The sequence below is a fragment of the Bradyrhizobium barranii subsp. barranii genome, from assembly GCF_017565645.3.
In the GTDB taxonomy this organism is placed as follows: domain Bacteria; phylum Pseudomonadota; class Alphaproteobacteria; order Rhizobiales; family Xanthobacteraceae; genus Bradyrhizobium; species Bradyrhizobium barranii.
On sequence record NZ_CP086136.1, the window covers coordinates 7,559,605 to 7,674,202 of the forward strand.

Below are 114,598 nucleotides of genomic sequence, written 5' to 3' on the forward strand. Positions count from 1 at the left end.
TTCATCTCGACGTTCATGGGCGATCATCTGCACTGGCATGCGGAAAGATTGAAGGGGTGATGACTTCTTACCCTCCCCTGGAGGGGGAGGGTCGATCGCGCGAAGCGCGAGCGGGGTGGGGTGACAGTCTATCCGACGAGGCGGTGCCCGAGTGGAGAGATCACCCCACCCCGCTTCGCATTGCGCTTCGCTCCATGCGAAGCGACCCTCCCCCTCCAGGGGAGGGTAAGAGCGCCCTACTCCGGCTTCCCGTAATTCGGCGCCAGCAATCGATTGCGGATCAGATAGCTCATCGTGCGCGACCACGATTCGTCCGTGTTGCCGCGCATGTCGGCGCTGGCGACGGTGATCATGTTGCCGGTCTTCACGTCGCGCAAATAGATGTTCAGATTGATGATCAGGTTCGAGACCTTCTGCACCATGCCGGTGATCTCGAGGTCGGCGCCAAGCTGGCCAGCAAGCTTGAGGTCGCAGCCGCCGCAGGCCTGCAAATTGGCGTGACGGGCGGCATCCCTGACCGGTGCGATGTCGAGCAGCTGGAACCTTCCCGACAGCGCCAGTTCCTTGCGCAGCTGCTCGCCGATGCGCTCGAGCCGCGCCTCTTCCGGCCTGGAGCCGTAGAACTCGCCGGGAAGGCTGGTGTCGATCAGCTCGAAATCGAACACCGCGAGCCTTGGCGGATCGGCCAACGCGACCGACCCCGTCAACAGCAAAGCTGAGAAACAGATCAGCGCTCGCATGATCGTGATTCCCGGCCTCGCGCGCGCGGGGGCGAAATGCGGGGTTGCAAGCCGGGCCAAATCGGTCATGCTTTAGCAGAGACAATTCTCCACCGGCGGTCAAGCTAGGGAGAACATCTGGAGGAAACATGATCCGATGGTTGGTCGGCCTGATCGGCCTTGGTCTTGCCGCAACGAGCGCGCTCGCGGCCGACCCGGTCCAGATCGGCGTCGGCTATCTCGGCGTCGCCGGCACCAGATCGACGCTGTCGCTGGTCGAGCAGCCCGCGGAGAATGACGGCGTCGCTGGCGCGCGCCTCGCTATCGAGGACAACAACACCACGGGAAAATTCCTCAACCAGCGTTTCACGCTGGAGGAGCGCCGCATCAAGGAAGGCGAAGATCCGGTTGAGGCTGCGGCTGCGCTCGCCGAGAAAAACGGCTTCATCATCGCCGACCTGCCGGCCGACGCGCTGTTGAAGGTCTCGGACGCCCTGCGAGAGCGCGGCACGCTGCTGTTCAACGCCGGCGCGATCGACGAGCGCCTGCGCGAGGCCGATTGCCGCGCCAATGTCATCCACACCGCCCCGACGCGCGCGATGCTGGCCGATGCGCTCGGCCAATATCTGGTGTGGAAGCAGTGGAAGCGCTGGGTGCTCGTGGTCGGCTCGCATGACGAGGACAAGCTTTTTGCAGACGCGCTCCGGCGTACCGCCACGCGGTTCGGCGCCAAGATCGTGCAAGAGAAGACCTTCGAGGACAAGGGCGGCGCGCGCCGCACCGATAGCGGTGTCACGCTGATCCAACGCCAGATGCCGGTGTTCACGCAACAGTTGCCGGCCTATGACGTGCTGGTCGCCGCCGACGAGAGCGAAGTGTTCGGCGCCTATCTGCCCTATCGCACCTGGGATCCGCGCCCCGTCGCTGGCTCGGCCGGCCTCGTGCCGCGCAGCTGGGACGCGGCGCAGGACCAGTGGGGCGCGATCCAGATGCAGAACCGCTTCATCAAGCTGAATTCGCGGCGCATGACCGCGCTCGACATGCAGGCCTGGACCGCTGTCCGCATGATCGGCGAGGCGACCTCGCGCACCAATTCCGGCGACGTCAAGAAGGTCACCGACTTCATCAAGGGGCCGGATTTTTCGGTCGCTGCCTTCAAGGGCACAAGACTGACCCTGCGCGACTGGAACCTGCAGCTGCGCCAGCCGATCCTGCTGGTCGACGGCCGGATGGTGGTGTCGGTGTCGCCGCAGGAGGGATTTCTGCACCAGGTCTCCGAGCTCGACACGCTCGGCTACGACCGCCCGGAGAGCAAATGCAAGCTGAAATGAGGACGCGAATGTTGCGCATGTGGCGTGTGGGGTTGCTGTCCGGACTGGCGCTTGCGGCCGCGCCCGCGCATGCCTTCATCGCCTACGTCTCGAACGAGAAGAGCAACACGGTCTCGGTGATCGACACCGACAGCTGGACCGTGACCAAGACCATCAAGGTCGGCCAGCGCCCGCGCGGCATCGACTTCACGCGCGACGGCAAGTTCGTGATGGTCGCGGTCGGCGACGACGACACCATCCAGGTGATCGATGCGAAGACGCAAGCGATCGTGGACAGCCTGCCCTCCGGGCCCGACCCGGAATTGTTCGCGCAGGATGCCGCCGGAAAAATCCTCTATGTCGCCAACGAGAACGACAACACGGTGACCGTGATCGATCTGGAGAAGCGCGCGCGGCTCGGCGACATCCAGGTCGGCGTCGAGCCCGAGGGCATGACGATCAGCCCCGACGGCAAGACACTGATCAACACGTCCGAGACGACCAACATGGCGCATTTCATCGACACCTCGTCGCGCCAGATCGTCGCCAACGTGCTGGTCGACGCGCGGCCGCGCTTTGCCGAATTCAAGCATGACAGTTCAGAGCTGTGGGTGTCCTCGGAGATCGGCGGCACGGTCTCGATCATCGATCCCAAAAAGCACGAGGTGACCGGCAAGGTCACGTTCGAGATTCCGGGATTGCGGAAAGAGGCGATCCAGCCGGTCGGCATCGGCATGACCAGGGACGACAAGACCGCCTTCGTCGCGCTCGGCCCCGCCAACCGCGTCGCCGTGGTCGACGTCGCCTCGCGCAAGGTGACGAAATATTTGCTGGTGGGACAGCGGGTCTGGCACATGGCGTTCACGCCGGACGAGAAATACCTGCTCACCACCAACGGCGTGTCGAACGACGTCTCGGTCATCGACGTCGCCGCGCAAAAGGTGATCAAGACCATTCAGGTGGGCGAACTGCCCTGGGGCATTACGATCTCGCCATGACCAGCCCTGCTCCCATCGCCGAGCCACAGGAGATGCCGAGGCTGCAAGCGGCCGCGGTGCCGGCGCTGTCGATCGACGGCGTCAGCCATTCCTACGGGCCGCGCCGGGCGTTGATGGACGTCTCCTTCAATGTGCAGCCTGCGAGCTTCACTGCGCTGCTCGGGCTCAACGGCGCGGGCAAGAGCACACTGTTCTCGCTGATCACGCGCCTGTTCGGCATCCAGAGCGGCCGCGTCGGCATCTTCGGCCACGACATCAGCAAGAGCCCCGGCGAGGCGCTGCGGCTGCTCGGCGTCGTGTTCCAGCCGCGCACGCTCGATCTCGACCTGTCGCTGACGCAGAACCTGCTCTATCACGCCGCACTCCACGGCATCAGCCGGCGCGAGGCGGCCGCGCGCAGCGCCGAGTTGCTCGGCCGCATCGGCCTCTCGGAGCGTGCCGGCAGCAAGGTGCGCGATCTCTCGGGCGGCCAGATGCGGCGGCTGGAGATCGCCCGCGCCCTGCTGCACCGGCCGCGGCTGCTGTTGCTGGACGAGCCGACCGTCGGCCTCGACGTCAAGGCGCGAGCCGACATCATCAGCCATGTCCGCCAGCTCGTGACCGAGCACGGCATCGGCGTGCTCTGGGCCACGCATCTGTTCGACGAGATCATCGCCGGTGACGACCTCGTGGTGCTGCACCAGGGCAAGGTGCTGGCGCAGGGGCCGATGAGCCGCGTCATCACCGATGCCGGCGCGCAGGACGTCAACACCGCCTTCATGCGCCTGACCGGTGCGCAGACGATGCCGGGAGGCGCCGCATGAGCAGCATCACGACGCGGGATACACCGCGCGGTTTCTCGACTGCGGAATACATGACCTGCCTCACCGGCATCGTCTGGCGCGAGGGCCTGCGCTTCCTGCATCAGCGCGAGCGCTTCGTCTCGGCACTGGTGCGGCCGCTGGTGTGGCTGTTCATCTTCGCCGCCGGCTTCCGCCAGGTGCTCGGCATCTCCATCATCCCGCCCTACGAGACCTACATCCTCTACGAGGTCTATATCGCGCCCGGGCTGATGGCGATGATCCAGCTCTTCAACGGCATGCAGTCCTCGCTCTCGATGGTCTATGACCGCGAGATGGGCAATATGCGGACGCTGCTGGTGAGCCCGCTGCCGCGCGGGTTCCTCTTGTTCTGCAAGCTGCTGGCGGGCACCGCGGTGTCGCTGCTCCAGGTCTACGCGTTCCTGCTGATCGCCTGGTTCTGGGACATCACCCCTCCAGCGATCGGCTATCTCACCGTGCTGCCGGCGCTGATCCTGTCCGGCCTGATGCTGGGCTCGCTCGGCATGCTGATCTCCTCGGGCATCAAGCAACTCGAGAGTTTTGCCGGCGTAATGAACTTCGTGATCTTTCCGATGTTCTTCGCCTCCTCCGCGCTCTACCCGCTCTGGCGCGTGCAGGAGGGGAGCCCCTATCTCTACTATCTCTGCCAGGCCAACCCGTTCACCCATGCGGTCGAGCTGATACGTTTTGCATTCTATGGGCAAATCAACTGGATCTCGCTGGCGGTGGTGGCGGCCTGCACAATCGTCTTCATGATCGGCGCGATTCTGGCCTATGATCCCTCGCGCGGGCTGGCGCGACGGGGCCCTGCGGGAGGCGAAGGATGAAGGTTCTGGCCATGGCCGCTTTTGCGCTCGCCGTTGCGAGCACGGCTGCGTGCGCCGCCGATCCACGCTATCCCAACTGGCCTTGCACGCAGGCCAAGGTGCCGGACATCTCGCTCGCCGCCGTCTGGGCCGGTCCCGCACTCGACGACGCCGAGACCAAATGGAAGGACGACGCAAAGGTCACCGCGCTGGTCTCAAAACTGTCAGCGCGGAAGACGCCGATGGACGAGGCCGAAAAGTCGGTGAAGGAGTTTTTGGCCGGCTCCGCCGCTGACAAGACGGCGAACGCCAAGCTGTTGTTCGCCGGCTTGTTCGACACGCTCAACGCCCAGCGCTCGCAGGTCATGAACGGGCTCGAAGGCGTCAGCCGCAAACAGCGCGAGGCGGCCGACAAGATCCGCGAGGAGTCGATCCAGCTCCAGGCGCTCCAGAGCGCGACACCACGCGACGACGCAAAGGTCGATGCGCTCAGCAACCAGTTGATCTGGGAAACCCGCATTTTCGAAGATCGCCACAAGGTGGTGCGGTTCGTCTGCGAGGTTCCGACCGCGATTGACCAGCGCCTGTTCGCTCTCGGACGCGTGATCCAGCAAGAAATGGAATAGCGTCAGCCTCGCTGACGACGACTTTTCGGAAAGTTCCCGCGATATCAGCGCCATCGTTACCCTTTGCCGCGCTATCAGCCGGAACCAAATCGCTCTAGGATGGCTTGTCGACGTGAACTCCAAGACGTCGGGAGGCCTCGATGGGAACAACAAAATTCATCTTCGCATGCGCTGCAGCCATCAGCACGCTTGCGTCCCCCGCTTTTGCTGACGACATGACCGGGATGGTCACCAGAATAGACCGGCTCAACAGCACGATCTCGATCCAGCAGACACAGAAGGGCACGGTCGGCGGCAGCGCAGGCGGCGCCGGCACGCTTCAGGAGTACAAGGCCAAGGACGCCGCGATGCTGGATGCCGTCCATGCCGGCGACAGGGTGACGTACTCGGCGACCGACGACAACGGTACGGGCACGCTGACGAAGCTGCAGAAGCAGTAGGCAGGATCTTTCCTCTCCCCGCGTGCGGGGAGAGGCCGGAATGCGCGCGAAGCGCGGATTCCGGGTGAGGGGGAGCCTCCGCGAGTCCGTCCGGTCAACATTCGCGACGCTCCATCCCACCGTCATTGCGAGCGTAGCGAAGCAATCCAGAATCCCTCCGCGGAAAGACGCTGGATTGCTTCGCTGTGCTCGCAATGACGACGAGGAAGCAGCGCGTATCTTCAACACCGCGCCCGCGGAGAATCCCCCTCACCCCAACCCTCTCCCCGCAAGCGGGGCGAGGGAGCGCACCTGCGCTCGCTCAACTACTGCTCTGGCCGCGGCTGCGGCTGCGTCTCCTCGGTCGGAAGGTTTGCGCGCTCCCAGCCGTCGGTGCCGTCGGGGTACCAGGCGACGTTGGCGTAACCGTCGGCCAAGGCGCGCTTGGCGGCGTTCCAGGACATCCAGCAGTCGGCCAGGCAATAGATCACCAGCAGCGCAGCCTTGTCGCCGCGCGCGGCGTGGGCGAGGCCGCGCTGGAAATAATCGTCCATGGCGGGCGGCAGCACGCCGTAGCCGGTGTCCGGCAGCCAGGTGCTGCCCGGTATGTTTTTTCGCGGCATATCGCGCCAGACGGTGCCTTCGGGAAGGTTCTTCGGCTTCGGCGCGCGCGGCAGCACGTCGATGAAGGCGCCGCTCTTCGCACGCCAGATTGCTTCGGCCTCCGCAGTCGTCAGCACGCGCGCGCCAGTGAGCGTCGCCGGCACCGGCGCGCGGTAATTGTCGGAGCGATACCCCTCGGGCTCGAACGGCTCCTGCTGCTGCGCCAACGCCGGCGCCACCAGAATGGCGGCAACCAGCGCAGCGGCAGCGCGCCGCCTCATGGCGTCTTCTTGGCCGTCTCCGCGCCGAGCGGCTTGTCGCTCTCGTCGAGCAGCGGCACGCCAAAGTCGATCAGTATCTTGTTGATCTCGCCCTGGTTCTCCTGGATCAGCTTGTTGAGCTGCCGCTTCCAGTTCTGGTCGGCGGGGCGCACGCCCATGCCGATGCGATAGACCAGCTTTGGCCCTGTGGTTTCCTTCACCAGCGGCGTGACATGCAACGAGCCGGCCTTCTTCGCATAATACCCGGCCATCGGCCCCCACAGCACGCCTGCGTCGATCTTGCCGGCGACGAGGTCGTCGACCATCGCCTGTGCGGAGCTGTCGAAGCGCGTGTCGATCATCAGGGGATAGGGTTTTGCATCGCCCATCAGGCCGGCGATCGCCATGTTGGTGGCCGGCGGCGTGCCGGCGACGATGCCGACATGCTTGCCTTTCAACTTCGGGTCTTCGAGCGTATCGACTTCCTCGAGCCCGCTGCCTGTTTTCGCGACCAGCGCGTATGACGTGCGATAATAGGGATTGGTGCCCTGCACGAGATCGTCGCCTTGCGGAAATCCCATGATGACGTCGCAGCGATGCGCGCCCAGCGTCATCCGCACGAAGCCGGTGGCCTGCGGGAAGAAGACGTAGTCGAGCTTCTTCTGGAGCTTGTCTGCGAGCAGCTCGGCGAGCTTGTTCTCGAACCCCTCGCCCTTCTCGTTCGAGAACGGCAGATTGCGCGGGTCTGCACAGACGCGCAGCACTTTTGGATCGACCAGCTCGAACGAGAGGTCGCCGGTCTCGCTGGTCTGCGCAATGGCGACGTCGCCGAATGCGCAGGATGCCACCAGGACCCACAGTGAAAACAACCAGCGACGATGTCGCCCGGCCTCCGTCATCGCGCTTCCTCCTCGGTTTGTTTGAATGCTAGCCATGCAACGCATGACGCGCCATGCTTTGCCAAACTTTGTGTTGGCTTTGGTTTGTTGCAGTGCAGTGCGGCAAGCCATCTGAACTGAGGCGGAAAAGTGTCTCGCATCGCTTCCTTGATCGCAGCCCTGTCCCTGCTGGGGACAGCAACGCTAGCACGCGCCGGGGCAGCCGAATTGCCTGTGAGCGAAGTCGCACCGGGAATCTTCGTGCACTCCGGGACCACCGCCCTCATGACCCGCGAGAACGAAGGCGACATCGCCAATGTCGGCTTCATCGTCGGCCAAGACGCAGTGGCGGTGATCGACTCCGGCGGCAGCCTGCGTGAGGGCGAGGCGCTGCTGGCGGCGGTGCGGGCTCGCACATCCAAGCCGATCCGCTACGTCATCAACACCCATGGCCATCCCGACCATGTCTTCGGCAATGCGGCCTTTGCCGCAGAGGGAACCAGCTTCGTCGGCCACAGCAAGCTGCCCCAGGCGCTGGCGACGCGCGGGCCGTATTATCTCGACAATTTTAGACGCATCATGGGTAGCGAATTGATCGATCCCGTGAAGATCGTGCCGCCCACCCTGCTCGTCGTTGATACCCTGAAGCTCGATCTCGGGTCGCGCCGACTCACCTTGCGGGCCTGGTCGGCCGGGCACAGCGACAACGATCTGACCGTGTTCGACGAGACCAGCAAGACGCTGTTCGCGGGCGATCTCGTCTTCCTCCGCCATATTCCGGTGATGGACGGCAGCATCCGCGGCTGGCTCGGCACGCTCGGGGAACTCGATAAAATTCCGGCGCAGCGCGTCGTGCCGGGTCACGGGCCTGTGAGCGACTGGCCTGCCGCGCTCGGCGACGAGCGGCGTTATCTCAGAACCCTGCTGGCGGACGTCCGGGCGTCGAACAAGAAGGGCGAGCCGATCCGGACTGCCGCCGACAAGGCGGCCGCATCGGAACGGCCGCATTGGCAATTGTTCGACGACTACAATGCCCGCAACGCAACCGCAGCATTTTCGGAAATTGAATGGGAGTAGTGGACGCGCTACGCTGGACGGGGGGTCGGCTGCGCCGACCCAGAGAAAACTGCTTCGTCCGCACGGGACCACGACCATGACGGGATGCACACGCCGCCTGCCCCTGATCGCCGCATTGCTCGGCATCGCCTTCGCTGTGCCGGCGAGCGCCGAGGAGGCTTACGATCCCTGGCCGGGCCTGGTGCAGGACATCTTCAGCAACCGTCCGATCAACGACGGCAACGACGTCATCGGCATCGAGATGCCTTATCGCGCCGAGGACGCGGCGATCGTGCCGGTGACCCTGCGCAGCAAACTGTCGCCCGCGGATAGCCGCCGCATCCGTTCGATCACCCTCGTCATCGACCGCAACCCGGCGCCGATGGCAGCGAAGTTCGAGCTCGGCGCAGATGCCAATGTCACCGAGATCTCCACGCGCGTGCGCGTCAACAACTACACCGACGTCCACGCGGTCGCCGAGCTCAGCGACGGCCAGCTCTACGTCGCCAAGGCCTATGTGAAGGCCTCGGGCGGCTGCTCGGCGCCGGCAGGAAAGAACATCGAGGAAGCCAGGAACCGGCTCGGCCAGATGCGCTACCGGCAATTCGCGCGCGAGGAGGCACCGGCCAGCCGCGTCCGCGAGGCGCAGATCATGATCGGCCATCCCAACAATTCCGGGCTGCAAATGGATCAGGTCACGCAGCTCTACGTCCCCGCCTTCTTCGTCAACCAGCTGAAGCTGACGCAGGACGACAGCCCCGTGCTGTCGATGGAGGGCGGCATCTCGATCTCGGAAGATCCCAACCTGCGCTTCACGTATGTGTCAAATGGCGCCAAGCGATTCCGTGCGGAGGCGAAGGACACGGACGGGCACGTGTTCCGCAATGAATGGGATGTGGAGAAGCCGGGGACGTGAGGCTCTGCCTTCCCTCCCCCTTCAAAGTCAAACGCGGTGCGGATGACTGTGCCCTCGCCCCTTGTGGGAGAGGGCAGCACCGCTGGTAGACAAAAATTCGTGGGGTTTGTCTCCGCGAGCTACTCTCTTGCGATAGTATTCGCGGAGGCATACCCCTCATCCGGCGCTTCGCGCCACCTTCTCCCGCAAGGGGAGAAGGGATCGCACCGTCTATGCGGCAGCTAGAAACACCTCACCTCGGCTTCCGCCTGCGCGCGGCGCAGATCGTTCACCGCCGAATTCGCCTGCTCGGACGTACGAAACTGGACGCCGAGATTGCCGCGCACCTGGGACATGCTCAGCGCCGTCTCGGCGGTGACGTAACGGTCATAGGACACGATCGAGGCCACCACGTCGATCGAGCAGGAGCATTGCTCGATCGACTGCCGGCTCTCGCCATTGGCCTTCATGCAGCCATAGACGTATTCGGCACGCGCCGAGGTCGGATAATCATTGGCCTCCTCGGCACGCGCGGCGTAGACGGTCGCAGCCCACACCGCCAATGCGGCGACAATCGGTCGTAGCTGTCCCGCCAGATTCATGAGCGTCCTCCCGCTGGTTGCGACGAAAGCTATGCTATGCGTATTGTCATGAAAAGCACTCCCTTCGAGGAAACGGCTCACAAGGTGATGAGAGCACTTGGTTTGAGAGCGCCTGGACGAACATTGGCGCTCGCGATGACGCTGGCGCTGTCGCTGGCCGCACCCGGCCGCGCCGCGGATACGATCCGCCTTGCAGTGCAGAAGACGGGAACATTCTCCTGGGAGCTGGCCGCGATCCGCGCCGGCGGGCTCGACAAGGAAGCCGATCTGTCGCTCGACGTCGCCGAGCTCGCGAGCCCCGAGGCCGGCAAGATCGCCCTGCGCGCCGGGAGTGCCGACATCATCCTGTCCGATTGGCTGTGGGTGTCGCGCGAGCGCGTGCTCGGCGCCAAGCTCACCTTCTATCCCTATTCCAGCGCGCTCGGCGCGGTGATGGTGCCCGCATCCTCGCCGCTCAAGACGCTCGCCGACCTCAAGGGCCGCAAGCTCGGCGTCGGCGGCGGCGCGATCGACAAGAGCTGGCTGCTGCTGCAGGCGCGGATGAAGCAGGACGGCATCGACCTGAAGTCCGATGCAAGCATCGTCTATGGCGCGCCGCCTTTGATCGCCGCCAAGGCGCTCGATGGCGAGATGGATGCGAGCCTCAACTTCTGGAATTTCTGTGCGCAGCTCGAGGCCAAGGGCTTTCGCCGCCTCGCCGGCATCGAGGACATTTTGCCGAAGCTGGGGGCCAAGGGCGCGGTATCCGCGGTCGGTTATGTCTTCGACGAGAGCTGGGCCGCAAGCCACCGCGATGCGGTGGCGCGTTTCATTGCGATGACCCGCAAGGCCAAGCAGCTGCTGGTCACCTCGGACGCCGCGTGGGAGAAGATCGCGCCGCTCACCGGCGCGAGCGATCCGGCCATCCTCAAGACCTACCGCGACCGCTATCGCGACGGCATTCCGCGCCGGAGCATCGTGGACGAGGAGGCGGATGCGCGCGTGCTCTATCGCGTGCTCGCCGAGATCGGCGGACGCGACCTGGTCGGGCCGGCGGCCGAGCTCGATCCCGGCACCTTCTATCACGCGGTCCCCGGAGACTGAGGTGCTGCGTCTTCTCTCGTTTTCCCTGTTCCTCGCGACCTGGTGGATTGCAGCGCTGTTCGTCGGCGGCGCAAAGCTGCCCTCCCCGCCTGCCGTGCTCAACGTCATCATCGCGGAAGCATCGAGCGGCGCCCTGTTCCTGCATCTCGGCGCCACGCTGGCGCGCGTCGCACTCGCCTTCGTGCTGGCGATGTCGCTCGGCAGCGCCATCGGCTATTTGATGGGACGGGTGAAGCTCGCCGACCGGCTCGGCGATCCCTGGCTGATCCTGCTGCTGAACCTGCCGGCGCTGGTCGTGATCGTGCTGGCCTATATCTGGGCCGGCCTGACCGAAGCGGCCGCGATCGCGGCGATCGCCATCAACAAGCTGCCGACCGCCATCGTCACCTTGCGCGAGGGCACCCGCGCGCTCGACCGTTCGCTGGACGAGATGGCCACCGTGTTCGCGATGCCGCGCTGGCGCGCGTTCCGCCATGTCGTGCTGCCGCAGCTTGCGCCCTATATCGCAGCCTCGGCCCGGTCCGGATTGTCGCTGGTATGGAAGATCGTGCTGGTGGCCGAACTGCTGGGACGGCCGAACGGTGTCGGCTTCGAGATCGGCATCGCCTTCCAGCTGTTCGACACGCCGCGACTGCTGGCCTATTCGCTCACCTTCGCCGCCGTCGTGCTCGTCATCGAAACCTTGCTGGTGCAGCCGTTCGAAGCCCGCGCAACACGGTGGCGGCCCCGTGCGGCTTGAAGTCGATATCTCCGGAAAGACATTCAGGAGTGCCGCGGGCGAAACGCACGAGGTGCTGGCCCCGGTCAGCTTCGCGCTTCAATCCGGTGAGGTCGGCGTTTTGATCGGCCCCTCCGGCTGCGGCAAGAGCACGATGCTGCGCATCATCCTCGGGCTCGACCGCGATTTCCACGGGACCATCGCGCGTCCACCGGAAGCGCGGATCGGGATGGTGTTCCAGGAGCCGCGGCTGCTGCCGTGGCGCTCGGTCGAGCAGAATGTGCGGCTTGCGGCTCCTGATATCTCCGAGGCGAAGCTGTCGGAGCTGTTCAGGATCCTGGAGCTGGAAGCGCATCGCAGCCACTTTCCCGGCGAATTGTCGCTGGGTCTTGCCCGGCGCGTCGCGCTGGCCCGCGCCTTCGCGGTCGAGCCCGATCTGCTCGTGCTCGACGAGCCCCTCGCCTCGCTCGACGACGCGCTCGCCGGCCGCCTGCGCGACGAGATCGCGACGCTGGTCGCAAGCCGCCCCATGATGACCCTGCTCGTCACCCACAGCCTCGACGATGCGATCCGCCTCGGCGACCGCTTGTTCTTCCTGTCGCCGCAGCCGGCGCGAATTCTGGCAGAAGTGCCCATCAGCATCCCGCGTGGCGCACGCGGCGACGCAGAGATCGCCGCGATCAGGGCGGACCTCGTGGCGAGAATCCAAGGCGAACATGGCGGCGAACACGCCGGGCGTGATGCCTCATAGGCAGCCACGCAAAGCGCGTGCTAAACAGGGCCCGTAGCGGAGCCCGATGATGAAGCGAATGGTCGCCCTCATGACGCTTGGTCTCGCTCTCGTCGCGACCATGGCGAGCGCGCAGGACATGATGCGTGACGTCGACCTCACGTCACCCGCGATGGTCTCCGCGGAAATGAGCCGGCAGGAGGTCGAGGCCATCCTGGCCAAAGCCAGCGCCGGGGCGCCGGCCGATTTCACCGGCAAGCGGTTGTCGGGGCTCGATCTCTCGGGTCTCGACCTTTCCACGGCGATTCTCCGTGCGGCACGACTCAACAAGACGAAACTCGCCGGTGCCCGTCTTGATCAGGCGATCCTCGATCAGGCGTGGCTGCTGGACGCTGATCTCGCGGGCGCGAGCCTGAAGGGCGCCAATCTGTTCGCCTCGCAGATGGCGCGCGCGCGTCTGGACGGCGCGGACCTGACCGGTGCTCGCATCGCGGCCGACCTCACCGGCGCAAGCCTGATCGGCGCCTCGATTGCGAACGCGCATCTTGGCGCCGATATGCGCAACCAGTCGATGGGGCTGATGCGCGCCGTGCTGCGATCCGCCAATCTGGAAGGATTGAACGCGCGCAATGCCGACCTGTCGCGCGTCGATCTCGAATTTGCCTCCCTCAAGGGAGCCGACCTGACCGGCGCATCGCTCAAAAATGCTCAGCTCGGCGGCGCCGACCTGACCGGAGCCACCGTCACTGACGCCGATTTCGAGGGCGCTGATCTTGCCTCGGCGAAGCTGATCGCGCCAATCGGCCTTGACCGCGCCAGGAATTTCGACAAGGCAAAGAACCGCGAGCGCCTGATCAGGGAATAACAGGCGCGGCTTTGGGAGGATCGGCTGATGCGTTGGTTTCTGGCTTTGATCGCGTTGTTGACGTTGGCCGGCGAAGCCGCCGCCCAAAGCAAGGGCAAGGGCATCCGGCTCTGGAATTTGACAACGGAGACGATCTCCGGCTTCCAGCTCTCGCCCGCCGGCAAGACCGAGTGGGGGCCGAACCAGTGCCTGAACGACAAGGACAAGGAGGTCGACCACGACGAGCGGCTGCGCATCACCGGCGTCGAACCCGGCCGCTACGACGCCAGGGTCAGCTATCCCAATGCGCGGCAGTGCATCGTCCGCGACATCGAGATCAAGGCGGACGCGGTGTTCTCGATCGCCGACAAGGACCTGAAGGACTGCACGAAATAACGAAGGCGGCTTACGCCTTGTCGTTCGGGTGTGGATATTCGCAGCGCCACCGCACCGCCTGCCACTTCGGATGGTCGCCGACCCATTGGGCGATATAGGGCGGCGCAGCCATCACGCATTGCCTCGGCGACCCCGCAAAGTTGAACACCAGATGCTGCTCCTCGCAGGTCGCAGGCGAGAGCACCGCACATACAGTCACCACCAGGTCAATCGGGTTCATGCCGGGATCCTGTCGCAAGGGGACAATGGAGATTAGCACAAAAGGTTACGTTCCGAGGAGCGGGAAGTTTCAAACGGACGGGATGGTCCCTCGAGGCGGAACAAACGCACTAGAAGTTTACCCCGAACACCAATCGAGCCTGATGACGCTCGAAATTGACGAGGTCGAGATTGCCGCCTGATCCGGCCGGGCGGCCCCAGGCCTGCATGCTCCAGCTCAGGGTGAGCCGCGACTTCTCCGATAGCTGGAAATAGGCGGTCGGACCGACAAACAGCGCCTGCCCCGAGAACTCACCGAGGCCGATGCCCTCATACTGGCGGAAGTAGCGCATCTCCCCACCGAGCAGAAAATTGGGGCGCACGCGCACCATGCCGCCAAAGGCAACGCCGATCGTCGAGCTCTTCTCGGACACCCCCGCCACCTCGAAGCGCGCCCATTCCGGCTGATAGATCAAATTGAGCGCTGCGATGGCGTAGTTCGGAATCAGCTCACGGTCGAAAGCGAGCGTGAATTCGGAGCCGTACATCCGTCCCTTCGCGCCGCTGGTCTCGTCGATGCGATCGCCATGCAGCTCGGCGGCGACAGTCAACCCGAACGGCGCGCGCTCGCGGTCGAGCAGGCGGTAACGCAGGTCGAGCGAGGCGCCCTGGAAATTGAACTGACGGCGGTCGTCGATATCAGGGACGCCGGTGATGTCATGCAGCGTGGCGGTGCCGCCGACCTCGATACGGAAGTTCGGCAGCGGCACGACTTCGATCTCGACCTCCTGCTGAAGAGCGCGATAAGTGCCGCCGCCCTTGCCGAAGCTCCCTGTCGTTTGGGTCTGGAATTCCCGCTCGCCGGGATTGCCGACGTCGGTGCCGATCATGAAGCCGAAGATGTGCTCGGTATCAAAGCTCTCTTCGGCACTGACACACGCCGGTGCAAGCGCAACACCGAACGCAATTGCCGTCCAGATCGTGTGGGCTCCAAGGCGCATTGCGAACACTACCACGGCTTCGACGGCGTTCGCCATCGAAGCCGCGGCAGGTCGTCAGTCTTACTTGCGCGCAGCGCAGGCGTACATGTTGATTTCCATGCCGACCGGCACTTCCACGATCTTCGGAGCTTTCCAAGCCATTCGGGTCTCCCAAGGGTATTGAGCGCGACATCGCGCGGGGCAAAACCTAGGGCTGCGTCAGGTGCAGCGCAAGTCTGGAATCGAAGCGCAAACACAGCGAACTGTCGCATTATGCTCGCGAATTTCCCTCTCGGGCAAATCGCCTTCGCTCCCAGTCAAGCGCCGCGTCTCTCACCGCAACAGGCGCAGCAGCGCGCGGCCGGCGCGCGAGTTCAGCTCCTTCGCATCCAGCGTTCCGTCCTTGTCGGGATTCGCTGCGTTGAAGCGCTGCTCCACCACCGCGAGATATTCGTCGAGCGTGAGAGTCCCGTCGCGATCGGGATCGGCGGCGGCGAGTTCCTTCGCCGTTAACCGTCCGCGCAATTCGCGCGCATCCAGCGTGCCGTCGTGATCGGGATCGAGCTTTGCGAACAGCGCGGCGGCCGCCTTCTTCACCTCGGCGAGATCGAGGGTGCCGTCATTGTCGGTATCGAACATCTTTACGGCGTTGCCGGAAGCAGCCCACGCTGGACCGGACAGCACTGCAATCGTGAGCGCAAGCGCAACTGTGCGACGTGAAATCATCAAACCCTCCTGACCAGACCCACGATTCGCGCGGGATCGAAACGACATAAGTCTACAAGCGAGCCCCGGTTCAAGTCCGGAATTGCAACCTGCGCACCGCACAACTCGCGGAACCCGACGGCCCGAGCAGAGCGGCCGAAGCCGGCACCGCTTCATGCCACGGAATTTTTTCAGCGTCTGCGCACAAGTTGAAGTCGGTTGTCAGGTTTCCGTCAGGTGACCCGCATCTGGCATCCAACATATCGGCGACGCACTTACCACTTTCGTATTGACGTGTTTTGCGTTCGGGCGGAGTGTTGCTTCCGCAGCGTCAAAAGGCGCGCATATTGGGAGGAACGGATGAAACGCTTTGCGATGGCCGCGAGCCTCGTCATGATTGCATCGACGTGTGCAAACGCCCAGACCACCGAGCAGCTGGTCAAGGGTGCGACCGATACATCGAACGTTCTCAACTACGGGATGGGCTACAATCTCCAGCGCTTCTCGACGCTGAACCAGGTCAACAAGGACACCGTCAAGAATCTCGTCCCGGTCTGGAACTACAGTTTCAACGACGATCGCAGCGAGGAATCGCAGCCGCTGGTGTACCAGGGCGTGATCTACGTGACCTCGCACAACGCCACCATGGCGGTCGACGCCAAGACCGGCAAGCAGATCTGGAAATCCAAGGTCGAGTATCCCGCCGAGACGCCGCGCATCGTCTGCTGCGGCATCATCAACCGCGGCGCCGCGCTCTATGACGGCAAGGTCTTCCGCACCACGCTCGACGCCAACGTGATCGCGCTCGATGCCAAGGACGGCAAGGAGCTGTGGCGGCAGAAGGCCGCCGACATCAAGGAAGGCCATTCGATGACGGTGGCGCCGCTGGTCGCCGACGGTGTCGTCATCACCGGCATCTCCGGCGCGGAGTTCGGCACCCGCGGCTTCATCGACGGCTGGGATCCGGCGACGGGCAAACATCTGTGGCGTACCCATTCGATCCCCTCGCCCGACGAGCCCGGTGGCGACACCTGGAAGGGCGACACCTGGAAGCTCGGCGGCGGCTCGACCTGGATCACCGGGTCTTACGATCCCGAGCTCAACACGGTGTATTGGGGCATCGGCAATCCCGGACCGTTCAACTCGGCGGTGCGTCCCGGCGACAACCTCTACACCTGCTCCGTGCTGGCGATGGATCCCAAGACCGGCAAGATCAAGTGGCACTACCAGTTCTCGCCGAACAATCCGTTCGACTATGACTCGGTGGCCGAGATGGTCCTCGCTGACATGAATGTCGAGGGCAAGCCGACCAAGGTGCTGATGGACGCGAACCGCAACGGCTTCTTCTACGTGCTCGACCGCACCAACGGAAAGCTGCTCGCGGCCAATCCTTACGTGAAGGTGAACTGGGCGACCGGCATCGACATGAAGACCGGCAAGCCGATCGAGACCGACGTCTCGAAGGACGCGCGCGACGGTAAGAAGGTCACCGTCTATCCGTCGATCCTCGGCGGCAAGAACTGGGAGCCGATGTCGTTCAATCCGCAGACCGGCCTCGCCTATGCCAACACGCTCGCCTTCGGCGGCAGGTACAAGACCGAGCCCGTCACCTTCAAGCAGGGCGAATGGTATCTCGGCATGGACCTCACCGACCTCTGGGAGTGGGGTGACGGCCCGCGCGGTCATCTGAAGGCGATCGATCCCATGACCGGCAAGGCCAAGTGGGAAGCGCCAAGCGACATCCCGCGCTTCTCGGGCGTGCTGTCGACCGCAGGCGGCGTCGTGTTCTCGGGCGCGCTGACCGGCGAGTTCGAGGCCTTCGATGCCGACACCGGCAAGAAGCTCTGGCAGTTCCAGACCGGCTCGGGCATCGAGGGACAACCGGTGACCTGGCAGCAGGATGGCGTGCAGTACGTTGCCGTCACCTCCGGCTATGGCGGCGTCTACTCGCTGTTCTCCGGCGACGAGCGGCTTGCCAAAGTGCCGCCCGGCGGCTCGCTGTGGGTTTTTGCGGTCAAGCAATAACCACGGCCCGATGCTGAAGGACATATCTCACAAGACGGTGGCGACGATCGCCACCGTCGCGGTGCTGACGGTCGCGCTTGCGGCGACCGTTCGTGCCGCGGACGATGCAACCGGCAATCCCGTGCAGGCACAGATCGACTATGGCAAGTCGACCTATACTTCGAAATGCTCGCACTGCCACGGCCCCAACATGATGAATTCCGGCACCATCACGCCGGACCTGCGCGCCTTTCCCGACGACAAGACGCGCTTCGTCACCACGGTGAAGAACGGCAAGAACAACAAGATGCCGCCCTGGGCCGACATTTTGAGCGACGACGAGATCGGCAATCTCTGGGCCTTCGTCTCGAGCAGGAGAAAGCCATGAGACCCTGGCTCGCCGCATGGAGCGTTGCCGCGATCCTCGCGGCGGCGACTACCGCCTCGCGCGCGGCCGAGGAGCCGCTGAAGGTTTGCCTCGATGAGGACCGGCCTCCGCTCTCGGTGCATCACAAGGGCAAGCCGGATTCCGGCTTCGACGTGCTGCTGGCGCAGGCAATCGCGGACCGGATCGGCCGGCCGCTGAAAATCCAGTGGTTCGAGAGCAAGCTGGACGAGGATTCGAGCCCGCAGCTCGAGGCCAACGCTTTGCTCTCCGACGGGCGCTGCTCGCTGGTCGGGGGCTATGCGCTGACGACGGATTCCCTCGTCAAGCCCGGCATGAAGACGGCACGCTTGCCGGATTTCGCCGGGGCCACGCGCGACGACCGGCGCCGCCGCGTCGCGCTCGGCGTGCTCGCGCCGAGTCAGCCTTACGTCTATTCGCCGATGACGGTGGTACTCGGGCCGAAAGCGCAGGGCCGCAAGATCGGCGACATCGGCGATCTCGCCGGCCTTCGCCTTGCGATCGAGAGCGGCTCGCTGGGCGATGCCATCCTGATGACCTTCGACAAGGGCCGCCTGATCGACAGCATCACCCATCTCGTCCCCGGCCGCGACGATCTCCTCGGCGCGCTCCAGCGCGGCGACCATGACGCGACGCTGATCGACCTCGGCCGTTTCGACGCCCACCGCGCCGCGCATCCCGACACGACAATCACCGCGTCGGGCTATTATTATCCGATCGGCGCCAATCGCGGCTATGTCGGGCTCGCCAGCGACGGCGCACTGATCGACGCGGTCAACAAGGCGCTGACCAGCCTTGCTGCCGAGGGCAAGATCGCCGAGTTCGGCAAGCAGGCCGGCCTCACCTATCTGCCGCCGCGCGAGCCCGCGGTGCTCGGCGATGTCTGGGCGAAGATCATTCAAAGGTGATTGCTGTGGCCGCCGCGAGCGGCGGCCACCTTCGACACAATTCCGTCGCCGTCCGCTGCTGAGTTCCATCCACTGCATTGGGGGGCGGATGTGGGTCTGAAGAGCTGTTGCGCGTATGTGCTGCTGCTATGTTGGCTGACCGCTCCAGCCAGCGCCGCCGGCATCCAGCTTCTCGACTCCGATCCGGCACTCGCCGGCGTCATCTGGTATCCGTGTGCCGGCACGCCGCAGGACGTGCCGCTCGGCGCCCTCTCTGTCGGGCCGGTTGTCAGTCTGCCAGGTGTGAAGGACTGTCCCGTCACGGGGGCGAAGCTGCCGCTCATCGTCTTCTCCCATGGCCGCGGCGGCTTCTTCGGCGCCCAACACGACACCGCGGAAGCCTTGGCCGATGCCGGCTTCATCGTCGCCGCAATTAGTCATGCCGGCGACAACGGCAATGACGATGCGCATCGCGACGACTTGTCCGTGTTCGCCTCGCGCCCGGTGGAGATTGTCAGCCTGCTCGATTTTCTGCTGCACGACTGGAAAGACAGGGCGGTCATCGATTCCGCCAAAATTGGTTTCTTCGGCTTCTCCAAGGGGGGCTATACCGGGCTGGTGCTGATCGGAGCCAAGCCGGATTTCGGCAGGCTCATCAGCGTGTGCCAGGAAAATACGGGCGTGTGTCAGGAGCTTCGCGACGGAGCCGTCCGGCCCACTCCGCCGCAGGACGCACGCATCAAGGCCGCGGTGATCGTCGATCCCGCGACCGGCGTCTTCACCGCAGAGAGTCTGGCAGCGATCAAGATCCCGCTTCAGTACTGGCGATCGACGCTTGGAGGCCCAGGCGTCGGTGACGGTTCAGGCACGGCGCGCGTCGCCGAGTTGCTCCCGGGCAAACCCGAGCTGCATGTCGTGTCGACCGCCCATTTTGGATTCCTGGCGCCATGTTCGCCGAAACTCGCGGCCGCGATCCCGCGCATCTGCGCCGATAGGCCGGAGGGCTTTGACAGAGTGGCCTTCCACCGCGAGTTCAACGCGAGCGTCGAAAGATTCTTCCGCAGGCACCTTGTCGGCGAAGCCGTTCAATGAAACTGCTTCGCGATCACCTCCGCGAAGAAGTCAAATGGCATGAGCTCCTGCGCGCGCTGATCGTCGTCGGCCCGATGGTCGCCGCCTATTTCATCTCGCGCGAGGCGGCGCTGCTGAACCTGGGGCTCGTCGCGGTCTCGCTGCTCATTCCGGCGCTCAGGCAGCACTTTCCGCCAAAAGTCGTCGCGTGGCACTATCTCGCCATTCTCGTCACCTTTGCCGCGCTTTTCCTTGCAGCTCCGGTCAAGCCGCCATTCGTGGTGCTGACGGCGCTCGCCGGCTTCCTTGCGGTGGCGGGGACGCGCTACGGCGAACATTTCCGTACGCTCGGCAATTGGGTGTTCATCCCCGCCGTCTATCTCGCCTGCGAGGTGCGGGAGGGCGTGAGCGCCTCGGAAGCGATACGTCATGCCGGCGTGATCATCGCCTCCTCTCCGATCGCGCTGGCGCTCGTCTGCGCTATCCAGGTTTACGACCAGCGGCAGCGTGGCAATGCCGCGACCTCGTTCGGACCGCCCGCGACCGACTGGTTTCTGCCCGCAGCGGCAACCGCCATGGCGGTCTTTGCCGCAGCCGCCCTGGTCGAGATCTTCAACCTCGCGCAGGGGCAATGGGTGATGTGGTCGGCCGCAAGCGTCGTGGTCGGCGACCTCACAGCGTCCACCGGCAAGCTGAAGCAGCGGGCGATCGGCGCCTTCGTCGGCGTGCCGCTCGGCTTTCTCCCGGGCCTTGCCCTGTCGCAAAGCCGCGTCGGCTACGCCATCGCGATTCTGGCGGCCACCCTCACCCTGATCTCGTTCTCCCGCTACGTCGTCGGCTTCGGCCTGCGCTGCTTCTTCATTGCGCTCGCCGCATCCTTTGCCGGCGGCGCCAGCGGCATCGCCGAGGAGCGCATCGTCAACGTGCTGATCGGCGGCACGTTCGGCCTGATAGCCGTGGCCCTGACCGAGATCGTCTGGCTGCGGGTGATGCGGAAGACCCGATCGCCCGGATGACGCGCAAATGGGCACCGCGCGGCCTTGTCGAATGCGCCAATCTGTCTCGCCTGCCACCCCAGCCTGATGCAGTAGGGTCGGCAAAAATCAGGAGGGAATCATGCCCGCAAAATTCGATCGCCGCCACTTCATCGCCGCCGGTACCAGTGCACTCGCGATGCCCTCCGTCGCGCGCGGCGCCTCGGCGCAAGGCGCATCGCAAGGCAGTTGGCCCTCGCGGCAGATCCGCATGATTTGCAGCTATCCCGCCGGCGGACAGACCGATTTGCTCGCGCGCGCCTATGGCGAATTCATCTCCAAGCAGTTCGGCAAGACCGTCGTGGTCGAAAACAAGCCCGGCGCCTCCGGCGCGATCGGCACCGCAGAGGTCGCCCGCGCCGAGCCCGACGGCCACACCATCCTGTGCTCGATCTCGACCACCTACATCATGAACCGGGTCGTGATGAAGAATCCCGGCTACGACATGGACAAGGATCTGACGCTGGTCAGCGTCATTCCGGGCGCCGGCCTGTTGCTGGTCGCGAACCCCAAGACCGGGGTCAAGACGCTGGAGGATTTCGTCGCCTTCGCGCGCAAGAGCGGCAAGGTCAACTTCGGCACCTACAGCGCGGGCTCCGCTCCGCACATGACAATCAACGAGCTCAACAAGCAGTACGGCCTCAACATCGAGCCGGTCCATTACCGCGGCGAAGCGCCGATGTGGACGGGCATGCTGGAAGGCACGCTCGATGCGGCGATGGGGAGCTACACAGCCGCGCAGTCGGTCCTGCAAAGCGATCGCGGCACCGTGTTCGCCGTGCATTCGAAGAAGGTCGACGCGATCCCCGCCATCAAGACCCTCCCGGAGCAGGGCGCGACGTCGAAATTCTTCACCGTGAGCGGCTTCTCCGGCTGGGCCGTGCCGAAGGCGACGCCGCAGCCGGTGGTCGACCGCCTGGCGGCGCTCTGCGTCGCCGCCAACAGCGATCCGAAGGTGAAGGAGGTTCTCGCGACCTTCGTGCTCGAGCCGGCAATCGGCTTCAAGGACACCAATGCCCTGTATCAGCACGAGCTGCCGATCTGGATCGAGAGCGCGCGGTCGCTCGGCCTCGAGCCGGCCTGAACCTTGCGCGGCGCACCGGGCTGTCCCATCGCAACCCGGCATCCGACCAAAGCCTAGTGTCGGAACCGCATTTTCCCGCTATGATTGTGCGCCTGTGCCGCCCCCCTCACCGGCGGACAAGAAAGGCCGATCGCATGACACCGGATGGCGTCGCCGTTGCCGTCATGATCATCCTGCTCTTTCCGATTGGCTATTTCACGCTGGCCTCGCCCGCCTTCCTGCTGGTGAAGCTCGATATCCAGCCCGTCGCCCAGCTATTGCGTGGGATGTTCAACGCCCATTTTCTGGTGATGCGCGTCGCCGGCGTGATCGGGGCGCTGGCTTTCCTGCTCGACGGTCGCCTGGTCGCCGCGATGGGCGTTGGCCTGATTGCAGCCTTGGCCATCTACGGGCGCCGCTGGTTCATGCAACGGATCGACGACCAGCTCCGCGCGAGGGACGCAGGCGATGCTGAAGCCCCGCGCCGCCTGCGCCGGCTGCATTGGAGCGGCATGCTGGGCAACGCGGTGCTGCTCGTCGCTCTCGTGACCAGCATTCCCTACGTCGCCATATCGGCCTGAGAGATATCGCCGGCGCGGCCGGCGTCGGCTGCGGCGCTCGCCTAATGCTCGCCCGAGGCCGCGGCGCCCTGCTGGGCCTTGTGGATCGAGGACGGCACCACGCCAAAATATTTCCGGAACACGCGGCTGAAATGCGATGAGCTGGAGAAGCCCCAGGAGAAGGCGACGTCGGTAATGGTCTTGCCGCCGTGCGCCTCGAGCTCCTGGCGGCAGTTCTGCAAGCGCGCCTGCCAGATGTAGTCGCTCACCGTGGTGCCGCGCTCGGAGAACAGCATGTGCAGATAGCGCTTGGAGCAGCCGAGCTCGGCGGAGATCTGGTCGATGCACAGATCCGGATCGCGCAGGTGCTCGCGGATGAAGAATTGCGCGCGCACATACATCGCCTCGGGCCCAACGCGATCGAACATCGTGTCCGCTTCGCGCAACGGCAGCAGCAAGAGGTCGATCAGCGAATCGGCGACACCGACCGCGCTGTTCGCCGACAGCTTGGCCGCCTCGTCGAAGGTCGCATGGACGAAATCATGGGCGATCCTCCCCGTCCCGGTCTTCGCCGACAATTTGCAGGCCGGCATCCGCTGCGACGGGAATCCACGGTCGCGCAGCAAGGCCTTCGGCACGATCACCACGTCGTGGCGGGTGAAGGCGGGGCTGATGATGGAATGCGGACACGAGACGTCATAGGCGATGATGTCGCCCGGGTTCAGCTCGATGTGGCGGCCTTCCTGCTCGAAATAGGACACGCCGTAGGTCTGGAAGTGGATCTTGATGTACGGGTGTTCGTTGGCCTTGGCGCGCGCCAGCGTGTGCGCGATGCGATGCTGGCTGACCTCGATCTGGCAGAGCTTCAGGCGCGAGACGCTCGTGTAGTCGATGCGGCCCTCGAGCGAGGACGCCTCGAGCGGATCGACGTCGAAATGCCCACACAGGCTTGTCAGCCCGTCGATCCAGCTCTGGATCTGCCGCTTCGGCGTCAGGCCGGTCGTCGAGAGCGTGTGAATGGTGTCGGACATTAATCCAGCCGCTGGTTTCATCTGCAGATTCGACGCGAATCGCAACCAGCGCTGCCGGAGCCCTCAGCCATGATTGCGTGACGTTTACCTCGAATTTGAGCGGTCTCTTGCAACGAGCGCGATCGTTCCATTGCCACCCTTGACGGTTAATCCTCCGCCTTAGTTGCAGCGCCGTCAAGGGGAACCTGAGCGTCGAAGGCGGTCGCGAAGGCGCGCGGAAGCCGCTGAATTCGCTACTGCAAAATCAAAAACTTTGCGTCCGTGCGCTGTCAAGCAAACCGGCTTCCCTCTTGGGCAAGTTTCCCGATGACGAAGTCGTTAGGGATTGCGGCAGGAACAACAAAAACGGGCCTCTCCTGCACGTGGACCCGTAGCTCTCATCCGGAGGAGGAAACAGCACAGCATCGTTTCTGGTCCCAAACGTGACCGCCCTGCACGAGCAGACGCCGGACGAGAAGCCCGGTGATTAAGCAATGCTTCGGAAACAATAAACGAGACCAACGGAGGAATGACTATGCGCAAGGTGCTAATGGCGACCTATCTTGGCTCCGCGGCGATGCTCGCCGTCGGCAGCGCGTCAGCCAATGACGAGCTGATCAAGATGTCGCAGAATCCCAAAGACTGGGTAATGCCGGCGGGCGACTACGCCAATACCCGCTATTCCAAGCTGAACCAGATCAACGCACAAAACGTAGGCAAGCTCCAGGTCGCCTGGACCTTCTCCACCGGCGTGCTGCGCGGCCACGAAGGCGGCCCGCTGATCATCGGCAACGTGATGTACGTCCATACACCGTTCCCGAACAAGGTCTATGCTCTTGACCTTTCCAACGAGAACAAGATCATCTGGAAGTACGAGCCGAAGCAGGATCCGAACGTCATCCCGGTGATGTGCTGCGACACGGTTAACCGCGGCCTGTCTTACGGCGACGGCAAGATCATCCTGCATCAGGCTGACACCACACTGGTTGCGCTCGACGCCAAGACCGGCCAGGTCGCCTGGTCTGTGAAGAACGGCGATCCCACTAAGGGCGAGACCGGAACCTCTGCGGCGCTCGTCGTCAAGGACAAGGTCCTGGTTGGCATTTCCGGTGGCGAGTTTGGCGTCCAGGCTCACATGACGGCTTACGATCTCAAAACGGGCAAGTTGGCTTGGCGCGGTTACTCGGGAGGGCCTGATGATCAAATCTTGGTCGATGCCGAGAAGACCACCGCTCTCGGCAAGCCGGTCGGCAAGGACTCCAGCCTCAAGACCTGGCAGGGCGATCAGTGGAAGATTGGCGGCGGCGCCACCTGGGGCTGGATCTCCTTTGATCCTGAGCTGAACCTGATCTATTACGGATCAGGCAATCCCTCGACCTGGAACCCGAAGCAACGTCCAGGCGACAACAAATGGTCGATGACGATCTGGGCCCGCAATGCCGACACCGGCGTGGCCAAGTGGGTCTACCAGATGACGCCGCACGATGAGTGGGATTATGACGGCGTCAACGAAATGATCCTCTCGGATCAGTCGATCAACGGCCAACCGCGCAAGCTGCTGACCCATTTCGACCGCAACGGCCTTGCTTACACGATGGATCGTGTCACCGGCGAACTGCTGGTCGCCGAGAAATACGACCCGAAGGTGAACTGGACCTCCGGCGTCGACATGGACAAGAACTCGCCGACCTATGGCCGCCCGAAGGTTCTCGACGCGGCCTCGACTGAAAAGGGCGGCGAGGATCACAACACCAAGGGCATCTGCCCGGCCGCGCTCGGTACCAAGGACGAGCAGCCGGCAGCCTACTCGCCGGACACGCAGCTGTTCTACGTTCCGACCAACCACGTCTGCATGGACTACGAGCCGTTCAAGGTGAGCTACACCGCGGGCCAGCCCTATGTGGGTGCGACGCTCTCGATGTATCCGCCGCAGGGTGAAACCCACATGGGTAACTTCATCGCCTGGGACGGCAAGACCGGCAAGATCGTCTGGTCGAACAAGGAGCAGTTCTCGGTCTGGTCGGGTGCGCTCGCAACCGCCGGCGGCGTGGTGTTCTACGGCACGCTCGAAGGCTACCTGAAGGCAGTCGACGCCAAGACCGGTAAGGAGCTCTACAAGTTCAAGACTCCCTCCGGCATCATCGGCAACGTCACCACCTATGAGAACGGCGGCAAGCAGTATGTCGCAGTGCTCTCCGGTGTGGGCGGCTGGGCCGGTATCGGTCTGGCAGCTGGTCTGACCGATCCGACCGCCGGTCTCGGCGCAGTCGGTGGCTACGCGGCTCTCAGCAACTACACGGCACTCGGCGGTACGCTGACCGTGTTCTCGCTGCCAGCGGCGAACTAGCCTCACCTTCGTGTCGCTCCGGCGCGTGGATCAACTCCACGCGCCGGCTCGTCTCCACCGAACGCCTTCGAGGATCATCTCTTGCGTAAAATCTGCTTTGTCATCGCTGCGACCATCTTCGTGACCTCGGGGGGAATTGCCGTTGCGGACGGTCCGGGCGACCCGACCGCCGTCAAGAAGGAAGACGACGGAAAGTGGCTCGATAAGGAAGGAAACCCGACCTACAAGATTTCGGCCGACGGCACCGTGGACTGGTTCACCTATTCCGGATATCGCCGCTATCACTCCGACTGCCACGTCTGCCATGGCCCCGACGGCATGGGATCCACCTACGCACCGGCGTTGAAGGATTCGGTCAAGACCATGAGCTATGGCGACTTCCTCGGCGTCGTCGCCTCCGGTCGCAAGAACATCTCGACCGCGCAGGAGAACGTCATGCCTGCCTTCGGCGACAACCCGAACGTCGCCTGCTACATGGACGATCTCTACGTCTATCTGCGCGCCCGCTCCGACGAGGCGTGGGGCCGTCAACGTCCCTCCAAGAAGGATGAGAAGAACGAGACCTACACCAAGGCGGAAGACGCCTGCATGGGCAAGAAATGAAGGTTACCAGGACCGATACCACCTCGTGGCGTCCTGCGAGAATTTGAGGAGTTTACGATGAAGACACGTGCCGCCGTTGCTTTCGAAGCCAAGAACCCACTCGAGATCGTCGAAGTCGATCTGGAAGGACCGAAGGCCGGCGAAGTCCTGGTCGAGATCAAGGCGACGGGCATCTGCCATACCGACGCCTACACGCTCGACGGCTTCGACAGCGAAGGAATCTTCCCGTCGATCCTGGGTCATGAGGGCGCCGGTATCATCCGCGAGATCGGACCGGGCGTGACCTCGGTGAAACCGGGCGACCACGTCATCCCGCTCTACACGCCGGAGTGCCGGCAGTGCAAAAGCTGCCTGAGCCAGAAGACCAATCTCTGCACCGCGATTCGCGCGACGCAGGGCAAGGGCGTGATGCCTGATGGCACCAGCCGCTTCTCCTACAAGGGCAAGCCGGTCTACCACTACATGGGCTGCTCGACCTTCTCGAACTTCACCGTGCTGCCGGAGATCGCCGTCGCCAAGATCCGCGAGGACGCGCCGTTCGACAAGAGCTGCTACATCGGCTGCGGCGTCACCACCGGCGTCGGCGCCGTCGTCAACACCGCCAAGGTCACGCCGGGCTCCAACGTGGTCGTGTTCGGCCTCGGCGGCATCGGCCTCAACGTGATCCAGGGCGCCAAGATGGCCGGCGCCGACAAGATCATCGGCGTCGACATCAACGACTCCAAGGAGGATTGGGGCCGCCGGTTCGGCATGACCGAGTTCGTCAACCCCAAGAAGATCACCGGCGACATCGTCGCGCATCTGGTCAACCTGACCGACGGTGGTGCCGACTACACCTTCGATTGCACCGGCAACACCACCGTGATGCGCCAGGCGCTGGAAGCCTGCCATCGCGGCTGGGGCACCTCGATCATCATCGGCGTTGCCGAATCCGGCAAGGAGATCGCCACCCGCCCGTTCCAGCTCGTCACCGGGCGCAACTGGCGCGGCACGGCCTTCGGCGGCGCGCGCGGCCGCACCGACGTGCCCAAGATCGTCGACTGGTACATGAACGGAAAGATCCAGATCGATCCGATGATCACCCACGTGCTCAAGCTCGAGGAGATCAACAAGGGTTTTGACCTCATGCATGAGGGCAAATCCATCCGTTCAGTCGTCGTGTTCTAGCTCGAAAGCGTCACACCCAAGGAGGATCGACCCATGACTGTTGCACTCCATCCCTCGATCGATAACGGCGTCAAACAGGGCAGCGGCAGCTTTGCCGGCGGCACACTGGTCTGCAAATGCACGGACCACCCGGTCAAGGTCGCCGTGAAGGGCGACGTCGCCCACAACCACGCCTGCGGCTGCACCAAGTGCTGGAAGCCGCAAGGCGCGAATTTCTCGGTGGTCGCCGTGGTGCCGCGCCAGAACGTCAGCGTGACCGAGAACGGCGACAAGCTCCAGATCGTCGATCCCTCGGCGGTGATCCAGCGGCACGCCTGCAAGGCTTGCGGCACCCACATGTACGGCCGCATCGAGAACAAGGGCCATCCGTTCTACGGCCTCGACTTCATCCATCCCGAGCTGTTCCAGGAGCAGGGCTCGCAGGCGCCGCAATTCGCCGCCTTCGTCTCCTCCGTGATCGAATCCGGCGTGAAGCCGGAACAGATGGCAGGCATCCGCTCGCGGCTGAAGGAAATCGGGCTCGAGCCCTATGACTGCCTGTCGCCGGCGCTGATGGACGCGATCGCGACCCACGTGGCGAAAGCCAAGGCCGCCTGAACAAGGCTGCCTGACAAGGCCGCCTGAACACGGCCGTCAGACCTTCGCCGTGCCCGTCCGCTCGCTGGCCCCGACCATCGCCAGCGAGCCGGACGGTCCGGCCCTCGACCAAATCGCTGCGATGCCGCCGCATCGCACGAGGCAGACGCGAGCACCATGAGCTCCTCAGATGAGCTCCTCAGTCCTGGTCTCTGAATGACTGCGCAGTGCCGCCCACTTCCCCCTCGAAGTCCGCGCCGCTGCGTTCTCCCTCCTTCGACTGAGGCATCCTGCTTCGTCCGCGCAGTCTCTGCCGGACGAAGCTTTTTTCGTCGTGCACATTTCGCAGGCGCAGGGGCGTGATGCCGCGCCCTGCTTTTGACAAACCTTCGTTGCAACTTTTCCCTTCAACAACACCCGGCTGTGAACGCCGGGCCGGCGCGGTCTCTGCTACGATCGCGTCGTCACGATGCCGCGCGAATTCAATCAATCAAGAACAAGACGGGAGGTATCGAGCACATCCGGACATCACGATTCGCATTCCTGCTTGCTGCCGGGTTCTGCCCGCGCAGGAGAACAAGCCGGGATGCGGCGACACGACGAAACGGGCAGTGCGCCGACCTGTGTCGGCAATGTTCAATCGACAAGCTTATGAAGAGCGAGGGACCATCATGATCAAGGTGAAGATCAACGGCCAGGAACAGAGCTGGGACGGCGACCCGGATCTCCCGCTACTCTGGTTCCTGCGTGACGAGGCCGGGCTGACCGGCACCAAGTTCGGCTGCGGCCAGGCCCTGTGCGGCGCCTGCACCGTCATCGTCGACAAGGAGGCCGTGCGCTCCTGCATCACGTCGATCAACGACGTCGCCGGGCGCGAGGTGACCACCATCGAAGGGCTGCATCCGAACGGCGACCACCCCGTCCAGAAGGCCTGGCGCCAGGTCAACGTGCCCCAATGCGGCTTCTGCCAGGCCGGCCAGATCATGCAGGCCGCAGCGCTGCTGATGGAGAATCCCAAGCCGTCACACGACCAGATCCGCGAAGCGATGGCCGGCAACATCTGCCGCTGCGGCTGCTACCAGCGCATCGAGAACGCAGTCCATCTCGCATCGACGGGAGTGTGACATGAATTTCATCGACAACCCGACGAAGCTCCGTGGCTTCGAGAAGAACCTCAAGGTCGAGAAGGTCTCGCGCCGCAGCATCCTGAAGGGGCTCGGCATCACTGGCGGCTTCGTGCTCGCCGCACCCGTGATGTCGCGCCAGGCGTTTGCCTATGAGACCGGCGCCGGCAAGATGCCGCACGGCGTCGTGGTCGATCCGCGCGTCTTCGTTGCCGTCGCGCCCGACGGCACCGTCACCATCCTCGCCCATCGTGCCGAAATGGGCACCGGCGTGCGCACCAGCCTGCCGCTGATCGTCGCCGAGGAGATGGAAGCCGACTGGTCCAGGGTGAAGGTGCAGCAGGCCCATGGCGACGAGGTCAAGTTCGGCAACCAGGACACCGACGGCTCCCGCAGTACGCGGCATTATCTGATCCCGATGCGCCAGATCGGCGCCTCCGCCCGCACCATGCTGGAGCAGGCCGCGGCCAAGCGCTGGGGCGTGCCGGCGACCGAGGTCAAGGCCGTCAACCACGAGGTCGTCCATAGTGCCAGCGGCCGCAAGCTCGGCTTCGGCGAACTCGCCGCGGACGCAGCCAAGGAATCGGTGCCGAGCATCGAAGGCCTCAAGCTGAAGGACCCCAAGGACTTCCGTTATCTCGGCAAGGGCCAGATCAGCATCGTCGATCTCCACGACATCACCACCGGCAAGGCGCGCTACGGCGCGGACGTGCGACTACCAGGCATGAAATATGCGGTCATCGCGCGCCCGCCGGTGACCGGCGGCAAGCTGGTCTCGTTCGATCCGGACGCGGCGCTGAAGGTCCCCGGCGTCGAGAAGGTGATGCAGGTGCGCGGCTGGCCGTGGCCGTCGAAATTCCAGCCGCTCGGCGGCGTCGCGGTGATCGCGCGCAACACCGGCGCGGCGATCAAGGGCCGCGACGCGCTGAAGCTGACCTGGGACGACGGCGCCAACGGCAAATACGACTCGGTCGCCTATCGCAAGGAGCTCGAGGAAGCCTCGCGCAAACCGGGCCTCGTCGTACGCCAGGAGGGTGACGCAGACGCTGCGCTGAAGAGCGCCGACAAGGTCGTCGTCGGCGAATACTATCTGCCGCACCTCGCCCATGTCAGCATGGAGCCGCCGGTGGCGATCGCCGACGTCAAGGGTGACAAGGCGGAGATCTGGGCGCCGGTGCAGAGTCCCGGCGGCACCCGCGAGGACGTCGCCAAGACGCTCGGCATTCCCGAGGACAACGTCACGGTGAACGTCACGCTGCTCGGCGGCGGTTTCGGCCGCAAGTCGAAATGCGACTTCGCGCTCGAGGCCGCACTGCTGTCGAAGGAGCTCGGCGCGCCGGTGAAGGTGCAATGGACGCGCGAGGACGACGTCCGTCACGACTTCCTGCACACCGTCTCGGTCGAGCGGATCGAGGCGGGGCTCGACAAGAACGGCAAGGTGATCGCCTGGCGCCACCGCAGCGTGGCGCCGAGCATCGCCTCGACCTTCGCCGCGGGTGCAAACCATCAGGCACCCTTCGAGCTCGGCATGGGCCTCGTCGACATGCCGTTCGAGATCGCCAACATCTCCTGCGAGAACCCGGAAGCCGCGGCGTTCACCCGCATCGGCTGGTTCCGTTCGGTCTCGAACATCCCGCGGGCCTTTGCGGTGCAGTCGATGGTCGGCGAGATCGCGCAGGCGACCGGGCGCGACCAGAAGGAGACGCTGCTCGCGCTGATCGGCAGTCCCCGCATCGTCAAGCCGGCGGTGAAGGACATGTGGAACTACGGCGAGCCCTATGACAGCTACCCGATCGACACCGCACGCCTGCGCAAGGTGGTCGAGCTGGTCGCCGAGAAGGGCGAATGGGGCCGTCAGGTGCCGAAAGGCCACGGCCTCGGCATTGCCGTGCACCGCAGCTTCGTCAGCTACATCGCGACCATCGTCGAGGTGGCAGTCGACGAGAAGGGCAAGCTGACAGTGCCGCGGGTCGACACCGCGATCGACTGCGGCACCTATGTCAATCCCGAGCGCATCGCCTCGCAGATGGAGGGCGCGGCGATCATGGGGCTGAGCGTCGCCAAATACGGCGCGATCACCTTCAAGGACGGCAAGGTGGAGCAGAAGAACTTCGACGACTTCCAGGTCCTCAGGATGGATGAATCTCCTCTTGTAACCAACGTCTACATCGTCCCGCCCGGACCCGACACGCCGCCGAGCGGCGTCGGCGAGCCCGGTGTTCCGCCGTTCGCGCCCGCGCTGATGAACGCGATCTTCGCCGCGACCGGAAAGCGTATCCGCAGCCTTCCGCTCGGCAAGCAATTGGAGGCCTAAAGCGGAACATTGAGCGGCCTCGCGCCGTTTCCATCGATCTGACAGGAGCAGATCGATGACCAACATCTCAAAGGCGCTCGCAGTCTCGTTGCTGTCGGGCGCCTTTTTCATGACGACCACGGCTGCGTTCGCTCAAAGCAACACCACCCCGCCGACCACCGCCACGCGCCCCACCGCGCCGGAGCAGAACTCGCTTCCCAACGCCGGCGCCCCGCCGCCTTCGACCACGCAGACCACCGGGCAGACCAGCTCCGATCCGAAGGTTCAGGAGATGAACCAGAAGGAAAAGGACAAGGTTGATCGGCAGGGCAAGTAGCGGTTCAACGCCTGCGCCCAAAAACCGCCGTGGCCGGGCTTGCCCCGGCCATCCACGACCTCTGCCGCTGCACGAAGAACGTGGATGCCCGGGACAAGCCCGGGCATGACGAGTTCGTGGCGCGAGCACCGCACACGCAAAATGCGGCGGACGTTGCCGTCCGCCGCATTTGCCCCCTGACGCTCCGCTTCCTTCGATTCGCCCGCGGAGCTTATTTCTTCAGCGCGAACACCCAGATCACGCCGCCCTGCGGCACATTGGCTTCGATGCCGATATTGTTGGTCGCGAGCGCATCCTGGATGCGTTGCGCGTCCACGCCCCACCCCGACTGGATCGAGATGTATTGCGTGCCGTCGATCTCATAGGACACCGGCATGCCCATGATGCCGGAGTTGGTCTTCTGCTCCCACAAGAGTTCGCCGGTCTTGGCGTGGAAGGCGCGGAAGTTGCGGTCGTTGGTGCCGCCGACGAAGACGAGATCGCCTGCCGTCGCCGTTACCGAACCGAACAACTGCGATTTCGGGAAATTGTGCTGCCACACCTTCTTGCCGGTGGCGGGATCCCAAGCCTGGAGTTCGCCGAAATGATCGGCGCCGGGCTTCGTCGTCAGGCCGATGTCCTCCGGCTTGGTGCCGAGCCAGAGTTCGCCCGCCTTGAGCGGAACCTTCTCTCCGGTGAAGCCGCCACAGAAATTCTCGTTGGCGGGCACGTAGACGAGGCCGGTCCTCTGGCTGTAGGCCGCCGACGGCCAGTCCTTGCCACCCCACAGCGACGGACAGAACTCGACCCGCTTGCCGATGACCGGCTTGTGCGCAGGATCGACGATCGGCTTGCCGCTCTCGGCATCGATGCCCTTCCAGACATCGGTCGCGACGAAGGGCCAGCCTGCGACGTAGTTGATCTTGGTCGGGGTGCGCTCGAGCACCCAGAAGATCGCGTCGCGGCCCGGATGGATCAGGCTCTTGATGGTGCGACCGTCGCGTTGCAGGTCGACCAGGATCGGTGCTTCGACCTCGTCCCAGTCCCAGGAATCGTTCTGGTGGTACTGGTGGTAGGTCTTGATCTTCCCATTGCTGGGATCGAGCGCGAGCACCGAGGAGGTGTAGAGATTGTCGCCGGGATGCGTCTCGCCAGGCCATGGCGCGGCGTTACCGACGCCCCAGTAGATCGTCTTGGTGTCCTTGTCGTAATTGCCGGTCATCCAGGCGGAGCCACCGCCGGTCTTCCAGTCGTCGCCCTGCCAGGTATCGTGACCGGGCTCGCCCTCGCCGGGGATGGTGAAGGTGCGCCACAACTCCTTGCCGTCCTTGGCATCGTATGCGGCGACGTAACCGCGCACGCCGAGTTCACCGCCGGAGCCTCCGACGATGACCTTGCCCTCGACGACCAGCGGCATCAGCGTCATGTACTGGCCCTTCTTGTAGTCCTGCACCTTGGTGTCCCACACCACCTTGCCGGTCTTGGCGTCGAGCGCGACGACATGGTCGTCGGTGGTGGCGAGATAAAGCTTGTCCTCCCAGAGACCGACGCCGCGGTTGGTCGGATGCAGCTGAAAGAGGTCGTCGGGAAGCTGCCGCTTGTAGCGCCAATATTCGTCGCCGGTCTTCGCGTTCAGCGCGATCACCTGCCCCATCGGGGTCGTTACGAACATCACGCCATTGTTGACGATCGGCGGCGCCTCGTGGCCTTCGACCACGCCGGTGGCAAACGTCCAGACCGGCGTGAGATTCTTGACGTTCGAGGTGTTGATCTGGTCGAGCGGGCTATAGCCCTGCCCGTCATAGGTGCGCCGATAGAGCATCCAGTTGCTGGGTTCCGGATTTTCCAGCCGCTGCGCGGTGACGGGAGAATAATTCTCGATCGGGCCGGCGCCGGCGGCGGTCGAGGCAAGACACGTGAAGGCGACGAAGCCGGACAGTAACCATTGCTTCCTGGTCATGGACGTTCCCTTTTTCATCCGTTTGAATTCTTGCTTTGAATTCTTGTCGTTCGTCCCGTCGTCCGCCCCTCGGCGGATGCGGCCTCTCGTGACGCGGGCATAACCCGCACCGTCCATCATCCTGGCTGCACGCCACCTACCTTTCCGATGAAATTGCCGGCGACGCTGAGCGAACCGTCGGCGAGCGCGAGCGGCAGCGCGGCAAGCCGCCGCGGCGCCGGCCCGAACACGACCTGCGCGCCCTCGCGGGGATCGTATTCGGAGTTGTGACACATGCACTTGAACACGTCCTTCTCGCCGACATCGCTCTTGACCCAGGCGGTGACGGGACAGCCGGCATGCGAGCAGATCGCCGAATAGGCCAGGATGCCATCGACGGCCCGCGCGCGGGTCTTCTCGTCGAGCTCGGCGGGATCGAGCCGGATGATCAGGATCTCGTTCAGGCGCGAGGCGCTGCGCACCACCGATGTGTTGGGATCTTTCGGCCACGCATGGACCGGCGGTCCACCGGCCGGGAGATCGGCCGCAGTGATGAGCTTTCCCTCCTGGTCGCCTTCGGAGAAGACGAGGAGATCACCCTTCTGCGGACGTTCATCGGAGCCTGGCGGATCCTCGCCCCCGCGCGCCTGCGTGAAACAACCGAGGCAGGCGGTCGTGGCGAGCGCGCCAAGCAGCAGCGTTCGCCGCGTCTGTTCTGTACCCGCGTCGACTTCAGACTCCGCGGTGCTCTCGGACGATGAGGGGGTGGTGTTGAACGATGCGCGCGACATGCACGCTAGCAGGCGCTGGAACTCTGCCGAAAAAAAGGCGGAGAGTTGGCGCCGCAGCGCATCAATATGTCTTTGCTCGCTTTGGTTGAACGCAAATGAATGCGTTCCAGCGCATATTTGCAATTGCAACGTCGCATCGCGCGATCGGCATGATGATTTTGCAGATCAGACCGATGATGCCGGAATCGGTGCAACGCGTTATTGGCCGCACAGCACAACCTCGAAGCGATACAACTGCACGTTTTACAGGCAAATTTGCTGTCGTCAGGACCGGAGCACGTGACGCGGCGCAGCGATACGGCCGGCGATGGTCGCCGACGCCATCTCAAAACTGTCGGCGATGCGTCGCGCCTTGTCGATGAAGAGCGCGGCCGCCGGCGGCGGACAGACCTCGCGCGCGGTCTGCTCGAACAGATCGAGCCAGCGATCGAAATGATCGCCGACCAGGCTGAGCGGCACATGCGCCCGCATCGGCGAACCATGATAGCGGCCGCTCATCAGCACGACCGACGACCAGAAATCCTTGAGTTTGGCGAGATGCTCGTCCCAATTCTGCACGATCGCAAAGACCGGCCCCAGCAGCCCATCCTCGCGCACGCGTCCGTAGAAGCGGGTGACGAGCTCCCCGATCATCTCCTCGGTGATCCCGGTGCGCTCGATCGCATCCTGGGTCAGCAGGTTCCGCCGCGCGGCCGCCGCCTCGCGCTCGGCCTTCAGTCAATCCGACATATCCTTCGCTATCCGTTCATTTGTTCCCGCAGGCCGCCCGTTCGACATTGTCGGGCCAATTGCGCGCGGCGTCTTTGTCGCAGCGCAAATTGCGGGGATCGGGCGGCGGATGCAGAGCACCCGCCGCCCGCGCCATCAGGCGCTATAGGTGTAGAAGCCCTGGCCGGTCTTGCGGCCGAGATGGCCGGCATCGACCATTTCCTTGAGCAAGGGGGCCGGACGGTATTTGGGGTCGTTGAAGCCCTTATAGAAGACCTCCATCACCGAGAGCATGGTGTCGAGCCCGACGAGATCGGCGAGCGCCAGCGGCCCGATCGGATGGTTGCAGCCGAGCTTCATGCCGGCATCGATCTCCTCAGCGGTTGCGATCCCTTCCTGGAGCGCAAAGATCGCCTCGTTGATCATCGGGCACAGGATGCGGTTGACAGCGAAGCCGGGGCTGTTCTTGGCCGTGATCGCCACCTTGCCGACCCGCTTGGCGAAATCCAGCGCCTTGGCGTGGGTGTCGTCGGAGGTCTGCAAGCCGCGGATGAGTTCCAGCAGCGCCATCACCGGCACCGGGTTGAAGAAGTGCATGCCGATGAAGCGATCGGGACGATCGGTTGCGGCGGCAAGCTTCGTGATCGAGATCGAGGAGGTGTTGGTCGCGAGCAGCGTGCGCGGCGACAGCGTGGCGCAGAGGTCCTTCAGGATCTTGACCTTGAGCTCCTCGTTCTCGGTCGCGGCCTCGATGACGAGGTCGCAATCGGCGAGCTTCGCGCGGTCGGTGGTGCCGGTGATGCGCTTGAGAGCCGCCTCGCGATCGGCCGCCGACATCTTCTCCTTCTTGACCAGGCGCTCGAGGCTGCCGCCGACGGTCGACAGCCCGCGGTTCACCGCCGCATCGGAGATGTCGACCATCACGACCGAGAGCCCGGCCGCGGCACAAATCTGCGCGATGCCGTTCCCCATGGTCCCTGCCCCGATGATGCCAACCGTGTTGATCATTGCCTCGTATCCTTCATCATTGCGGGCGTGCCAGACGGCCCGGCCCCATTGTTCCTGCATCAGGGTCTAGCATCGCCGCCGGGCGGGTGCGACCTGATCCTGCCCCCTCCTTAAAGCATCCCGGGCGGGAATAAAGCCGCTCTTCCGCCGCGGAGAGGTGCGATTTGATGCCCCCGCGGGCTGATTTCTGCGCATTTTGCCCGGCCGCTGCAGGGGGTGCCGAGGGCGCGCCAGCGAGCACCGGGCCAGGACTTTGTGACACAGGCCACATCTGCTTCGCGCCCGGCCTGCTAGCCTCGGCCCTATGATGAAGCATCTCACTCTCCCCGTCCTCTTCACCGCTCTGCTCGTCGCCACGCAAAGCCTGGCGGCCGAGACCAAGGGAGCCGGCTCAACCTTCGTTTCGCCCGTGATGGCGAAATGGATCGACGCATACAAGACGAAGACCGGTAACACCGTCAGCTATCAAGCGGTCGGCTCCAGCATCGGCGTCGGCCTGATCAAAAAAGAGGCCGTCGACTTCGGCGCAAGCGACATGCCGCTTGATCCCAAGGAACTGGACAGGCTCGGCATGATGCAATTCCCGATCGTGATCGGGGGCGTCGTGCCGGTCGTCAATATCGATGGAGTCAAACCCGGCCAGATCCGCTTCACCGGCCAGATGCTCGCCGACATCTATCTCGGCAAGCTGAAATCATGGAACGATCCGGCCATTCGCGCGATCACCCCCGACATCAGGCTGCCGAACACTGCGATCACGGTGGTTCATCGCATCGACGGATCCGGCACGACGTTCAACTGGTCGAACTACCTCTCGAAGGTCAGCCCGCAGTGGAAGACGAGCGTGGGCGAAGGCACCTCGGTCGAGTGGCCGCTTGGGCTAGGCGGCAAGGGCAATGACGGCGTCGCCTCGCTCGTCAGCCTCGTTCCCGGCGCGATCGGCTATCTCGAATACACTTACGCGCTGCAACGGCTAGATAGAATCTCATTTGGCGTCGTGCAGAACAGCGCCGGAAATTTCGTCGTCCCCGACGCCGCATCGTTCCAGGCAGCGGCCTCGAGTGCGGACTGGAAGGCGGAGAAGGATTTCCACCTCGTGCTCACCAACGCGCCCGGCGAAGACGCCTACCCGATCACGGCCACGACGTTCGTGCTGATGCCGAAGGCGCCGAAATCCGAGGAACGATCGGCAGCGGCCATCGACTTCATCCGCTGGTCACTGAAGAACGGAAAGGCCCAGGCCGAGACGCTGAACTACGTTCCGCTTCCGCCTGCCCTGGTCGACCAGATCGAACGCTATTGGCAGCAGAGCATCGAGACAAACCCCACGGTCTCGGCCTCGGCTAACGTCAAGCGCTGAAGCTTGGAAACGAGCGGCCGTCATGCCCGGGCCTGTCCCGGGCATCCACGTTCCCAGTGCCAGCCACGCGACCGCGATCCTTCTGGAAATCTCGCCGTGAATCGTGATTTAGTCCCGCGGAAGGCCTGTTGCCGGCTCGCAGCGGCGAGAACGCGCGAAGGTCTAGGCCCGGGGGCTTTCGAATGGACGTGATCATCTACCACAATCCCGATTGCGGCACGTCGCGCAGCGCGCTTGCCACAATCAGGAGTGCCGGCATCGAGCCGCACGCGGTCGAATATTTGAAGACGCCACCTTCGCGTACCTTGTTGCAGCAGCTCGCGCGCATGGGGATTTCGGTGCGCGAGGCGGTCTGCGAAAAGGCGGCGCCCGATACGGAGCTCGGGCTCGACAACCCCGCACTGACGGATGACCAGCGGCTCGAAGCGATGATGGTACATCCGATCCTGATCAACAGGCCGATCGTGGTGACCCCGAACGACGTCAGGCTTTGCCGCCCTTCGGATCTGGTGCTTGATCTCCTGCCGGCGCAACAGCGTCCGGCCGGATGAACGATTTCGCGCGATCTATCGGCGCCGCGCTCACGCTGATCGGCGAGGCCGACGCCGAGCTGCTCGGCATCGTCGCTTTGTCGGTTCGTGTCAGCCTGACCGCCGGCATCGTCGCGCTGCTGATCGGCGCGCCCTTCGGGGCCCTGCTCGCGATCACCCGATTCCGCGGGCGGCAGGTCGTCATCGTGCTGACCAATGCGCTGCTCGGCCTTCCGCCGGTCGTGGTCGGGCTTGCGCTCTATCTTCTGCTGTCGCGGTCCGGCCCGCTTGGGGCAGCCGGACTGCTGTTCACGCCGACCGCCATGGTGATCGCGCAGACCCTGCTCGCGACCCCGATCGTGGTCGCGCTGGTGCACCGGCCGGCGAGCCTGCTCTGGGCGGAGTATGGCGACCTCGCGCGGATCGACGGACTATCGACGCTGCGCAGCATCGGCTTGCTGTTCGCGCTCGGCCGGACGTCGCTGCTGACGGCCTTTCTCGCGGCGTTCGGACGCGCGATCGCCGAGGTCGGCGCCATCATCATCGTCGGTGGCAACATCCGCGGCTTCACGCGCACGATGACGACGGCGATCGCACTGGAGACCAGCAAGGGCGACCTGCCGCTGGCACTCGGGCTCGGGCTGATCCTGCTCGCGCTGAGCGTGGCGGTGTCGACCGTCGCCTTCCTGCTAGTGGGACGCGTTGGGGAAAAATAGCTGCTCGCCGCCGACCTTGTAGCCGGCGATCGCATCCTGCCCCTTCGGCGAGACCAGCCAGTCGATGAAGGCCTGTCCCTCCTTCGCCTTCACATTCGCATGCGTCGCCGGATTCACCAGCATGACGCCATACTGGTTGAACAGCCGCTTGTCGCCCTCGGTCAGGACGGCAAGCTCGCCCCGGTTCTTGAACGACAGCCAGGTGCCGCGGTCCGACAGAACATAGGCGTTCGACGACGAGGCCATGTTCAGCGCCGGACCCATGCCCTGGCCGATCTCGCGATACCAGCTGTCCTTGCCGGCGCCGATATCGACGCCCGCCTCCTTCCACAATCTCAGCTCGGCCGCATGCGTACCGGACTTGTCGCCGCGCGAGATGAATGGCACCTTCGCCGCCGCGATCTTGCGCAGCGCATCCGTGACGTCCTTGCCGCCGGCGATCTTTGCGGGATCGCTCTTCGGACCGACAATGATGAAGTCATTGTACATGACATCGAAGCGCTTCACGCCCTGCCCCTCGGACATGAACTTGTCCTCGGCCGGCCTGTCATGCACGAACACCACGTCGGCATCGCCGCGCCGCCCGATGTCGAGCGCCTGGCCGGTGCCGACGGCCACGACCTTCACCTCGATGCCCTCCGCCTTCGAGAACAGCGGCAGCAGGTAACCGAACAGGCCCGACTGCTCCGTCGACGTCGTCGAGGCCACGGTGATGGTGCGATCTTGCGCGAATGCGCATGTCGACCAGACCAGAACCGCTGCGATGGCGGCAAGCTTTCTCATTGTGTTGTCCTCACTCTCCTGACGTTTAAACTTAGGCGGGAAGGATGACGCAGGGAAGTCCGACGTTCGGCGCAGGATCAGCGGCCAGATATGTCTCGCGGATCACGTCCTTTCTCCTTCGCTGTCGAAGGAAGCGTATCGGGGATCGGCGCGGCAATTCTGTGGGCGCGGTCACATTGGCCGCCTGCCGCGCCGGAGCTTCAGGACGACCGCAGCTTTTCGATGATGGCCGTCACCTCGTTCAGCTGGGCTTTGGCCGTGGCCAGCAGATCGAGCAGATCGCGCGCCGACTGGGCTGATCCGCCAGCGGCGGCCTGATCGATCACGCTCAAGCCGTCGGTGAGACGCGAGATGATTTGCACGAGCTCATCGCGGCGCGCCTCGAGGTCCGCAAGCGTTGCGTCAAAGCGCTCGTCGAGCCGGGCGCCTTGCAACGAGCGGATCGGAACGATCCTGTCGTCGGGAGGATCGGACATGCGCGTGCTTTGCGTTGCTGTCCCGCCCATCCTAGGCGCGACCGCCCGCAACCCGGCGGTGGTGCATTGTCGCATCCGACACGGCAGTCGCGTTGCCCTTTCCCGCGCGGTGGACGCACGGATGTTCTGCAATTGGTCCCACCTACATTGACATCGATGTGACGGCCGGGGCAGTTTTTTGCATTGCTGGCGAATCAGCGATTGCTTCACGCCGAGTACCTCTTGGACAACTCCCTGTGCTTTCGAGACTGATATCGTTGCTGCGCCGCATTCCCGCGGTGAAATGGGCGTTCACCCGGCTTAGGCCCTTGCCTCACGGCGGCAGCATCGATGTCGCGCCGATCGCGGCAAGCGATTCGCCCGCAATCGTCGCCGACATCGCAGAAGCTGTTCCGGCTCCCGACAGCATCAGCACCACCCCGCTGCCCAGTGACACCGAGATCGCCGTTGCGGCTCCGGTCGCCGAAGATGGCGCCACTATCTCTGTCATCCCGGAGAGCTCGTCCGCGGCGCCAACTGATATCAGCGTCGCCGATGATTCATCCTTGGAAGCGCCGACAGAGGTCGAGGCGGTCGTCGTCGAAGAGGTTTCGGTCTCATCAGTCGAGGTGGAGAGCGAGGCCGTTGAGCTCGTCAGCAGCGATCCGCCCGCGGAGCTTGAGACCAGCGTCGAACCCGTTGTCGTAGAAGAGACACCGGTCCCGGTTGTCGAGATCGAGAGTGAGCCGGTCGGTGCACCCGAGCTCGTCATCAGCGACCCACCTGTGGAACTTCCGGAGATCGCTGAACCCGTCATCGTTGAAGAGGCGCGGCTGTCGCCTGTCGAGGCCGAGAGCCGGCAGGCCAACGTTTCCGAGCCCGTCGTCAGCAACGATGCATCTCCCGAACTCGCGACCGAGGTGGAGCTTGTCGTCGCAGAGGAGGCGCTGGTCTCCTCTATCGACATCGAGATCGCTCCGGTTGATGCCCCCGTTCTCGCCGTCAACGACGATACCTCCTCTGACGTCGCTGATGTGGAGCCGGCTGTCGCGGAGGACCCGTGCGTCGCGCTTGCGGACAGCGACGTCTCGGCGGAGGAGGTCTCCGAGAGCAGCATCGACAGCGCGGCCTTCCCGATCGTCGCAATGGAGATCGAGCCGATCCCGGCCAACGATCCCGCCCCGATCGCAGCGATCGCCGCGCCGGGTTCCTCTGCCGACACAGCGAGCGCCGTCACGCATGTCGCGCCGGAGCCGATCCTCGAGTCTCCCGCTCCGGTGATCCCCAGCGCGCCGAAGACGCGCGCAAAGGTCGTGGAACCCGTCGACCGCGCCACGTTGATCCGGCAGCGCTGGACGGAGACCGGGATCAGGATGTGGAATCCGCGGCTTCACGGCGCCGGCGACGCCACGCTGAACATCCAGGGCCGCGTCGAGCTGCTGCCGCCCGCGCCCGGCGAGACCATGCCACGCTACGACAAGCTCGAATTCAGGATGCTGGACGGGCAGATCGTCTGCGAGGGCGTCGTCGTCGAAGCGCCCGCGTCGGCGGGTCAGCGCAGCTTTACCCGGCTCGCAGAGCCGCGTAACCCCGACCGGCCCCGCGAACCGGTGCGGGAGCGCCGGGCCGCTCTCGCCTGACCCTTGTCCTCTGCAACCATGCCCGCCATATGCTAGGCTGACGGCTTGGACATGGGAGGCCGCATGCCCGCAAGATCATTGCGCCTGGTCGTGATCGCCGCCCTCTGCGTCTCGCAAGGGGCCTTTGTGGCGTCCGGCAAACGCCCGCACCATGCGCCCGCCACCGATCGGGCCGCCCCCTACAAGGCCGACCGGCTCTCGACTTCGCGCGGCGAGACGATCCTCAACACGCCCGGCCAGACCACCGTGCTGACACGTCAGATCCTTGACGACATGAACGCGACGACCCTCCGGGACGCCATGCGCTCGACCGCCGGCGTGACGATTGGGATTGGCCGCTAGATTTCGCGCGACTTCGCGTTCAGGGGATCGGATAGCCCTTCCAGACCCACTCCAGCGCCGACGGCAGCGTTTGCGCGATCGTCGGCCGGTCGACGTGCTTGGCGTTGCGCACGAACAGGAACTGGTAGTGGTAGCCCTTCTCCGCCAGCACTTTCGCCGTCAGCGCGTTCGACAGGGTCCAGTCATGCATGCCGTCGGGAATGGTCGGATTCGGATAGAACAGATCCTGGTCGCCGCCGAAGAACCAGAAGCGGATCGGCTTTACCGGCGCGGCGACGATCAGCGGCACGCCGGGCGGCTCGGCCGGCGTCAGCACGCCCGCCTTGGAGATGAGGTTGGGCGTGGCCGGCCCGGTCCAAGCGCTGTGATATTCCCACGCACCACCACGCAGCGACGGATCGTGCGGCCATTGCTGGTTGACCATGGTCGGCGAGAACGCCAGCACGCGGTGATAGAGATCGGGATAGAACCACGCCATGGTGAAGGCCGCAACACCGCTCGAGCTCAGGCCCATCGTCGCGCGCCCGTCGGGGTTTTTGGTCAACTTGACGTCGGCGTTCTTCTCGACCAGCGGCAGCACCTCGCGCTCGACGAACTGCGCATAGTCGCCTGACACCGCATCGTATTCGCGGCCGCGCTGGCTGCCCTGCGCATCCTGCCCGCCGTTGCCGATCTGGATCGCGATCATCGGTGGCACGCGGCGCTGCGCGATCAGATTATCGAGCGTCGTGGCGAGGTCCTTGTAGGCGTTGGAGCCGCCGTCGCCGACCACGATGAACGGCGCCTCGGTGCCGCGCACATATTGCGCCGGCACGTAGACGTCGATCGTGCGCGACCAGATTCCAGGATGGCTGGTGGTGACGATCATGTGCGACTTGTCATCCGGCGCGGTGACGGTCGTCATGATCGAGGAATTGGTGCAGCCGGCGACGTCGTCGCGGATCAGGCCGGGATTGTAGATCGTGCTCTCCTTCGACGTCAGCGTGAAGGATTTTGTCGTGCCGCGTGGCACGCCTTCCTTCGCAATCGTCTCCGGCGCCGGATTGTGGGTGGGCCCGATGATGAAATTGCCCTCGGCACCGGACGGCGGCAGCGTTCCGTCGGGCAGCTCGGTCGCGCGCGGATAGTTGGGGTTCGAGGGATCGCGCGTCGGCGGCGCCGTCTTGAAATCCAGGCCCGTCGTGTCGATGAAGAACGGTGCCGCCTTATCGGTGGTGTTGGCCCCGAGCGGCACGGCCATGTTCTGGGTGACGCAGGCCGGCTGCGACAATGCAATTGAAGTGAAGGAGACGAGGGAAATCAACGTCCCCGCAAGGACGGACAAAGAATTGGTCATTTCAGCTCCCGGTGCCGACAAGTCTTTCTGGCTCGCCTTGACGCAAAGTATGGCGGGCCGCCTGCGCGCGGTCAAACAGCAAGCGGCCGCATTCCAGCGATAGCCGCCATGCTCAAACCGAACGGCGACCGTTATTCCGTGCATGCTCATGAATTATCGCGGACACGAGGCCGTTGCTGCTGCACCTCGCACGACGTAGCTTGCGCAAGCACGTGCGTCGGCTGACCGCGCGGCCATGCGCCGTCGCCGACGTGAAAAGCCAAGATCTCGCATGGTTAGCAGATCGTAGCTGCAGGTGGCCGCGGGCGAGACGTGCCTGAGACACGCGCCTCGGCCGCCGGATATCCTTAACACGGTCTCACCAATACACGCGGCCGGAAAATCCCGTAGCCGCGCGCAACCTGCGCTGGCTTTTTCGTGCAGCCCCACCTAACGCGCCCTTTACCCCCGCCGTGGAAGATCGCCGCCGTTTTGAAGGGATCCGGGGCGCGTATTGCAATGCCTGTCGTCAATTTGAAGTCTCAGCTCGCCGCCGCGATGCGGCTGTTTCGCGTGCCGGCCGACAACCCGGACCTGACGCGCGCGCAGTTCGACGCCTTCTCCAAGCAGATCCCGCTGCTCTATTTCATCCTGATGAGCAACACGATCGCGGTTGCCTATACCTATGTCAACGTGGCGCCGGACTGGCTGACGATGATCGTGCCGAGCGTGCTCACCGTGCTCGCGGCGCTGCGTACCTTCTGGTGGCTGCGCCAGCGGCATCTCGTGCGCAGCGATGCCGATATCCTGCGCAATCTGCGCGCCACAAACTGGATGACATTGCCGATCGGCGCCGGCTTCACCGCATGGTCCTTTGCGCTGTACCCTTACGGCGATGCCTTCGCCAAGAGCCAGGTCGCCTTCTACATGGCGGTGACCGTGATCGGCTGCATCTTCTCGCTGATGCATCTGCGTTCCGCGGCGCTGATCGTGACGCTCGTCGTCGACGTTCCCTATGTGCTGTTCTTCTGGGCGACCGGCGAACCGACGCTGAAGGCGATCGCGGTCAACAACCTGCTCGTGTCAGGCGCGATGGTGACGGTGTTGTTCATCTACTACCGCGACTTCGCCGATCTCGTCTCGAGCCGCAAATCGCTGCTGGCGCAGCAGGCGGCAACCCAAGCGCTCTCGGACGAGAACTTCCGCCTCGCCAATCGATTCCCTCACCGAGCTGCCGAACCGCCGCCGCTTCTTCGCCGAGCTGTCGAGCGCCTTCACCGACGCCGAGCGCAGGCGCGTTCGCGTCGCGGTGGGGATCATCGACCTCGACGGCTTCAAGCCGATCAACGACAATTACGGCCACTCGGTCGGCGATCGCGTCCTGATCGAAGCCGGGCGCCGCATCCGCGAAGTTTGCGAGGGCTTCGGCCCGCAGCGGGTGGAATTTGCCCGGCTCGGCGGCGACGAGTTCGGCCTCGTGGTGTGCGGCGATCCCGAAGATGACGATTTGATGCGGCTCGGCCAGCGCATCGGCGAACAGGTCAAGTTGCCCTACCAGCTCGACACCGCCCATACCGGGCTGTCCTGCTCGATCGGCTTCGCGCTGTTCCCAAGCTCGGCGACCAGCGCCGAAGCGCTCTATGAATGCGCCGACTACTCGCTCTATCACGCCAAGCGCCATCTGCGCGGCCGCACCGTGATCTTCTCGAGCGAGCTCGAGGCCGAGATCCGCAGCCGCGGCGTCATCGAGAACTTGCTCCGCACCGCCGATTTCAGCACCGAGATGGACCTGGTGTTCCAGCCGATCGTGGACGCCATGAGCGAGCACACCGCCGGCTTCGAAGTCCTGGCGCGCTGGCACAGCTCCCGCCTCGGCCTGGTCTCACCGGCCGACTTCATTCCGGCCGCAGAGCGCATCGGCCTGATCCGGCCGCTGACGCAGGCGCTGCTGGTCCGCGCGCTCGCGACGGCAAGGACCTGGCCCGACCACATCCGCCTGTCGTTCAACCTGTCCGCTCACGACGTCTGCGCAGCCGAGGGCATTTTGCCGCTGATCTCGATCATCGAGAGGAGCGGGTTGCCGCCGCACCGGATCGACTTCGAGATCACCGAGACCGCCGTCACCTTCGACTTCGTGCGCGCGCAACAATCGATCGCGACGCTGAAGGCCATGGGCTGCGGCATTTCACTGGACGATTTCGGCACCGGTTATTCCTCGCTGAGCCACGTGCATCGGCTGCCGCTCGACAAGATCAAGATCGACCGCAGCTTCGTCGCCGACATCAACGAAAATCCGGTGAGTCACAAGATCATCAAGTCTCTCGCCGGCCTGTGCGACGACATGGAGATCGCTTGCGTCGCCGAGGGCGTCGAAACCCGCGCCCAGCTCGACAGCCTGCGCCGCCTGGGATGCGACTTCATCCAGGGCTACTACTTCGCAAAGCCGATGTCGGGCGATGCGATCGGCGACTATCTCGCAAAGGAACGCCAGCGTCTCGGCGACGCCGGCGCCAAGGTCGTGGCCTGAGAGGCCAGATCTCAATCCGCACGCGCAGCGCTGATAAATTAAATTGCTGCCTGTCAATCGTCCGCTTCACATGCGTCGAAACGCCCCCGACATGCCGGGATGCCGTGTCGGTGCTTGTCAGCGACGTCAAAACGCGCGATACTCAATTTCAAGGTGACATCAATTATATATACATTTTTTTGCTCCTTGGATGACCTGCTGGCGTACGGCCTCCGGAGCCGTCACACCGCGCAATAACGCTCCTGGATGTCCTTGTCCGCCAGCAGCGCCGCGGCGCTGCTTTGATGCACGACCTCGCCCTGGTCGATGATCACCGCCCGGTCGGCCAGCCGCAGGGCCCATTCGACGTTCTGCTCGACCAGCAGCAGTGTCTTGCCCTCGTCGCGCAGGCGGCGGAACAGCACGCCCATCTCCTCGACCAGGACGGGCATGATGCCTTCCGAGGGCTCGTCGAGCAGGATCATCTTGGGCTTTGCGATCAGCGCGCGGGCGATCGCGAGCATCTGTTGCTCGCCGCCCGAAAGCGTGACGCCCTCCTGATCGAGGCGTTCCTTCAGGCGCGGAAAGGTTTCGGCGATCTCGTCGATCGCGGCGCGCTCCTCGATCTCGCTTCCGGCCGCGACCAGGCCGAGGCGGAGATTTTCGCGCACGGAGAGACCGGGAACGATGCGGCGCTCCTCCGGCACATAGGCCAAACCGAGATGGAAGCGCTGATGAGCCCGGAACGGCAGCAATTCCTTGCCCGCAAAGCGCACGCGGCCTGTCGCCTTCGGCATCAGACCCATCATCGCCCGCAGCGTCGTGGTCTTGCCGGCGCCGTTGCGGCCGACGAGAGCTACCACCTCGCCCTCCTTCACTTGCAGGGAGATGCCGTGCAGGATATGGCTTGCGCCATACCAGGCGTGGAGATCATCGATTTCTAGCAGCGCGGTCTCAGCCATAGCCTTCACTCTGTCCGAGGTAAACCCGCCGGACTTCCGGGTTGCTCCTGATCTCGTTGGGCGCGCCGTCCGCCAGCAGACGGCCGTGATGCAGCACCACGACACGCTTGGACAGGCCGAGCACCATCTTCATCTTGTGCTCGACCAGCAGCACCGTGCGCTTCTCCGCGAGCCGTTCGAGCAGCGCGACCATGTCCTTGGTCTCTTCCGGCCCCATGCCGGCGGTGGGCTCATCGAGCAGGAGCAGCTCGGGCTCGGAGACCAGCGCGATCGCGATCTCCAGCGCGCGCTGCTGGCCGTGCGAGAGAAATTTGGCCAATTCAACGCGCTTGCCGAGCAGTCCGACCGCCTCAAGCGCCGCGTCGGCGCGCGCGTTCAGCTCCGTCAGCCGGGCGCGGTTGCGCCAGATGTCGTAGCTCACGGTCAGCGCCTGCGCCGCCACGCGCACATTCTCGTGCACGGACAAGTCCGGAAAGATGTTCGTGATCTGGTAGGAGCGCGAGATGCCCTGTGCACGAAGCGGTGCTGCGGCAGGCCGTTCAGTTCACGTCCCCTGAAGTGCAGCGTGCCCGACGTCGGGGGCAGCGCGCCGGAGAGGATGTTGAAGAAGGTGCTCTTGCCGGCGCCGTTCGGTCCGATGATCGAGGTCAGCTGTCCTGCCGCAAAGGACACGGTAATGTCTTCGAGCGCGACGAAGCCGCCAAAACGCTTGCCGACCCCCTCGACGCGAAGCAGTTCGCCGCTCATGGCCGCGCCTTTCCGATGCCGAGCGTGTCGAGCAGCGTTCCCCAGATCCCCTTGGGCAGGAACAGCACGAACAGCACGAAGATCGCACCGACGAAAATCTGCCAATGCGGCGTCCAGAGCGAGATGACATCCTCCAGGATCAGGAAGCTCGCAGCCCCGACGAAGGGCCCGAAGAAGCTGCGCGCGCCGCCGAGCAGCACCATCATCACGATCATGCCCGATGTCTGGTAGTGCAGAAGGTCCAGCGGTACGATCGACAGGTGCAGCGCCAGCATGCAGCCGCCAAGCGAGGAGATCGCACCCGACAGCATGAACACGATCAGCTTGCTGCGCTCGACGTCATAGCCGCACGCCCGCGCCCGCTGCTCGTTTTCGCGGATGGCCTCGATGACGGCGCCGAACGGCGAGTTCAGGATCCGCGACTGGAACCACATCGCGAGCGCCGCGAAGGCCATCAGCACGTAATACTTATTGACGGGGTCGAGGAAATTGACGGGGAAGCCGAACAGGCTGATGCGGTCGACGGTGAAGCCGCGCAGGCCGTTCTCGCCGCCCGTGAAGGACGAGGCCTGCAGCGCGACGTAGTAGACGAGCTGGGCCAGCGCCAGCGTCACCATGGAAAAATAGATGCCGCGGGTGCGCGTCGAGACGATGCCGATTGCGGCGGCAAGGCCGGTGCTCAGGAGGACGGCGATCGGCACCGCGGCGAACCAGGGTACGCCATAGCGGCCGATCGCAATGCCGGTGAAGTAGGCGCCCGCGCCGAAGAACGCCGCCTGCCCGAACGACAGCAGCCCGGTGTAGCCGAACAGCAGATTGTAGCCCATCACCACGACGCCGTAGATCAGGACGTTGACGGCCAGCGCCTGGGACGGCAGCACCCATGGCAGCACGGCCAGCACCGCGATGGACAGCAGGACGCGCTGCTCGAGAAGCCAGCCGAGCCCGCGGGACGAGGGCTTGGCGACCGCTTCGCCGCTCGATGGTGACGTCACGCGGTCCTCCCTCTCACGCCGAACAGGCCTTGCGGGCGGATCAACAGCACAATCGCCATCAGCGCGAACATGACGATGGTCGCCATTTCAGGCGCGAACAGCGCCACCAGGCTGATGGAGATGCCGACCATGAGGCCGGCGACGACCGCACCGACGATCGAGCCGAGGCCACCGATCACGGTCACGACGAAGGCCTCCGCCAGCACCAGCGAGCCCATCTCCGGATTGACGCTGCGCATGGGACCCGCGAGCACACCACCGAGCGCGGCAAGTCCGACGCCAAGGCCAAAAATCGCGAGCCAGACCCGGCCGATATCGACGCCGAGCACCTGCATGATGGTGGGATCGCGGGCGCCCGCGCGCACAATGAGGCCGATGCGGGTCTTCTCCAGCGTCAGCCAGAGCACCAGCAGCACCACCGCCACCAGCGCGATGACGAACAGGCGGTAGCGCGGGAAGAAGCCGATGCCGAGATCGAGCACGCCGACGAGCTGCGGCGGGGTCGGAAACGGAATGCCGTCGCTGCCGAACACGATGCGCACGCCCTCGACCAGGATGTAGCTCAGGCCGAAGGTGAGCAGCAGCGGATCGTCGATCGAGCGTCCATAGAGCCTGCGGATCAGGACGAACTCGATCAGCATGCCGAACGCGCCGATCAAAATGGGAGCGAGCAGCAATCCCCACCAGAAGCTGCCGGTGAGCGACGCCAGATACAGCCCCGCATAGGCCCCGATCATGAACAGCGCGCCATGGGCGAAATTCACCACCCCGAGCATGCCGAACACGATCGTCAGTCCAAGCGCAGTGATCACCAGGACCGCCCCAAGGGCGATCCCGGAAAGAAGCTGCATGATGATCAGCGACAGGTCCATCGGTTGAGGCTTCAGGTCGCGTGGCCGAGCTCGCTGCAGCTGCGCAGCATATCATCGGAGCCGGTGTCGTTGGCGAGAATCGCAAACAGATCGTTGTCGTTCGCCATCGCGGACTTCTTCTTGGACTCCAGCACCAGCACCGACTGCACCGACTGGTGGTCGCATTTGCGGTAGTGCTGCGGGCCCTTGGTCAGGTCGTATTGCAACTTCTCGAGGGCATCGATGACCTTGTCGGTGTCGGTGCCTCCGGCGACCTGTATGGCCGCCAGCAGCGATCCGACGCCGGAATAGCCATAGGCGCCGTAATCGGTCGGAATTGCGCCGGCATTGGCGGCCTTGAACGCCGCGTTGAAAGCGGCCGCCGTCTTGCTCTGCGACTCCAGGCCCCAATAATAGTTGGCCCCGCCGACCACGCCCTCAAACACGTCGGGGCCGACCGCGAGCCGCTGGTTGTGCAGGATGACGGGTACGACGATCTTCATCTGCTGCTTGACGCCGAAATCCACCGCCTGCTTGATCGCGTTGGCCTGGTCCCGGCCGAAATTGGAGATGCAGAGCACGTCCGGCCGCATCGACATCAGGCGCGGCATGAAGGTGGAATAGTCGGCCGCGCCGAACGGATGTAGGATCTCGCCAACGTTATCAGCGCCGATCGCCGCCTGCGCGCGCTTGAAGCCGCGCAGCATCTCATGGCCATACGCATAGTCGGCCACGAGATGGGCGACCTTCATGCCCTTCTTCAGGGTCTGCCGCGCCACCGCAGCGGTCGTCATGTGCGGGTTCAGCGCTTCGTGGAAGGTGTATTTGCTGAAATCCTTGGCCTCGTTGATCGTGTCGGACTGGCTGATCGAGACGTAGATCACGCCGCGGGCACGGGTGACCTCGTTGACGGCGAGCTGCACCGCGCTGGAAAGCGCGCCCACCACGGCGTGGACCTTGTCCTTCTCGATCAGCTCCAGCGTCCGGGTCGCGGCCTCGCCGGCATTGAGCTTGTCGTCACGCACCAGGAGCTCGACCTTGCGGCCACCGATGCCGCCCTTGTCGTTGACGAGCTTGACGGCGAGCTCGGCGCATTTGACCTGATCGCGCGCCTCAGCGGCGAACGGTCCGGTCAGCGGCGTCGGGAAGCCAATGCGAATCGTCTCGTCCGCGGCGCGGCCGAGCCGCGGCATGGCGAGCAGGGCGGCGCCGGCGGAGAGGCCAGCGAGCGCGGTGCGGCGGGATATTGTCGAGGTCGAACCGGATTTGGGCATGATTTCCTCCAACTGTCTTTTTTTAGAAACGTTTCAGGGCTTTCAGGACTTTTATGGGCGTGATCGGAATCGAATTGATCGAGGCGTCGAACGGCGCGAGCGCGTCGTTGACGGCGTTCAGAACGCAGGCGGATGCCGCCGCCGTGCCGGCCTCGCCAACTCCCTTGGCCCCGAGCAGGGTGTCGGCGGTCGGCGTCTCGACGTGGCCGATGACGATGTCGGGCATCTCCATCGGCATCGGAACGAGGTAGTCGGCGAGCGAGCCGTTCATGAGCTGACCAGTCTCGCTGTAGCGGCATTCCTCGAACAGCGCCGCACCCAGCCCCTGCACGATGCCGCCGCGAAGCTGCTCGTCCACCAGCATCGGATTGATGACGCGGCCGCAATCCTCGACGATGAAGTGCTTCAGCACTTTGACGAAGCCGGTCTCGACATCGACCTCCAGCGAACAGCCCTGGATGCCGTTGGTGAAGGCGAACGGATAGCCCTGCGGAGCAAAGTGATGACTGACGGTGAGCTGCGCCTGTGTGCTGGGCGGCAAGGTGTCGGAGCGGAAATAGGCGATCCGCGCGATCTCGGAGATAGGCAACCGCTTGTTCCGGGTCACGGCGTCGACGACCTCGCCATCGATGATGTCGAGTGCCGAGGGCTGCTCCTGAAGAATGAGCGCGGCAATCTCCAGAATATTGCGCTTGAGCACGCGCGTGGCCTGCAGCGCGGTCTCGCCGCCGATGCCGGCGCCACGGCAGGCCCAGGTGGCGCCGCCATGCGGCGTCACCTCGGTATCTCCTGTGATGACCTTGACGTGTTCCTGCGCAAGGCCGAGCTGATCGGCCACGTCTGGCTGATGATCGCCTCGGTGCCCTGCCCCTGCTCGGTGACCGAGATCAGGCAGCGGACCTCGCCCGACGGCGTCAGGCTGAGGATCGCGCCGTCCTGCGACGAGATGCGCGCGCCGCCGATGCCGTAGAAGGCCGGGCTGGGATTGGTGATCTCGACGAAGGCCGCAATGCCGATGCCGCGATAGACGCCGCGCTTGCGCAAGTCGGCCTGCTCGGCGCGCAACCCCTCATAACCCATCATCTCGTGCAGGCGATTCAGGCAGGCCTGATGCGACAGCGCCTCGAAGCGATAGCCGGTCGGCGAGGTCTGCGGATAGGCATCGTCAGCGATAACGTTCTGCGCGCGGATGGCGAAGGGATTGAGGCCAACCTTGGCCGCCGCCATGTCGACCAGCCGCTCGGTGACGGCACAGGCGATGGGATGACCGACGGCGCGATACTGGCTGGTCTGCACCTTGTTCTGGAAGATCACCTCCAGTGTGGCGCGATAGTCCTTGAAACGATAGGGCGCGCCGATCAGGCGGATCACCTGGTTGCCCTCGACCACGCTGGTGCGCGGATAGGTCGAGAACGCCCCGATCGCGGTCAAGTCCAGCACGTCCATCGCCAGGATCTCGCCGTTGGCATCGAGCGCCATGCGGGCCCGGACGCGATGATCGCGGGCGTGGATGTCGGAGACGAAGGACTCGATGCGGTCGGCGACGTATTTGACGGGACGGCCGAGCAGGATCGACAGGCCGACCACCGCCATGTCCTCGTGATAGACATGCAGCTTCATCCCGAAGGAGCCGCCGATGTCGGTCGCGATGACGCGGACGCGGGCCTCGGGGATGCCGTAGTGGCGTGAATAGAGATCCTGGAACTGGTAGGGCGTCTGCGTCGCGTGATGCACGGTGAGTGCGCCGGCGGCGGGATCGTAGTCTGCAACGATGGCGCGCGGCTCCAGCGTCACCGCGGTGTGGCGGCCGAAGGAGAACTCTTCTTCCACCACGTGCGCGGCATGCGCAAAGGCGTCGTCAACGGCGCCATTGTCGAGCTGGGCCCGGAAACAGGTGTTATTGACACTGCCGGGATTGATCAGCGGGCCACCAGCCTCTCGTGCACTGTCGATATCGACGACGACAGGGAGGTCCTCGTAATCGATCTCGATCAGCTCCAGCGCATCTTCCGCAATCGCCCGGCTCTCGGCGACGACGGCCACCACAGCCTGCCCGGCCCAGACCACGCGGTCGAGCGGCAATGGCAATTGCGGAGCCGACGTCATGCCCTTGAAGTGATCGAGCGTGCCGGTCCAGGGCGTGCAGATCTTTGCGAGGTCCTCGCCCGTGGCAACGAGATGCACGCCTTCGAGCGCGCCCGCCCGCTCGGTATTGATGGCGACGATCTTCGCGTGCGCATGCGGACTGCGCAGGAAGGCGGCATGGAGCATACGCGGCAAGCGAAGGTCGCTGACATAGCGTCCGCGGCCGGCGAGCAGGCGCTTGGCGTTCGGGCGCGGCACCGAGCGGCCGATATAGGAATTCGGGCGGTCGAGCGAGGTCAGCGGCGCGCTCATGTCGCGCCTCCATCTTCATTGCGCGCTTTGGCCACCGCGTCGATGGCGTCCACGATCGCCTCATAGCCGGTGCAGCGGCAGTAATTGCCCGACAGCGCGTCGCGGATTTCGTCGCGGCTCGGCCGCGCCACCTGCGAGAGCAGTTCATGGGCATTGACCAGCATGCCCGGCGTGCAGAAGCCGCATTGCAGCGCGTTGCGGCGATGGAATTCGGCCTGGAGATCGGCGATCACGCCGCTCTCGGTAAGACCTTCGATGGTATTGATCTTGGCACCATCGGCCTGCACTGCAAAGATCAGGCAGGAGTGCACAGCGCGGCCGTCGAGTTGCACCAGGCAGGCGCCGCAGGCCCCCATCTCGCAGCCCGCATGCGTGCCGGTCAGTTCGAGCGCGTTGCGCAGGCAATCGACCAGCGTCTCGCGCGGCGCCACCTCGCAGGCGACCTTGCGGCCATTGACGACGAAGCGGACCCGCACGGTCTCGTCGGGGTCGTCCAAAAGGGTTTCGTCAAAACCGCTCATGCGACCTCACTCAGACGTCCGAGCAGGCGGCCGAGCAGCACGCGGGCGAGATGCAGCCGCATCGCCGGCGGCACCTCGTCGCTGTCCGGCGGGGCGAGATCGCCTTCGAGCGCAGCTTGTGCGGCGGCGATACGCTCAGGATCCAGGTTCGAGCCGATCAGGGTTGCCTCAGCGCCCTTCACCCGCGTCGGTGTATTGCCGACCGAGAAGAAGGAAACGCGGATGTCGTCGATGCGTTCGGCTGTGAAAGTCGCAAGCATGCCGCACCCGACCAGAGCATAGTCCCCGCGCCGGCGCGCCAGCTCGTCGAACGCAAAACGTTGATCGGCCTTGAACAGCGGAACGTAGATCGCGGTGATCAACTCACCGGGCTGCAATGCGGTCTCGAACAACTCGACGAAGAAGTCGTCGGCTTTCACACGCCGGCTGCCGGAAGGGCCGGCGATCTCGATCTCGGCATCGAGCGCCAGGGTCATCGCCGGGAATTCGGAGGCAGGATCGGCGAGCGCGACGCTGCCGCCAATGGTGCCGCGGTTGCGGATCGCGGGATGGGCAACGAAGGGGGCGGCCGCATGCAGCAGCGGCGCGAACTCGGCGATCAGCGGCTCACTCAGCATCTCACAATGGCGCGTCAGCGCGCCGATACGCAAGTAACCGCCTTCGCGCCTGACGCCGCGCAGCTCTTCGATGTGGGTGATGTCGATCAGCAACCGCGGCGCTTGTAGCCGCAGCGATAACGCCGGCACGAGGCTCTGGCCCCCGGCAATGAAGCGCGCGTCATCGCCGGCGCGGGCATGAGCATCCAGCGCCTGGTCGATCGTCGCAGCACGAAAATAGCTGAAAGCCCTCGCCTTCACCGCCGTTTCCTCGAGATCCGTCGGCTCATCAGCCGGGATACCAGATTTGTAACCATCTGGTCTCAAAATCCTGACATGCCGCCGGGAGGCGGTCAACAGAAAATGACCATTTGGTCACAAATGCACCTTTAGGCTAAGAAGGCAGCCGGAGATTGCGATTCAGCGACGAAATGGCCCGAAAAGCGCAGAAGCCAGCGAAACGACCGGTCCGGAAGCGGACGGACACAGGCAGCAAGTCCGCGCCAAAGCGCCGCAACATGCGTGCGGCCGACCGCGAGCGTGCGATCGTGGACGAGGCGATCCGCTTCTTCGCCGAGCATGGCTTCGAGGGCCAGACCCGCGAACTCGCCAAACGCATGGGCATCACGCACTCGGCGATCTATCGCCACTTCCCGAGCAAGGAGGCGCTGATCGAGCGGGTCTACCAGGAGGTCTATCTCAGCCGCTGGTCGCCCGACTGGGGGCCGATGATCCGCGACCGCTCGCTGTCGCTGGAGGCGCGGCTGACGCGCTTCTACCTCGATTATGTCGAGCGCGTGTTCGAGTACAATTGGGTGCGGATCTTCGTCTTCTCCGGCATGAAGTCGTTCGGCATCACCGGCCGTTATCTTGACATTGTCCGCCGCGAGATCATCGAGCCCGCGGCGGCCGAGCTGCGCCACGATCTGAAGCTGCCCGACGCGAAGTCCCATCCGCTCAGCGAACGCGAGACCGAGCTGTTCTGGGGCCTGCACGGCCGCATCTTCTATCTCGCCATCCGCAAGTTCATCTACGAGACGCCGATCCCGCCCGATCTCAACGCGATCGTCCGCGACGCCGTCCAGACCTTCATGGACGGCGCGAAGATGACGATGCCGAAGCTTTTGGCGCGCGACTGAAGCGTAACTACTTCGCCAGGCTCGGCAGATCGAGCGCCTTGTCGCGGGCACAATCGATCGCAGTCTCATAGCCCGCATCGGCGTGGCGCATGACGCCGCTGGCGGGATCATTCCATAGCACACGTTCAATGCGCTTCGCGGCTTCCGGCGTGCCGTCGGCGACGATCACCATGCCTGCGTGCTGGGAATAGCCGATGCCGACGCCGCCGCCGTGATGCAGCGAGACCCAGGTCGCGCCGCTGGCGCAGTTGAGCAGCGCGTTGAGCAGCGGCCAGTCGGACACAGCATCCGATCCGTCCATCATCGCCTCGGTCTCGCGGTTGGGGCTCGCCACCGAGCCGCTGTCGAGATGATCGCGGCCGATCACGATCGGCGCCTTCAATTCGCCGCGTGCCACCATCTCGTTGAAGGCTAGGCCCAGGCGATCTCGATCGCCGAGGCCGACCCAGCAGATCCGCGCCGGCAAGCCCTGGAACTTGATGCGCTCCTTGGCCATGTCGAGCCAGTTGTGCAGATGCTTGTCGTCAGGCATCAGCTCCTTGACCTTGGCGTCGGTCTTGAAGATGTCCTCGGGATCGCCCGACAGCGCAGCCCAGCGGAACGGCCCGACGCCGCGGCAGAACAAGGGACGGATATAGGCGGGAACGAAGCCCGGAAAATCGAACGCGTTCTTCAGGCCCATGTCCTGCGCCATCTGGCGAATGTTGTTGCCGTAGTCGAGCGTCGGAATGCCCTGCGCATGGAAATCCAGCATGGCCTGGACGTGCTCGACCATCGACGTCTTTGAAGCGCGCTCCACCGCCTTCGGATCCGAGGCGCGCTTGGTTTCCCAATCGGCGAGCGTCCAGCCCTTTGGCAAGTAGCCGTTGATCGGATCATGCGCGCTGGTCTGGTCGGTGACGATGTCGGGCTTGACGCCGCGGCGTACCAGCTCCGGAAAGATCTCCGCGGCGTTGCCAAGCAGGCCAACCGAGACCGCCTTCTTCGTCTTCGCGGCCTCTTCCATGATCGCCAGCGCCTCGTCGAGCGTCTCGGCCTGCCGATCGAGATAGCCGGTTCGCAGTCGCATCTCGATGCGGCTCGGCTGGCATTCGACCGCGAGCATCGAGGCGCCCGCCATGGTCGCCGCCAGCGGTTGCGCGCCGCCCATGCCGCCGAGACCGGCGGTGAGAATCCATCTTCCCGCGAGGCTGCCGCCATAGTGGCGCCGGCCGACCTCGACGAAGGTCTCGTAGGTGCCCTGCACGATGCCCTGGCTGCCGATATAGATCCAGGAGCCCGCCGTCATCTGGCCGTACATCATCAGGCCCTTGCGATCGAGCTCGTTGAAATGATCGAGCGTCGCCCAATGCGGCACAATGTTGGAGTTCGCGATCAGGACGCGCGGGGCATCGGCATGGGTGCGGAAGACACCGACCGGCTTGCCGGACTGGACCAGGAGCGTCTCGTCGGCTTCGAGCTTGCGCAAGGCCGCCGTGATGCGGTCAAAGCTCTCCCAGTCGCGCGCGGCGCGGCCAATGCCGCCATAGACGACGAGCTCGCTCGGACGCTCCGCGACATCAGGATCGAGATTGTTCATCAGCATGCGCAGGGGCGCTTCCGTCAGCCAGCTCTTGGCGCTGATGTCGCTGCCGCGGGGGGCGCGGATGGTGCGGTCATTGTCCAGTCGGCGGTTCATGCGGAGCACCTCTTTAGTCAAGTCTCGGGAACGGATCGGTTGGAAGCGCCGCGATCGCCACGGCCGGTAGCGCATCGGCTTCGATCAGCGCAGCCGCCTTGGCGAGATCGCCGGCCATGTAGCGGTCGGCGGCGAGCGTGGGCACATGCTCGCGAAGCGCAGCGATGACGGCAACGAGTGGGGCGCTGGTCGCATGCGGCGCGCGCAGCGTGATGCCTTGTGCGGCGACCAGAAGCTCGATGCCGAGGATGGCGGCGAGATTGTCGGCCATGTCCGAGAGGCGACGCGCGGCGTGCGCGGCCATCGAAACATGGTCTTCCTGGTTGGCGCTGGTCGGGGTCGAGTCGATCGAGCAGGCAGCCGCACGCTGCTTGTTCTCGGCGTACAGTGCGGCAGCCGTGACCTCGGCGATCATGAAGCCGGAATTGATGCCGGGGTCGGGCGTCAGAAACGGCGGCAGACCGAAATTGAGCGCGGGATCGACCAGCGTCGCGATGCGCCGCTCGCTGATCGCACCGATTTCCGACAACGCCAGCGCGATCGTATCGGCGGCAAAGGCGACCGGCTCGGCGTGGAAATTGCCGCCGGAGACGATCTCGCCGGTCTCGACCAGAACGAGCGGATTGTCGGTGACGGCGTTGGCTTCGACGATCAGCGTGCGCGCGGCCTGCGTGATCAGGTCGAGCACGGCGCCCGCGACCTGCGGCTGGCAACGCAGGCAATAGGGATCCTGCACGCGCTCGTCACCTTCGAGATGCGACAACCTGATATCGCTGCCGTCAAGCAACGCGGTCAGCGTCGAGGCCGCCGCGATCTGCCCGGCATGGCCGCGCAACGCCTGAATCTCGGGGCGGAACGGCGCCGTCGAGGCCATTGCCGCATCGACCGACAGCGCGCCGGTGACGAGCGCGGCGCGAGCCAGGCGAAACGCGCGCAGCACGCCGGAGATAGCGTAGGCGGTCGAGAACTGCGTGCCGTTGATCAGCGCGAGCCCCTCCTTGGGGCCCAGCGTCAGCGGCGCGAGACCGGCGACGGCGAGTGCCTCACGGCCGGAGACAGTCTTGCCATCAACGATCGCCTGCCCCTCGCCGATCATCACCGCCGTCATGTGCGCGAGCGGCGCAAGATCGCCGGAGGCGCCGACCGAGCCCTGCTGCGGCACCAGCGGATAGACGTCCTGCGCCAGCATGGCCTGCAACTGCTCGATCACCTCGCGGCGGACGCCGGAGGCACCACGCCCAAGCGAAACGATCTTCAGCGCCATCATCAGCCGGACGATCGGCTCCGGCGTGGCCGGGCCGACGCCGCAGCAATGCGAGACGATGAGATTGCGCTGGAGCAGCGCGGTCTGGTCGGGGGGAATGCGCTTCGAGGCCAGTTTTCCAAAACCGGTATTGATGCCGTAGACCGGCGCGGCGGCGTGGGCTGCCTTTGCGACGATCTCCGCGGCCGCCTCGACGCGCGGCCAGAATGACAGATCGAGTACAACAGGAGCGCCAGTGAGCACGCGCGCGAGATCGTCGAGGCTGACCGTTCCCGGCTTGACGACCATCGCCGCGCCCTGTTCCGTCACTGTCCCCTCCACACCCGGCGATGCAGCGGATTGAAGCCGATGCGGTAGACGAGCTCGGCGGGCCGCTCGATGTCCCAGATCGCGAGATCGCACCACTTCCCTGCTTCCAGCGTGCCGGTCTCATTGAGCACGCCGAGCGCACGCGCGCCTTCGCGGGTAACACCAGCGAGGCATTCAGCCACCGTCATCCGGAACAGCGTCGCGCCCATGTTCATCGTAAGCAGGAGCGATGTCAGCGGCGAGCTGCCGGGATTGCAGTCGGTCGCGAGCGCCATGTGGACGCCGTGCTTGCGGAACGCCTCGATCGGCGGCTTTTGCGTCTCGCGGATGAAATAGAAGGCGCCGGGCAGCAGCACGGCGACAGTCCCGGCCTTCGCCATCGCGGTAGCGCCGGCCTCGTCAGTATGCTCGAGGTGATCGGCGGAGAGCGCCGAGAATTTTGCGGCGAGCGCAGCGCCGCCGAGGTTCGACAGCTGGTCCGCATGGAGCTTGACCGGCAGCCCAAGCCCCCTCGCCGTCTCGAACACCCGCGCGGTCTGCTCGGCCGAGAACGCGATACCTTCCATGAAGGCATCGAGGGCATCGGCAAGACCGGCCTTTGCGACGGCCGGCAACATCTCATGACACACGAGATCGATGTAACGATCCTTGTCACCGCCGGCTTCCACTGGCAGCGCATGCGCCCCGAGAAAGGAGGTGCGGATCGCAACCGGCCGTTGACGGCCGAGGATGCGCGCCGCTGAGAGCTGCCGCATCTCGGTCTCGGTATCGAGGCCGTAACCGGACTTGATCTCGATGGTGGTGACGCCCTCGCCGATCAGCGCATCGAGCCGCGGCAGCGCGCTGGCAACGAGCTCGGCCTCGCTCGCCTCGCGTGTCGCGGCGACTGTCGAGACAATGCCGCCACCGGCGCGCGCGATTTCCTCGTAGCTTGCGCCCTTCAGGCGCAGCTCGAATTCGTGCGCGCGATTGCCGCCATAGACGAGATGGGTATGGCAATCGACGAGGCCGGGCGTGATCCAACGCCCCTCGCAATCGATCCGCTTGATCGCATCCGCATCACCAGGAAAATCCGCCGCCGCGCCCGCATAGACGATATGGCCGCCTCGCATGGCGATCACGCCATGCTCGATCTCGCCGAGATCGGGACGGTCGGCCCGCATCGTGGCGAGCCGGGCGTTGTGCCAGATCCGGTCGAAGTGCTCTGCCATGCCATGGTCCCTTCGTGGGATGCTTGACTTATATGTCTAGACATATAATCGTGGGGCGGTTCTGTCCAGCCGGCGTGTAATCATGACCCGACTGCATTTCGCCTCCGCGCTCCTGCCTTCGGGCTGGGCCAATGACGTGCAGATGGTGATCACCGCCGGCGCGATCGCCGAGGTGACGCCGGGCGTGGCGCCGGCCGCCGGCGACGAGCGTCATGGAATTGCGCTTCCGGGGTTGGCGAGCCTGCACAGCCACGCATTCCAGCGCGGCATGGCGGGGCTGGCCGAGCTGCGCGGCGATAGCACCGATACGTTCTGGACCTGGCGCGACACGATGTATCGCTTCGCGCTGACGATGACGCCGGACGATGTCGCCGCCGTTGCGACGCTGCTGTATATCGAGATGCTCGAACAGGGCTTTACCCACGTCGGCGAATTCCACTACCTCCACCACGATCGCGACGGCTCCCCTTATGCCGACCTCGCGGAAATGGCTGCCCGCATTGCACAGGCCGCCGAAGCTTCCGGCATTGCGCTGACGCTGCTGCCGAGTTTTTATGCGCATGGCTCCTTCGGCGGCGCCGCACCGCATGCGGGACAACGCCGCTTCATCTGCTCGGTCGATCAGTTCGCCGCGCTGATGGCAGCGTCACGAAAGGCGATCAGCAGATTGCCGGGCGCCAATATCGGCATCGCGCCGCACAGCCTGCGCGCGGTGACGCCGGATGAGCTCGCGGCGATCATTCCGCTCGCCGATGGTGGACCGGTGCACATTCATGCCGCCGAGCAGGTGAAAGAGGTCGAGGATTGCCTGGCCTGGTCGGGACGACGGCCGGTGCAATGGCTGCTGGAGCACGCGCCGCTCGATCAACGCTGGTGCCTCATCCACGCGACCCATACAACGGATGCGGAAGTGACCGCATTCGCCAGGACTGGCGCGGTGGCGGGTCTCTGCCCCATCACCGAGGCCAGTCTCGGCGACGGCATCTTTCCGGCGCGCGAATTCGTCGATGCCGGCGGCGCGTTCGGTGTGGGCACCGACTCCAACGTGCTGGTCGGCGCAGCCGACGAGCTGCGTCAGCTCGAATATGGCCAGCGTCTCAAGCATCGCGAGCGCAACGTGCTCTCCAGCGGCGCAGGCCGCTCGACGGGACGTACGCTGTTCGATCATACGCTCGCCGGCGGTGCACGCGCGCTGGCACAGGCCGCGGTTGGCCTCGGGCCCGGCGCACGCGCCGACATCATCACGCTCGACACCGCACATCCGTCGCTCGCGGGACGTTTGCGCGACGCCGCCATCGACGGTTGGATTTTTGCCGGAGGGACCGGCGCGATCGATTGCGTCTGGGCCGGCGGCCACAAGGTCGTCGAAGGCGGACGACACAGACTGCGACAGACCGCGCGCGAGCGCTTCAACGCAGCGGTGCGGAGGCTCGTCGCATGAGCCTGGCCACCAATGCCGCCGACCAGCCGACGCTCTACAAGCGCATCCGCGCCGATATCGAGAAGCGCATCCTGACCGGCGAGTGGCCGCCCGGGCATCGTATCCCGTTCGAGCACGAATTGGTCGCACGTTACGGCTGCTCGCGCATGACGGTGAACAAGGCGCTGTCGGAGCTCGCGCAGGCAGATCTGATTGAACGGCGGCGGCGCGCCGGCTCCTTCGTACGCCGGCCGCAGCATCTGTCGGCGGTGCTGAAGATCGCAGACATTCGCGCCGAGATCACCGCGCTTGGCCGCGGCTACGGCTACGAGCTGATCGGGCGCAAACTGCGTGCGGCGACCGCCGCCGACCGCGAGCGTCTTGGCGTCAAGAAAGCCGGAAAGCTGGTTGCGATCACCTGTCGGCACAGCGCCGACAAGGTGCCGTTTGCCGTCGAGGACCGACTGATCGATCTGTCGTCCGTGCCGGATGCAGCGACCGCGGATTTCTCGCGCGAACCGCCCGGCTCGTGGCTGCTTCATCATGTCCCATGGACGGAAGCCGAGCATACGATCAGCGCCATCGTTGCGGACGATCGCACGGCGGAGGCGCTCGACATCGCCGTCGGCGCGCCTTGCCTCGTGATCGACCGCTATACCTGGCGCAGCGCGCGCACCATCACCGCGGTGCGCCTGCTCTATCCCGGTGACTCTCACCGCCTTGTCGCCCGATTCAAGGGAGGCTGAGAGAACGATGTCGGCACAAATCGTGCAACGCTTCGGGCAACGGTCCATCAGGACTGAATGATTAACAGGGACGTCAATCCATCGATCGGCAAGAGGACGACAATCATGCGTAGTTCGACAATTTTTGCGACAATCATTGCCCTCGCGGCCTCCACTCCGGTACTCGCCGACGACGTCAAGGTCGGCGTGGGCATCTCCGGATGGACCGGCTTCGCGCCGCTCACGCTGGCGAAGGAGGCCGGCATATTCAAGAAGAACGGTCTTGACGTGACGATCAAGAAGATCCCGCAGAAGGACCGCCACCTCGCGATCGCCTCCGGCGACGTCCAGTGCGCTGCCACGACCGTCGAGACCTGGATCTCGTGGAACGCCAACGGCGTTGCGACCAAGCAGATCTTCCAGCTCGACAAGAGCTACGGCGCCGACGGCATGCCCGTGCGCAACGATCTCGCATCGATCAAGGACCTCAAGGGCAAGACCGTCGCGGCTTCCGCGCCCGGCACCTCGCCCTATTTCGCGCTGGCCTGGATGCTGAAGAAGAACGGGCTCTCGGTGAAGGACGTCACCGTCGTGAACCTCGAGCCCGCGGCCGCCGCGCAGGCCTTCGTCTCCGGCCAGAACGATGCCGCGATGACCTACGAGCCGTATCTGTCGACGGTTCGCGCCGCGCCCGACAAGGGCAAGATCATCGCGACCACGCTCGACTATCCGATGGTCATGGACACCTTTGGCTGCACGCCGAAGTTCCTCACCGAGAACCCGAAGGCTGCCAAGGCGCTCGCCGACAGCTATTTCGAGGCGCTCGACATGATCGCCAAGGATCAGGCCAAGGCCTACGAGATCATGGGCGCGGACGTGAAGCAGACCGGCGAGGCGTTCGGCAACTCGGCAAAATATCTGCGCTGGCAGGACAAGGCCGCGAACCAGAAGTTCTTTGCCGGCGATTTCCTGACCTTCAACAAGGAGGCCGCCGACCTCCTGCTCGAGATCGGCATCATCAAGGCCGCGCCGAAGGTCGAGGACCTCTTCGACGCGAGCTACATCAAGTAAACCCTTCAGGAGCTGCCGGCCCCGTCTCGCGGCGGGGCCGGAAAACTCGTTCACCGCCCGGATAGATCGTTGATGCGTCCCCTGGATCCCGTGAAATCGAAGCAGCGCGTGGCTTACGGCCTCGCGTTCTTCGTGCTGTTCGTTGCCCTCTGGTCGTGGGCGACGCTCGGCGGCCATGTGTCGAAGACCTTTCTCGCCAACCCGCTGACCATGATGCAGGAAGGCTATGACCTGCTCGCCAAGCAAGGCTTCCTGTTCGACATCGGCATGACGATCTGGCGCGTCGTCGGCGGCTTCGCCCTTGCTGCGATCATCGCGGTTCCGCTCGGCGTGCTGATGGGTGCCTACAAGCCGGTCGAAGCGTTCCTCGAACCGTTCGTCTCCTTTGCTCGCTATTTGCCTGCCTCGGCCTTTATCCCGCTGCTGATCCTGTGGGCCGGCATCGGCGAATTGCAGAAGCTGCTCGTCATCTTCATCGGCGCGGTGTTCCAAATCATCCTGATGATCGCCGTCACCGTGGGCACCACGCGGCGCGATCTGGTCGAGGCGGCCTATACGCTCGGGGCCAGCGACCGCGGCATCATCCGCCGGGTGCTGCTGCCCTCCTCCGCACCCGAGATCGCGGAGATTCTGCGGCTGGTGCTGGGCTGGGCCTGGACCTATGTCATCGTCGCCGAGCTGATTGGCTCGTCCTCGGGCATCGGCCACATGATCACCGACAGCCAGGCGCTGCTCAACACCGGCCAGATCATCTTCGGCATCATCGTGATCGGAGTGATCGGTCTCCTCTCGGACTTCATGTTCAAGGCGTTCAACGCCTGGCTGTTTCCGTGGAGGCTCGCATGACCACGCTGAAAATCGAACAGGTCTCGCGAACCTTCCCCGCGCGCCACGGCAACGCGCCGACCAGGGCGCTGGAGCCGACCGATCTCACCATCGGCAACAACGATTTCGTCACCATCCTCGGCCCCTCCGGCTGCGGCAAGTCCACGCTGCTTCGCATCGTCGCCGGTCTCGACCGGCCGACCAGCGGGCGCGTCACGCTCGACGGGCGCGAGGTGACCGGCCCCGGCGCCGATCGCGGCATGGTGTTCCAGTCCTACACGCTGTTTCCCTGGCTGAGCGTGCGCGAGAACATCGCCTTCGGCCTGCGCGAGCGCGGCGTGCCCGAGGCGGAGCGCAACAAGATCGCCGATGCCTTCATCCGCCAGGTCGGGCTGTCCGGCTTCGAGAACCACTGGCCGAAGCAGCTCTCCGGCGGCATGCAGCAGCGCACCGCGATCGCCCGCGCGCTCGCCAACGATCCAAAGATCCTGCTGCTCGACGAGCCCTTTGGCGCGCTCGACAACCAGACCCGCGCCTTGATGCAGGAAATGCTGCTCGGGATCTGGGAGCGCGACCAGAAGACCGTGCTGTTCGTCACCCACGACATCGAGGAAGCCATCTTCCTCGGCAGCCGCGTCATCGTGATGAGCGCGCGCCCCGGCCGCATTCAAGGCCGAAATCAATGTGGACCTGCCGCATCCGCGCTCCTACAAGATCAAGACCACGCCCGAATTCGTCCAGCTGAAGGAACGGCTGGTCGAGGAGATCCGCACCGAGGCGTTGAAGGTTGCCGAACATGCCTGACACCAAGCCGCGTGCCGATGGGCAACGCGTTCTCGCCGATCTCAATACGCTCCGTGCCATCGGCGCCTACAAGACCGGCGTGCATAAGCCGACCTTCTCCGAGCCGCACAAGCAGTCGCTCGACTGGCTGGTGCAGAAGCTGCCCGACGCCGGCCTCACCGCCGCGATCGACGGCATCGGCAATGTGTTCGGCAGCAGCGCGAAGCCGGGGCCGAAGCTGCTGGCGGGCTCGCACCTGGAGAGCCAGAACTACGCCGGTTGGCTCGATGGCCCGCTCGGCGTCGTCTATGCGCTCGAAGCGGCCCGCGTGCTCAATGCCGACCCATCCGTGAAGGGTGCGGTCGAAGTTGCCGCCTGGTGCGACGAGGAAGGACACTTTGGGCACTTCCTCGGCTCGCGCTCCTATGTCGGACAGGTGACCGAGGCCGACATCGATGCCGCCCGCGACCGCACCAGCGGCCACACCATGCGCGACGCACTCGCCGACATGGGGCTCTCGGGCCGCGCGCGCGTCGCCGCCGAGCCGGGACGCCACATCGGATATCTGGAGGCGCATATCGAGCAGGGCGACACGCTCGAAAGCGGCAAGCTCGCGATCGGCGTGGTGACCTCCATCGTCGGCATCTGGCAGTACCAGATCAATTTCGTCGGCGAGCAGAACCATGCCGGCACCACCCGCATGGCGGCGCGGAAGGATGCCGGCCTCGCGCTGGCCAAGTTCTGCGTCGCGATCGACGAGCGGTTCCCAGGGGCCTGCGGCCCGCGCACGGTCTGGACCACCGGCCGCATCACGCTCGATCCCGGCGCGCCGAGCATCATCCCGGGCAAGGCCGAATTGCTGTTCCAGATCCGCGACGACGATCCGGCGGTGATCTCGCGGCTGGAGCAACTGCTGCGGACCATGGCTGACGAGGCCACCGCGAAAGGCCCTTGCACCGTCACCGTGGAGAAGATTCGCACCGGCGCGCCCGCGATGATGAACGCCGGCTTCCAGGACGCCATCGAAGCCGCGAGCAAGGCCCTTGCTAGCGGACGATCCATTCGCATGCCCAGCGGCGCCGGCCACGACGCGCAGTTGCTCGCGACCGTCATGCCCGCTGCCATGCTGTTCGTGCCGTCGATCGGCGGCATCAGCCACCACTGGACCGAGAACACCGCCGACGCCGACATCGTCACGGGCGCGCAGGTCTTCGTCGACGCCTGCCGGCGGCTCCTCGGTGGTTAGACGTGCCGCCGCATCTGAACTCCTGGACGATGTCGTACTTGCCCTTCGTGATCGGCACGGCATAGCCGAAGCGCAGCGTTCAACCACACCCGCCTCTGGAATGCTGGGTCGCCCGCCTTCGCGGGCGATGACAGCGCGTGTTGCAGACACACCTTCGCATCCTCGCAGCGCATTTCGCCCGAGCTTTGCTTGATCTCTCCACCCTCGAAGCCAAGAGGGCGCAGGGAAGGCTGGGTGCTGACCTCGCACCCGCGGTCCGCTGCGCGAGGTGGTGCGCAAAGGAAACCGCACAGCAGCATACAGGTGGTGCCAATCACTCGGCCTTCCCTGCGCAGTGGTCGGACGGCTTATGCCGTGCTCTCCCGGGAGCCGAATTCCTTCTGGCCTCCCTCACGCCTGCGAAAGTCGCCAGCACCGCGCCGGTTGACGCGACTGCCGCATCCGCAAAGCACTTGACCGTAGCAACGACGGTCAGGATCACACGGTTTTGCCGTACGCACGGCCCGCCATTTCGCCGCAGTTTTTCCAGCCCTGTCGACGGAGCCGGAAACTTACAGACGAGACGAACCTGACAGCGCCGCTCATCCGGCACGAACTTTTGGGCTCACGGAGAGCAATCCGCCCTGCCCTTAACCTCTCGCGCCCGACGCTGCCGCGTCCACCGCAAGCCCGGCTCGCGACACGTGACGACACAAGGTCGCCCCTCTTGGTGAGCCGGGATGGGCGACACATACGCCATTTCCGAATTTCGGTAAAGTGGAATATTATTGCAAGCGCGGCTTGACACCGGCGCAGCTCGGAATGACCCGGTGTTTTGCCCGACGGCCGAGCCCGGCGGCGCGCTCGCGAATCCGGCGGCGCGCTTACGAATATCGTCCCGAACGCAACACGCTTCGGAACCCAGGTTGACGTCGCGCCGTTCTTGAGCACTATCTGCGACAATTCGAGCACGCCTCGGACATAAAGGCGCGGCAATCTCAGGGCTTGTCGATCCGCCCCGCCCTGCTTCCCCGGAGTTCCCATGCATTCTGCCGACCGGCCGGCAACGCGCCTCGCGACGCGGCTCGCCTTTCTCGTCGCGGGCTTCGGCATCGCATGCTGGGCGCCGCTAGTGCCGTTCGCAAAGACGCGGCTCGGCGTCGATGACGGCGTTCTTGGACTGCTCCTGCTCAGCCTCGGCATCGGCTCGGTCGTCGCGATGCTTCTGACCGGAGTCATGAGCGCGCGCTACGGCAGCAAGCCGATCATCATTGCGGGCGGGCTCGGTCTGGCGCTGGTGCTGCCCCTGCTGGCGATCGCGAGCTCGCCGGCAACGCTGGCGCTGGCCCTGTTCGCCTTCGGCGCCGCGCTCGGCTCCATCGACGTCGCCATGAACATCCACGCGGTCGAGGTGGAGCGCGACGCGGGCCGCCCGCTGATGTCTGGCTTCCACGCGCTGTTCAGCATCGGCGGCTTCGCGGGATCCGCCTTGATGACTGCGCTGCTCTCGTTGCAACTCGGCGCGCTCGCCTGCACGCTGATCTGCTCCGTGCTGATGCTGGTCGCGATGCTGGCGGCCTGGCCGCGCTTGCTTCGTTCGGTGCAGGTGCAGGACGGACCGCTCTTCGTGCTGCCGCATGGCTCCGTGCTCCTGCTGGCGCTGCTCGCCGCCATCACTTTCCTCGTCGAGGGCGCGATGCTCGATTGGGGCGCGCTGCTCGTCATCGGCGCCGGCCTCGTCTCGGAAGTGCAAGGCGGGATCGGCTACATCGTGTTCTCGATCGCGATGACCGCGGGGCGGCTCGGCGGCGACGCCGTCGTCGCACGCATCGGGGATCGCGCGACATTGTTCTGGGGGAGCATCATTGCGATCGCGGGCTTCGTAGTCCTGCTCAGGGCGCCCGTAGCGGCGGTCGCCATCGGCGGCTTCCTGCTGATCGGCCTCGGTGCATCGAACCTCGTGCCGGTGCTGTTCCGCCGGGCGGCCAGGCAGACCGTGATGCCCACGGGGCTCGCCGTCGCCGCCATCACGACCGCAGGCTACGCAGGCATCCTCATCGGTCCCGCCGGCGTCGGCTTCGTCGCACGGCTTGGCGGATTGCCGACAGCGTTCTGGCTGCTGGCCGCGCTGATGTGTCTCGTCGCGCTGTCGGCGCGCATGGTCACGGCGGAGGGCCGGCAGACGTCGCGCGTCGAGGCCTGAGCGGCCTCACAAATTGCTCAGCCCGATCGACTTGATCACGGGCGCCAAGCTTGCCGTCGTCGCGTCGATGATGCGCTGGAATTTGTCGGGACTCGAATCGATGTCGGGCTCGATGCCCTGGGCACGGTAGTTTGCCTGCATCGGCGGATCGGCCATCGCGACCAGCGTCGCATGCGCGATCCGGTCGATGATCGCATCGTCGGTGAGCCTGGGTGCGAAGATGCCGAACCAGCCCTCATAGCGGAGATCCGGCATGCCGGATTCGACCGCGGTCGGAATCTCCGGCGCGCCGCTCAACCGCTTTTCGCTGGTGACCGCCAGCAGCCTGACCTTCCCGGCCCCGCCCAGTTGCTTCAACTGGTCGGACATGACGCCGATGACGAGCGATATCTGGCCACCAGCGAGGTCGTTGGTCGCCTGCGAAATGCCCCGATACGGCACGTGGACGATGTCCAGCGCGCCGGCCTGCTGCTTGAAGGATTCGCCGACCAGATGGTTGCCAGTGCCGATGCCTGGTGTCCCGTAGGACAGTTTTCCCGGATTGTCCCTAGCGTAGGCGATCAGCTCACGCAGATCCGCGGCAGGCACCGACGGATGGACCGCGAAAACCAGCGCGGTGCTGATCAAGCGATAGATGGCGCGAAAATCGTCGACGGAATAGCCGGGATTTTTCGAGGTCAGGGGAATGATGACCTGCGTGCTGCCATTGCCGAGCAGCAGCGAATAGCCGTCGGGCTCCTCGCGCGCGACCGTCGCAGCCCCGATCGCGCCGCCCGCACCGCCGATATATTCCACGAAGGTCGGCCCAAGCAGCGATGACATCTTGTCCACCCAGGGACGCCCGATCTGGTCCCCCGCTCCGCCGGCTCCATACGGAAGCACGAGGCGAATGGGACGAGACGGATAGTCAGCGGTTTGTCCGCTGCGCGGGATGGCCGCCAGCGCCGCTGCGCCCGATAGGGCATGGACGAATCGTCGCCGCGAGAAGGAAGCCATGTTCGAATTCCGGAAGTCGGTGGTCACTGTCGAGGCGGGACCGGCTCCCGAACCATCCAGTCTCAGCAATCTGCTACCGCCGTCAATGCGCCATCCGGGTGAGGGCACCGGTGTCATCGCCTTGTCATGTCACCATAACCCTTTACTTCTTAAGGGTTATTTCGGCGGACCGACCGATCGAAGCCATGCGCGCAGGGCTACCAGCTCTGCCCACTGCTTTCGGCCAGTTTACTGTACGCCTCGTTCTGATAGACCAAAAAGTAATACATTTTGACTCCCGTTGCGGGGGCAATGGCGCGTGCCAGATCGTACCGAAGACTCGGCCATTTCTTTTGGGCCATTTCGACTATTTCCGAAGTCGCGGCTCTTGGAGAAGGAGGGCTCGCCGCTTCACGTCGGCGGCCGCGCGCTCGATATTCTGATCTTCCTCGCCGAGCGCCCCGGCGAAGTCATCGACAAGAGAGAGTTGGTCAAGCGCATCTGGGCCGACGTCAATGTCGACGAGGGCAGCCTGCGCTTCCACGTCGCGGCACTGCGCAAGGCGCTGGGCGATACCGGCAAGTCGGCCCGTTATGTCGTCAATGTGCCCGGCCGCGGCTACTGCTTTGTCGCCTCGCTCGCTCACGCGGCCCCGCCGGCCGCTCAGCCCGCCGTGAACATTGCACCTCCCCGTTCCCTTCCCTCGCCGCTCTCGAAAATGGTCGGACGGGAGGAGATCGTCGAGAAGATATCGAACGGGCTTTCGCTGCATCGCTTCATGACGGTGGTCGGCCCCGGCGGCATCGGCAAGACCGCCGTCGCCGTCACCGTCGGGCATCGTAGATCGGCGGATTTCGGCGGGCGCGTATTCTTCGTCGACTTCGGTCCGCTGAGAGATGCCAGCCACATCGCGACCACCATCGCCTCCGCACTGGGACTGACCATCAGCGCGGAGGATCCGACGCCGGCCCTGCTGACATTTCTGAAGACCGGCCCAGCCCTGCTGATCTTCGACAGCTGCGAGCATGTGCTGGATGCGTTGGCACCGCTTGTCGAGCGCATCGTTCGCGACGCACCGCAGCTTCGCGTTCTCGCTACCAGCCGCGAGTCGTTCCGGAGCGACGGCGAAAGGATTTTCCGCCTGTTCCCGCTGGATTGCCCGCCGGAGCGCGAGGACCTGGGTGTCGCCGAGGTCCTCGCTTACCCCGCGGCCCAGCTCTTCGTCGAGCGCATTGCGCAGAGCTCGGGTCCGTTCCAGCTCAGTGCGGAAGAAGCGCCGCTCGTCGCGAGCATTTGCCGGCGCCTCGACGGCATTGCGCTCGCGATCGAGCTCGCGGCCGGCCGTGTCAATGCGTACGGTATTGCCGGCACGGCGTCGCTGCTCGACAGCCGCTTCTCGTTGCAGTGGCGGGGTCGGCGCACCGCCGTGCCACGACATCAGACGCTCGCCGCGGCGCTCGACTGGAGCTACGATCTGCTACCTCCCGCCGAGAGTGCCACGCTGCGACGCCTGTCGGTCTTTGCCGGGCCCTTCGCGCCGGAGGCGGCTGCCGCGGTAGCCGCCGGCGACGGCCTCGGCGCGTCCGAAACGCTGGAGGCGATTGACAGCCTCGTCACCAAATCGCTGATCTCGCCATCCGGCTCGCGAACGTTGCGCTATCGCCTGCTCGACACCACGCGCACCTATGCGCATGGAAAGCTGAACGAGCTCGGCGAGACCAGTCAGTTCGCGCGCCGTCATGCAGAGCATTTTCGCGACTTCTTCGAGCGCGCGGAGGCCGATACATCGACGCCGCTGCCGGAATGGCTGAGCATCTATGGCGCGGAGCTGGACAATGTGCGCGCCGCATTGAACTGGGCCTTCGGGCACGACGGCGACGCTGCACTCGGGATCGCGCTGACGGCGGCTGCCGTCACGCTGTGGGTCCGCCTGTCCCTGTTCGCCGAATGCCGCGAGCGCGCCAAGACGGCGCTCACCGCGCTCGGCGACAGCGGCGACGATCGCATTCGCATGCAACTCCTGTCGGCGCTCGGCTGGTCGCTGATGTATGGCGAGGGCCGCGCCCGCGAGGCGCGTCCGATCCTCGAGACGACCCTGGAGCTGGCTGACAGGCTCGACGACAAGGACTTCCGGCTGCGCGCGCTCTGGGGCCTGTGCATCGACCAGTTCAACAACGGACAGTTCGGCAAGGCCCGTGCGCTCGCCGACCGGTTTGCGAATGCAGCGGCGAACTCGTCGGACAGGACCGATCTCATGCTGGGCGACCGGCTGATGGCGGTGGCGCTGCACTATCTCGGCGATCAGAACGACGCACGGCTGCGCATCGAGCGCGTGAACGCGTCGCTGCATGTGCTGGCGGAGAAGCCGAAGATCTTCCCGCTCGACCTCAGGATATCGACGCAATATTTCCGGGCCCGCATCCTGTGGCTTCAGGGCCTCGCCGATCAGGCCCAGGCGCTCGCCGCCCGAAACATCGAGGAAGGTCGCGCCAACGGCCACGCGCTGACTTTCTGCAGCGTGCTGGGGCAAGCCGCCTGCCCAATCGCCTTCTGGTCCGGCGATTTCGAGGCCGCGGAGCGCCACGGCACCGAGCTGCTCGAACACACCGAGCGCCACGCCATCCGGCTGTGGGGCCTGTGGGCACGGGCCTTCAACGCGGCGGTCGTCGTAAGGCGTGGCGACGTCGCGACCGGCCTGCCGCTGCTGCGCGAAGAGCTCAATCGCGCCGGCGATGCGCGTTTCCTGCCGCGCTTTCTTCCGCTGCTCGGCGAACTCGCCGCATGTTCCGGCGAGGCCCACCAGGTCGACCGTGGCCTCGACGTGATCGAGGACGTCCTGACCCGCTGCAACGACCGGCAGGAGCTGTGGTATCTGCCGGAACTGACGCGCATCAAGGGCGAATTGTTGCTCAAGAGCCCGCGGCATGCGGGGGACGCCGAGGCGCGCTTTCGCGAGGCCATGGAGATTGCCAACCAGCAGGGCGCGCGATTCTGGGAGCTGCGCGGTGCGATCAGCCTCGCGCGGTTCATGATCGGAGCCGGCCAGAATGCAGAGGCCCTGGCAATTCTCGAACGTGCATGCGGGGCGTTCAGCGAGGGCGCCGGCATCGCCGATATCCGCAGCGCACGCGATTTGATCGCGCAACTCCGGACTTGACGAGGCCGGCCGAAGGCCTTCGGCCTTCGTACCACACCGCTCGCTTCATCCTGCCCGCGGAATGAATCCGGGCACGCCGGTCTCGACCACTGTGTTGAAGCGGACATTCGTCGTGATGTGGTCCCGCATCTCCCGCATGGCGTCTTCAGGCAACGTCGAAATATCGAAGTTCTCCGCGATCCGCCGAGGATTGGTCGACGTCGTCAGGAAAGCCGTGCCGCGCTGGACGGCCCAGGCCAGGGCGACCTGAGCCGGCGTCTTGTGCAGGCGTTCCGCGATGGCGGTGATCACGGGATCAGCGAGGAGGTTCGGCTTCATGGCGTGTCCCAGCGCGGCAAACGCCTGCAGGACAATTCCATGCTCCCGACAGAAGTCGAGCAGCTCCCATTCGGGCAGGTACGGATGCGATTCGACCTGCACCATAGCAGGCCTGATCCGCGCGACCTCGACGATCTCGCGCAGCTTCTCCAAGGTAATGTCCGACAGCCCGATCGACTTGCAGTGCCCCTCGTCGACGAGCCGCTCCAGCGCCCCCCATGTCTCCGCCAACATCACGCCTGAATCATAGATCACATGGCCGCTCGCATCCCTCGGGTCCTGCTCGTCGCCGGGTTGAAAGGCGAAGGGCGTATGGATGATGTAGCAGTCGATCTCGTCGAGTTGCAGCCGCCGGCGACTGGCGTCGAAGGCGGGCCTGACCCGCTCCGGCCGATGATTGGTGTTCCATAGCTTCGTCGTAACGAACAGGTCCTGGCGCCGAAGCGTGCCCGCCTTGAACGCGTCCTGTAGCGCGTCGCCGACGGCCGCTTCGTTGCGATAGCGCTCGGCACAATCGAGATGTCGAAATCCGGCCTCCAATGCAGCCCTGGTGGCCTGCCTGGTCACGAGCGGATCCGGAATGAGCGTGCCAAATCCGACTGCGGGAATCGTCACGGCCTCATGCGTGGGAATTCTCGTGTAACGAAGTGAATCGGAGGTCGTCATGGTGATACTCCTTGTTGACTGCTAGCCGCGCGATGCGGAGGAAGCGATCGAGGTTGCGGACACAACGTCATTTCACGACTCTCCGGCGCTAGCCGGCGGGGCGCGGCTTACGAAGAAAGAACACCAGCGGGATCACGACGAGCATGGCGAACATCAGGATCTCGAACTGATCGATGACCGCAACCGTGGCCGCCTGGCGCGTGACCATGCCGTTGAGGGCGGCGAGACCTGACTTCCCGATCGGGCCCGTGACATTCGCCGCGACACGAGAAGGCGTGAGATGCTTGGCGAGCGCGATATGCACGGCCTGAGTGTTGGCATAGAAGAACAGCTGGACCACCGCGATGCCGATCGTGCTGCCGTAAAGGCGCGACAGGTTGATCAGCGCACTGCCTTCGGGGCGAAGCTTCGGATCGAGCGTTCCGAACGCGGCCCTCACCAGCGCCGGCAACAATATGCCGAGACCAGCGCCCTGGAGGAAACCTGCTTCGACGACCGGCCGCCAGTCCATCGCCGGCGAATAGCCGAGCATCAGCCAGTTGGCATAGACCACCAGCGCCATGCCCCCCATGAGGAACGGCCGGTAGTCAACCTGTCCCGGAACCAGGCTCGTCAGCACCAGCGCTCCGACCAGCGCCACGCCGCGTGGAATGCTCATGTAGCCGGTGGTGTCGACAGGGTAGTTGAGCAACTCCTCCAGCATCGGGGACGTCAATGCCAATGTCGGCAGCAGGACGAAGCCGAGCGCAAAGGAGATCACCGTCGAGAGGACGAGATTGCGATCCCTGAACAGGGCCGTGCGGAGAAAATGCTCCTTCTTCGTCAGAACGTGTACGATGAAGAGATAGAAGCCCAGGACCGAGGCGATTGCTTCGACCCAGATCTCCGTCGAGGCGAACCATTCGAGGCGCTCGCCGCGATCCAGCAGCATCTGCAGCCCGATCATGCCGGCGGAGAAGGTCGTCAGGCCGAAGATGTCGAAGGGCTGGCTCCGCTCTGCCCGCTTCTCGCCCAGCAACAGGGCCATCGTCAGGGCGATGAAGGCCGTCATGGGCAGGCTGACATAGAAGATCGACGGCCAGCCGTAATATTCGCTGAGCCAGCCACCAAGAGCGGGACCGGTGCTGATGCCGAGCAGCGAGCAGACCGTCAATGCCAGGCCCATGCGCGCTTGCCGCGCCGCCGGCGTCGCCTCCAGCAGAATCGCCAATGAGAGCGGCGCAAGTGGTCCGCTCGCCGCGCCCTGGAGAATCCGCGCCAGCACGAACTGGATCGACGTCGTCGCCAGCGTGTCGAGGACAAGACCAAGCGTGAAGACGGCAAGGGCTGTCTGATAGACCGCCTTGCGGCCGTAGCGTCCCGCGAGCCATTGCGTGATCGACATGGTCACGGCGCTTGCAGCAATATACGAGGAGAACACCCAGCCGACCTCGTCATTGGCCATCGAGAGCGTGGCCTGGATGTGCGGCAGCGCGGCGTTCGGTATTGAAATGTTGACGGCCTGCATGTAGGTCGCCATCAGGGCGGCCGCCGAGATTGCATGATGACCGCCGGTCGCGGTCGATGGGAGGGGCGTGCTCATTTGACCTCCGTCGCAAGCGCAGGCTGGAGCAGATGCAGCCAGTTGCGACGATGGCCGGTGTCGACCCGCGCCGCCACGCTGATGCCGGAGAACAGTGGCCGGGTCGAATCGGGATCGTCGAGCTCGAGGCGCACCGGCAGCCGCTGGACGACCTTGACCCAGTTCCCGGTCGCATTCTCCGGCGGCAGGATCGAGAAGTCCGACCCGGTGCCGGGACTCATGCTGACGATATGCGCCTTGAATTTTCGATCCGGATAGGCGTCGACGTCGATCGTCGCCTCCTGGCCCGGCCGCATGTGGGTCAGGCCCGTCTCACGAAAATTCGCCTCGATCCACACGTCCCGGCTCGACATCAGTGAGAACGTGGGCGCGCCTGCGTTGACGAAACCGCCGATTTGCAGATCGTCGACCTTGGTCACGATGCCGTCGTCGGGAGCCCTCACCGTGGCGTAGGAGAGATCGAGCCGCGCGCGATCGAGCTGCGCCCTCGCCGCGCGGACTGTCGGGTGGCGGTCGACATCGATGTCGGGGTCGCCGTTGAGCGCGACGACCGTATTGGCGATCTGCTGTTCGATCGATGCCATCCGATGGCGCGCGACCTTGAGATCGGTCTCGGCCCGCTCGTAGACCGCGCGCGGCGTGAAGTCGGAGGCGACCAGCATCTTCTTGCGGTCGAACTCGTGCTCGTCGAACGAGGCCGAGTCCTTCGCCGATTGCAACTCCGCCTGCTGCTGGCGGTAGGTCGCCTTGAGGGAGTCGATCTGGAGCCGCGCGCTGCCGAGCCGGGCTTCGGCCTGATCGACGGCGATCTGGTAGGGCTCCGGGTCAATTCGAAACAGCACCTGGCCCTGCCGGACACGCTCATTGTCGCGCACGGCGATCTCGACCGCCTGGCCCGACACCCGCGCGTTGATGGTGACTTTCGCGGCGCGCACGAACGCATCGTCGGTCGAGACAAATTGTTCCTGCGCCAGATACATGAAGGCGCCGAGCACGGCAGCCGCGGCCGGCACCACGAGCATCAGGGGCCGGCGCAGCCGCCTGGCAAGATCCGCTCCGAACAACGGCGCAGCAGCCTCGCTCCCGCGGAAGCTGCGATCGCCCAGCCAGCCGGCGATTGGCGCAAAGTTCAAACCCATCGTCCTCGTCCCTATCTCATTTACTAACGTTCGTTACAAATATTGTACCCCGACGCGACGATCAAGCCGCGCGGCCATTGATTTTTATAACGATCCATACAAATATACGTGTGGAACATGGCAACCAGGTTCGGACGACATGGCACGGAAAAAGAGCGAGACGGGGCCGGCGCGCCGGGGACGGCCACCCGCCTACGACACTGAGACGGCCCTCAAGCGGGCCACGGAAACGTTCTGGAGGACGGGCTATTCCGGCACGTCCCTGGACAAGGTCGCGGCCGCGACCGGCATGAGCCCACCGAGCCTCTACGCGGTGTTCGGCAACAAGCACGCGCTCTATCTCGAGGCGTTGGCGCGCTATTGGGAGATCAGCCTTGCGGCAACGCGCGAGGCTCTCGCAGGGGACCATCCCTTGGACGAAGCGCTGATGCTGGCCTATGACGCGGCGCTGTCGATCTACTTTTCCGGCAAGGGATCAGCGCGCGGCTGCTTCGTGGTCGGAACCGCGGTGACCGAAATCGCCGAGGATGCGGCGATCCGGAGCAGCGTTGCGACGGGACTGCGCGCGATCGATGCCGATTTCGAGGCCCGCTTCCGCCTGGCGCAGGACAAGGGCGAGCTGGATCGCGAGGCCGACCCGGCTGCACTCGCGATTCTTGCCGCCGCCACGATGCAGACGATCGCCATTCGCGCACGGGCCGGAGCGCGCCGCGCCGAGCTGAGGGAGATTGCCCGCAAGGCGGTGACCGTGATCTGCCGACGCCGGCCGGAGGCGCATTGAGCCACGAGGAATTCTCGTGATCGTACGATGAGGGGAGTTCGCACATTTGCACTCCTCGTCAAAAAGCCCTCGGCGGCCGTACGCGACGATCCGGCTAGCCTCCCACGGCGGCCGCGCGCCTTGGCAGCTTCCAGTCGGGCCGGATGAAGTGGCAAGTGTAGCCATCGGGATAGCGCTCGAGATAATCCTGATGCTCGGGCTCGGCTTCCCAGAACTCCGCTGCGGGCGCAACCTCGGTCAGGACCTTGCCGGGCCAGAGACCTGACGCCTCGACATCGGCGATGGTGTCTTCGGCAACCCGCTTCTGCTCGTCACTCGTATAGAAGATTGCCGAGCGATAGCTCGTGCCCAGATCATTGCCCTGGCGATTGAGCGTGGTGGGATCGTGGATCTGGAAGAAGAACTCCAGCATGGTCCGGAAGCTCGTCTTGGCGGGATTGAAGATGATCTCGATCGCCTCGGCGTGGCCCTCGTGATTGCGGTAGGTGGCGTTCTTCACATGCCCGCCGGTGTAACCGACACGGGTGGAGATCACCCCCGGTTGTCTGCGGATCAGATCCTGCATGCCCCAGAAGCAGCCTCCGGCCAAAACTGCGCGCTCTGTCGTCATCTGATGCTCCATTGGTTTCGTCGAGATAGTCAGCGCTTGTCCGCTGCCGGATGCAAGCGCGGGTCATCGTGGTCATCGTGATATTCGAGGCCCAGCGGCCCGATGGCGGAGACCTGTGTGACGTATTCGCCGGACTTCGCCCAGTGAAAATGCCAGGTCTCGCCGGGCAGCACGATGACGCTGCCCGGCGGATAGGCTTTCACCTGATCGCCATCAAAACGCTCGCCGAGGCCGATGTAGAACACACCCGACATGACCGTGTAGATGCGGTCCTCCGGATGCTTGTGCGGCATCAGTTTCGTGCCGCCCGGCACCTTCACCCGGACCACGTAAGGTCCGGGTTCGCTGGGATGGCCGACCATCACCGCCAGCCGCGCGCCCGGCGGGAACGCAGGGAACGGTTGCCAAGCGATGTCCTCGGGCAAAATCGCCCGGAACCTGTCTTCATCCGGCTGATGCTGGCGAGGCGGATCTTGGCGAGACAGATCTTGGCGAGACATGGCACCGTTCCCTGTGTTCGATCAGGTCAATTTGGCGTCGAGCGTGATCGCGGCGTTGAGCACCTTCGACACCGGACAGTTCTTCTCGGCCTCGCCGGCGATCTTGGCGAAACCTGCGTCGTCAAGGTTCGGCACCTTGGCGCGAAGCGTCAGTGCCGACTTGCTGATCTTGAAGCCCTTGCCTTCCGGCTCGAGCGTGATGGCGGCTACCGTCGACAGCTCGTCCGGCGTGAAGCCGGCGAGCTGAAGGCCGAAGGCCAGTGCCATGGTAAAGCAACCGGCATGGGCCGCGGCGATCAACTCCTCGGGATTGGTGCCCTTCTCGCTCTCGAAGCGGGTCTTGAACGAATAGGGCGTCCCGGCGAGCACGCCGGATTCGCTCGAGAGATGGCCGGTGCCGTCGCGACCGGTGCCCTTCCAGACTGCTGTTGCCTTGCGGATCATCTCAATTCTCCTTGTTGGTTTTCAGGTTGGTTTTTAGCACCGGCGCTCGGTAGCGGAGGAAAGCGACATTGGCACGACCGCCTGTCACCCCTCCAACCGGCCGAACGCCACAGCGGTTCCGTTAGCCGCTGATTTGACCCACATGGAAGCCAAGCCGGTTCTCGACGTCGCCGGCTCGGTGGAAACCGCGCGCCATCAGCGCCTTGATGCGGGTCTGGCTGGCGGGACGGCCGAGCGCGGCCAGGAACGCGTCCCACTCCGGCTTGATCTCGTCATCCGGCGGCAGGCTCGCAACATCGACAAGACGCTTGGTCTCGGCGATGGCCTCCTTGTCGAACGACGCGATGCGCATGGCGAGCGCCTCGACGAAGCCGTCGAGCTCCGCATCCGGCAGCGAACGATTCACGTAGCCGTAACGCTCGGCGAGATCGCCGTGGATGTCGTCGGCACCGAGCAACACTTCGAGCGCACGGCCTCGGCCCATCAGCCGCGGCAACCGGGCCATCGGTCCGCCGCCGGGCACGAGTCCCGCGCCGACCTCCCATTGCGACAGGATCGCCTTCTCGCGGCTGGCAAAGCGCATGTCGCTCGCCAGCGCGAGCTCGCTGCCGACCCCGGTCGCACGGCCCCGGATCGAGGCAATGGAGACGACCGGCGCGCGGCTGAGGCGCACCAGCATGTCAGGCAGCGCCTGCAGGCCGGTCGGCCCGGGTGGAACGCGAAGCGAGTCCTCAAGCGGCGCCAGGAAGTCGTAATGCGTGATGAAGAAGCCTTCAACGGCGCTGTCGAATACGACCACCTTCACGTCCGGATCGGTCTCAATCGCGGTGATGATCTCGTTGAGCAGCGGAAGGTGCTTTGGACCGAAGATGTTCACCGGCGGCATGTCGAAGGTGACGCGCCAGTATGTCGGCAGGCGCCGCTCCAGGCGAATGTCTTCGGTGGTGAAGATCTGTACGGGGCGGTTCATTGTTGGCACTCCTGATATTTGTGTTCGGAAAAGGGACGAACGGCAGCGCGCGTCCCCTGCTCGGTTCAGATCGACTGGCGCAGCGGGCGGAACGCGGTGCGCATTTCCGCAGAGAACAGCGCGGGCTGCTCCCAGGCTGCGAAGTGGCCGCCCTTGTCGAGCCGGTTGTAGTGCATCAGCTTCGGATAGGCCTTCTCGGCCCAGCTGCGCGGCGCGGCACAGATCTCGTCAGGGAACACGCTGACGGCGACCGGGATCTTGATGTACTTGGGCTCGAGGAACACCAGCTTATTCTCCCAGTAGAGCCGCGCCGACGAGACCGCGGTGTTGGTGAGCCAGTAGAGCGTGATGTTGTCGATCACGTCGTCCCGCGACAGGCCTTCGGTCTTGCCGTCGAACACCCGCGCAATCATCGCAGCACTGCGTGAGTCGTGATCAAGCATCCAGGACGCAAGGCCGGCCGGTGAGTCGACGAGGCCATAGAGCGTCTGCGGCCGATTCGACATCTCGATGGCGTAGCCGAGGCCATGCTTGTAGAAATCTTCGAGCTGGTCGTAGGCAATGCGCTCGTCGGCCGAGAGGTTTGACGGCCGCGTCCCGCCGGGCTGAAGCGCCTTGGCGATGTCGTCGGGAACGGTGGCGGGCATATTGGTGTGAATGCCGAGCAGCTCCGGCGGTGCGATCACCGCCATCTGCTCGGTGACGGCATTGCCCCAATCGCCGCCCTGCGCCACGTAGCGGTTGTAGCCGAGGCGCTTCATCAGCACGATCCAGGCGCGCGCGATGCGCTGGGGATCCCAGCCGAGCTCCGTCGGCTTGCCGGAGAAGCCGTGGCCGGGAAGCGAGGGGATCACCAGGTCGAATGCATCCGCGGCCTTCGCGCCATGCGCGGTGGGATCGGTGAGCGGGCCGACGATCTTCATCTGCTCGATGATCGAGCCGGGCCAGCCATGTGTGACGACCATCGGCAGCGCATTCTCGTGGCGGGAGCGGATGTGAATGAAGTGGATGTCGACGCCGTCGATCTCGGTGACGAATTGCGGCAAGGCATTCAGCCGCGCCTCCATCTTGCGCCAGTCGTAATCGTTCTGCCAGTACCGCACGAGCTGCTGGAGCGTCGTAAGCTGCACGCCCTGCGATTGGTCGGCGACAATCTCGCGATCGGGCCAGCGTGTCGCTGCGAGGCGGCGGCGGAGGTCAAGCAGATCTTCTTCGGGCACGCTGACGCGGAACGGGCGGATCGTGCCGCTTGCAGCGGCCTTCGCCGGACGCAGCGGCAGCAGGCTCGTCACGCTGGCGGCGACCGCGGTCATTGCGGCCTGGCTCAGCAATTGACGGCGGTCGGGATTGAGAATGTCAGCTCGTGCTCGCGTTGTCATGGCAGATCTCCCTTGCTTTGGTCGGTGACGCCAACCGAATTCGAAATCGACGCGTCGGCTCGTCGTGAAGAGAGATTGGCGCAGGTCCTGGCAATTAGCTCGTTATCGGTTGTTAGGCCGCGTTAGCCGTTGCGAGTCCGGGGGATGCAGGAAAGCGAGCGACGATGACGATACGCGCGATGCAGAAGCAACTCGGCGCGCGACGAGTTCAATCGGCGCGCGCCCTGTCTGTGAATTCAGGCGATGTGTTCATTACAACTCAGGAGGGCAGCGGTTGACCGGCCTGCTCGCGGACGATGTAGTCGGCGTACCAATCCGCCCAGTTCTCGTCGTGTCCGCCGATGCGCTTCTCGTGCTCACCATGCGCGACAGCGGCACGTCGCAGGGTTGCGGCCAGATCGGCCGTTGAGGCAAACGTCGGCCGTCACCCGCGATGCGTCCAGGCAGTCGCGTCGTGACCTCCTGGAACAGCCAGCCATTACCGTCGGGATCGCTGAACGAGGCAAACGAGCTGTAGCTGCTGCGCTTCGGGTCAGCACCGCTGACCCGGACGCTGCCGAACAGATACGGCTCGTCCGGACCGGCGTGAACGTCGCCCGCACCATGGAATGGTGCGCTCACCGCGATGCCACGGTCGAGCAGATCCTGTCGCGCCGCCGCCAGATCGGAGACGATCAGGTACAGCCCGCGCGCCGAACCGGGCGCTGCCGGTGTGACGTTCTTGCCGAAGATCACCGAACAGGCCGAACCCGGCGGCGTGAACTGGATCACGCGCCATTCGTCACCTGAGGCAAAATCGGCGTCCAATCGCCAGCCGAGGCGCGCGTAGAACGCCTTGGCGCGGTCGACATCCGACACGGGGATGACGACGATCTCGAGCTTCAGGTCAACGCCATGCGATGTCGAAGACGTGTTCGGGGACCCGGCCTCGGCGTCGCGGTCGATTTCGGTGGTGGCCATGTCGAACTCCCTGAGTTGAAATTGAAGCGAGCTTCAAGCGGCAGTGGGCATCACGATCGTCACGCGTGTGCCGCCCTGGCTCGCTTCGCCCTGCAACCGCGCGTCGATACTGCGTGCGAGCCCTTCAAGGATGCGGCTGCCGGTGCCCTGAAGCGGACCGGTCGCACCGATGCCGTTGTCAGCCACCGTGCAGAACCAGGCGCCGTCGCGGTTGGCCATTTCGATGCGGATCAGCGCATCGTTCCTGTCCGGGAAGGCATGTTTGGCGGCATTCGTGACCAGCTCCGTCAGCATCAGCGCCAGCCGATGACACTGCGATGCCGGCAGCGCCCCGCTCTCGATCGCGGCCTCGCAGCGGATGCTGGCCGGTTCCAGCACCGCCTCGGAGAGCGCCTCGCACAGGTTTTCGAAGAAGGCCTCGACGGAGACGGCGGACAGATTGTCGCTGTCGGACAAGAGCTGATAGAGCCTGCCGAACGCGACGATGCGCTGCTCGAACCGGTCCACCGCGCCCGACATATCCCTGGTGCCCGGCCGCGAGAAGTCGCGGCGGACTGACGCACCCAGCAGCGTCAACGTGTTCTTCATCCGATGGTGGGATTCCCGCAGCACGAGTTCCCAATCACGCGACTGATCATCAAGGCTGGCAATGTGCTGAGAACGAACGAAATGGTCGCTCGTCTCCAAGCCGATAGCGGACATGATAGCCTCCCCGTTGGATCTAGGACCTAACTCGAAGCCTATACTGGATGCACCGCGCGCGTTTTGCTCGTTAGACGTTGCAAGATTTTGTTATGATCGGCGGCACAAGTTGGCGGCCAGACCGTCCTCTCGACGGTCAAGCACGCTGACGGGTCGTCCCGATCGCTTCCCAAGCCGCTCGCGTTTAAGCGAAATTTGTCACGCATCATCCCGGTGCGGCCGAATGACTTGCCGCGCGATTTCGCCACTTTCGACCAGTTTACTCATAACCTCGTTCTGCTAGATCAGGATGCGGACAACAGCCCCTTCACTGGATTCATTGGCGCGTGGTGGACACTAACGACCAGGATGCGGCGATTTCCTTCGGGCCATTCCGGCTGTACGCAAGGTCGCGCCTGCTCGAGAAGGACGGCGCTCCGCTTCACCTCGGCGGCCGCGCACTCGACATCCTCATTTTTCTCGTCGAGCGCGCCGGCGAGGTCATCGACAAGCGTGAGTTGATCAAGCGCGTCTGGGCCGACGTGACGGTCGATGAAGGCAGCCTGCGCTTCCACATCACGACGCTACGCAAGGCCTTGGGGGATGCCGGCGAAGGCTCCCGCTATGTCGTCAACGTGCCCGGCCGTGGCTATTGCTTCGCGAGCCCGCTGGTCCGGTCCGAATCGTCGGAGACGCGGACAGGCCCGGCCGTCCCGTCGCCTCACATACTCCCGCCGCCGCTTGCCAGGATGATCGGACGAGACGACGCGGTCGAGCGGATTTCCACCGAGCTTGCGCAGCATCGCTTCGTGACAATTGTCGGCCCCGGCGGGATTGGCAAGACTTCCGTCGCGCTCGCCGTCGCGCATCGCGAGCTCGAGGCCTTCGACGGTCAGGTCAACTTCGTTGATTTCGGCGCGCTGACGGATGCCAGGCTCGTTCCAAGCACCATCGCCGCCACGCTCGGCCTGACCGTCAATTCCGAGGACCCGATGCCGGGCCTGCTGACGGTGCTGCGCAACCGCCGGATGCTGCTGATCTTCGACAGCTGTGAGCACATCATCGACGAGCTCGCGCCCCTGGCCGAGCACATCGTCCAGGAGGCGCCCGAGCTGCACATTCTCGCCACCAGCCGCGAATCCTTTCGCACCGAAGGCGAACGCGTCCACCGGTTGTTTCCGCTGGACTGCCCGCCCCAGCGCGACGGGCTCGGCATCGCCGACATCCTTGCCTATCCCGCAAGCCAGCTCTTCGTAGAACGCATTGCCGAGAGCCTGGGCGAATTCGAACTGAGCGAGGAAGATGCACCGCTTGTCGCCGAGATCTGTCGGCGACTGGACGGCATCGCGCTCGCGATCGAGCTCGCCGCCGGACGCGTGAACGCCTATGGCATTGCCGGGACCGCCTCGCTGCTCGACAGCCGCTTCTCGCTGCTGTGGCGGGGACGCCGCACCGCGATCCCGCGGCACCAGACCCTGAGCGCCGCGCTCGCCTGGAGCTATGATCTGTTGCCGGCAGCCGAAAGCGCGACGCTGCGCGGTTTGTCGGTGTTCGTCGGGCCATTCACGATGGAGGCCGCGCTCGCCGTTGCGTTCAGCCAGGGCATCAGCGAGCCCGAGGCGGTCGACGCGATCTCGAACCTGCTCTCCAAATCGCTGATCGCAACCTCACCCGCGGAGCGGCGGCTGCGCTATCGTCTGCTCGACACCACCCGCGCCTTCGTCGGCGCGAAGCTCGTCGAGAACGGCGAAGCGCCCCGTGTCGCGCGCGCTCACGCCGAATATTTCCGCGACTTCCTGCGCGACATCGCGCTCAAATCCACGGGCATGCAGACCGCGGGCGGCTTCCTTCCCTATGCCGACCATTTGCCCAATGTCAGGGCCGCGCTGACCTGGAGCTTTTCGGATAGCGCCAACCGAACGATCGGCGTGGATCTGGCGGCTTCGGCGGCCCAGTTTTTCCTCGAACTGACATTGCTGACGGAGTGCTATCGCTGGACGAAGCAGGCGCTGGTCTCTCTCGATACGAATTCGATCGACCGCCGCCAGGAGATGACGTTGCAGGCCGCGCTCGGCGTCTCCGTGATGTTCACGCAGGGCAATACCGAGGCGGTCCGGTCGGCGTTCACACGCAGTCTTCAGCTTGCGCGGGATCTCGAGGATCTGCACTGGCAGCTCTGGCTGCTGCGCGGATTGCACATCTACCTGACCAGGGTCGGGGATTTTCACGGCGCGCTCGGCACCGGCGAGCAGGGCGAGAGCGTTGCGCGCAAGCTGAATGATCCGGCCGCCGCGCTGAACGTGGAATGGATGCTGGGCGTCGCGCACCATCTGATCGGCAATCAGGACAAGGCCGTGCAGTTCTGCGAGAGCGCGATGGTGCACAATCCCGGCTCGCAGCGGCTGAACATTGGGCATCTCGGTTATGACGACCGCATCGTCGCGCTGGTCGCTCTGGCGCGCGGGCTCTGGCTCACCGGCCGGCCCGATCGCGCGATTGAGGCGGCGAGATACACTGTTCGCGAGGCCGAACTGCTGGAACAACCGCTCACCCTCGGCATCTCCCTGATCTGGACGATCTACGTGTTCCTCTGGGTCGGCGACTGGGCCAATGCCGAAATCCTGATCGAGCGGCTGATCGACCATTCGGCGCGGCACTTCCTCGGTCCCTATCACGCCGTCGGCATCGGCCAGAAGGGCGAGCTCATGCTTCGCCGCGGCGACATCGCCGGCGGGATCGAGCATCTTCGCCGCAGCCAGGCCACGCTGTACGCGACGCGGCACCGGATCATGACGATGGTGTTTGCGACGGCGCTGGCGGAGGGCCTCGTGGCGGAGAACCAGCCGGACGAGGCCCTGCGCACGATCAATGATGCCATTGCGCAGATTCCAGATCATGGCGAATCCTTCGACATGCCGGAGATGCTCCGGGTCAAGGGCGACATCCTCGTCCGGTCGGGAAACACCGCGGAGGCCGAGCGCTGCTTCCGGAAATCGCTCGATTTGTCGCGCCGGCAGTGTGCGCTCGGCTGGGAGCTGCGGGGGGCGATCAGCCTCGGCCGGGTCTGGCGCCAGGCCGGACAGGCGGGCGAAGCACGCGCCCTGCTCGCCCCGCTCGTCGCGCGGTACCAGGAAGGCCTCCAGACCCGCGATCTCGTGGCCGCCAGGGAGCTGTTGAGCGCGCTGAATTGACAGTATCTTCAACGGGATACCGCCCAAGCACCTGCTCGCAAGTCCTAACAACTTCTAACACGCCAAGCCGCATCCGCCCCGCCATGGTGGTGGCACTTCACGGTGGATATGGCGGGATATGGCGCTTCTTGACGATGTAATTGATGCCAGCGGCGGTATGGCCCGCTGGAATAGCTTGAATCGCTTTACGCTCCACCTTTCCGTCGGCGGCTCGTTGTTCTCCAGCGCCGGACATGCCAGCGAATTCAAGGACGTGACGGCGGAGGGCTCGACCCGCGCCCAGTCGGTCCGCTTCACCGGCATCACCGGGGGTGAACACTCCGGCTGCTTTCAGCCCGACGCGATCACGATCGAGAGCCTCGAGGGTGAGGTCCTGCGCACCTGGGATAACCCGAGCCCTGCATTTCCCGAGACCGGCTCTCCTGCGCTCGCGGACGAACTGCACCTCGTCTTCTTCTGCGGCGTTGCGATCTGGAATTATCTGACCAACCCATTTCTGCTCGCCCATCCCGACGTCGTCACGGAGGAGCTTCCGCCGTGGCGCGAAAACGCTGACACGTGGCGGCGGCTGCGCGCGCAGTTCCCGCCGAACCTGTTCACGCTCGCGCCCGAGCAGATCTTCTACTTCGACGAGAACGCCCTGCAACGGCGGACGGATCACGATCTGTTCGGAAACAAGGTCGCGCATTATTCCTGGGCCCATGACAGCTTCGGCGGCATCGTCGTGCCGACATTGCGGCGTGTGCAGACGCTGCGGCCTGATGGAAGCGTGATCGCCAAGCCCGTGCTGATGGACGTCGAGATCTTCGACGCCGTGTTCGAGTAGCGGTGGCGACGCGCGAGAGCGGGAACCGTTCACTGCTCTCAACGCCTAACAATACATAACGAGCTAACACGCGGCCTTGGGTGCAACATTGGGCTCACGAGCAACGAACAAGTGTCGTGCTCGAACGAGACCGAGGCCGGCGCACCTCCACCACGAGGGAATGCGTCAGCAGCGAACGCACTCAAGGAGATCGTCATGAAGATTCTTATGGTTATCACCTCCCACGACCAGCTCGGCAACACCGGACGCAAGACTGGCTTCTGGCTCGAGGAGCTCGCCGCCCCCTACTACGTTTTCGAGGATTCCGGCGCGGAGATCACGCTGGCTTCGCCCAAGGGCGGCCGGCCGCCACTCGATCCCAAGAGCAACGAGCCCGAGTTCCGCACAGACCTGACGCTGCGCTTCGAGGCGGACGCTGCCGCTGAAGCCCAGCTCGACAAGACGGTGCGCCTCGACAGCGTCAAGCAGGAAGAGTTCGACACGCTGTTCTATCCCGGCGGTCACGGCCCGATGTGGGACCTCGCCGAAGACAAGGACTCGGTCAAGCTGATCGAATCCTTCCTCGCCGCCGGCAAGACCATCGCGGTGGTGTGTCACTCGACCGGTGCGCTGCGCCACGTCAAGACGCCCGATGGCAAGCCTTTGGTCGATGGCAAGGAAGTGACCGGCTTCACCAACGGCGAGGAAGAGGACGTGGGCCTGACCAATGTCGTGCCGTTCCTCGTGGAGGACGAGATGTTGAAGCTCGGCGCGGTCTTCTCGAAAACGGCGAACTGGGGCGTACACGTCGTCAGCGCGGGCCAGCTCATCACGGGACAGAATCCGCACTCCTCCGGCCCGGCCGCGCAGACGCCGCTCGCCGCCCTCGCCAAGAAGGCGAAGTCGGCCGCGTAAGTCAGGCTCGCATCGGAGCGGTGCTCATCAATGAGCACCGACCCGGCAACTGACCGGACACATCGAGGACGATGACGAAAGCTTTACGCCGGAGCTTACGAATGTGATCCGGCGAGCGGAAGCTGCTGCGCACAACAGCGATCACGGTGGCAGCGTGCCGCTCAATCCCGTCAGAGCGGTTGCCGGCGCATGACGCGCCGGCACGTCTCGACGCGCCCACATCGGAGCGATGACATGAACATTCCAGCCACCCTCGCCCTCGCAGCCGCCCTCGCCTGCACCACCGTGCAGGCCTCGGCACAGGATCTGCGGTCGAGCCGACGCTCGATCAGCTATCACACCATCGATATCGGGGGTCTCAATATCTTCTACCGCGAGGCCGGGCCCGCCGACGCGCCGACCGTACTGCTGCTGCACGGCTTTCCCTCCTCGTCGCGGATGTGGGAGCCTCTGCTGCCGCTGCTCGCCGACAAATATCACCTGATCGCGCCTAATTATCCCGGCTTCGGCAACAGCAGCGCGCCGCCGCCGTCCGATTTCACCTACACTTTTGACAACATCGCCGGCGTGATGGGCGAGCTGACGAACAAGCTCGGCCTGACCAACTACGTGCTGTTCATGCAGGACTATGGCGGCCCGGTCGGTTTCCGCATGGCGCTGGCGCATCCCGAGCGCGTCCGCGCCATCATGATCCAGAACGCCGTTTCGCATGAGCAAGGTTTGAGCCCGCTCTGGGAAGCGCGTCGCAGATACTGGGCTGATCCGGCGCATGAGCTCGAGGCGCTCGAGGCTAACTTCACATCCTTGGCCGCGACGCGCCAGCGGCACCTCGGCTCCAGCCCGCACCCCGAGCGCTACGACCCTGACACATGGACCGACGAATACGCGTTCCTGACGCGTCCCGGCGAGGCCGAAATCCAGACTACGCTGTTCCTGGATTACCGGACCAACGTCGCCTCCTATCCGAAGTGGCAGGAGTGGCTGCGCAAGACGCGGCCGCCGACGCTGGTGGTCTGGGGCAAGTACGATCCGTCCTTCGCCGTCGCCGGCGCTTCGGCCTATCGCGACGATGTGCCGGATGCGGAGGTCCACATCCTCGAAGCCGGCCATTTCGCGCTCGACGAGGCGACCGACGAGATCGCCACGCTGGTCCGCGACTTCCTTGCGCGTCTGGACGGGCACAAGGGCTGACGGCGACTTGCACAATGCACCGACCACAGGAGGCATACATGACCGATAACATCAGCCACGAACGACGTCGTTTCGTCGGCAGGGCTGCGATGACACTCGCCGCGACCCAGCTTGCGCTGAGCACGACGGCCGCGGCGAAGCCGGCGAAGTCCGCCACCGTCGTCAAGCCCGGCGCGAACACCGCGTTCGCGTCCCTGAAGCAGATCGACGCCGGCCTCCTCAATGTCGGCTATGCCGAGGCGGGTCCCGCCGATGGCCCGCCCGTGATCCTGCTGCACGGCTGGCCCTATGACATCTACGCCTTCGTCGATGTCGCACCGCTGCTCGCCGCGGCCGGTCGTCGCGTGATCGTGCCTTACCTGCGCGGCTACGGCAGCACTCGTTTCCTCTCCGACTCGACGATGCGGAACGGGCAGCCGGCGGCGATCGCGGCCGACATCGTCGCCCTGATGGACGCCCTCAGAATCGACAAGGCGACGATTGCCGGCTTCGACTGGAGGGCGCGCACCGCCAACATCATCGCTGCGCTCCGGCCGGAGCGGGTCAAGGCGATGGTGTCGGTGAGCGGCTACCTGATCGGCAGCCAGCAGGCCGGCAAGATGCCGCTGCCGCCGAAGGCCGAGCTGCAATGGTGGTACCAGTTCTATTTCGCGACCGAGCGCGGCCGCGAGGGTTACGACAAGTACCGCCACGATTTCTCGAAGTTGATCTGGCAGCTCGCTTCGCCCCAATGGCATTTCGACGATTCCACCTTCGATCGCAGCGCGAAGGCGTTCGACAATCCGGACCATGTGGCGATCGTGATCCACAATTATCGCTGGCGGCTGGGCCTCGCCGAAGGCGAAGCGAAATACGCCGACGACGAGGCGAGATTGGCGCAAGCGCCCGTTATCGCCGTGCCCACCATCACCATGGAGGGTGACGCCAACGGGGCGCCACATCCGGAACCGTCCGCTTACGCGAAGAAATTCTCCGGGCGCTATTCGCACCGGACCATCAAGGGCGGTATCGGCCACAATCTGCCGCAAGAGGCGCCGAAGGCCTTTGCCGACGCGGTGCTGGACGTCATGGCCGAAGCCTAGGCGCCGGACCTGCCAACGGCACTTAACAACGCTTAACGGGCGATCGTCTGCGCACGGGGGTATCTCTATTGGGGCGACACCACCGATGCGAGAGGAAACGGCCGGATGATTCCGCTGCTGGCGAATGCGATCGAGGCCCATGGCGGGCTCGATCGATGGAATGCCCACGAGCGACTCACCGCCACGATCGTGACGGGCGGCGACCTCTGGATATTGAAGGGCGTCGATCAGGACCAGGCGCCGCGCACGATGCGGATCGAGCTGCATCGTGAGCGCGCTTCCGTGGAGCCGTTCGGCAAGCCCGGCCAGCGCACCGACTTCAGCCCGGAGCGGATTGCCATCGTGGCCGCGGACGGCCGCATCGTCGCGGAGCGCAACAATCCGCGGGGCTCGTTCGCGCGGCACGATATGCGCACGCATTGGGATCCGCTGCATCGCGCCTATTTCAACGGCTATGCGCTCTGGACCTACATGACTGCGCCGTTCCTGCTGGCGGCGGACGGGTTCGAGGTCCGGGAGATCGCGCCCTGGCGCGAGGGCGCGGAGGTCTGGCGCGGATTGCGGGCGACCTTCCCGGCCGTGATCGCAAGCCACAGCGCCGAGCAGGATTTCTATTTTGGCCCCGACATGCTCATCCGCCGGCATGATTACCGGGTCGAGATCGCGGGCAATTTTCCGGCAGCTCAGTACGTATCGGATCCCGTCACCGTCGACGGCTTCAAGCTCCCGAGCCGCCGGCGCATCTATCTGCGCGGCGACGATCTGATGCCGCTGCGTGAAGAGCTGATGGTGTCGATCGATCTCGCGGATTTCCGGTTCGACTGAGCCTTGTCAGGCTGATGCCTCGTCCAGCACGAGCCGTGCGGCCTTCAAATCCGCCGTCTCGAATCCTTCCGAGAACCGCGCATAGGTCGCGGCGAGATCGTCGAGCGGATTCTTGACGCCCTGCCGAAGCCGAAGCGCCGCGAGTGACATCTCCGTCCGCAATCGCCAGGACAGCGCCCCCTGCTGCTCCGCCAGCGCGAGCGATGCGGCAAAGTTCGCTTCGGCGGCACCGAGATCACCGGTCCGCGCCTCGAGGTCGCCGCGCCGGCGCAGGAGCTCGGGCATGTCAAAACCTCCGCCGCCCTGCTCGACACGGGCGATCGTCTCATGCAGGACCTGCAGCCCTTCCGTCAACCGTCCCAGCGCCGCCAGTCCTTGCGACAGGTCTGCGGCGAACGCGGATGCGTAGAGCTCGTAGCGATCCGCATGCAGACGCGGCAGCGCGCTCCGCAGCAGATCGACACCTCCGGCCAGCTCACCGCGGGCGATCATGGTCTGCGCGCGAAAGCCGGTCGCGACGGCTTCGTACGGCGCGAGTCCGTGCAAATTCGCATGGGTCGCGAGGCGCCCCGTCATCGTCTCGACGGCGGCCCAGTCGCCGACCCAGCCGAACACCGTGGATGACCAGCACAGCGCAATGCAATGCATCACCACGTCGCGCGGCGCGGCGGCGCCGACGAGCGGGCGGACGCAATCGAGTGCGCGGTCGGGGAAGCCGCGCAACCACAGCACCCGCGCGAGCGGAATCTGCGGCGTGCGCGAATAGGCGAAATGCCCGGGCTCCGTCCCGCGCAGCGCGGCGTCGTCACGCACGCCTTCGTCGAGATGGGCCTGCGCCTCGGCCTGGTCGCCGGCGAGATGATAGGACACGCCGAGAAGCGCCTTGCTGCCTGCGATCCCCGCGGTGTCGCCGATCTGGCGGGCGATGCGCTCGGCCTGGCGTGCGGTCGGCACGAGGTGCCTGTAGCCGCCGGTGCGGCGATAGAACATGTTCAGCCGCGACAGCAGCCTGAACGCATTGGCGTGATCGTCGAGCGCTTCGGCGATCTCCAGCCCGCGCCGGAGTGCGGCCTCGGCCTGCTCGCTGTTGCGCTCCGTGAACATGAAGGCGTGGCCGAGCGTCGACTGCAGCTCGAGCTCCCATTTGCCGCCCTGGTTGGCATCGTCGAGCATCGCGAGCGCGCGGCCCGACCAGATGCGCGCCTCGTTCAGCAGGTTGAGCTCGACGAACAGCCTTGCGGCGCTGCCGGCGAGCGGCACGCGCAAGGCGGCACCGTCGTGGTTGGCAAAACTCCATTCCAACGCCGCACGGGCATCTGCGAGCAGGCTCGCCCGCGCCTGCAGGCGCGAAGCCGGGTCGCCGCCCTGCTCCGCCATGCCGGCTTCGAGCGTGCGCTGAACATAGGCCGTGTGACGGCGCGCGATCGCCGCCGCTTCGCCTGCGTCGACCAGCTTCTGCATGGCATAGGCGCGCGTGGCATCCAGCAGGCGGTAGCGCCGCGATGCGCCATCGGGCTGCGCCGACACCAGCGACTTGGCCACGAGCTGCTCCAGCGCATCGACGACGCGATCGGCCGCGGCACCCTCATCCGCGGCGACTGCGATCGCCCCCTTGAGCGTGAAGGGGCCGGCGAAGATGGCGAGTCGCTGAAGCACTGTGCGTTCGCTCTCGCCGATCAGGCCAAAACTCCAGTCGAGCGTCGCGCCGAGCGTCTGCTGCCGTGGCGGCGCCGTTCGCCGTCCGCGCCATTCGAGCTTGAGCCTGGAGTCGAGCAGCGCGGCCATCTCCCGCAATCCGTAGACGCCGACGCGCACGGCGGCGAGCTCGATCGCGAGCGCGATGCCGTCGAGCTTGCCGCAGATCTCGGCCAGGACCTCGGCATCCTCGTCCGTGATATCGCCGCGATGGCCTGCGGCCGCGGCACGATCGATGAACAGCTGCGCGGCCGGATAATCCAGCACTTCACCGGCGCTGAGGCGCGCCCCTTGCGGCGGGCCGGCCAGCGGAACGAGCTCGAAGATCTGCTCGCCTTCCACCTGCAGCGACTCGCGGCTGGTGGCGAGAATGGCGATGCCCGGCGCCTCGCGATAGATGTTTTCGGCCAGACGAGCGATCTCGTCGATGACGTGCTCGCAACTGTCGAGGATGAGAAGCAGCCGCCGTCCGCGCAGGAAATTGATGATGCTGCCTGAGGGATCATCGTGATGCACGACGAGGCCCAGAGCGGCGGCAACCGTGCTCGCGACCAGCGTGGCGTCCTTCAGCGGGCCGAATTCGAGGAAATGAACGTGGCCCTCGAATGCCTGCCACATGTCATGCGCGAGCGCGGTCGCAACCGTGGTCTTGCCGATGCCGCCCGGTCCTCGCAGCGTGACGAAGCGGTCGCTCAGCAGACGCGCCGACAACTCGGGCAGCACGTCGTCCCGACCGATCATCCGGTCCAGCCGATGTGGCAAGGCCGCCGGCGCCGCCGCTCGTTCGGGCGCACGCAATACGGGCACGGGCGCCACGTTGCGCTCGCCACGTTGCACAGGCGCGACGAAGCAATAGCCGCGGCTCGGGACGTTGGTGATATAGCGGGCCCCGTCCTTGCCGTCGCCAAGCACCTTGCGCAGCTCCGCGACATGGACGCGCAGGCTGATCTCCTCGACCGCGAGGCCGGACCACGCGTAGCTCAGAATCTCGTTCTTCGGCACCACTTCGCCGGCACGACTGAGGAGCAGGCGCAGAATGTCCATTGCGCGGCTGCCGAGCTTGACCGGCGCCCCGTCCCTCTCGAGCAACCGCGACCGCAGCGAAAACGGTCCGAACGAGACTGCGTCGAAATCAAGGCTCGCCCCGGCGCCATTGCCGGGCGAGCCATGTCCTGCCGGGGGTTCGGTCACTTCTGACTCATCTTGACGGCCATTTCATTCAAATGCGCGGCGACTATACCCGCCGTCGATGCGCGGTCCAGCGAGGCACCGCGCCGGCCGAGCTATGGCTGATTTTGGGTGACGCGGCCTGATCAGGCGGCGTGGCTTTCAGTGTTCGGAATGACTTCGATTCCGTCGATGAACTTTACACCGGCGATGACTTTCGGCAACTGGTTCGTGCTCTTCAATCGCCGCCAGGTCTTCGATGCGGCGTCGATGAGCTTGAACACCATCAGCTTCGCAGTTTGTTGCGACAGCGATCCCTTGGTCCGCACCGTTCGGTGGCGCACCGTGGCGAAGACGCTCTCGATCGGGTTCGAGCTGCGTAGGTGGATCCAGTGCTCAGCAGGGAAGTCGAAGAAGGCGAGCAGCGCATGGCGATCCTTGATCAGGCACTCCACCGCACGTCCGTATTTGACGTGGTATTTCTCGACGAAGACGTCGATCGCGGTTTCAGCTTCGGCCCGGTGTGGGGCCAGATAGATGTTCCGCAGGTCGTTCTTCATGGGGCCCTGCACGGATTTGGCGACCTTGTCGAGTACGTTGCTCACTTTATGGCACCAGCATCGTTGGTGCCGCGTGCCGGGAAAGGCCTCGTCCAGTGCCTTCCAGAAGCCGAGGGCGCCGTCGCCGATGGCGAGTTGCGGGGCAATCCGTAACCCGCGTTGCCGCAGGTCGATCAGGAGTTCGCGCCAGCTCTGCGCGCTCTCGCGCACGCCGACCTGGAAGCCGATCAGCTCCTTCTTGCCTTCCGGCGTGGTGCCAATCAGCACCAGCATGCATTCGCTGTGATCTTCCATGCGGGCCTGCAGGTACACGCCATCGGCCCAGATGTAGACATAGCGACGCGCCGACAGATCGCGTCTCTGCCAGCGTTCGTACTCGACCTGCCAATCGGCCTTCAGGCCGGCGATCACCGAAGGCGACAGGTTCGGCGCATCCTTGCCGAGCAGCGCCGAGAGCGCCTCCTGGAAGTCGCCGGTCGAGATGCCGCGCAAATAGAGGACCGGGATCAAGGCATCCAGGCTCTTCGTCCGCCGCGCCCATAGCGGCAGGATTGCCGAACTGAAGCGGAGGCGGTCGCCTGGCCCGCTCGCTCCGCGGTCGCGGACCTTGGGACGAGCGACCTCCACCGGACCGATGCCGGTCGCAATCTCGCGCACCGGACCGTGCCCATGTCGGACCAGGCGCGCTCGACCGTCGGGCAGCGTCAGATTGGCCGTGCTGGCCAGAAACGCGCCAACCTCGATCTCGATCGCCCTGGCAAGCAGGTCCCGCGCGCCGGCACGAACGATATCGGTCAGTGGATCATCAACCGCGGACGGCTGACGGAAAGCAAGAACATTGGTAGTCTCGGTCATGGCGTATCGCTCTCCTCGAGAGGTTCTGGCAGGCTCGTCACCCGCCTCGATACGCCGCCTTCCTCACACCGTCATCACCCAGATTCCGCCATAGCTCGCGCCGGCCTCATACCGGCACATCGATCGCAGCACGATGTTCTGCAATGTCCTCACACCGCACCGATCTGCGCAAATAATTGAAAAGCTGGACAAAATCAAACGTCCTGCGGCGGGCTGTCACACTACAGGCGCTCGCACAAAATCTAACACCTCCTAATCATCACTAACGGGCTTCTTGCCTGGCTCACGCCTATCCTCTGATCGTGGAAAGCACTGAGAGTTGGCCGATCGCTGCAAGCGGCGACGAGGCCAGGAGAGGACGAGCGATGTTCAATGACTTGCAAGCAGCGCATGCCTGGATCGAATTTCCCACCAGCCGGTGTGATCGCGAGGCTTCGCACGGGATGCGAGCAATCGCGCAGGAAAGCGGATGGCGCAAGATCGACCGCGGCCTGGACGCGGACATCACGATTTCGCGATGGGAGGATTCTCGGACCACCTCGTCGCACGAAGCGACGACGCCGGCGGACCGCTATTTCGTCGCCATCGCCCTGAAGACCGCTCGGGTAAAGCTGACGCGGGACCGTCAGATCATCTTCGACGGCACCATGCCCGCGGGCACGCTGTACGTCAGTGCGCCATCGAAGCTTCTCGGCGTGCAATTCCAGTCGCCCAGCGCTTTCCTGCACTTCCACATCTCCACCGATCATTTTTCGGCGGCGCGACCGGCGACCGAGGGCCTCAACGACCTCGTCCTGCTGCGCGACCCGCTCGCAGCCGAGCTCGCGAAGGCACTGACCGAGCATGGCGATACCGCGGACCAGCAGTTCGCGCGCTGCATCGGAGAGACCCTTGCGATGCATCTGACTCGGCTCGAGCTGCCACGCTCAAAAGTCAATGCCTTGCCGAAATGGCGGCTACGCCGCGTCGAGCAATATATCGCCGATCACTTTGATCGCTGCATCAGCCTGTCCGAGCTCGCCAATGTCGCAGGCCTCTCGAGGATGCATTTCGCGGCACAGTTCCGCGCCGCGACCGGCTACCGTCCACGCGAATATCTGCTCAATCATCGCGTCGAGCATGCGAAGACCTTGCTCACGACAACCGAGCGGCCGCTGGCGGAGATCGCGCTTGCCGTCGGCTTCAGCACCCAGGCGCATTTCTCGACCGTGTTCAAGCGCATCAGCGGCGAGTCACCGGCACGCTGGCGTCTGTCCAGCAGGGCCGTGCTGCCTGCTACGGAGGCGCTTTCGCGGCGGCGCCCTGCCGCGGACATGGACTGGATGGTCGGCGCAGCCGCGTAGTTCGTGCGGCGGCAGGCGAATTGGGATCGAGGGAACTGGAATCGAGGGACTTGGAATCAAGCGACTCAGGATCAAGCCACTTGGGATCACGCCATCTGCACTTCGACTGGTTTGCGATTTCTTTGGCGTGAGTGCCCTGCCACTCGCGCCGGCTCGAGCCCTTTTCCTCCCGGGTCTGCGAGCCACTTGGGGCCGTCCCTGCGCCCACACAGGACGGCCCCGTTTTCTTTCTGCCTCTCGTGTCCTGGACGCGCTACGGCACGGGCGCGAGAGCGCAGTACCTCCACGTCGTCGTTGCGAGCGCATTTCGCGTAGACCGGATGGAGCGCAGCGTAGTCCGGCGCCTTCGCACTACGGCCGCAGCAATCCCGGCGACGCGCCTACACCGGATCGAACGCGCGGATCGGCGGCAGATTGCCGGTGAACTTCTCCACCTCGACCGTCGTGAGCTGGCCGGTGCAGCCCTGCGCGAAGGACGAGGTGCCGATGTCGCGGGTGAGCACGTTGGGATTGCCGTGAACGCAGAGCGGCGCGTCGTCCTCGGGGTCCATCGGGTCGTACCACGCGCCGGTCGGAAGCTGCACGACGCCGGCCGCGATGCCGTCGGTGACATGGACGGCGGCGAGACAGGCGCCGCGCTCGTTGAACAGGCGGATGATGTCGCCGTCCTTGATTCCGCGTGCATCGGCATCGCGCGGATTCATGCGCGCCACCTCGCGGCCGCGATGCTTCGCGCCCAGCGAATGGCCGCCGAAGTCGAGCTGGCTGTGCAGGCGCGTCACCGGCTGGTTGGCGACGAGGAAGCACGGCGCGCCGGGTTTCGGCATGTCGGTCTTGTCGAGCCAGACCGGATGGCCGGGGCAATCGGCATCGCCGTGCGCAGCGATCTTCGCTGAATAGATCTCGATGCGCCCGCTCGGCGTCGGCAGCGGATGATTGGCCGGATCCTCGCGAAAGCTGCGAAGCCGGCCGCCGTCGTCGGGCTGTTGCGGCACGACCAGGCTGCCGCGCCGCCAGAATTCGTCGAAATCAGGCGCCTCGAGGCCACGCGCTTGAAGCGAGGCGCGAGTCGGCTCGTACAGATGTTCGAGCCACTGCCGCGACGTGCGCCCTTCGGTGAAAGGTTCGCGCGCACCCAGGCGCTCGGCGAGATCGGCAAAGATGTCGTAATCGTCACGCGCAAGGCCGAAGGGCTCGGCGATCTGGTGCATCGCGACCATCAGGGGATCGTTGGTCGAATAACCGATGTCCTCGCGCTCCAGCGTCATCGTCGAGGGCAGCACGATGTCCGCGTGCCGCGCCGTCGCGGTCCAGGCGAGCTCGTGCACGACGAACGTATCAAGCTGCGCAAAAGCCTTGCGCAAGCGGTTGATGTCCTGATGGTGATGGAAGGGATTGCCGCCGGCCCAGTAGACGAGGCGGATGTCCGGATAGGTACGCGTCTCGCCATTGTAGCGATAGGTCGCGCCGGGATTGAGCAGCATGTCGGCGATGCGCGCGACCGGAATGAATTCGCGCACGCCGTTGCGGCCCTGCCCTAGCGTCGGTCCCGGCACGTCGTTGACGCGGCGGCCGTAATAGCCGATCGCGCCGAGCGAATAAGCATAGCCGCCGCCGGGCAGGCCGATCTGGCCGAGTGCTGCTGCGAGCACCATGCCCATCCACACCGGCTGCTCGCCATGCTCGGCGCGCTGGAGCGAATGCGAAACGGTTATCAGCGCACGCTTTCCGGCGGCGCGACGCGCGAGCTCGCGGATCGCGTCCGCATCGACACCGCAAATCGCGGCGGCCCATTCGGCATGCTTGGCCTGCCCGTCGCTCTCGCCATTGAGATAGCGCAGGAACACGGGCCAGCCTTCGGTGTAGCGATCGAGGAAGGCCTGGTCATGCAGGCCTTCGCTCACAAGTGTGTGGACGATGCCGAGCATCAGGGCGGTGTCGGTGCCGGGCAGGCACGTCATCCATTCGGCGCCGGCCTCGACGGGAAGATCGTCGCGCAGCGGGCTGACCAGGATGAACGCGCAGCCGCGCCGGCGCGCGGCTTCCATGGCGCCGCGCTCGACATGCTTGCTGATCGAGCCGCCGGCCACCATGGAGTTCTTCAGCGCCATGCCGCCGAACGCCAGCACGATGTCGGTGTTCTCGGCAATCTGCTCCCAGGTGACGTTGCGCTTGGTGATGTCCTCGTAGCCCGCAAGGATCTGCGGCAGCAGCACCGAGGATGCGCCCGAAGAGTAAGTGTTCACCGAGCGCACATAGCCGCCCATCGCGATGTTGAGGAAGCGATGCACCTGGCTCTGGGCGTGATGGAAGCGGCCCGCGCTCGACCAGCCGTAGGAGCCGCCGAACACGGCGCCGGGGCCGCGCGTGTCGCGGATGCGGCCGAGCTCGTCGCCGAGCAAATCGAGCGCCTTCTCCCAACTGACGGAGACGAACTCGTCGCGGCCGCGGCGATCGTCCGGGCCAGGTCCGCGCTCGAGCCAGCCGCGGCGGATCGCCGGCTGGGCGATGCGCGCCTGATGACGCAGCGCGCCGGGGAAATTGCCGATGATGCCGTTCGGATCGGGGTCGCCCGCATAGGCCCTGACCTCGAGCCCGGCTTCGCTTTGACGCGCGGAAAACACGCCCCAATGCGAGGTGTGCGGCTTGAAGCCGTCAGACAGGTCGAGGCCGGGGTCGGGAAAGCCAATCGTATCGTCCATCGTCTGATCCTTGTTCCGCGCGGCGCGGGCCCAGCCGCTGCCACGTCAATTCCGGTGGCAGTATACCGATCCGTATCCCGATGTCGTCGGGATCAGGGCCGTCGGAAACGCCGGGCTCCCGCGCGCAAGTGCAGCTTGGTGACCGTCCGACCGCGCGACGAGCGGTGATTCTTCAGTCAATTTATTATTTATTTTCAATATCTTGTTGGATGACCTCCGGGACGCCCGGTCGCGAAATCTCTTCAAACGACATCGACATGGAAATGTGCGATATGCCGCCCATCCCCACAGCAGCATCGGTCTCATCATGATCCAGCGCGTCTTGCCCTACGAAGGACTCCTCCACGAAGTGGTCGAGCATAATGGCGTGCTCTACATCGGCGGGATCGTCCCCGAGGACACCAGCCTCGATATGTCGGGCCAGGCCAACGACGTCCTCGGGCAGCTGGCGCGGCTGCTGAAGACGCTCGGCTCCGATCTCGCCAACGTCTTGCAGGTGACCATCTTCATGACCAACCTGAAGGAGAAGGCGGAGTTCAATGCTGCCTGGAAGGCGCACTTTGCGGAAGCTCACCTGCCGGCGCGCGCTGCGATCGGCGTGGCCGATCTCGGTCCAGGCGTCAAACTCGAGATGACGGCCATCGCGGCCCGGTAACCCCAGGCTCGAGGCGCTCACTTCCAGGCGATCGTGATCGCGCTGATGTTGGAGGCGAGCTCAAGTCCGGCCTTCGGGCCTTGCAGCACGATCGTCACGCCCTTTTCGTTGCGCAGGTGGGCGCCGTTGACGCCGCCGACGAGGGCAAAGCCGCCGCCAACGGAGCTGTAGGTGCCGACGAAGTCGCCGACATCGCGGATGCCCGATGCCCGGCCGTCAAATCTGCCGACGGTCGCACCGGCCGTGATGCCGACGCTCAAGCCGGAGACCTTGAAGGGATAGTTCCGACCGCGGTAGTTCAGCACGCCACTGCCGGTGCCGCCTCCGACCAGCAGGCCGGCCTTGACGAACCTCACCTGGACATGGCCGCTCGCTTGCGCCAACGACGGCGTGGCCGGCATTGCGAGCAGGAGCACCACGAGCGCCGTAAAGCCGATTGCGATCGCGCGCCGCATGCGTTCCGGTTTATGGCTTCGCGGCATCGACCTTCTTCCAGGTCTGGTCGGGATCGAACAGCGTGGTGCGCTCGGCGATGACCGCCGTGCGGTTGCCGAGATCCTTCTGGTAGACTGTGCCGGCATGATTGACGAGAAACGTCATCACGCCGGAATTGCCGTATTCGGCGGGCCAAGCGATCAGTCCGAAGCCCCCGATCATCTTGCCCTTGACGACGTAGTTGAGCGCGCCACCGGGCGCGTCGGAACCCTGGCCTTTCAGTATTCGGAAGTAGTAGCCGTGATAAGGCGCGGGTCCCTCGCCTGTGCCTTGCTTGTAGCCTTCGGCCGAGGCCTCCGCGACTAGCGCGCCGAGCGGGCTCGGATCACTGTCGTCACGCCAGAACAGGCCGTCCTTCTTGCCGGGCGTGGAAAGGAAGCGTTGCGCGTAGACACCGGCGCCCTCGCCGCGATCCTTGTCGGCGTATTCATTCTGGGCATCGACATAGGCGAGCGCGGTCTGGATCGCGTCGAGCTCGTTGCGGCCGATGCGGCGGCGAAGCACCTCTATCCGCCCCTCGTCGGTGTCGAACGCCCAGCCTGTCTTGGTGTTGACCAGCGGAATCGGGAACGGGAAATCGTCCGGCCCCAGTATCAAGGTCGCGGTCTTGTTGCCCTCCGCCTTGATGCCGTGCTTGGCGTCGTACATCGACGTGAAGCGCTGACGGATGTCGTTGTCGGCGACCTCGTCACCGGACGAGACGATATCCTCGGCGGCCCTGCCGAGCACCTTCAGAATGTCGCCTGGCCCGCTTTTGACTGCGGCCGCGAGCGCGGCGGCCGCATCCTCCGGTGTCTTGTAGGATTGCTGTGCCTGTGCCGCCGAGCCAAGCATGGCGAGCGCCACCACGCCCGCCAGGATCGCGCGATGGAGCGATTTCAGGCCGATCATGGCGTCACCTCCGCAGGGATCTTCGCGCCGTCGGCGAGCCAATCGCGGTAGGTGCGGAATGTCAGGCCAAGCTTTTCATAATACACGCGCAGATAACCATCGCTGCCGCGGGTCACGGCGTCTTTCATCACCTGCTCCACCTCCTGCGCCATCACGCCGACATAGGCCTTGTCGCTGCCGATGTAGCTGAAGCGATAATAGCCGAGGCCGTTAGAGAGATGGCCGAGCAGCGTGATGTCGTGCTTCAGCGCGATGTCGGAGCGCCGGCCACCGCCGCCACCGCCGCGGCCTCCTCCTCCGCCTCCACCACGGAAGCCGCCACCACCACCACCACCATGCATGGCCATTCCGCCACCGCCGCCGCGCCCGGCATAGCCCCCGCCGCCACCACCGCGCGGCATGCTCGCCATGCTGGAGCGTCCGCGCGCCGATGCTGCGGCCGCCGCCTGACCGGAGGAGACGTTCATCGCGCCGCCGCGATTGCCGCCACCGCCTCGATTGGCGGCAGCGCCGCCGCCGGCACGGTTGGCAGCCTTTGCACGATCACCACCGCCCTTACCTGCATTCTTGCCTGCATTCTTGGCGCGATCTCCACCACCCTTGGCACGATCTCCCGCGCCAGCGCGATCGCCGCCGCCGGGCCGGTCGCCGCGATTGCCGGCACGATCACCGCGATCACCAGCACGATCTCCCGGACCGCCACGATCACCGGCACGGTCGCCGGCGCGATCTCCCGCCCGATCTCCCGCACCCTGGTTCGGACGCAGCACCTGGTTTCCATCGCGGCCGCGGAAGTCCATCCGGTCCGACGCGCCAGCCCTGATATTGTTGTTCCCGAAGTGCTGCTGAACATTGACGTTGTTGTAGCGCACCCCCTGGCGATGCGCCGGATTGTGCTGCCAGCCGTTGTTGATGTTGGTGGTGCGACGGTTGACGTAGACGTTGCGGTTACCCCAGTTGGCGCCGCCGCCCCAGTAATTGCCCCAGCGCCCGATCGCCCAGGCCGTGCCGAAGGCGAGGCCAGCAGCGACCACGCCAGCACCGATATAGGATGGATAGCCGAAATAATACGGCTGATAGTCCGCATAGGGCCAGGTGCCATAGACCGTCGCCGGATCGTAATAGGGGACGTACATCGTCTCCGGATCGGCCTGCTGGATGACGACGACCTGCCTGCCTTCCTGGCTCTGGACGCTGACCTTCTGCTGCTTGGTGGTGACCAGCTTCTTGTTGTCATAGGCCTTGTTGCGCAGACGCTGGATCGCATCCATCACGTCGGGCTGCTGCGCAAGAAAGGCATCGCCGAGCTTCTGGGTCCAGTCGAGCTTGTCGCTCATCATGGAGAGAACATCGGCCGTGCTTGCGAGCGCCTTGACGCTGTCGTCCCAGCCCTGCTTGTCGACCTCCGCCTTCAGCGCGTCGCCCTTCAGGCTCTTGTGGTCCTTCAGCCAGCGGTCGGCCTGCACCACCTCGAGCGGATAGGTCGAGGCAGCCAGCAGATTGGCAAGCAGCTCATCGGGATAGAGTGCGATCGGCGCGACCAGGGCTTCGAGCTGCTCGGGCTTCAGAACCTCGGCGGCCGGTGCCGGCGGACTTGCCGGCTGCGCCTGCGTGCTCGGGGCCGCCGGCTTGTCGGCGGTCTGAGCAGTCGCGACGACCGGGATCGCAACCACGAGCGCAAGCGCCAACAGGGTCTTGCCGCAGCGAAACATGCCATCCTCCATCGAACTTTCCGACCACCAAGATCGGGCCGCGTTACTGGCGTTTATTGATCAAGATCAACGAAGGACGGCTTCGCCGCCTTGTTGCGGCGCGAGAGCAATGCCGCGCTGCCGGATCGCAAGCGTCCGCGCTAATGGATGATGGGGAGCCTAATCGTGAACAGCGCGCCGCCCGACGGCTGGTTCTCGGCGGCTATGGTGCCGTGATGGGCCTCGACGATGGTCTTGACGATTGCAAGCCCCATACCCATGCCCTGAGGCTTGGTCGTGAAGAATGGATTGAAGATGCTCGCGAGGTCGCCGACCGCAATGCCCGAACCGGTGTCGGCGATCCGGATCTCGGCGTGGCCCCCGGCGCGCCCGGTCGATACGCTGACCTCGCGCTTCTTCATGTCCGCGTCGGAGACCGCATCCAACGCATTGATGATCAGGTTGAGAACGACCTGCTGCAGTTGCACGGGGTCGCCCTTGACGTGCAGCTCCGCAGCGGCCGGCGCGTAAGCCAGCGTGATCCGGCGCCCGTCGGCGAGCGCTGTCACCAGGCCAATTGCTTCCCGTACCGTGTCGTTCAGTTCGGTGTCCTTGATTTCAAACGGCCGCTTCTTCAGGACGCTGCGAAGCCTGCGGATGACCTCGGACGCCCGCTGATCGTCGCGCCTGATGTCGGCTAGAATCTGGCGGATCTCGTTGATGTCGGGTGAAGTGGCTTTGAGCATGAGCTCCGCCGTCTCGGCATTGGTCAGAATGGAGCCGAGCGGCTGGTTCAGCTCGTGGGCAATCGACGTCGTCAACTCGCCGACGGCCGAGTACCGATTGGCGTGGGCGAGTTCGGTCAGGCGCTGTCGCGACTCGATCTCGGCCAATTGACGGCGATGGCGCTCGTTCAGAAGCCCGCCGATGAAGCCGGCCTGTATCAAAATCACGGCCGCGATCAGCAGCATCTGCCAGCTATAGCGATCCCAGAGGGTCGGCTCACGAAACAGGATCTCGCTGCCCGGCGGCAGATTGCTCTCGCTGATCCCCCAGCGCTGCAATTCCCGCCAATCATATTTCGGCGGCCCGAATCCGATCGGCTCGTATTTGATACGGGCCGGCTTCTCGCCGCCGAGGATACGGATCGCGGCACTGACGGTCTTCGAACTGGTTTCGGCGACGGAGTGCATGGGCCCGCCGACGCTGGCGTCGCCGAAGAAAGGTTCCTGATACGAGAAGATCGGCGCGTTCGCGACAGCATGCAGCCTGTGCAGCGCGATATCGCCCTCGTGGACAATGCCGGCGGCATCGACCAACATCAGCCCCCAGAACAGCGCGGAATGAGGCGGAAGCGCCGATGCGCGCTTCAGGATCTCCTCAAACGGCAGGTCCGAGTACCAGACGAGGTCGAGCCGGCCTTCCAGCGGCTTCAACTCCCGCTTCACCTCCTCAATCCAGAATTTCTCGAGGGGCGAGGCACCGACCACAATGGCAACCGTCTTGGTATCGGGCAAGAGCTTGAGAATGTTCTCGAAGGCCGCCACGAAATCATTGCGGACGGACACGACCACGTCATTGTCGGTGAGATCCAGGCGGTTCACCAGCCGCTGTTCGACCACGGTCAGCACCGTTGGCGCTTCCGGAAAGAGCTTCGCACGGTATCTCTGCACGAACCGCGCCGCGGGTGCACCGATGCTCAGCACGATGTCGGGCGGCTTGCCCTGGTAGAGCGAACCGAGATATTCGACGAAGGGCGCTTCGGGGCCCGCAGTGTTGAAGCGCGCGCTGAGCAACGAGTGCTCCTGGACGTCGAGCGGCCAGGGCGATTGCCGCTCGAGCTCGACCTTGATGCTCCGCGCGTATTCACTCCAGGGGCGGAATTCGCGGCCGAAGGAATGCAGCACCAGCACGCGCTTGAGATCGCCGCGCGGGCTGCGCTCGACGGCACCGGTGGGCCCGGACAGGATGCAGGCGGCGAGCAGCAGGCCGAGACAGAGCACTGCGGCTGTGACTGGCCACGATTTGGCTGACGCAACGGTCACGTGCCCGCTCATCCACCTCCCCGGCGGCTTCGAACGGCCGCTCTCCGCGGTAACTCTAGCGGGAATTGCACGGCACCGACAGCCTATGACGGCTATTTCGCCAGGCAGCGGTGGTAGCGGATCTCCAGTTCTTCCATGCCCGGGAACAGGCGGACCAGGCTGTTGGAGTCCAGCTCCTTCAAATTGAACTGGACGCTGGACAGCATTATGTCGGTCGCACACGCAGCGATGAGGTTAACGTACGGACCATTGTCCTTCCTCGCCTTGATCCGGCAGCGCGCGAACTTGCCGGTGATCTGGTCGCCGCTGATGATGAAGCCGCCGCCATAGGCGTCCGACATCTCGGTGAAGCCAAGCTGCGAGCCGTTGCGTGCAAACACCTTGGGGCAGTTGTCGGCATCAGTGACCCATGCGCCGTTGAGATCAAGCGCATCGGCACGGCCGGACGCCCCCAACATCGAGGCAAGCAACATCGCGCCCGGTGCAATCGCTCTTCGTGATCTCATGTCCTCGTCCCTCGCGCGCTCAGTGCCCGCTCAGCACCAGCGTCTGGATCGGCAGCAGCAACGCCTGTATGCGCAGCAGCAGGGCATGGACCAGGCCGACGCCGTCGACGACGTGCAGCGCGATCTTCCGGCTGGTCGGGGTGTCCTTGGCGGAAATCTCTTCATGATTGCTGGTGTAGGCGTTGACGATGCAGCTCGAGCCCGGCGTCACGCCCTCGAGGCCGCCTTTGTAGAGCGGCTCCAGGAACACCAGGATCGTGCCGGGCCGAACGGCGTTCTGTGCTTCCAGCAACTGCTCGCCGGAGCGGAACTGGCCGGTGGCGATGTAGTCCTGCACCGTCGTGATCACCATCGGGATGATGACCCACGGCTTCGAGATGCAGGTTGCCTCCGCCACCATGCCGGTCTTCATCACCTGGGCCTCGATCTGACCGAAGCCGGCCTGAAGGACCGATCGGCCGGCCTCCGTCGGAATCAGGATTCCCGCCGGCCGCATCAACTGGTTAACGACGTCGCCGGGGCGCACAAGGAACTGCTCGACGCGCCCGTCGACGCCGGCGCGGACGAGTGTCTTGTCGAGATCAACCTGGGCCTGATCAAGCGTCGCCTCGGCACTCGCCTTCTGCGCTGGAAGCGAGGTCGAAACCTGCAAGGCCGCCGACTGCCGCGCGGCCGTCGCGGCATCGATGCCGGACTGGCGCTGGTCGACCAGCACCTGGAGCTTTTCGATATCGCGCTGCGGCACGATGCCGGGATTTCGGCGCTGCAGCTCGGTCTTGACGTCGAGCTCGTCCTTGGCCTGCTGGTAATTCGCCTTCGCTTCGCCGATCTGCGCCTCGGCCTTGGCCACGTCAGCTTGTGCCGTCTGCATGGCGGCATCGACTTCGGCAATCTTGCGCCTGGCGGTCTCAAACGCGGCCTGCTGCTTCGAGGCGTCGAGCGTGAACAGCACGTCGCCCTTCTTCACCGGCGCGCTGAAGCCGAACTTGACCTCGGCCACGCGGCCCGAGCCTTCGGGCAGGATCGGCACGGTGCGGAAATAGAGCGTTGCGTTGGATGTCGACGGATGGAAATAGAAGATCATGGTGATCAGCGACACCGTCAGCATCAGGCAGCCGGTAATGCCCCAGCGCAGCTCGTACCAGATGGAGAAGAAGGTGATCTCCTTGCCAAAGCGCTTGCCCTGGACGTAGCGGCGGTAGAGATAGTCGGGCAGGATCGTCAGCAGCGAGCAGAACATCAGCTCAAACATGGCTGTGCTCCTTCTCCTTCGCGGGCCCCGGCTTTTCCGCTGGAGGCGGCGTGTCGCCACCTGTAGGTCGCGGGCTGGCCTGCGTGGCCGCGTCGCTGTCTTCGGGCGTCGCATCCGCGATCTTCTCCACGGAATCGGCGATGCTGCGCAGCGGACCGCCGAAGTCGGGAATGTCGATCATGGCCAGCAGCAGGCCTGCGATCCAGAAGATGTGCATGTGCGTGAAGAGCGAGATCAGGCCGAGCACGGCTACGAATTCGAATTGCAGTTTCTGCGACTTGTGCGCCATTCGCTCGGGCAGGCTGTGCAATTTCCAATAAAGAGTACCGACCCAGAGCACGGTGCCGATCAGGAAAATTCCCATCACGACCATCAGCGGATCCGCCCCGCTTCCCGGTGCGAGATAGAACGGTAGATGATGCGGGGCCATCGGATGAAGCTGATCGCTCAACGTTCTCTCCTCGTCAGGCGCGTTTCCACTTGAATGCGTCGAAAGCAGTGTCGGTATCGGGTGGCGCAATTGCTTGATTTGGATCAACGGGCCTGGAACGGCCCCACCTAGCCTCGCCTGAAAGTTGACGTGCAACAACAGGAGCCGCCTGCCATGCCCGGCATCGATGATCTCATCCCCAGCGCCACGCAGATCCGGAAAGAAGCAGCCCTCAAGGAGGCAGAGAAGGCCGACGAATATGCGCGCCTTGCCGCCGCCGCCGAAGCCGAGAAACACGCCCTCATTGAACGCCTCAGCAAGCCTTCTGGCAAGACCGAGGACGAGAAGATCAAGCTCGCCTCGACGATCATCCAGCGTGCGGTGCGGAACGGCTTGACCGAAGTTCTGGTCTATCGCTTCCCCAACACGCTGTGCACCGACAAGGGCCGCGCCATCAATCAGATGGAAGCGGGCTGGGAGAACACCCTGACCGGGATTCCGAAGGAAATCTTCCAGCTCTGGAGCGATTACCTGAAACCGCGCGGCTATCGAATCGCCTATCAGATCATCGATTTTCCAGGCGGTGTGCCCGGCGACATCGGGGTGACCATTTCCTGGGGTGATTGAGCATGGCCAAGGACGCGCCCGTGGAGCGGATGAAGCGGAAGGACTATGAGAAGGAGCTCGAAAAACTCCAGGTCGAGTTGTGTCACCTTCAGGAATGGGTCAGATGGGGTATTCGGCCTGTTGCTGAGCCCCGCGTTAGCAGGGTGCTGCGCTTCAGGTTGATGATAAACGTGGTCTGTTTTCGAACAGCCACAAGCATCAGACGGAGAAGCGCAGCATGAAACATTACGCTGGACTGGACGTGTCGGTCAAAGAGACGTCCCTGTGCATTGTCGACGAAACGGGCCGCATTTGCCGGGAAGCGAAGTTGGTGAGTCACCCGGACGATCTTCTTGCTGCACTCAACGATCCGATTTGGCGGTTTGATCGGATTGGGCTCGAGGCTGGACCGCTGTCGCAATGGCTGTTCAGCGGGCTGGCGGAGGCTGGCCTGCCGGTAATCTGCATCGAGACGCGACATGCCAAGGCGTTCCTCAAGGCGCAGGTGAACAAGAGCGACCGCAATGATGCGCGTGGCATTGCGCAGATGATGCGCGTCGGCTTGTTCCGGCCTGTCCACGTCAAGACCCTGATCAGCCAAAAGCGACGGGTCCTGCTTGCCGGTCGCAAGCTGCTTCAGGAGAAGGCCATTGCCATCGAGAATGACATTCGTGGGCTGTTACGCAACTTCGGCTTGAAGGTCGGAATTGTGGGGGTGATCGGCTTTGAACAACGTATCCACGAACTCGTCGGCGGTCAGCCGGAGCTGGCCGAACTCATGGAACCGCTTCTCGTCGCCCGACGCGTTTTACGCGAACAGTTCACACAACTGCATCGCAAAGTGCTTCTACTTGCCCGGGAAAGCGAGGTCTGTCGTCGGTTGATGACGATCCCTGGTGTCGGCCCCGTCACGTCGCTGGCCTTTATCAGCACGATCGACGTTCCCGCCCGCTTCAAGAGTTCGAAAGCCGTCGGGCCGTCCCTTGGATTGACGCCAGTTCTCAACCAGTCCGGCGAAAGCCACCGCATCGGCCGGATTTCGCTGTGCGGTGATGAAGCCATGCGAGCGCTACTCTATGAGGCCGCACAGGTCATGCTGACGCGGGTGCAGAAATGGTCCTGGCTCAAGGCGTGGGCCATGCAGATCGCCAAACGACGCGGGCAGCAGAAGGCGATCGTCGCTTTGGCGCGGCGGCTCGCCGTCATCATGCACCGCATGTGGAGCGACGGAACGGAATTCCGCTGGACACGGGAGGCCACGCCCGCGGCACAATAGTGCGACGCGCGGCCCACGCACCCGTTGTTTAGCGGGAGGAGGTCCCTCGCGGGACGATGGACGAGATGAGTTCGCTTTGGGCTCTTGTACGGTCGCGTCCTTGCGATCAGCACGCGAGTCAGATTGTTCCGTCTCGTTCTACTGATCCCATGCTGGGAGAGCCATACGGCTGATCCCGAAGAGAAGCACGGCCCCGCGAGCGGTACCGAACCCAAGGAGGCACCCAATCAAGCCCTTGACTAAATCCGGCCGAATAGAGAAGAGCCCAGAAACTGAAGGTGATCATCATCTTCGAGGGGCGCGACGCGGCCGGTAAGGGCGGGACCATCAAGGCGCTGACCGAAAAGGTGAGCCCGCGCGTGTTCCGTGTCTGCGCCCTGCCCGCGCCCTCCGACCGGCAGAAATCCCAGCTGTTCCTGCAGCGCTATATCGAGCAATTCCCGGCCGGCGGTGAGATCGTGATATTCGACCGCAGCTGGTACAACCGCGCCGGCGTTGAGTACGTCATGGGCTTCTGCTCGCCGACCGAACACAAGCGCTTCCTGGAATTGTGTCCGCTGGTCGAGAAATTCGCCGTGGACGCCGGCATCGTCCTGATCAAGCTCTGGCTCGAGGTCGGGATGGAGGAGCAGGAGCTCCGCTTCAAGGCGCGTATCGAGGATCCGCTGCGGCAGTGGAAGCTGAGCCCGATGGACACCGAGTCGTTCGGGCGCTGGTACGATTACTCGCGCGCGCGTGACACGATGTTCGAGGCGACCGACACGAAGCATGCACCGTGGCGACTGATCCGCTCCGACGACAAGCGGCGAGCGCGGCTCAACGTCATCTCGCACATCCTGAGAACGATCCCTTACAAGAAGGTCAAGCGGGAGAAGGTCAAGCTGCCGCCGCGGTCCGACAAGGGACGTTACAACGACCAGGCGAGCCTGCGCGGCCTGAAGTTCGTCGAGGAACGCTACTGAAACGCGAAACGGGCTGCGATGACGCAGCCCGTTTAGCTTGAGTGCCCTCCCGGGCCTATTTCAGCCGGATCGTGACGCCGCCAACCGCAGCCGATACTTCCGCGCCGACCCTCGGTCCACTGAGCTGAAGGATCACGCCATTGCCGTTCTGCAACTGCACGGCTCCGGCTCCCGCGGCGACGGCGCCGCCGGCTCCGCCCGCCGCGTAAGAGCCTTCGATCGACTGCGGACCCCTCAGATTGAGGGCGCGGCCGACAAACCTGGTCGTCGAAGCTCCGATCGTGAAACCGACGCTCATGCCTGACACGGTGAAGGGATATTGTTTGCCCCGCAACACCAAAACACCCTCGCCGCCGCCGACGCCGACGATGAAGCCGCCCTTGGTGAAGACGACGGCAACCTGACCGGTCTCGGCACGCGACGGCGTGCTGAAGCCGGCAGCGGCCGCAAACGAGATGATCAAGGAGGCGGCGATGGCAGATTTCCTCATGACGTTCATTCCCCTTTGGTTGTTGCAACGGACTATTGTGCCAGGATCATCGCGAAGTAGCCGAACACGGTGAGCAGGATGCCCGATACGGCATAGGCGACCGGGAAGCCGATCCAGGGCACGGAGCTCTGGATTTCGACCGCGGCTTCACGACACGGACCGGAATGCGACCGGGCGCCGGCAACGCCGCCCATCAGCACCGCCGGATTGATCTTGAAGAGGTGGAAGCCGATCGCCCAGACGATGAACGGCGGGATCGTGCAAGCGATGAAACCGGCGAGGAAGATCTTCAAGGCAACCGCACCGGTGAGCTGTGCCAGCAGACCGGCGCCGGCATTGACGCCCACGATCGCGACGAAGACCACGAGACCGAGATCCTCCAGCACATTGCGCGCCGCGTTCGGCGTATTGCCGAAGAAGCGCAAGCGCGACACGATCGAGGACACGATGACGCCCGATAGCAGGAGACCACCGGCGTTGCCGAGGCCGATCTTGGCACCGAAGGCCGGGAATTCGATCATGCCGATCAGGAAGCCGATGATCATGCCGACCGCCAGCGTCAGCAGGTCGGTCGAGGTGTTGGTGCGCGCGATGCGCCCCCACATCTCGCCGAGATCGTTGACCGCGGACTTCAGACCGACCACGGAGACGATGTCCATCCGCTCCAGCTTGGTCTTGAGACCCGCCGGAATCTGGACACCTCCACGCTCGACCTTGGTCACCTGCAACTGTCCGGCGATTGCGGTGTCGCGGAAAGACTCGAAGGTGCGTCCCACCATGTCCTTGTTGGTGACGAGGATGTCCGCCTGGTCCATGGGGATGCCGAGCGTCTTGGCGTCCGCAACCTCCGGACCGATCAGGCCCATTTTCTCCGTGAGATGCTCGGTCGCACCGCCCAGCGCGACAATGTCGCCCTTTTGCAAGACGAGTTCAGCATCGGCGCCTTGCGGCTCACCGTTCCGCCCAACATTGACGATGCGGTATTCCGGATTCACGGTACGGAACTTTGCGATGCTCATGCCGACCGTCGCGGGATTTTCCAGCCGGTAGGCCCGCAGGGCGAACTGGCGATAACCGGTCAGGCCGCCGCCCTCGAGATCCTTGACACCAAATTCCCGCTCATACTGCTTGGCGGCGGCCGTGGCGTCGACACCCCACCAGCGCGGCAGATATTTGCAGATCAGGATGATGCCGACGGTGCCCCAGATGTAAGTGATGCCGTAGGACAACGCGATCATCCCGGAGGCGTCCTCGGGCTTCATGCCCTCGGGCAGCTTGACGACACCGGAGGTGACGGCCTGCTCGGCCGAACCGATCGCAGCCGACATGGTCTGAGATCCCGCCAGCATGCCACCGGCGGCGCCGATCGGTAGCGCGAACAACTTCGTACAGATGACGACGAGCGCGAGGCCAAGAACACTCGACACCACGGCCAGGACGCAGAATTTCAGCCCGTCGCCCCTCAGGCTGTTGATGAAGGACGGACCGACGCGCAAGCCCACGCCGTACATGAAGAGATAGTAGAACAGGCTCTTGGCGAAATTGTTCAGCTCGAGCTTCACGCCATAGGTGGACGCCCAGACCGACAAGCCGGCGCCCACCACGATGGCACCGGCAACCATCCCGAGACCATAGCCCTTGATGCTGGCTCGCCCGATATAGACGGCAAGGCCAACGACGAAGAACAGCAGCAGAAACGGATTCTGCTGCAGGAAGGTGAAAAAGCCTTGCATGTTCGTCCCCTTTTCACGAAGCGGCCTTCAGCTTCGGCTGCGCGCCGGGCTTCGGCTTGCCGATCTTCGCCAAGGCTTCGGCGCGCACGAGCTTGAGGCCTTCCTTGGCGTCGTAGCCATGGATCTCCTTCACATCGAGCTTGCGCATGAAGTCGATGGTTTCCTGGGTGATGACCTGACCCGGCACCATGATCGGGAAGCCCGGCGGATAGGGAATCACGAAACTGGCGGAGACGAGGTCGGGGCCGGCTTTCAGGCGGCGATCGATCTCGGGATCGGCGAGCCTGATATATTCGCATCCCGCCGCGTCGTAGGCCGCGTAGAATCCGCTGCGGATGTCACCCTCATTGGTCTTGGCGCCGGCATCGCCTCGGAAGCTCTGGTGGAAATGCGAGAAGTTCGGCAAATCAGGCACGTCAGTCATCAGGCTCTTCACCCGTGCCTCGAAGGTCTTCTTCGCATTGGCACCGCCTTGGGCGAGGCCGCGATCCACCTCGCCCGCGATCTCGGCCAAAACCCTGACAAGATGCGCGACGTCGCTCCGCGTGTTGTTGATGTTTGACTGGAGCAGCACCGAATTGCGTGAGGTCTTGTTGACCTGGATGTTGTAATCGTTCGCCAGGATGCCCTTGAACTGGGTGCCGTCGAAACCCGCGGTGCCGCACACCAGTGTCATGCGGGTCGGATCGAGGCAGAACTCATCCTCGTCCAGGCTCTTCAGAGCGCTCGCCCAGTTCGCGCCGGCGGCCAGATAATCGGTGAAGCCGCTCTGGCGATATTGCGCCGGCACCATGGCGTCGGCGCCGAGGATGCGGAAATATTTCGAGAGCAGGGGATTGGTGTTGACGGCGTGACGGATGGCGAGCGCGATCTCGATCGCGTTGGCCACCAGACCATACCCTTCCAGCTCCATCTGGCGCCGCGAGACGTCAAGGCTCGCGATCAACTGCTGGTTCGGACTCGTGGAGGCATGGGTAAAGACGGCCTCCTTGAACTGCTGCTCGACCGTGTGGAATTCGACGTCCTTGACCGAGAGCATCGAGCCCTGACGGATCGCCGACATCGACTTATGGGTCGAATTGGTCTGATACACGCGCAAGCGGATCTGGCGCGGATCGGGGATCAGCCGGGTCTTGAGCAGCATTTCGTTCGAGGGATTCTTGCCGAGCGTGGCTTGTTGAGCTTCGTAAGCTGCGACCGATCTCGGATCGCGCATCCAGGCCTCGATCTCGTTGGCCGCTCCCATCGCGGTGCGCCGCCGCAGGAACGGCGAGAAGCGCGCAAAGCCGAACCAGGCCTCGTCCCACAGGAAGATCAGATCGGGCTTGATCGCGAGGCACTCCTCCATCACCCGGCGGGTGTTGTAGATGTGGCCGTCGAAGGTGCAGTTGGTCAGGTCCAGCAGCTTGACGCGGTCGAGCCGACCATCGGCCTTGGCGTTCAGCAAGGCCTGCTTGATGGTCTTCAGCGGCACGGCGCCGTACATCGAATATTCCGTCATCGGGAAGGCTTCGACGTAGAGCGGCTGCGCGCCGGCCAGCACCATGCCGTAGTGATGCGACTTGTGACAATTGCGGTCGACGATCGCGATGTCGCCCGGCGCCAGCAGCGCCTGCACCGCCATCTTGTTCGAGGTGGAGGTACCGTTGGTCACGAAGAAGACGCGATCGGCGCCAAGCGCGCGTGCCGCCTTGTCCTGCGCCTTCTTGATGTTGCCGGTTGGCTCCAGCAGGCTGTCCAGGCCGCCGGTGGTCGCGCTGCTTTCGGCCAGGAACAGGTTCAGGCCGTAGAACTCGCCCATGTCGCGGATCCAGTCCGACTTGAAGACCGATTTGCCGCGCGCGATCGGCAGCGCATGGAACGTTCCGATCGGACGCTGTGCATATTTCTTCAGATTGTCGAAGAACGGCGTGTCGTAGCGATCCTGCACCCCTTCCAGGATCGAGAGATGCAGCTCGAGCAGCTCCTCGACCGAATAGAAGATGCGGCGGACGACATCGGCCTCGGGATTTCCGGCCATCGCCTCAACGTCGCGATTGGACATCAGATAGAGGTCGAGCTCGGGGCGGACCCGCTTGATGACGTGGGCGAGCCGCAGCGCGGAGGCATCGGACTCGTCGTTCAATCCGGCCGCCGAGGTCATCGTGCGGAGCACGGGCGCGTCATGGCGTGAGCGCAGCGTAAAGCCTTCGTTGATGACGACGGCTGCGAGATTGGGATTGAGGATGGCTGCGCAGAACGCGTCTTCGAGGCTGCCGACGATCACCGGCTCATAGACGAACGGATCGACCGGCCGCCGCAGCTTGCGCCATTCGTTGGCGAGCGCGGGCCAATTGCCGGACGAGAGGCCGGTGACGATCAGCGTCTCGAAATAGGGACGGCGCGCACCATGCTGCCCGGACATCTGCGGCACCAGATCGGGGGTGTCACCGTTGCCGTCGTCATTGGCGCTCCCGTCGCCGGCATGTTGGCGAAACGACCTCGTCGTCAAGGCCTGCATCAACCGTGTCGCAAGGGCGAGTGAGCCCGCCGCATCACCGGCCGCGGCCGCGTCCCGCAGGGCTGCCATGAGGTGAAGGCCGGGATAGCCGTGAAATTCCTCCGTTATGGAGAGATCGGCCAGCGCAGCGTCATATTTCGCGCGATCCCCGCCACGCACCCACGCCTTTGCGGCCT

101 protein-coding genes and 7 pseudogenes (2 of these 108 running past the window's edge) are annotated in these 114,598 nt (G+C 64.6%); 56 read left to right on the plus strand and 52 right to left on the minus strand.

Annotated features, from left to right (window positions below):
• A protein-coding gene (gene fghA / locus J4G43_RS36890) for an S-formylglutathione hydrolase (protein ID WP_208087915.1) crosses the window boundary here: on the plus strand, positions 1–60 show its final stretch. Its footprint begins 786 nt before the window's first position; only the last 60 of its 846 coding nucleotides appear in the window; its start codon lies beyond the left edge, outside the window; the stop codon is at positions 58–60.
• A 176-nt stretch (positions 61–236) separates the two neighbouring features.
• Here the strand turns inward: fghA and J4G43_RS36895 are convergent, their stop codons facing one another.
• Complete coding sequence (locus J4G43_RS36895) at positions 237–809, minus strand: DUF3280 domain-containing protein (RefSeq protein WP_208087916.1); 573 nt, start codon at positions 807–809, stop codon at positions 237–239.
• 59 nt (positions 810–868) lie between these two features.
• Here J4G43_RS36895 and J4G43_RS36900 point away from each other — a divergent pair, with 59 nt between their 5' ends.
• From J4G43_RS36900 to J4G43_RS36925, 6 genes are all read left to right on the plus strand, one after another.
• On the plus strand, positions 869–2,050 hold the full coding sequence (locus J4G43_RS36900) for an ABC transporter substrate-binding protein (protein WP_208087917.1): 1,182 nt from the start codon (positions 869–871) through the stop codon (positions 2,048–2,050).
• A gap of 8 nt (positions 2,051–2,058) precedes the next feature.
• The gene (locus J4G43_RS36905) at positions 2,059–3,027 is read left to right on the plus strand and encodes a YVTN family beta-propeller repeat protein (protein ID WP_208087918.1); all 969 of its coding nucleotides are present in this window, start codon (positions 2,059–2,061) and stop codon (positions 3,025–3,027) included.
• Positions 3,024–3,830 (plus strand): ABC transporter ATP-binding protein, encoded by an 807-nt coding sequence (locus J4G43_RS36910; protein WP_208087919.1) that lies wholly within the window; start codon positions 3,024–3,026, stop codon positions 3,828–3,830. The genes J4G43_RS36905 and J4G43_RS36910 overlap by 4 nt, the downstream gene beginning before the upstream one ends.
• A complete protein-coding gene (locus J4G43_RS36915; RefSeq protein ID WP_071911693.1) occupies positions 3,827–4,675 on the plus strand; it encodes an ABC transporter permease in 849 nt (282 codons plus the stop codon). Before J4G43_RS36910 ends, J4G43_RS36915 begins: the two co-directional genes overlap by 4 nt.
• The gene (locus J4G43_RS36920) at positions 4,672–5,280 is read left to right on the plus strand and encodes a hypothetical protein (protein ID WP_208087920.1); all 609 of its coding nucleotides are present in this window, start codon (positions 4,672–4,674) and stop codon (positions 5,278–5,280) included. Before J4G43_RS36915 ends, J4G43_RS36920 begins: the two co-directional genes overlap by 4 nt.
• A gap of 140 nt (positions 5,281–5,420) precedes the next feature.
• Positions 5,421–5,720 (plus strand): copper-binding protein, encoded by a 300-nt coding sequence (locus tag J4G43_RS36925; protein ID WP_208087921.1) that lies wholly within the window; start codon positions 5,421–5,423, stop codon positions 5,718–5,720.
• Positions 5,721–6,025: 305 nt separating this feature from the next.
• Here J4G43_RS36925 and J4G43_RS36930 read toward each other — a convergent pair whose 3' ends face one another.
• Together J4G43_RS36930 and J4G43_RS36935 are read right to left on the minus strand one after the other, a co-directional pair.
• The gene (locus J4G43_RS36930; protein WP_208087922.1) at positions 6,026–6,583 is read right to left on the minus strand and encodes a PQQ-dependent catabolism-associated CXXCW motif protein; all 558 of its coding nucleotides are present in this window, start codon (positions 6,581–6,583) and stop codon (positions 6,026–6,028) included.
• Complete coding sequence (locus J4G43_RS36935; RefSeq protein WP_208087923.1) at positions 6,580–7,461, minus strand: substrate-binding domain-containing protein; 882 nt, start codon at positions 7,459–7,461, stop codon at positions 6,580–6,582. Before J4G43_RS36935 ends, J4G43_RS36930 begins: the two co-directional genes overlap by 4 nt.
• Before the next feature lie 129 nt (positions 7,462–7,590).
• Between J4G43_RS36935 and J4G43_RS36940 the strand changes: the two genes are divergently transcribed.
• Positions 7,591–8,517 (plus strand): quinoprotein relay system zinc metallohydrolase 2, encoded by a 927-nt coding sequence (locus J4G43_RS36940; RefSeq protein WP_208087924.1) that lies wholly within the window; start codon positions 7,591–7,593, stop codon positions 8,515–8,517.
• 76 nt (positions 8,518–8,593) lie between these two features.
• Complete coding sequence (locus tag J4G43_RS36945; protein WP_208087925.1) at positions 8,594–9,412, plus strand: quinoprotein dehydrogenase-associated SoxYZ-like carrier; 819 nt, start codon at positions 8,594–8,596, stop codon at positions 9,410–9,412.
• 221 nt (positions 9,413–9,633) lie between these two features.
• Here J4G43_RS36945 and J4G43_RS36950 read toward each other — a convergent pair whose 3' ends face one another.
• Positions 9,634–9,993 (minus strand): hypothetical protein, encoded by a 360-nt coding sequence (locus J4G43_RS36950; protein WP_014493633.1) that lies wholly within the window; start codon positions 9,991–9,993, stop codon positions 9,634–9,636.
• Between the two features lie 135 nt (positions 9,994–10,128).
• On the opposite strand from J4G43_RS36950, the gene J4G43_RS36955 reads away from it, so the two are divergent.
• The 5 genes from J4G43_RS36955 to J4G43_RS36975 are packed head-to-tail and all read left to right on the plus strand — an operon-like array spanning position 10,129 to position 13,764.
• Complete coding sequence (locus J4G43_RS36955; RefSeq protein ID WP_208089513.1) at positions 10,129–11,076, plus strand: ABC transporter substrate-binding protein; 948 nt, start codon at positions 10,129–10,131, stop codon at positions 11,074–11,076.
• A 1-nt stretch (position 11,077) separates the two neighbouring features.
• Positions 11,078–11,815: an ABC transporter permease gene (locus J4G43_RS36960; protein ID WP_208087926.1), complete on the plus strand. Its 738-nt coding sequence runs from the start codon at positions 11,078–11,080 to the stop codon at positions 11,813–11,815.
• A complete protein-coding gene (locus J4G43_RS36965) occupies positions 11,805–12,545 on the plus strand; it encodes an ABC transporter ATP-binding protein (RefSeq protein WP_063981989.1) in 741 nt (246 codons plus the stop codon). Before J4G43_RS36960 ends, J4G43_RS36965 begins: the two co-directional genes overlap by 11 nt.
• A gap of 46 nt (positions 12,546–12,591) precedes the next feature.
• Positions 12,592–13,389 carry a pentapeptide repeat-containing protein gene (locus J4G43_RS36970; protein WP_208087927.1) on the plus strand — a complete coding sequence of 266 codons (798 nt, stop codon included), beginning with the start codon at positions 12,592–12,594 and terminating at the stop codon, positions 13,387–13,389.
• A 27-nt stretch (positions 13,390–13,416) separates the two neighbouring features.
• Positions 13,417–13,764 carry a hypothetical protein gene (locus J4G43_RS36975; protein WP_166343210.1) on the plus strand — a complete coding sequence of 116 codons (348 nt, stop codon included), beginning with the start codon at positions 13,417–13,419 and terminating at the stop codon, positions 13,762–13,764.
• Between the two features lie 10 nt (positions 13,765–13,774).
• Here J4G43_RS36975 and J4G43_RS36980 read toward each other — a convergent pair whose 3' ends face one another.
• From J4G43_RS36980 to J4G43_RS36995, 4 genes are all read right to left on the minus strand, one after another.
• Positions 13,775–13,984: a hypothetical protein gene (locus J4G43_RS36980; RefSeq protein WP_014493627.1), complete on the minus strand. Its 210-nt coding sequence runs from the start codon at positions 13,982–13,984 to the stop codon at positions 13,775–13,777.
• A 109-nt stretch (positions 13,985–14,093) separates the two neighbouring features.
• Positions 14,094–14,999, minus strand: coding sequence for a DUF6662 family protein (locus tag J4G43_RS36985; protein WP_208087928.1), 906 nt, complete (start codon positions 14,997–14,999; stop codon positions 14,094–14,096).
• 24 nt (positions 15,000–15,023) lie between these two features.
• A complete protein-coding gene (pqqA, locus tag J4G43_RS36990) occupies positions 15,024–15,104 on the minus strand; it encodes a pyrroloquinoline quinone precursor peptide PqqA (RefSeq protein ID WP_012029362.1) in 81 nt (26 codons plus the stop codon).
• A 171-nt stretch (positions 15,105–15,275) separates the two neighbouring features.
• The gene (locus J4G43_RS36995) at positions 15,276–15,668 is read right to left on the minus strand and encodes a lanmodulin LanM (RefSeq protein WP_208087929.1); all 393 of its coding nucleotides are present in this window, start codon (positions 15,666–15,668) and stop codon (positions 15,276–15,278) included.
• 339 nt (positions 15,669–16,007) lie between these two features.
• Between J4G43_RS36995 and J4G43_RS37000 the strand changes: the two genes are divergently transcribed.
• The 7 genes from J4G43_RS37000 to J4G43_RS37030 all read left to right on the plus strand — a co-directional run bounded on the left by J4G43_RS37000 (position 16,008) and on the right by J4G43_RS37030 (position 22,693).
• Positions 16,008–17,672, plus strand: coding sequence for a methanol/ethanol family PQQ-dependent dehydrogenase (locus J4G43_RS37000; RefSeq protein ID WP_208087930.1), 1,665 nt, complete (start codon positions 16,008–16,010; stop codon positions 17,670–17,672).
• 10 nt (positions 17,673–17,682) lie between these two features.
• A complete protein-coding gene (locus J4G43_RS37005; RefSeq protein ID WP_063981983.1) occupies positions 17,683–18,039 on the plus strand; it encodes a c-type cytochrome in 357 nt (118 codons plus the stop codon).
• Entirely contained in the window at positions 18,036–18,965 is a 930-nt protein-coding gene (locus J4G43_RS37010; RefSeq protein WP_208087931.1) for a type 2 periplasmic-binding domain-containing protein, read from the plus strand. The genes J4G43_RS37005 and J4G43_RS37010 overlap by 4 nt, the downstream gene beginning before the upstream one ends.
• A 90-nt stretch (positions 18,966–19,055) precedes the next feature.
• A complete protein-coding gene (locus tag J4G43_RS37015) occupies positions 19,056–20,036 on the plus strand; it encodes an alpha/beta hydrolase family protein (RefSeq protein ID WP_225005324.1) in 981 nt (326 codons plus the stop codon).
• The gene (locus J4G43_RS37020; RefSeq protein WP_208087932.1) at positions 20,033–21,031 is read left to right on the plus strand and encodes an FUSC family protein; all 999 of its coding nucleotides are present in this window, start codon (positions 20,033–20,035) and stop codon (positions 21,029–21,031) included. The genes J4G43_RS37015 and J4G43_RS37020 overlap by 4 nt, the downstream gene beginning before the upstream one ends.
• Positions 21,032–21,131: 100 nt before the next feature.
• The gene (locus J4G43_RS37025) at positions 21,132–22,133 is read left to right on the plus strand and encodes a Bug family tripartite tricarboxylate transporter substrate binding protein (RefSeq protein ID WP_208087933.1); all 1,002 of its coding nucleotides are present in this window, start codon (positions 21,132–21,134) and stop codon (positions 22,131–22,133) included.
• 134 nt (positions 22,134–22,267) lie between these two features.
• Complete coding sequence (locus tag J4G43_RS37030; protein ID WP_208087934.1) at positions 22,268–22,693, plus strand: hypothetical protein; 426 nt, start codon at positions 22,268–22,270, stop codon at positions 22,691–22,693.
• A 41-nt stretch (positions 22,694–22,734) separates the two neighbouring features.
• On the opposite strand, the gene J4G43_RS37035 is transcribed toward J4G43_RS37030, so the two are convergent.
• Entirely contained in the window at positions 22,735–23,703 is a 969-nt protein-coding gene (locus tag J4G43_RS37035) for a helix-turn-helix domain-containing protein (RefSeq protein WP_014493617.1), read from the minus strand.
• 514 nt (positions 23,704–24,217) lie between these two features.
• Here J4G43_RS37035 and xoxF5 point away from each other — a divergent pair.
• The 7 genes from xoxF5 (at position 24,218) to J4G43_RS37070 (ending at position 32,129) form a co-directional block, all read left to right on the plus strand.
• Positions 24,218–26,029, plus strand: a complete 1,812-nt coding sequence (gene xoxF5 / locus J4G43_RS37040; RefSeq protein ID WP_063981978.1) for a lanthanide-dependent methanol dehydrogenase XoxF5 — start codon at positions 24,218–24,220, stop codon at positions 26,027–26,029.
• Between the two features lie 81 nt (positions 26,030–26,110).
• Complete coding sequence (locus J4G43_RS37045; protein WP_207794581.1) at positions 26,111–26,632, plus strand: c-type cytochrome, methanol metabolism-related; 522 nt, start codon at positions 26,111–26,113, stop codon at positions 26,630–26,632.
• Positions 26,633–26,689: 57 nt separating this feature from the next.
• Positions 26,690–27,799 carry an S-(hydroxymethyl)glutathione dehydrogenase/class III alcohol dehydrogenase gene (locus J4G43_RS37050; RefSeq protein ID WP_208087935.1) on the plus strand — a complete coding sequence of 370 codons (1,110 nt, stop codon included), beginning with the start codon at positions 26,690–26,692 and terminating at the stop codon, positions 27,797–27,799.
• A gap of 33 nt (positions 27,800–27,832) precedes the next feature.
• Complete coding sequence (gfa, locus tag J4G43_RS37055; RefSeq protein ID WP_063981977.1) at positions 27,833–28,396, plus strand: S-(hydroxymethyl)glutathione synthase; 564 nt, start codon at positions 27,833–27,835, stop codon at positions 28,394–28,396.
• A 650-nt stretch (positions 28,397–29,046) separates the two neighbouring features.
• A complete protein-coding gene (locus J4G43_RS37060) occupies positions 29,047–29,499 on the plus strand; it encodes a (2Fe-2S)-binding protein (RefSeq protein WP_014493612.1) in 453 nt (150 codons plus the stop codon).
• A 1-nt stretch (position 29,500) separates the two neighbouring features.
• Entirely contained in the window at positions 29,501–31,813 is a 2,313-nt protein-coding gene (locus tag J4G43_RS37065; RefSeq protein WP_208087936.1) for a xanthine dehydrogenase family protein molybdopterin-binding subunit, read from the plus strand.
• Between the two features lie 55 nt (positions 31,814–31,868).
• Positions 31,869–32,129 carry a hypothetical protein gene (locus J4G43_RS37070; protein WP_028151274.1) on the plus strand — a complete coding sequence of 87 codons (261 nt, stop codon included), beginning with the start codon at positions 31,869–31,871 and terminating at the stop codon, positions 32,127–32,129.
• 211 nt (positions 32,130–32,340) lie between these two features.
• Here J4G43_RS37070 and J4G43_RS37075 read toward each other — a convergent pair whose 3' ends face one another.
• From J4G43_RS37075 to J4G43_RS37090, 4 genes are all read right to left on the minus strand, one after another.
• Positions 32,341–34,068 carry a methanol/ethanol family PQQ-dependent dehydrogenase gene (locus J4G43_RS37075; RefSeq protein ID WP_208087937.1) on the minus strand — a complete coding sequence of 576 codons (1,728 nt, stop codon included), beginning with the start codon at positions 34,066–34,068 and terminating at the stop codon, positions 32,341–32,343.
• Between the two features lie 116 nt (positions 34,069–34,184).
• Positions 34,185–34,838: a QcrA and Rieske domain-containing protein gene (locus J4G43_RS37080; protein WP_208087938.1), complete on the minus strand. Its 654-nt coding sequence runs from the start codon at positions 34,836–34,838 to the stop codon at positions 34,185–34,187.
• 264 nt (positions 34,839–35,102) lie between these two features.
• Positions 35,103–35,471 carry a group III truncated hemoglobin gene (locus tag J4G43_RS37085; protein WP_208087939.1) on the minus strand — a complete coding sequence of 123 codons (369 nt, stop codon included), beginning with the start codon at positions 35,469–35,471 and terminating at the stop codon, positions 35,103–35,105.
• Positions 35,472–35,702: 231 nt separating this feature from the next.
• Positions 35,703–36,554 carry a 3-hydroxybutyryl-CoA dehydrogenase gene (locus tag J4G43_RS37090; protein ID WP_085405655.1) on the minus strand — a complete coding sequence of 284 codons (852 nt, stop codon included), beginning with the start codon at positions 36,552–36,554 and terminating at the stop codon, positions 35,703–35,705.
• A gap of 304 nt (positions 36,555–36,858) precedes the next feature.
• Here J4G43_RS37090 and pstS point away from each other — a divergent pair, with 304 nt between their 5' ends.
• The 3 genes from pstS to J4G43_RS37105 all read left to right on the plus strand — a co-directional run bounded on the left by pstS (position 36,859) and on the right by J4G43_RS37105 (position 39,160).
• On the plus strand, positions 36,859–37,914 hold the full coding sequence (pstS, locus tag J4G43_RS37095) for a phosphate ABC transporter substrate-binding protein PstS (protein ID WP_208087941.1): 1,056 nt from the start codon (positions 36,859–36,861) through the stop codon (positions 37,912–37,914).
• A 182-nt stretch (positions 37,915–38,096) separates the two neighbouring features.
• Positions 38,097–38,465: an arsenate reductase (glutaredoxin) gene (gene arsC, locus J4G43_RS37100; protein ID WP_208087942.1), complete on the plus strand. Its 369-nt coding sequence runs from the start codon at positions 38,097–38,099 to the stop codon at positions 38,463–38,465.
• Positions 38,462–39,160: an ABC transporter permease gene (locus J4G43_RS37105; protein WP_085405650.1), complete on the plus strand. Its 699-nt coding sequence runs from the start codon at positions 38,462–38,464 to the stop codon at positions 39,158–39,160. Before arsC ends, J4G43_RS37105 begins: the two co-directional genes overlap by 4 nt.
• On the opposite strand, the gene J4G43_RS37110 is transcribed toward J4G43_RS37105, so the two are convergent.
• Together J4G43_RS37110 and J4G43_RS37115 are read right to left on the minus strand one after the other, a co-directional pair.
• Complete coding sequence (locus tag J4G43_RS37110; protein WP_208087943.1) at positions 39,134–39,943, minus strand: ABC transporter substrate-binding protein; 810 nt, start codon at positions 39,941–39,943, stop codon at positions 39,134–39,136. The genes J4G43_RS37105 and J4G43_RS37110 overlap by 27 nt on opposite strands.
• A 200-nt stretch (positions 39,944–40,143) precedes the next feature.
• Positions 40,144–40,419 (minus strand): hypothetical protein, encoded by a 276-nt coding sequence (locus tag J4G43_RS37115; RefSeq protein ID WP_041959014.1) that lies wholly within the window; start codon positions 40,417–40,419, stop codon positions 40,144–40,146.
• A gap of 92 nt (positions 40,420–40,511) precedes the next feature.
• Between J4G43_RS37115 and J4G43_RS37120 the strand changes: the two genes are divergently transcribed.
• On the plus strand, positions 40,512–42,038 hold the full coding sequence (locus J4G43_RS37120) for a hypothetical protein (protein WP_321576288.1): 1,527 nt from the start codon (positions 40,512–40,514) through the stop codon (positions 42,036–42,038).
• A gap of 63 nt (positions 42,039–42,101) precedes the next feature.
• Entirely contained in the window at positions 42,102–42,380 is a 279-nt protein-coding gene (locus J4G43_RS37125; RefSeq protein WP_208087944.1) for a Plug domain-containing protein, read from the plus strand.
• A 19-nt stretch (positions 42,381–42,399) separates the two neighbouring features.
• Here the strand turns inward: J4G43_RS37125 and J4G43_RS37130 are convergent, their stop codons facing one another.
• Positions 42,400–43,716, minus strand: a complete 1,317-nt coding sequence (locus J4G43_RS37130) for an alpha/beta hydrolase (RefSeq protein ID WP_208087945.1) — start codon at positions 43,714–43,716, stop codon at positions 42,400–42,402.
• Positions 43,717–44,214: 498 nt separating this feature from the next.
• Between J4G43_RS37130 and J4G43_RS37135 the strand changes: the two are divergent.
• A pseudogene (locus J4G43_RS37135) lies at positions 44,215–46,222 on the plus strand (putative bifunctional diguanylate cyclase/phosphodiesterase).
• A 221-nt stretch (positions 46,223–46,443) separates the two neighbouring features.
• Here J4G43_RS37135 and J4G43_RS37140 read toward each other — a convergent pair.
• From J4G43_RS37140 to J4G43_RS37175, 8 genes and pseudogenes are all read right to left on the minus strand, one after another.
• Complete coding sequence (locus tag J4G43_RS37140) at positions 46,444–47,163, minus strand: ABC transporter ATP-binding protein (RefSeq protein ID WP_208087946.1); 720 nt, start codon at positions 47,161–47,163, stop codon at positions 46,444–46,446.
• Positions 47,156–47,910: pseudogene (locus J4G43_RS37145) on the minus strand (ABC transporter ATP-binding protein). Before J4G43_RS37145 ends, J4G43_RS37140 begins: the two are co-directional and overlap by 8 nt.
• Positions 47,907–48,905, minus strand: a complete 999-nt coding sequence (locus J4G43_RS37150) for a branched-chain amino acid ABC transporter permease (RefSeq protein ID WP_208087947.1) — start codon at positions 48,903–48,905, stop codon at positions 47,907–47,909. Before J4G43_RS37150 ends, J4G43_RS37145 begins: the two are co-directional and overlap by 4 nt.
• Positions 48,902–49,777, minus strand: coding sequence for a branched-chain amino acid ABC transporter permease (locus J4G43_RS37155; protein WP_071911591.1), 876 nt, complete (start codon positions 49,775–49,777; stop codon positions 48,902–48,904). The genes J4G43_RS37150 and J4G43_RS37155 overlap by 4 nt, the downstream gene beginning before the upstream one ends.
• Positions 49,778–49,788: 11 nt before the next feature.
• Positions 49,789–51,030 (minus strand): ABC transporter substrate-binding protein, encoded by a 1,242-nt coding sequence (locus J4G43_RS37160; RefSeq protein ID WP_208087948.1) that lies wholly within the window; start codon positions 51,028–51,030, stop codon positions 49,789–49,791.
• Positions 51,031–51,052: 22 nt separating this feature from the next.
• Positions 51,053–53,427: pseudogene (locus J4G43_RS37165) on the minus strand (xanthine dehydrogenase family protein molybdopterin-binding subunit).
• Positions 53,424–53,948 carry a (2Fe-2S)-binding protein gene (locus J4G43_RS37170; RefSeq protein WP_208087949.1) on the minus strand — a complete coding sequence of 175 codons (525 nt, stop codon included), beginning with the start codon at positions 53,946–53,948 and terminating at the stop codon, positions 53,424–53,426. Before J4G43_RS37170 ends, J4G43_RS37165 begins: the two are co-directional and overlap by 4 nt.
• The gene (locus J4G43_RS37175) at positions 53,945–54,805 is read right to left on the minus strand and encodes an FAD binding domain-containing protein (RefSeq protein WP_208087950.1); all 861 of its coding nucleotides are present in this window, start codon (positions 54,803–54,805) and stop codon (positions 53,945–53,947) included. The genes J4G43_RS37170 and J4G43_RS37175 overlap by 4 nt, the downstream gene beginning before the upstream one ends.
• Positions 54,806–55,062: 257 nt before the next feature.
• On the opposite strand from J4G43_RS37175, the gene J4G43_RS37180 reads away from it, so the two are divergent.
• On the plus strand, positions 55,063–55,683 hold the full coding sequence (locus tag J4G43_RS37180) for a TetR/AcrR family transcriptional regulator (RefSeq protein WP_208087951.1): 621 nt from the start codon (positions 55,063–55,065) through the stop codon (positions 55,681–55,683).
• Between the two features lie 7 nt (positions 55,684–55,690).
• Here the strand turns inward: J4G43_RS37180 and hutU are convergent, their stop codons facing one another.
• Genes hutU through hutI form a run of 3 tightly spaced genes read right to left on the minus strand, consistent with a single transcriptional unit; the run spans position 55,691 to position 60,145 of the window.
• Positions 55,691–57,361 (minus strand): urocanate hydratase, encoded by a 1,671-nt coding sequence (gene hutU / locus J4G43_RS37185; RefSeq protein WP_208087952.1) that lies wholly within the window; start codon positions 57,359–57,361, stop codon positions 55,691–55,693.
• Between the two features lie 13 nt (positions 57,362–57,374).
• Entirely contained in the window at positions 57,375–58,934 is a 1,560-nt protein-coding gene (hutH, locus tag J4G43_RS37190) for a histidine ammonia-lyase (protein WP_208087953.1), read from the minus strand.
• A complete protein-coding gene (gene hutI / locus J4G43_RS37195; RefSeq protein ID WP_208087954.1) occupies positions 58,931–60,145 on the minus strand; it encodes an imidazolonepropionase in 1,215 nt (404 codons plus the stop codon). The genes hutH and hutI overlap by 4 nt, the downstream gene beginning before the upstream one ends.
• Positions 60,146–60,227: 82 nt before the next feature.
• Between hutI and J4G43_RS37200 the strand changes: the two genes are divergently transcribed.
• The 7 genes and pseudogenes from J4G43_RS37200 (at position 60,228) to J4G43_RS37230 (ending at position 68,397) form a co-directional block, all read left to right on the plus strand.
• Positions 60,228–61,586: a formimidoylglutamate deiminase gene (locus tag J4G43_RS37200; RefSeq protein ID WP_208087955.1), complete on the plus strand. Its 1,359-nt coding sequence runs from the start codon at positions 60,228–60,230 to the stop codon at positions 61,584–61,586.
• On the plus strand, positions 61,583–62,311 hold the full coding sequence (gene hutC / locus J4G43_RS37205) for a histidine utilization transcriptional repressor HutC (RefSeq protein ID WP_208087956.1): 729 nt from the start codon (positions 61,583–61,585) through the stop codon (positions 62,309–62,311). Before J4G43_RS37200 ends, hutC begins: the two co-directional genes overlap by 4 nt.
• A gap of 105 nt (positions 62,312–62,416) precedes the next feature.
• The gene (locus tag J4G43_RS37210) at positions 62,417–63,361 is read left to right on the plus strand and encodes an ABC transporter substrate-binding protein (RefSeq protein WP_208087957.1); all 945 of its coding nucleotides are present in this window, start codon (positions 62,417–62,419) and stop codon (positions 63,359–63,361) included.
• A 72-nt stretch (positions 63,362–63,433) separates the two neighbouring features.
• Entirely contained in the window at positions 63,434–64,207 is a 774-nt protein-coding gene (locus J4G43_RS37215) for an ABC transporter permease (RefSeq protein ID WP_208089516.1), read from the plus strand.
• Positions 64,204–64,990: pseudogene (locus J4G43_RS37220) on the plus strand (ABC transporter ATP-binding protein). The gene J4G43_RS37215 and the pseudogene J4G43_RS37220 overlap by 4 nt, the downstream one beginning before the upstream one ends.
• Positions 64,983–66,215 carry a Zn-dependent hydrolase gene (locus J4G43_RS37225; protein WP_208087958.1) on the plus strand — a complete coding sequence of 411 codons (1,233 nt, stop codon included), beginning with the start codon at positions 64,983–64,985 and terminating at the stop codon, positions 66,213–66,215. The pseudogene J4G43_RS37220 and the gene J4G43_RS37225 overlap by 8 nt, the downstream one beginning before the upstream one ends.
• A 1,021-nt stretch (positions 66,216–67,236) precedes the next feature.
• On the plus strand, positions 67,237–68,397 hold the full coding sequence (locus tag J4G43_RS37230) for an MFS transporter (RefSeq protein ID WP_071911513.1): 1,161 nt from the start codon (positions 67,237–67,239) through the stop codon (positions 68,395–68,397).
• 6 nt (positions 68,398–68,403) lie between these two features.
• On the opposite strand, the gene J4G43_RS37235 is transcribed toward J4G43_RS37230, so the two are convergent.
• Positions 68,404–69,393, minus strand: a complete 990-nt coding sequence (locus tag J4G43_RS37235) for a Bug family tripartite tricarboxylate transporter substrate binding protein (RefSeq protein WP_208087959.1) — start codon at positions 69,391–69,393, stop codon at positions 68,404–68,406.
• Positions 69,394–69,691: 298 nt separating this feature from the next.
• On the opposite strand from J4G43_RS37235, the gene J4G43_RS37240 reads away from it, so the two are divergent.
• Positions 69,692–72,529: an ATP-binding protein gene (locus J4G43_RS37240; RefSeq protein WP_208087960.1), complete on the plus strand. Its 2,838-nt coding sequence runs from the start codon at positions 69,692–69,694 to the stop codon at positions 72,527–72,529.
• Between the two features lie 45 nt (positions 72,530–72,574).
• Here the strand turns inward: J4G43_RS37240 and J4G43_RS37245 are convergent, their stop codons facing one another.
• The 3 genes from J4G43_RS37245 to J4G43_RS37255 all read right to left on the minus strand — a co-directional run bounded on the left by J4G43_RS37245 (position 72,575) and on the right by J4G43_RS37255 (position 76,234).
• Positions 72,575–73,513: an aldo/keto reductase gene (locus tag J4G43_RS37245; RefSeq protein WP_208087961.1), complete on the minus strand. Its 939-nt coding sequence runs from the start codon at positions 73,511–73,513 to the stop codon at positions 72,575–72,577.
• A gap of 88 nt (positions 73,514–73,601) precedes the next feature.
• Positions 73,602–75,095, minus strand: coding sequence for an MDR family MFS transporter (locus tag J4G43_RS37250; RefSeq protein ID WP_208087962.1), 1,494 nt, complete (start codon positions 75,093–75,095; stop codon positions 73,602–73,604).
• Positions 75,092–76,234 (minus strand): HlyD family secretion protein, encoded by a 1,143-nt coding sequence (locus tag J4G43_RS37255; RefSeq protein ID WP_208087963.1) that lies wholly within the window; start codon positions 76,232–76,234, stop codon positions 75,092–75,094. The genes J4G43_RS37250 and J4G43_RS37255 overlap by 4 nt, the downstream gene beginning before the upstream one ends.
• A gap of 139 nt (positions 76,235–76,373) precedes the next feature.
• On the opposite strand from J4G43_RS37255, the gene J4G43_RS37260 reads away from it, so the two are divergent.
• A complete protein-coding gene (locus tag J4G43_RS37260) occupies positions 76,374–77,015 on the plus strand; it encodes a TetR/AcrR family transcriptional regulator (protein ID WP_208087964.1) in 642 nt (213 codons plus the stop codon).
• Positions 77,016–77,109: 94 nt separating this feature from the next.
• On the opposite strand, the gene msrA is transcribed toward J4G43_RS37260, so the two are convergent.
• The 7 genes and pseudogenes from msrA to J4G43_RS37295 all read right to left on the minus strand — a co-directional run bounded on the left by msrA (position 77,110) and on the right by J4G43_RS37295 (position 82,580).
• Complete coding sequence (gene msrA, locus J4G43_RS37265) at positions 77,110–77,625, minus strand: peptide-methionine (S)-S-oxide reductase MsrA (RefSeq protein WP_208087965.1); 516 nt, start codon at positions 77,623–77,625, stop codon at positions 77,110–77,112.
• Between the two features lie 29 nt (positions 77,626–77,654).
• Positions 77,655–78,050, minus strand: coding sequence for a cupin domain-containing protein (locus J4G43_RS37270; RefSeq protein WP_014493565.1), 396 nt, complete (start codon positions 78,048–78,050; stop codon positions 77,655–77,657).
• A 96-nt stretch (positions 78,051–78,146) separates the two neighbouring features.
• A complete protein-coding gene (locus J4G43_RS37275; protein WP_208087966.1) occupies positions 78,147–78,569 on the minus strand; it encodes an OsmC family protein in 423 nt (140 codons plus the stop codon).
• A 121-nt stretch (positions 78,570–78,690) separates the two neighbouring features.
• Positions 78,691–79,539, minus strand: a complete 849-nt coding sequence (locus tag J4G43_RS37280; RefSeq protein ID WP_208087967.1) for an enoyl-CoA hydratase/isomerase family protein — start codon at positions 79,537–79,539, stop codon at positions 78,691–78,693.
• A gap of 65 nt (positions 79,540–79,604) precedes the next feature.
• Complete coding sequence (locus tag J4G43_RS37285) at positions 79,605–80,918, minus strand: epoxide hydrolase family protein (RefSeq protein WP_208087968.1); 1,314 nt, start codon at positions 80,916–80,918, stop codon at positions 79,605–79,607.
• Between the two features lie 259 nt (positions 80,919–81,177).
• A pseudogene (locus tag J4G43_RS37290) lies at positions 81,178–81,878 on the minus strand (VOC family protein).
• Positions 81,879–81,911: 33 nt separating this feature from the next.
• Entirely contained in the window at positions 81,912–82,580 is a 669-nt protein-coding gene (locus J4G43_RS37295; protein WP_208087969.1) for a sensor histidine kinase, read from the minus strand.
• Positions 82,581–82,906: 326 nt separating this feature from the next.
• Here J4G43_RS37295 and J4G43_RS37300 point away from each other — a divergent pair, with 326 nt between their 5' ends.
• The 6 genes from J4G43_RS37300 (at position 82,907) to J4G43_RS37325 (ending at position 90,568) form a co-directional block, all read left to right on the plus strand.
• Complete coding sequence (locus J4G43_RS37300; RefSeq protein WP_208087970.1) at positions 82,907–85,750, plus strand: ATP-binding protein; 2,844 nt, start codon at positions 82,907–82,909, stop codon at positions 85,748–85,750.
• 118 nt (positions 85,751–85,868) lie between these two features.
• Positions 85,869–86,576 (plus strand): hypothetical protein, encoded by a 708-nt coding sequence (locus J4G43_RS37305; RefSeq protein ID WP_208087971.1) that lies wholly within the window; start codon positions 85,869–85,871, stop codon positions 86,574–86,576.
• A 195-nt stretch (positions 86,577–86,771) separates the two neighbouring features.
• Positions 86,772–87,470, plus strand: coding sequence for a type 1 glutamine amidotransferase domain-containing protein (locus J4G43_RS37310; protein WP_208087972.1), 699 nt, complete (start codon positions 86,772–86,774; stop codon positions 87,468–87,470).
• Between the two features lie 234 nt (positions 87,471–87,704).
• Positions 87,705–88,661 (plus strand): alpha/beta fold hydrolase, encoded by a 957-nt coding sequence (locus tag J4G43_RS37315; RefSeq protein ID WP_208087973.1) that lies wholly within the window; start codon positions 87,705–87,707, stop codon positions 88,659–88,661.
• 38 nt (positions 88,662–88,699) lie between these two features.
• On the plus strand, positions 88,700–89,743 hold the full coding sequence (locus J4G43_RS37320) for an alpha/beta fold hydrolase (protein ID WP_208087974.1): 1,044 nt from the start codon (positions 88,700–88,702) through the stop codon (positions 89,741–89,743).
• Between the two features lie 105 nt (positions 89,744–89,848).
• Complete coding sequence (locus J4G43_RS37325) at positions 89,849–90,568, plus strand: hypothetical protein (RefSeq protein WP_208087975.1); 720 nt, start codon at positions 89,849–89,851, stop codon at positions 90,566–90,568.
• Positions 90,569–90,574: 6 nt separating this feature from the next.
• Here J4G43_RS37325 and J4G43_RS37330 read toward each other — a convergent pair whose 3' ends face one another.
• Both J4G43_RS37330 and J4G43_RS37335 read right to left on the minus strand, forming a co-directional pair.
• Positions 90,575–93,454 carry an ATP-binding protein gene (locus J4G43_RS37330; RefSeq protein ID WP_208087976.1) on the minus strand — a complete coding sequence of 960 codons (2,880 nt, stop codon included), beginning with the start codon at positions 93,452–93,454 and terminating at the stop codon, positions 90,575–90,577.
• Positions 93,455–93,576: 122 nt separating this feature from the next.
• On the minus strand, positions 93,577–94,845 hold the full coding sequence (locus tag J4G43_RS37335; RefSeq protein ID WP_038952271.1) for an IS256 family transposase: 1,269 nt from the start codon (positions 94,843–94,845) through the stop codon (positions 93,577–93,579).
• Between the two features lie 365 nt (positions 94,846–95,210).
• Here J4G43_RS37335 and J4G43_RS37340 point away from each other — a divergent pair, with 365 nt between their 5' ends.
• Positions 95,211–96,188, plus strand: a complete 978-nt coding sequence (locus tag J4G43_RS37340) for a helix-turn-helix domain-containing protein (protein ID WP_208087977.1) — start codon at positions 95,211–95,213, stop codon at positions 96,186–96,188.
• A gap of 380 nt (positions 96,189–96,568) precedes the next feature.
• Here the strand turns inward: J4G43_RS37340 and J4G43_RS37345 are convergent, their stop codons facing one another.
• Both J4G43_RS37345 and J4G43_RS37350 read right to left on the minus strand, forming a co-directional pair.
• Positions 96,569–98,890 carry a molybdopterin guanine dinucleotide-containing S/N-oxide reductase gene (locus J4G43_RS37345; RefSeq protein WP_208087978.1) on the minus strand — a complete coding sequence of 774 codons (2,322 nt, stop codon included), beginning with the start codon at positions 98,888–98,890 and terminating at the stop codon, positions 96,569–96,571.
• Positions 98,891–99,074: 184 nt separating this feature from the next.
• Complete coding sequence (locus J4G43_RS37350) at positions 99,075–99,251, minus strand: hypothetical protein (protein WP_208089622.1); 177 nt, start codon at positions 99,249–99,251, stop codon at positions 99,075–99,077.
• Here J4G43_RS37350 and J4G43_RS37355 point away from each other — a divergent pair.
• Positions 99,240–99,545, plus strand: a complete 306-nt coding sequence (locus J4G43_RS37355) for a RidA family protein (RefSeq protein ID WP_249814683.1) — start codon at positions 99,240–99,242, stop codon at positions 99,543–99,545. The genes J4G43_RS37350 and J4G43_RS37355 overlap by 12 nt on opposite strands.
• A gap of 17 nt (positions 99,546–99,562) precedes the next feature.
• On the opposite strand, the gene J4G43_RS37360 is transcribed toward J4G43_RS37355, so the two are convergent.
• From J4G43_RS37360 to J4G43_RS37390, 7 genes are all read right to left on the minus strand, one after another.
• Positions 99,563–100,027 carry a lipid-binding SYLF domain-containing protein gene (locus tag J4G43_RS37360; RefSeq protein WP_208087979.1) on the minus strand — a complete coding sequence of 155 codons (465 nt, stop codon included), beginning with the start codon at positions 100,025–100,027 and terminating at the stop codon, positions 99,563–99,565.
• Positions 100,011–100,931: a DUF2950 domain-containing protein gene (locus J4G43_RS37365; protein ID WP_208087980.1), complete on the minus strand. Its 921-nt coding sequence runs from the start codon at positions 100,929–100,931 to the stop codon at positions 100,011–100,013. Before J4G43_RS37365 ends, J4G43_RS37360 begins: the two co-directional genes overlap by 17 nt.
• Positions 100,928–102,643, minus strand: coding sequence for a DUF3300 domain-containing protein (locus J4G43_RS37370; RefSeq protein ID WP_208089517.1), 1,716 nt, complete (start codon positions 102,641–102,643; stop codon positions 100,928–100,930). Before J4G43_RS37370 ends, J4G43_RS37365 begins: the two co-directional genes overlap by 4 nt.
• A 140-nt stretch (positions 102,644–102,783) precedes the next feature.
• Positions 102,784–104,679: a sensor histidine kinase gene (locus J4G43_RS37375; RefSeq protein WP_208087981.1), complete on the minus strand. Its 1,896-nt coding sequence runs from the start codon at positions 104,677–104,679 to the stop codon at positions 102,784–102,786.
• Positions 104,680–104,759: 80 nt separating this feature from the next.
• The gene (locus J4G43_RS37380; protein ID WP_208087982.1) at positions 104,760–105,173 is read right to left on the minus strand and encodes a hypothetical protein; all 414 of its coding nucleotides are present in this window, start codon (positions 105,171–105,173) and stop codon (positions 104,760–104,762) included.
• A 19-nt stretch (positions 105,174–105,192) separates the two neighbouring features.
• Complete coding sequence (locus J4G43_RS37385; protein ID WP_208087983.1) at positions 105,193–106,425, minus strand: HlyD family secretion protein; 1,233 nt, start codon at positions 106,423–106,425, stop codon at positions 105,193–105,195.
• A complete protein-coding gene (locus J4G43_RS37390) occupies positions 106,418–106,855 on the minus strand; it encodes a hypothetical protein (RefSeq protein WP_208089518.1) in 438 nt (145 codons plus the stop codon). The genes J4G43_RS37385 and J4G43_RS37390 overlap by 8 nt, the downstream gene beginning before the upstream one ends.
• Before the next feature lie 174 nt (positions 106,856–107,029).
• On the opposite strand from J4G43_RS37390, the gene J4G43_RS37395 reads away from it, so the two are divergent.
• From J4G43_RS37395 to ppk2, 4 genes and pseudogenes are all read left to right on the plus strand, one after another.
• The gene (locus tag J4G43_RS37395) at positions 107,030–107,482 is read left to right on the plus strand and encodes a hypothetical protein (RefSeq protein WP_166343343.1); all 453 of its coding nucleotides are present in this window, start codon (positions 107,030–107,032) and stop codon (positions 107,480–107,482) included.
• 2 nt (positions 107,483–107,484) lie between these two features.
• Positions 107,485–107,586, plus strand: a pseudogene (locus J4G43_RS37400) (polyphosphate kinase 2); the annotation flags it as partial.
• Between the two features lie 113 nt (positions 107,587–107,699).
• The gene (locus tag J4G43_RS37405) at positions 107,700–108,737 is read left to right on the plus strand and encodes an IS110 family RNA-guided transposase (protein WP_038381005.1); all 1,038 of its coding nucleotides are present in this window, start codon (positions 107,700–107,702) and stop codon (positions 108,735–108,737) included.
• Between the two features lie 260 nt (positions 108,738–108,997).
• Positions 108,998–109,699: pseudogene (gene ppk2 / locus J4G43_RS37410) on the plus strand (polyphosphate kinase 2); the annotation flags it as partial.
• Between the two features lie 55 nt (positions 109,700–109,754).
• On the opposite strand, the gene J4G43_RS37415 reads toward ppk2, so the two are convergent.
• The 3 genes in view from J4G43_RS37415 to J4G43_RS37425 are tightly spaced (at most 32 nt apart) and all read right to left on the minus strand, a layout consistent with a single transcriptional unit that may run on beyond the window.
• Positions 109,755–110,189 carry a hypothetical protein gene (locus J4G43_RS37415; RefSeq protein ID WP_208087984.1) on the minus strand — a complete coding sequence of 145 codons (435 nt, stop codon included), beginning with the start codon at positions 110,187–110,189 and terminating at the stop codon, positions 109,755–109,757.
• Between the two features lie 32 nt (positions 110,190–110,221).
• On the minus strand, positions 110,222–111,922 hold the full coding sequence (locus J4G43_RS37420) for an aspartate:alanine exchanger family transporter (protein ID WP_208087985.1): 1,701 nt from the start codon (positions 111,920–111,922) through the stop codon (positions 110,222–110,224).
• 13 nt (positions 111,923–111,935) lie between these two features.
• On the minus strand, positions 111,936–114,598 hold the 3' portion of the coding sequence (locus J4G43_RS37425) for a decarboxylase (protein ID WP_208087986.1). It continues 91 nt past the right edge of the window; the window shows 2,663 of its 2,754 coding nt (coding positions 92–2,754); its start codon lies beyond the right edge, outside the window; the stop codon is at positions 111,936–111,938.

Bases quoted from the DNA above. Each gene is read 5' to 3' on its own strand.
- J4G43_RS37180 (WP_208087951.1), top strand. From the start codon at position 55,063: ATGCGTGCGGCCGACCGCGAGCGTGCGATCGTGGACGAGGCGATCCGC.
- J4G43_RS37345 (WP_208087978.1), bottom strand. From the start codon at position 98,890: ATGGACGATACGATTGGCTTTCCCGACCCCGGCCTCGACCTGTCTGAC.
- J4G43_RS37360 (WP_208087979.1), bottom strand. From the start codon at position 100,027: ATGCCGCGAAGCCATAAACCGGAACGCATGCGGCGCGCGATCGCAATC.
- J4G43_RS37420 (WP_208087985.1), bottom strand. From the start codon at position 111,922: ATGCAAGGCTTTTTCACCTTCCTGCAGCAGAATCCGTTTCTGCTGCTG.
- J4G43_RS36910 (WP_208087919.1), top strand. From the start codon at position 3,024: ATGACCAGCCCTGCTCCCATCGCCGAGCCACAGGAGATGCCGAGGCTG.
- J4G43_RS37235 (WP_208087959.1), bottom strand. From the start codon at position 69,393: ATGGCTTCCTTCTCGCGGCGACGATTCGTCCATGCCCTATCGGGCGCA.
- J4G43_RS37255 (WP_208087963.1), bottom strand. From the start codon at position 76,234: ATGGGTTTGAACTTTGCGCCAATCGCCGGCTGGCTGGGCGATCGCAGC.
- J4G43_RS36920 (WP_208087920.1), top strand. From the start codon at position 4,672: ATGAAGGTTCTGGCCATGGCCGCTTTTGCGCTCGCCGTTGCGAGCACG.
- J4G43_RS37005 (WP_063981983.1), top strand. From the start codon at position 17,683: ATGCTGAAGGACATATCTCACAAGACGGTGGCGACGATCGCCACCGTC.
- J4G43_RS37070 (WP_028151274.1), top strand. From the start codon at position 31,869: ATGACCAACATCTCAAAGGCGCTCGCAGTCTCGTTGCTGTCGGGCGCC.
- J4G43_RS37415 (WP_208087984.1), bottom strand. From the start codon at position 110,189: ATGAGGAAATCTGCCATCGCCGCCTCCTTGATCATCTCGTTTGCGGCC.
- J4G43_RS36955 (WP_208089513.1), top strand. From the start codon at position 10,129: ATGACGCTGGCGCTGTCGCTGGCCGCACCCGGCCGCGCCGCGGATACG.
- J4G43_RS37010 (WP_208087931.1), top strand. From the start codon at position 18,036: ATGAGACCCTGGCTCGCCGCATGGAGCGTTGCCGCGATCCTCGCGGCG.
- J4G43_RS37140 (WP_208087946.1), bottom strand. From the start codon at position 47,163: ATGGCTGAGACCGCGCTGCTAGAAATCGATGATCTCCACGCCTGGTAT.
- J4G43_RS37340 (WP_208087977.1), top strand. From the start codon at position 95,211: ATGTTCAATGACTTGCAAGCAGCGCATGCCTGGATCGAATTTCCCACC.
- pstS (WP_208087941.1), top strand. From the start codon at position 36,859: ATGATGAAGCATCTCACTCTCCCCGTCCTCTTCACCGCTCTGCTCGTC.
- J4G43_RS37110 (WP_208087943.1), bottom strand. From the start codon at position 39,943: ATGAGAAAGCTTGCCGCCATCGCAGCGGTTCTGGTCTGGTCGACATGC.
- J4G43_RS36915 (WP_071911693.1), top strand. From the start codon at position 3,827: ATGAGCAGCATCACGACGCGGGATACACCGCGCGGTTTCTCGACTGCG.
- hutU (WP_208087952.1), bottom strand. From the start codon at position 57,361: ATGAACCGCCGACTGGACAATGACCGCACCATCCGCGCCCCCCGCGGC.
- J4G43_RS37090 (WP_085405655.1), bottom strand. From the start codon at position 36,554: ATGATCAACACGGTTGGCATCATCGGGGCAGGGACCATGGGGAACGGC.
- J4G43_RS37380 (WP_208087982.1), bottom strand. From the start codon at position 105,173: ATGAGATCACGAAGAGCGATTGCACCGGGCGCGATGTTGCTTGCCTCG.
- J4G43_RS37030 (WP_208087934.1), top strand. From the start codon at position 22,268: ATGACACCGGATGGCGTCGCCGTTGCCGTCATGATCATCCTGCTCTTT.
- J4G43_RS37155 (WP_071911591.1), bottom strand. From the start codon at position 49,777: ATGGACCTGTCGCTGATCATCATGCAGCTTCTTTCCGGGATCGCCCTT.
- J4G43_RS37105 (WP_085405650.1), top strand. From the start codon at position 38,462: ATGAACGATTTCGCGCGATCTATCGGCGCCGCGCTCACGCTGATCGGC.
- xoxF5 (WP_063981978.1), top strand. From the start codon at position 24,218: ATGCGCAAGGTGCTAATGGCGACCTATCTTGGCTCCGCGGCGATGCTC.
- J4G43_RS37315 (WP_208087973.1), top strand. From the start codon at position 87,705: ATGAACATTCCAGCCACCCTCGCCCTCGCAGCCGCCCTCGCCTGCACC.
- J4G43_RS37160 (WP_208087948.1), bottom strand. From the start codon at position 51,030: ATGCCCAAATCCGGTTCGACCTCGACAATATCCCGCCGCACCGCGCTC.
- J4G43_RS37305 (WP_208087971.1), top strand. From the start codon at position 85,869: ATGGCGCTTCTTGACGATGTAATTGATGCCAGCGGCGGTATGGCCCGC.
- J4G43_RS36975 (WP_166343210.1), top strand. From the start codon at position 13,417: ATGCGTTGGTTTCTGGCTTTGATCGCGTTGTTGACGTTGGCCGGCGAA.
- J4G43_RS36935 (WP_208087923.1), bottom strand. From the start codon at position 7,461: ATGACGGAGGCCGGGCGACATCGTCGCTGGTTGTTTTCACTGTGGGTC.
- msrA (WP_208087965.1), bottom strand. From the start codon at position 77,625: ATGACGACAGAGCGCGCAGTTTTGGCCGGAGGCTGCTTCTGGGGCATG.
- J4G43_RS36985 (WP_208087928.1), bottom strand. From the start codon at position 14,999: ATGGCGAACGCCGTCGAAGCCGTGGTAGTGTTCGCAATGCGCCTTGGA.
- J4G43_RS37325 (WP_208087975.1), top strand. From the start codon at position 89,849: ATGATTCCGCTGCTGGCGAATGCGATCGAGGCCCATGGCGGGCTCGAT.
- J4G43_RS37390 (WP_208089518.1), bottom strand. From the start codon at position 106,855: ATGGCCCCGCATCATCTACCGTTCTATCTCGCACCGGGAAGCGGGGCG.
- J4G43_RS37275 (WP_208087966.1), bottom strand. From the start codon at position 78,569: ATGATCCGCAAGGCAACAGCAGTCTGGAAGGGCACCGGTCGCGACGGC.
- J4G43_RS36930 (WP_208087922.1), bottom strand. From the start codon at position 6,583: ATGAGGCGGCGCGCTGCCGCTGCGCTGGTTGCCGCCATTCTGGTGGCG.
- J4G43_RS37020 (WP_208087932.1), top strand. From the start codon at position 20,033: ATGAAACTGCTTCGCGATCACCTCCGCGAAGAAGTCAAATGGCATGAG.
- J4G43_RS37250 (WP_208087962.1), bottom strand. From the start codon at position 75,095: ATGAGCACGCCCCTCCCATCGACCGCGACCGGCGGTCATCATGCAATC.
- J4G43_RS37215 (WP_208089516.1), top strand. From the start codon at position 63,434: ATGCGTCCCCTGGATCCCGTGAAATCGAAGCAGCGCGTGGCTTACGGC.
- J4G43_RS37080 (WP_208087938.1), bottom strand. From the start codon at position 34,838: ATGTCGCGCGCATCGTTCAACACCACCCCCTCATCGTCCGAGAGCACC.
- J4G43_RS37170 (WP_208087949.1), bottom strand. From the start codon at position 53,948: ATGAGCGGTTTTGACGAAACCCTTTTGGACGACCCCGACGAGACCGTG.
- J4G43_RS37245 (WP_208087961.1), bottom strand. From the start codon at position 73,513: ATGACGACCTCCGATTCACTTCGTTACACGAGAATTCCCACGCATGAG.
- J4G43_RS37025 (WP_208087933.1), top strand. From the start codon at position 21,132: ATGCCCGCAAAATTCGATCGCCGCCACTTCATCGCCGCCGGTACCAGT.
- arsC (WP_208087942.1), top strand. From the start codon at position 38,097: ATGGACGTGATCATCTACCACAATCCCGATTGCGGCACGTCGCGCAGC.
- J4G43_RS36950 (WP_014493633.1), bottom strand. From the start codon at position 9,993: ATGAATCTGGCGGGACAGCTACGACCGATTGTCGCCGCATTGGCGGTG.
- J4G43_RS37230 (WP_071911513.1), top strand. From the start codon at position 67,237: ATGCATTCTGCCGACCGGCCGGCAACGCGCCTCGCGACGCGGCTCGCC.
- hutI (WP_208087954.1), bottom strand. From the start codon at position 60,145: ATGGCAGAGCACTTCGACCGGATCTGGCACAACGCCCGGCTCGCCACG.
- J4G43_RS37405 (WP_038381005.1), top strand. From the start codon at position 107,700: ATGAAACATTACGCTGGACTGGACGTGTCGGTCAAAGAGACGTCCCTG.
- J4G43_RS37035 (WP_014493617.1), bottom strand. From the start codon at position 23,703: ATGTCCGACACCATTCACACGCTCTCGACGACCGGCCTGACGCCGAAG.
- J4G43_RS37000 (WP_208087930.1), top strand. From the start codon at position 16,008: ATGAAACGCTTTGCGATGGCCGCGAGCCTCGTCATGATTGCATCGACG.
- J4G43_RS37335 (WP_038952271.1), bottom strand. From the start codon at position 94,845: ATGACCGAGACTACCAATGTTCTTGCTTTCCGTCAGCCGTCCGCGGTT.
- hutC (WP_208087956.1), top strand. From the start codon at position 61,583: ATGAGCCTGGCCACCAATGCCGCCGACCAGCCGACGCTCTACAAGCGC.
- J4G43_RS37200 (WP_208087955.1), top strand. From the start codon at position 60,228: ATGACCCGACTGCATTTCGCCTCCGCGCTCCTGCCTTCGGGCTGGGCC.
- J4G43_RS37065 (WP_208087936.1), top strand. From the start codon at position 29,501: ATGAATTTCATCGACAACCCGACGAAGCTCCGTGGCTTCGAGAAGAAC.
- J4G43_RS36995 (WP_208087929.1), bottom strand. From the start codon at position 15,668: ATGATTTCACGTCGCACAGTTGCGCTTGCGCTCACGATTGCAGTGCTG.
- J4G43_RS37075 (WP_208087937.1), bottom strand. From the start codon at position 34,068: ATGACCAGGAAGCAATGGTTACTGTCCGGCTTCGTCGCCTTCACGTGT.
- J4G43_RS37320 (WP_208087974.1), top strand. From the start codon at position 88,700: ATGACCGATAACATCAGCCACGAACGACGTCGTTTCGTCGGCAGGGCT.
- J4G43_RS36980 (WP_014493627.1), bottom strand. From the start codon at position 13,984: ATGAACCCGATTGACCTGGTGGTGACTGTATGTGCGGTGCTCTCGCCT.
- J4G43_RS36905 (WP_208087918.1), top strand. From the start codon at position 2,059: ATGTTGCGCATGTGGCGTGTGGGGTTGCTGTCCGGACTGGCGCTTGCG.
- J4G43_RS37085 (WP_208087939.1), bottom strand. From the start codon at position 35,471: ATGATCGGGGAGCTCGTCACCCGCTTCTACGGACGCGTGCGCGAGGAT.
- J4G43_RS37365 (WP_208087980.1), bottom strand. From the start codon at position 100,931: ATGATCGGCCTGAAATCGCTCCATCGCGCGATCCTGGCGGGCGTGGTG.
- J4G43_RS36945 (WP_208087925.1), top strand. From the start codon at position 8,594: ATGACGGGATGCACACGCCGCCTGCCCCTGATCGCCGCATTGCTCGGC.
- J4G43_RS37210 (WP_208087957.1), top strand. From the start codon at position 62,417: ATGCGTAGTTCGACAATTTTTGCGACAATCATTGCCCTCGCGGCCTCC.
- J4G43_RS36900 (WP_208087917.1), top strand. From the start codon at position 869: ATGATCCGATGGTTGGTCGGCCTGATCGGCCTTGGTCTTGCCGCAACG.
- J4G43_RS37370 (WP_208089517.1), bottom strand. From the start codon at position 102,643: ATGTTTCGCTGCGGCAAGACCCTGTTGGCGCTTGCGCTCGTGGTTGCG.
- J4G43_RS37050 (WP_208087935.1), top strand. From the start codon at position 26,690: ATGAAGACACGTGCCGCCGTTGCTTTCGAAGCCAAGAACCCACTCGAG.
- J4G43_RS37350 (WP_208089622.1), bottom strand. From the start codon at position 99,251: ATGCTCGACCACTTCGTGGAGGAGTCCTTCGTAGGGCAAGACGCGCTG.
- J4G43_RS37295 (WP_208087969.1), bottom strand. From the start codon at position 82,580: ATGTCCGCTATCGGCTTGGAGACGAGCGACCATTTCGTTCGTTCTCAG.
- gfa (WP_063981977.1), top strand. From the start codon at position 27,833: ATGACTGTTGCACTCCATCCCTCGATCGATAACGGCGTCAAACAGGGC.
- J4G43_RS36970 (WP_208087927.1), top strand. From the start codon at position 12,592: ATGATGAAGCGAATGGTCGCCCTCATGACGCTTGGTCTCGCTCTCGTC.
- pqqA (WP_012029362.1), bottom strand. From the start codon at position 15,104: ATGGCTTGGAAAGCTCCGAAGATCGTGGAAGTGCCGGTCGGCATGGAA.
- J4G43_RS37130 (WP_208087945.1), bottom strand. From the start codon at position 43,716: ATGACCAATTCTTTGTCCGTCCTTGCGGGGACGTTGATTTCCCTCGTC.
- J4G43_RS37225 (WP_208087958.1), top strand. From the start codon at position 64,983: ATGCCTGACACCAAGCCGCGTGCCGATGGGCAACGCGTTCTCGCCGAT.
- J4G43_RS37280 (WP_208087967.1), bottom strand. From the start codon at position 79,539: ATGAACCGCCCCGTACAGATCTTCACCACCGAAGACATTCGCCTGGAG.
- J4G43_RS36925 (WP_208087921.1), top strand. From the start codon at position 5,421: ATGGGAACAACAAAATTCATCTTCGCATGCGCTGCAGCCATCAGCACG.
- J4G43_RS37310 (WP_208087972.1), top strand. From the start codon at position 86,772: ATGAAGATTCTTATGGTTATCACCTCCCACGACCAGCTCGGCAACACC.
- J4G43_RS37060 (WP_014493612.1), top strand. From the start codon at position 29,047: ATGATCAAGGTGAAGATCAACGGCCAGGAACAGAGCTGGGACGGCGAC.
- J4G43_RS37395 (WP_166343343.1), top strand. From the start codon at position 107,030: ATGCCCGGCATCGATGATCTCATCCCCAGCGCCACGCAGATCCGGAAA.
- J4G43_RS37375 (WP_208087981.1), bottom strand. From the start codon at position 104,679: ATGAGCGGGCACGTGACCGTTGCGTCAGCCAAATCGTGGCCAGTCACA.
- J4G43_RS37385 (WP_208087983.1), bottom strand. From the start codon at position 106,425: ATGTTTGAGCTGATGTTCTGCTCGCTGCTGACGATCCTGCCCGACTAT.
- J4G43_RS37125 (WP_208087944.1), top strand. From the start codon at position 42,102: ATGCCCGCAAGATCATTGCGCCTGGTCGTGATCGCCGCCCTCTGCGTC.
- J4G43_RS37115 (WP_041959014.1), bottom strand. From the start codon at position 40,419: ATGTCCGATCCTCCCGACGACAGGATCGTTCCGATCCGCTCGTTGCAA.
- J4G43_RS36895 (WP_208087916.1), bottom strand. From the start codon at position 809: ATGACCGATTTGGCCCGGCTTGCAACCCCGCATTTCGCCCCCGCGCGC.
- J4G43_RS37260 (WP_208087964.1), top strand. From the start codon at position 76,374: ATGGCACGGAAAAAGAGCGAGACGGGGCCGGCGCGCCGGGGACGGCCA.
- J4G43_RS37285 (WP_208087968.1), bottom strand. From the start codon at position 80,918: ATGACAACGCGAGCACGAGCTGACATTCTCAATCCCGACCGCCGTCAA.